The organism is Mucilaginibacter pocheonensis (assembly GCF_031456535.1).
Taxonomy (GTDB): domain Bacteria; phylum Bacteroidota; class Bacteroidia; order Sphingobacteriales; family Sphingobacteriaceae; genus Mucilaginibacter; species Mucilaginibacter pocheonensis.
In genome coordinates this window covers 748,080-863,422 of record NZ_JAVDUU010000003.1, presented here as the reverse complement: position 1 = coordinate 863,422, position 115,343 = coordinate 748,080, and the positions used below count along the sequence as shown (strand labels likewise).

Annotated in this window: 95 protein-coding genes and 1 other RNA gene (2 of these 96 cut by a window edge); 37 read left to right on the top strand and 59 right to left on the bottom strand. The window is 40.5% G+C overall.

All coding sequences use genetic code 11. The features are described from left to right. The 3 genes in view from J2W55_RS16965 to J2W55_RS16955 are tightly spaced (at most 28 nt apart) and all read right to left on the bottom strand, a layout consistent with a single transcriptional unit that may run on beyond the window. Positions 1-310, bottom strand: the 5' portion of a protein-coding gene (locus J2W55_RS16965) for an ABC transporter ATP-binding protein (RefSeq protein WP_310098220.1). Its footprint begins 1,523 nt before the window's first position; the window shows 310 of its 1,833 coding nt (coding positions 1-310); the start codon lies at positions 308-310; the stop codon falls past the left edge of the window. Between the two features lie 28 nt (positions 311-338). Then, positions 339-872: a hypothetical protein gene (locus J2W55_RS16960; protein WP_310098217.1), complete on the bottom strand. Its 534-nt coding sequence runs from the start codon at positions 870-872 to the stop codon at positions 339-341. Between the two features lie 9 nt (positions 873-881). Continuing rightward, positions 882-1,658: an SAM hydrolase/SAM-dependent halogenase family protein gene (locus tag J2W55_RS16955; RefSeq protein WP_310098215.1), complete on the bottom strand. Its 777-nt coding sequence runs from the start codon at positions 1,656-1,658 to the stop codon at positions 882-884. Between the two features lie 102 nt (positions 1,659-1,760). Here J2W55_RS16955 and J2W55_RS16950 point away from each other — a divergent pair, with 102 nt between their 5' ends. The 4 genes from J2W55_RS16950 to J2W55_RS16935 all read left to right on the top strand — a co-directional run bounded on the left by J2W55_RS16950 (position 1,761) and on the right by J2W55_RS16935 (position 5,140). Continuing rightward, positions 1,761-2,720 carry a PhoH family protein gene (locus J2W55_RS16950; protein WP_310098212.1) on the top strand — a complete coding sequence of 320 codons (960 nt, stop codon included), beginning with the start codon at positions 1,761-1,763 and terminating at the stop codon, positions 2,718-2,720. Positions 2,721-2,827: 107 nt separating this feature from the next. After that, positions 2,828-3,772, top strand: a complete 945-nt coding sequence (locus J2W55_RS16945) for a phosphoribosylaminoimidazolesuccinocarboxamide synthase (protein WP_310098209.1) — start codon at positions 2,828-2,830, stop codon at positions 3,770-3,772. A 53-nt stretch (positions 3,773-3,825) separates the two neighbouring features. Beyond that, positions 3,826-4,203: an STAS domain-containing protein gene (locus J2W55_RS16940; protein WP_310098206.1), complete on the top strand. Its 378-nt coding sequence runs from the start codon at positions 3,826-3,828 to the stop codon at positions 4,201-4,203. Positions 4,204-4,225: 22 nt separating this feature from the next. Beyond that, positions 4,226-5,140 (top strand): ribonuclease Z, encoded by a 915-nt coding sequence (locus J2W55_RS16935; RefSeq protein WP_310098203.1) that lies wholly within the window; start codon positions 4,226-4,228, stop codon positions 5,138-5,140. 149 nt (positions 5,141-5,289) lie between these two features. Here the strand turns inward: J2W55_RS16935 and J2W55_RS16930 are convergent, their stop codons facing one another. Next, on the bottom strand, positions 5,290-6,234 hold the full coding sequence (locus J2W55_RS16930; protein ID WP_310098200.1) for an MlaD family protein: 945 nt from the start codon (positions 6,232-6,234) through the stop codon (positions 5,290-5,292). A gap of 71 nt (positions 6,235-6,305) precedes the next feature. Continuing rightward, on the bottom strand, positions 6,306-7,241 hold the full coding sequence (locus J2W55_RS16925; protein WP_310098197.1) for an N-acetylmuramoyl-L-alanine amidase family protein: 936 nt from the start codon (positions 7,239-7,241) through the stop codon (positions 6,306-6,308). A 52-nt stretch (positions 7,242-7,293) separates the two neighbouring features. Between J2W55_RS16925 and J2W55_RS16920 the strand changes: the two genes are divergently transcribed. Genes J2W55_RS16920 through J2W55_RS16910 form a run of 3 tightly spaced genes read left to right on the top strand, consistent with a single transcriptional unit; the run spans position 7,294 to position 12,918 of the window. Continuing rightward, the gene (locus tag J2W55_RS16920) at positions 7,294-10,158 is read left to right on the top strand and encodes a putative LPS assembly protein LptD (RefSeq protein ID WP_310098194.1); all 2,865 of its coding nucleotides are present in this window, start codon (positions 7,294-7,296) and stop codon (positions 10,156-10,158) included. A gap of 6 nt (positions 10,159-10,164) precedes the next feature. Then, positions 10,165-11,400, top strand: a complete 1,236-nt coding sequence (locus J2W55_RS16915) for a competence/damage-inducible protein A (protein WP_310098188.1) — start codon at positions 10,165-10,167, stop codon at positions 11,398-11,400. A gap of 54 nt (positions 11,401-11,454) precedes the next feature. Next, on the top strand, positions 11,455-12,918 hold the full coding sequence (locus tag J2W55_RS16910) for a dihydrolipoamide acetyltransferase family protein (protein WP_310098185.1): 1,464 nt from the start codon (positions 11,455-11,457) through the stop codon (positions 12,916-12,918). Positions 12,919-12,977: 59 nt separating this feature from the next. Here J2W55_RS16910 and J2W55_RS16905 read toward each other — a convergent pair whose 3' ends face one another. From J2W55_RS16905 to argB, 4 genes are all read right to left on the bottom strand, one after another. Next, positions 12,978-15,785 carry a S9 family peptidase gene (locus J2W55_RS16905; RefSeq protein WP_310098181.1) on the bottom strand — a complete coding sequence of 936 codons (2,808 nt, stop codon included), beginning with the start codon at positions 15,783-15,785 and terminating at the stop codon, positions 12,978-12,980. Positions 15,786-15,924: 139 nt separating this feature from the next. Next, on the bottom strand, positions 15,925-17,301 hold the full coding sequence (locus tag J2W55_RS16900) for an aspartate kinase (RefSeq protein WP_310098178.1): 1,377 nt from the start codon (positions 17,299-17,301) through the stop codon (positions 15,925-15,927). A gap of 180 nt (positions 17,302-17,481) precedes the next feature. Continuing rightward, entirely contained in the window at positions 17,482-18,300 is an 819-nt protein-coding gene (proC, locus tag J2W55_RS16895; RefSeq protein WP_310098175.1) for a pyrroline-5-carboxylate reductase, read from the bottom strand. After that, positions 18,297-19,142 carry an acetylglutamate kinase gene (argB, locus tag J2W55_RS16890; protein WP_310098173.1) on the bottom strand — a complete coding sequence of 282 codons (846 nt, stop codon included), beginning with the start codon at positions 19,140-19,142 and terminating at the stop codon, positions 18,297-18,299. The genes proC and argB overlap by 4 nt, the downstream gene beginning before the upstream one ends. Before the next feature lie 204 nt (positions 19,143-19,346). Here argB and J2W55_RS16885 point away from each other — a divergent pair, with 204 nt between their 5' ends. Both J2W55_RS16885 and J2W55_RS16880 read left to right on the top strand, forming a co-directional pair. After that, positions 19,347-20,645, top strand: a complete 1,299-nt coding sequence (locus tag J2W55_RS16885) for an NAD(P)/FAD-dependent oxidoreductase (RefSeq protein ID WP_310098170.1) — start codon at positions 19,347-19,349, stop codon at positions 20,643-20,645. A gap of 59 nt (positions 20,646-20,704) precedes the next feature. Further along, on the top strand, positions 20,705-21,946 hold the full coding sequence (locus J2W55_RS16880) for a cation:proton antiporter (protein ID WP_310098167.1): 1,242 nt from the start codon (positions 20,705-20,707) through the stop codon (positions 21,944-21,946). Here J2W55_RS16880 and J2W55_RS16875 read toward each other — a convergent pair. The 12 genes from J2W55_RS16875 to J2W55_RS16820 form a co-directional block, all read right to left on the bottom strand. Continuing rightward, complete coding sequence (locus J2W55_RS16875; RefSeq protein WP_310098164.1) at positions 21,939-22,553, bottom strand: FMN-binding negative transcriptional regulator; 615 nt, start codon at positions 22,551-22,553, stop codon at positions 21,939-21,941. The genes J2W55_RS16880 and J2W55_RS16875 overlap by 8 nt on opposite strands. A 2-nt stretch (positions 22,554-22,555) precedes the next feature. After that, complete coding sequence (locus tag J2W55_RS16870) at positions 22,556-23,503, bottom strand: N-acetylornithine carbamoyltransferase (RefSeq protein ID WP_310098161.1); 948 nt, start codon at positions 23,501-23,503, stop codon at positions 22,556-22,558. Between the two features lie 23 nt (positions 23,504-23,526). Next, positions 23,527-24,660, bottom strand: a complete 1,134-nt coding sequence (locus J2W55_RS16865; RefSeq protein ID WP_310098158.1) for an aspartate aminotransferase family protein — start codon at positions 24,658-24,660, stop codon at positions 23,527-23,529. 147 nt (positions 24,661-24,807) lie between these two features. Beyond that, positions 24,808-25,806 (bottom strand): N-acetyl-gamma-glutamyl-phosphate reductase, encoded by a 999-nt coding sequence (argC, locus tag J2W55_RS16860; protein WP_310098155.1) that lies wholly within the window; start codon positions 25,804-25,806, stop codon positions 24,808-24,810. Beyond that, positions 25,784-26,137, bottom strand: coding sequence for a cupin domain-containing protein (locus J2W55_RS16855; RefSeq protein WP_310098152.1), 354 nt, complete (start codon positions 26,135-26,137; stop codon positions 25,784-25,786). Before J2W55_RS16855 ends, argC begins: the two co-directional genes overlap by 23 nt. Beyond that, the gene (gene argG / locus J2W55_RS16850; protein ID WP_310098146.1) at positions 26,130-27,332 is read right to left on the bottom strand and encodes an argininosuccinate synthase; all 1,203 of its coding nucleotides are present in this window, start codon (positions 27,330-27,332) and stop codon (positions 26,130-26,132) included. Before argG ends, J2W55_RS16855 begins: the two co-directional genes overlap by 8 nt. A gap of 98 nt (positions 27,333-27,430) precedes the next feature. Further along, positions 27,431-28,072: a GNAT family N-acetyltransferase gene (locus J2W55_RS16845; RefSeq protein ID WP_310098143.1), complete on the bottom strand. Its 642-nt coding sequence runs from the start codon at positions 28,070-28,072 to the stop codon at positions 27,431-27,433. A gap of 657 nt (positions 28,073-28,729) precedes the next feature. Beyond that, complete coding sequence (locus J2W55_RS16840) at positions 28,730-29,236, bottom strand: hypothetical protein (protein WP_310098140.1); 507 nt, start codon at positions 29,234-29,236, stop codon at positions 28,730-28,732. Between the two features lie 262 nt (positions 29,237-29,498). Continuing rightward, positions 29,499-30,455 (bottom strand): YpdA family putative bacillithiol disulfide reductase, encoded by a 957-nt coding sequence (locus J2W55_RS16835; RefSeq protein ID WP_310098135.1) that lies wholly within the window; start codon positions 30,453-30,455, stop codon positions 29,499-29,501. 170 nt (positions 30,456-30,625) lie between these two features. Beyond that, positions 30,626-30,724, bottom strand: an RNA gene (gene ffs / locus J2W55_RS16830) — signal recognition particle sRNA small type. Between the two features lie 97 nt (positions 30,725-30,821). Further along, on the bottom strand, positions 30,822-31,412 hold the full coding sequence (locus tag J2W55_RS16825; RefSeq protein ID WP_310098132.1) for a 2'-5' RNA ligase family protein: 591 nt from the start codon (positions 31,410-31,412) through the stop codon (positions 30,822-30,824). An 11-nt stretch (positions 31,413-31,423) separates the two neighbouring features. Then, a complete protein-coding gene (locus tag J2W55_RS16820) occupies positions 31,424-32,053 on the bottom strand; it encodes a 2'-5' RNA ligase family protein (protein ID WP_310098129.1) in 630 nt (209 codons plus the stop codon). Between the two features lie 73 nt (positions 32,054-32,126). Between J2W55_RS16820 and dinB the strand changes: the two genes are divergently transcribed. From dinB to J2W55_RS16800, 4 genes are all read left to right on the top strand, one after another. Further along, positions 32,127-33,311 (top strand): DNA polymerase IV, encoded by a 1,185-nt coding sequence (gene dinB, locus J2W55_RS16815; RefSeq protein ID WP_310098126.1) that lies wholly within the window; start codon positions 32,127-32,129, stop codon positions 33,309-33,311. A gap of 324 nt (positions 33,312-33,635) precedes the next feature. After that, on the top strand, positions 33,636-34,853 hold the full coding sequence (locus J2W55_RS16810; protein WP_310098122.1) for an acyltransferase family protein: 1,218 nt from the start codon (positions 33,636-33,638) through the stop codon (positions 34,851-34,853). Between the two features lie 3 nt (positions 34,854-34,856). Continuing rightward, positions 34,857-35,891 (top strand): sensor histidine kinase, encoded by a 1,035-nt coding sequence (locus J2W55_RS16805; protein WP_310098119.1) that lies wholly within the window; start codon positions 34,857-34,859, stop codon positions 35,889-35,891. 2 nt (positions 35,892-35,893) lie between these two features. Further along, complete coding sequence (locus J2W55_RS16800; protein ID WP_310098116.1) at positions 35,894-36,595, top strand: LytR/AlgR family response regulator transcription factor; 702 nt, start codon at positions 35,894-35,896, stop codon at positions 36,593-36,595. A gap of 11 nt (positions 36,596-36,606) precedes the next feature. Here J2W55_RS16800 and J2W55_RS16795 read toward each other — a convergent pair whose 3' ends face one another. From J2W55_RS16795 to J2W55_RS16780, 4 genes are read right to left on the bottom strand one after another with little or no spacing between them, the layout of a single operon-like run. Beyond that, on the bottom strand, positions 36,607-37,137 hold the full coding sequence (locus tag J2W55_RS16795; protein ID WP_310098113.1) for a GNAT family N-acetyltransferase: 531 nt from the start codon (positions 37,135-37,137) through the stop codon (positions 36,607-36,609). A gap of 14 nt (positions 37,138-37,151) precedes the next feature. Next, entirely contained in the window at positions 37,152-37,742 is a 591-nt protein-coding gene (locus tag J2W55_RS16790; RefSeq protein ID WP_310098110.1) for a hypothetical protein, read from the bottom strand. Further along, entirely contained in the window at positions 37,729-38,226 is a 498-nt protein-coding gene (locus J2W55_RS16785) for an RNA polymerase sigma factor (protein WP_310098107.1), read from the bottom strand. The genes J2W55_RS16790 and J2W55_RS16785 overlap by 14 nt, the downstream gene beginning before the upstream one ends. A 44-nt stretch (positions 38,227-38,270) precedes the next feature. Further along, a complete protein-coding gene (locus tag J2W55_RS16780; RefSeq protein WP_310098104.1) occupies positions 38,271-38,798 on the bottom strand; it encodes a hypothetical protein in 528 nt (175 codons plus the stop codon). Positions 38,799-38,861: 63 nt separating this feature from the next. On the opposite strand from J2W55_RS16780, the gene J2W55_RS16775 reads away from it, so the two are divergent. From J2W55_RS16775 to rpmA, 5 genes are all read left to right on the top strand, one after another. Further along, complete coding sequence (locus J2W55_RS16775) at positions 38,862-40,235, top strand: dicarboxylate/amino acid:cation symporter (protein ID WP_310098102.1); 1,374 nt, start codon at positions 38,862-38,864, stop codon at positions 40,233-40,235. Positions 40,236-40,280: 45 nt separating this feature from the next. Further along, positions 40,281-40,703, top strand: coding sequence for a four helix bundle protein (locus J2W55_RS16770; protein ID WP_310098099.1), 423 nt, complete (start codon positions 40,281-40,283; stop codon positions 40,701-40,703). 39 nt (positions 40,704-40,742) lie between these two features. Further along, positions 40,743-41,249, top strand: coding sequence for a hypothetical protein (locus tag J2W55_RS16765; RefSeq protein WP_310098096.1), 507 nt, complete (start codon positions 40,743-40,745; stop codon positions 41,247-41,249). Between the two features lie 75 nt (positions 41,250-41,324). Then, complete coding sequence (gene rplU, locus J2W55_RS16760; protein WP_090467954.1) at positions 41,325-41,633, top strand: 50S ribosomal protein L21; 309 nt, start codon at positions 41,325-41,327, stop codon at positions 41,631-41,633. Positions 41,634-41,683: 50 nt separating this feature from the next. Beyond that, complete coding sequence (gene rpmA / locus J2W55_RS16755; RefSeq protein WP_310098075.1) at positions 41,684-42,118, top strand: 50S ribosomal protein L27; 435 nt, start codon at positions 41,684-41,686, stop codon at positions 42,116-42,118. Positions 42,119-42,508: 390 nt separating this feature from the next. On the opposite strand, the gene J2W55_RS16750 is transcribed toward rpmA, so the two are convergent. The 5 genes from J2W55_RS16750 to pbpC all read right to left on the bottom strand — a co-directional run bounded on the left by J2W55_RS16750 (position 42,509) and on the right by pbpC (position 50,771). Further along, positions 42,509-43,483: a polyprenyl synthetase family protein gene (locus tag J2W55_RS16750; protein WP_310098072.1), complete on the bottom strand. Its 975-nt coding sequence runs from the start codon at positions 43,481-43,483 to the stop codon at positions 42,509-42,511. 85 nt (positions 43,484-43,568) lie between these two features. Then, positions 43,569-45,704, bottom strand: coding sequence for a ribonuclease R (gene rnr / locus J2W55_RS16745; RefSeq protein WP_310098069.1), 2,136 nt, complete (start codon positions 45,702-45,704; stop codon positions 43,569-43,571). Between the two features lie 179 nt (positions 45,705-45,883). Next, positions 45,884-47,596, bottom strand: a complete 1,713-nt coding sequence (locus J2W55_RS16740; RefSeq protein ID WP_310098066.1) for an ABC transporter ATP-binding protein — start codon at positions 47,594-47,596, stop codon at positions 45,884-45,886. 2 nt (positions 47,597-47,598) lie between these two features. Then, positions 47,599-48,306 (bottom strand): 3'-5' exonuclease, encoded by a 708-nt coding sequence (locus J2W55_RS16735; RefSeq protein WP_310098063.1) that lies wholly within the window; start codon positions 48,304-48,306, stop codon positions 47,599-47,601. A gap of 116 nt (positions 48,307-48,422) precedes the next feature. Beyond that, a complete protein-coding gene (gene pbpC / locus J2W55_RS16730) occupies positions 48,423-50,771 on the bottom strand; it encodes a penicillin-binding protein 1C (protein ID WP_310098060.1) in 2,349 nt (782 codons plus the stop codon). Between the two features lie 130 nt (positions 50,772-50,901). Between pbpC and J2W55_RS16725 the strand changes: the two genes are divergently transcribed. Next, positions 50,902-51,627 (top strand): glycosyltransferase family 2 protein, encoded by a 726-nt coding sequence (locus tag J2W55_RS16725; RefSeq protein ID WP_310098057.1) that lies wholly within the window; start codon positions 50,902-50,904, stop codon positions 51,625-51,627. Here J2W55_RS16725 and J2W55_RS16720 read toward each other — a convergent pair. From J2W55_RS16720 to J2W55_RS16640, 17 genes are all read right to left on the bottom strand, one after another. Next, entirely contained in the window at positions 51,598-52,371 is a 774-nt protein-coding gene (locus J2W55_RS16720; protein ID WP_310098054.1) for a 4'-phosphopantetheinyl transferase family protein, read from the bottom strand. The two genes, J2W55_RS16725 and J2W55_RS16720, sit on opposite strands and share 30 nt — an antisense overlap. A 197-nt stretch (positions 52,372-52,568) precedes the next feature. Next, entirely contained in the window at positions 52,569-53,744 is a 1,176-nt protein-coding gene (locus tag J2W55_RS16715; protein WP_310098051.1) for a glycosyltransferase family 2 protein, read from the bottom strand. Then, positions 53,741-54,664: a glycosyltransferase family 2 protein gene (locus tag J2W55_RS16710; RefSeq protein ID WP_310098049.1), complete on the bottom strand. Its 924-nt coding sequence runs from the start codon at positions 54,662-54,664 to the stop codon at positions 53,741-53,743. Before J2W55_RS16710 ends, J2W55_RS16715 begins: the two co-directional genes overlap by 4 nt. A gap of 70 nt (positions 54,665-54,734) precedes the next feature. Continuing rightward, on the bottom strand, positions 54,735-55,829 hold the full coding sequence (locus tag J2W55_RS16705; RefSeq protein ID WP_310099089.1) for a glycosyltransferase family 2 protein: 1,095 nt from the start codon (positions 55,827-55,829) through the stop codon (positions 54,735-54,737). A gap of 128 nt (positions 55,830-55,957) precedes the next feature. Next, positions 55,958-57,169, bottom strand: coding sequence for a glycosyltransferase (locus J2W55_RS16700; protein ID WP_310098046.1), 1,212 nt, complete (start codon positions 57,167-57,169; stop codon positions 55,958-55,960). Position 57,170: 1 nt separating this feature from the next. Beyond that, positions 57,171-58,517, bottom strand: coding sequence for a lipopolysaccharide biosynthesis protein (locus J2W55_RS16695; protein WP_310098043.1), 1,347 nt, complete (start codon positions 58,515-58,517; stop codon positions 57,171-57,173). A gap of 10 nt (positions 58,518-58,527) precedes the next feature. Beyond that, on the bottom strand, positions 58,528-59,142 hold the full coding sequence (locus J2W55_RS16690; RefSeq protein ID WP_310098040.1) for an acyltransferase: 615 nt from the start codon (positions 59,140-59,142) through the stop codon (positions 58,528-58,530). A gap of 29 nt (positions 59,143-59,171) precedes the next feature. Further along, the gene (locus J2W55_RS16685) at positions 59,172-60,668 is read right to left on the bottom strand and encodes an O-antigen ligase family protein (protein ID WP_310098037.1); all 1,497 of its coding nucleotides are present in this window, start codon (positions 60,666-60,668) and stop codon (positions 59,172-59,174) included. A 173-nt stretch (positions 60,669-60,841) separates the two neighbouring features. After that, positions 60,842-63,007 carry an exopolysaccharide transport family protein gene (locus J2W55_RS16680; RefSeq protein ID WP_310098033.1) on the bottom strand — a complete coding sequence of 722 codons (2,166 nt, stop codon included), beginning with the start codon at positions 63,005-63,007 and terminating at the stop codon, positions 60,842-60,844. Positions 63,008-63,009: 2 nt separating this feature from the next. Next, positions 63,010-63,690: a TolC family protein gene (locus tag J2W55_RS16675; RefSeq protein ID WP_310098031.1), complete on the bottom strand. Its 681-nt coding sequence runs from the start codon at positions 63,688-63,690 to the stop codon at positions 63,010-63,012. Positions 63,691-63,695: 5 nt separating this feature from the next. Next, entirely contained in the window at positions 63,696-64,790 is a 1,095-nt protein-coding gene (locus J2W55_RS16670; RefSeq protein ID WP_310098028.1) for a sugar transferase, read from the bottom strand. Next, a complete protein-coding gene (locus J2W55_RS16665; RefSeq protein WP_310098026.1) occupies positions 64,765-65,151 on the bottom strand; it encodes a response regulator in 387 nt (128 codons plus the stop codon). Before J2W55_RS16665 ends, J2W55_RS16670 begins: the two co-directional genes overlap by 26 nt. A 525-nt stretch (positions 65,152-65,676) precedes the next feature. Next, positions 65,677-66,072, bottom strand: coding sequence for a VOC family protein (locus J2W55_RS16660; RefSeq protein ID WP_310098023.1), 396 nt, complete (start codon positions 66,070-66,072; stop codon positions 65,677-65,679). 63 nt (positions 66,073-66,135) lie between these two features. Next, the gene (locus J2W55_RS16655) at positions 66,136-66,357 is read right to left on the bottom strand and encodes a hypothetical protein (protein ID WP_310098020.1); all 222 of its coding nucleotides are present in this window, start codon (positions 66,355-66,357) and stop codon (positions 66,136-66,138) included. Positions 66,358-66,449: 92 nt separating this feature from the next. Next, positions 66,450-66,827, bottom strand: coding sequence for a DoxX family membrane protein (locus J2W55_RS16650; RefSeq protein ID WP_310098017.1), 378 nt, complete (start codon positions 66,825-66,827; stop codon positions 66,450-66,452). A gap of 46 nt (positions 66,828-66,873) precedes the next feature. Next, positions 66,874-67,734 carry a VOC family protein gene (locus J2W55_RS16645; protein WP_310098015.1) on the bottom strand — a complete coding sequence of 287 codons (861 nt, stop codon included), beginning with the start codon at positions 67,732-67,734 and terminating at the stop codon, positions 66,874-66,876. Positions 67,735-67,887: 153 nt separating this feature from the next. Then, positions 67,888-68,619, bottom strand: coding sequence for an NUDIX hydrolase (locus J2W55_RS16640; protein WP_310098013.1), 732 nt, complete (start codon positions 68,617-68,619; stop codon positions 67,888-67,890). 134 nt (positions 68,620-68,753) lie between these two features. Here J2W55_RS16640 and J2W55_RS16635 point away from each other — a divergent pair, with 134 nt between their 5' ends. Both J2W55_RS16635 and J2W55_RS16630 read left to right on the top strand, forming a co-directional pair. Next, positions 68,754-70,385, top strand: a complete 1,632-nt coding sequence (locus J2W55_RS16635; protein WP_310098010.1) for a carboxylesterase/lipase family protein — start codon at positions 68,754-68,756, stop codon at positions 70,383-70,385. A gap of 78 nt (positions 70,386-70,463) precedes the next feature. Further along, on the top strand, positions 70,464-71,183 hold the full coding sequence (locus J2W55_RS16630) for a uracil-DNA glycosylase family protein (protein ID WP_310098007.1): 720 nt from the start codon (positions 70,464-70,466) through the stop codon (positions 71,181-71,183). 14 nt (positions 71,184-71,197) lie between these two features. On the opposite strand, the gene J2W55_RS16625 is transcribed toward J2W55_RS16630, so the two are convergent. Next, positions 71,198-71,521, bottom strand: coding sequence for a hypothetical protein (locus J2W55_RS16625; RefSeq protein ID WP_310098002.1), 324 nt, complete (start codon positions 71,519-71,521; stop codon positions 71,198-71,200). A 168-nt stretch (positions 71,522-71,689) separates the two neighbouring features. On the opposite strand from J2W55_RS16625, the gene J2W55_RS16620 reads away from it, so the two are divergent. Next, complete coding sequence (locus tag J2W55_RS16620; protein ID WP_310097999.1) at positions 71,690-72,367, top strand: MgtC/SapB family protein; 678 nt, start codon at positions 71,690-71,692, stop codon at positions 72,365-72,367. Positions 72,368-72,441: 74 nt separating this feature from the next. Here J2W55_RS16620 and J2W55_RS16615 read toward each other — a convergent pair whose 3' ends face one another. The 4 genes from J2W55_RS16615 to J2W55_RS16600 form a co-directional block, all read right to left on the bottom strand. Beyond that, a complete protein-coding gene (locus tag J2W55_RS16615) occupies positions 72,442-74,613 on the bottom strand; it encodes a glycoside hydrolase family 3 N-terminal domain-containing protein (protein WP_310097993.1) in 2,172 nt (723 codons plus the stop codon). Positions 74,614-74,635: 22 nt separating this feature from the next. Further along, complete coding sequence (locus tag J2W55_RS16610; RefSeq protein WP_310097990.1) at positions 74,636-77,953, bottom strand: SusC/RagA family TonB-linked outer membrane protein; 3,318 nt, start codon at positions 77,951-77,953, stop codon at positions 74,636-74,638. A 183-nt stretch (positions 77,954-78,136) separates the two neighbouring features. Further along, a complete protein-coding gene (locus tag J2W55_RS16605) occupies positions 78,137-79,219 on the bottom strand; it encodes a FecR family protein (protein ID WP_310097987.1) in 1,083 nt (360 codons plus the stop codon). A 52-nt stretch (positions 79,220-79,271) separates the two neighbouring features. Next, entirely contained in the window at positions 79,272-79,916 is a 645-nt protein-coding gene (locus tag J2W55_RS16600) for an RNA polymerase sigma-70 factor (protein ID WP_310097984.1), read from the bottom strand. A 180-nt stretch (positions 79,917-80,096) separates the two neighbouring features. Between J2W55_RS16600 and J2W55_RS16595 the strand changes: the two genes are divergently transcribed. From J2W55_RS16595 to J2W55_RS16575, 5 genes are all read left to right on the top strand, one after another. After that, positions 80,097-81,527, top strand: a complete 1,431-nt coding sequence (locus tag J2W55_RS16595; RefSeq protein ID WP_310097981.1) for an alpha-L-fucosidase — start codon at positions 80,097-80,099, stop codon at positions 81,525-81,527. Positions 81,528-81,619: 92 nt separating this feature from the next. Further along, positions 81,620-84,301: a glycoside hydrolase family 2 protein gene (locus tag J2W55_RS16590; RefSeq protein WP_310097979.1), complete on the top strand. Its 2,682-nt coding sequence runs from the start codon at positions 81,620-81,622 to the stop codon at positions 84,299-84,301. Between the two features lie 5 nt (positions 84,302-84,306). Next, the gene (locus J2W55_RS16585) at positions 84,307-86,613 is read left to right on the top strand and encodes a family 20 glycosylhydrolase (protein ID WP_310097976.1); all 2,307 of its coding nucleotides are present in this window, start codon (positions 84,307-84,309) and stop codon (positions 86,611-86,613) included. Positions 86,614-86,622: 9 nt separating this feature from the next. Then, positions 86,623-88,746, top strand: a complete 2,124-nt coding sequence (locus J2W55_RS16580; RefSeq protein WP_310097974.1) for an alpha-L-fucosidase — start codon at positions 86,623-86,625, stop codon at positions 88,744-88,746. Positions 88,747-88,818: 72 nt separating this feature from the next. After that, entirely contained in the window at positions 88,819-91,095 is a 2,277-nt protein-coding gene (locus J2W55_RS16575) for a GH92 family glycosyl hydrolase (protein WP_310097971.1), read from the top strand. 51 nt (positions 91,096-91,146) lie between these two features. Here the strand turns inward: J2W55_RS16575 and J2W55_RS16570 are convergent, their stop codons facing one another. From J2W55_RS16570 to J2W55_RS16550, 5 genes are all read right to left on the bottom strand, one after another. Then, a complete protein-coding gene (locus J2W55_RS16570) occupies positions 91,147-92,700 on the bottom strand; it encodes an FG-GAP-like repeat-containing protein (protein ID WP_310097968.1) in 1,554 nt (517 codons plus the stop codon). Positions 92,701-92,732: 32 nt separating this feature from the next. Next, positions 92,733-94,067, bottom strand: coding sequence for a vanadium-dependent haloperoxidase (locus J2W55_RS16565; RefSeq protein WP_310097965.1), 1,335 nt, complete (start codon positions 94,065-94,067; stop codon positions 92,733-92,735). Continuing rightward, positions 94,067-97,342: a VCBS repeat-containing protein gene (locus tag J2W55_RS16560; RefSeq protein ID WP_310097961.1), complete on the bottom strand. Its 3,276-nt coding sequence runs from the start codon at positions 97,340-97,342 to the stop codon at positions 94,067-94,069. The genes J2W55_RS16565 and J2W55_RS16560 overlap by 1 nt, the downstream gene beginning before the upstream one ends. Positions 97,343-97,532: 190 nt before the next feature. Continuing rightward, positions 97,533-99,122, bottom strand: coding sequence for a SusD/RagB family nutrient-binding outer membrane lipoprotein (locus J2W55_RS16555; RefSeq protein ID WP_310097956.1), 1,590 nt, complete (start codon positions 99,120-99,122; stop codon positions 97,533-97,535). Between the two features lie 5 nt (positions 99,123-99,127). Beyond that, a complete protein-coding gene (locus tag J2W55_RS16550) occupies positions 99,128-102,325 on the bottom strand; it encodes a SusC/RagA family TonB-linked outer membrane protein (RefSeq protein WP_310097953.1) in 3,198 nt (1,065 codons plus the stop codon). Positions 102,326-103,136: 811 nt separating this feature from the next. Between J2W55_RS16550 and J2W55_RS16545 the strand changes: the two genes are divergently transcribed. Continuing rightward, positions 103,137-103,784 carry a redoxin domain-containing protein gene (locus tag J2W55_RS16545; RefSeq protein WP_310097950.1) on the top strand — a complete coding sequence of 216 codons (648 nt, stop codon included), beginning with the start codon at positions 103,137-103,139 and terminating at the stop codon, positions 103,782-103,784. A 111-nt stretch (positions 103,785-103,895) separates the two neighbouring features. Here the strand turns inward: J2W55_RS16545 and J2W55_RS16540 are convergent, their stop codons facing one another. Together J2W55_RS16540 and J2W55_RS16535 are read right to left on the bottom strand one after the other, a co-directional pair. Next, positions 103,896-105,446, bottom strand: coding sequence for an alpha-N-arabinofuranosidase (locus J2W55_RS16540; RefSeq protein WP_310097947.1), 1,551 nt, complete (start codon positions 105,444-105,446; stop codon positions 103,896-103,898). Positions 105,447-105,596: 150 nt separating this feature from the next. Then, positions 105,597-106,178 carry a TlpA family protein disulfide reductase gene (locus tag J2W55_RS16535; RefSeq protein ID WP_310097945.1) on the bottom strand — a complete coding sequence of 194 codons (582 nt, stop codon included), beginning with the start codon at positions 106,176-106,178 and terminating at the stop codon, positions 105,597-105,599. A 148-nt stretch (positions 106,179-106,326) separates the two neighbouring features. On the opposite strand from J2W55_RS16535, the gene J2W55_RS16530 reads away from it, so the two are divergent. From J2W55_RS16530 to J2W55_RS16490, 9 genes are all read left to right on the top strand, one after another. Further along, entirely contained in the window at positions 106,327-106,878 is a 552-nt protein-coding gene (locus J2W55_RS16530) for a hypothetical protein (protein WP_310097943.1), read from the top strand. A gap of 253 nt (positions 106,879-107,131) precedes the next feature. Beyond that, a complete protein-coding gene (locus J2W55_RS16525) occupies positions 107,132-108,067 on the top strand; it encodes a hypothetical protein (RefSeq protein ID WP_310097941.1) in 936 nt (311 codons plus the stop codon). A 27-nt stretch (positions 108,068-108,094) separates the two neighbouring features. Further along, complete coding sequence (locus J2W55_RS16520; protein ID WP_310097938.1) at positions 108,095-109,651, top strand: vanadium-dependent haloperoxidase; 1,557 nt, start codon at positions 108,095-108,097, stop codon at positions 109,649-109,651. Between the two features lie 26 nt (positions 109,652-109,677). Then, positions 109,678-110,493, top strand: coding sequence for a hypothetical protein (locus J2W55_RS16515; protein WP_310097935.1), 816 nt, complete (start codon positions 109,678-109,680; stop codon positions 110,491-110,493). A 106-nt stretch (positions 110,494-110,599) separates the two neighbouring features. Beyond that, a complete protein-coding gene (locus J2W55_RS16510; protein WP_310097932.1) occupies positions 110,600-111,688 on the top strand; it encodes a hypothetical protein in 1,089 nt (362 codons plus the stop codon). 92 nt (positions 111,689-111,780) lie between these two features. Then, a complete protein-coding gene (locus tag J2W55_RS16505) occupies positions 111,781-112,251 on the top strand; it encodes a RidA family protein (protein ID WP_310097929.1) in 471 nt (156 codons plus the stop codon). A 57-nt stretch (positions 112,252-112,308) separates the two neighbouring features. Then, on the top strand, positions 112,309-113,421 hold the full coding sequence (locus J2W55_RS16500; protein ID WP_310097925.1) for a D-TA family PLP-dependent enzyme: 1,113 nt from the start codon (positions 112,309-112,311) through the stop codon (positions 113,419-113,421). 1 nt (position 113,422) lies between these two features. Then, positions 113,423-114,493, top strand: coding sequence for a dipeptidase (locus J2W55_RS16495; RefSeq protein ID WP_310097922.1), 1,071 nt, complete (start codon positions 113,423-113,425; stop codon positions 114,491-114,493). Between the two features lie 233 nt (positions 114,494-114,726). Continuing rightward, positions 114,727-115,343, top strand: partial view of an MGH1-like glycoside hydrolase domain-containing protein gene (locus J2W55_RS16490; RefSeq protein ID WP_310097919.1) — the beginning only. It continues 1,981 nt past the right edge of the window; the window shows 617 of its 2,598 coding nt (coding positions 1-617); the start codon lies at positions 114,727-114,729; its stop codon lies beyond the right edge, outside the window.

Genomic DNA, 115,343 nt, shown 5'->3' with positions numbered 1-115,343 from the left:
AAAAAGACACAAAGGCCTGCCCGAATAATAAGATGAAACCTGCAAAAGCTATGGCATTTAAACTATGTGGTAAATAGCTGTTTGGATATTTGCCTTGTGCGGCATCGATCAAAGCTCCTAATATTTTGGGGAAAGCAAGCCCCACCAGGCTTGATATAAACAAAAATATCAACCCGGCTATGAATTTGCCCCTGTAAGGTTTTATGTAGGTGAGCAGTTTACGAATGTTCTGTATGCTCTGTCTGTTTATTTTTGCTTTGGGTAATTCTGTCTCAGCTTTAGCGCCACTGTTCAGTCGTCCTCTTGCCATGTATGCTTGGTGTAGTTTGGGTGCAAAATTACACCTTAACTTTACTTTTTTTGTTTAAAAGAAATAAAATTGACGCAAGCATGAGAACTATTATGATAATATAATTACGTTGCGAACTTTGTTTTTGTTCCACAGCTTTCTGAAAGTCTGCTTTTAACTGTAAATTTCTTTGCCGCAATTTGTTGATGGTGGTCATGTAGCCCTGGTTAATGCTTTCCGCTTCCTTTGTATGATTTTGAATCTGCCTTTGTTGGAAGGCGCGGTATTCCAGCAGTATCTTGAGCTCTTTGTAAATATTGTCGTCAGTTTTAACAATATCCATCAAAATATTATTTGACCGACGTATATCATTTTTGGTTTGCAAGCCAAATATCCCCGAATGTTCATTTAAGCTTTGCTGATACTGTCCAAAACGCTGCTTGCGCATATCAAGCATCCCGTTTATCTTTTTTCGTTGCAGTTGGTAAGCAATAGAATCGGCACTTATCTGAGAATTTGTTTGAGCATAAAGCATGCCCGTACCCCAAAAGCAAAATAAATAAAGCAGAATGATCTTTTTCATATTTAAAACCTATTGAAACTCAATAATCACCTTGTCGTTAAGGTTTAAACCCAATAAACCGCTGGCGTTACCCTTATTTATGGCTATTTCCAGGTGATCACTTATACCAAAAAGACAAAGTTTTTCGCCAACCGGCACTTCATTATAGTGCCAGCTTAAATGGTTAATTGTTTCGTTACGCTTAAAATTTAATACAAACCTGCGCCCCTGCTGTACATTGTTAAAAAACTCCTTGGTAATATTGGTTATTACGTTTTGAAATGAATCAATATAAATAACCACACCTTTTATCAGATTTTTTTCAATAACAGGCTGTAAATTCATTTTGTTTTCGATGTCATGAACAGGTATGCCTATCTCGGTTAACTTGCCTCCCTGCGCCAGATGACAAGCGGCTTTGACAAAAATATCGGCCAGTGGAAAATGTAAGAATTTAAGATCCTGCATGATATTGATCTCAACAATTTCTTCAGGATCCTGATCAAACATCAGCGAAAAAATACCATTGTCGGCACCAACAAAATAATGTTTCTTGTATCTTACAGCAAGATATTTTGTATGGTCATTGTAAACGGTATCAATACCAATGAGGTGTACAGTGTCTTCGGGGAAGTAATAAAAACTGTTCTTTAATATAAAAGCGGCCTGCTGTACGTTAAAGGCGGCAACGCTATTGGTAATATCAACAATATTAACTGAAGGTAATAATTTGTAGATGCTGCCTTTGAGTGCAGCCTGGTAAATATCTTTATCGCCCAAATCAGTAGTTAATGTTATTATTGCCATTAATTTTATAAATATTTATTGCTAATCTTGTAGTAGCATTTGAAGCTACAAATATTCAATTTTTAATTCATAAAAATCTGTAACTAAAAAATCAAATTAGTATTGAACGAACTAAAGTTATCAATTGAAAACGTAAATCCGGCAGTATTGTGGGGGCCAAATAATGATCATTTTGAGATCATTAAGAAACAATATCCTAAGCTTAAAATAGTTGCCAGGGGCAGCGAAGTTAAAATTCTGGGTGATGATCACGAACTGAATGTTTTTCAGGAAAAATTCGATCACCTGCTACAACATGTAGAGAAGTTTGAAAACCTGAATATTACCGATCTTGAGCGAATACTCGGGTCAAAAGTAAGCAGTGCACCGTCAACCGATCCGGTGACCGATAAATTTGCAAGCGGCGAAGTGATTGTTTTTGGCCCAAATGGTGTAATGGTTAAAGCACGTACGGCCAATCAGCGTAAAATGGTTGACTGTATAAATAAAAGCGATATACTTTTTGCTATAGGTCCTGCCGGTACCGGTAAAACATATACAGCTGTTGCGTTGGCGGTACGGGCTCTCAAAAATAAGGAGATCAAGCGGATCATTTTAACAAGGCCTGCTGTGGAAGCAGGGGAGAACCTCGGGTTTTTACCAGGCGATCTTAAAGAAAAGATAGATCCTTACCTAAGGCCTTTGTATGACGCGCTGGATGATATGATACCGGCAGAAAAATTAAAGTTTTACCTGGAAAACCGTACCATTGAAATAGCGCCATTAGCCTTTATGCGCGGCCGTACACTTGACAATTGTTTTGTGATACTTGACGAAGCGCAAAATGCTACAGATATGCAACTCAAGATGTTCCTGACCCGTATGGGGCCATCGGCTAAGTTTATCGTTACGGGGGATGTTACCCAGATAGATTTGCCTAAGAAACAACAATCGGGCCTGCATACAGCCCTGCGCATATTAACTGATATTAACGGAATTGAAATTGTTTACCTGAGCGGCGAAGACGTAGTAAGACACAAGCTGGTACGTAAAATCTTGGCAGCTTACGGGGATATACAATAAAAGTTTAGTATCAGGTAATTAGTATCAAGTATCAGCACAGAGTTTTAATCTGTTGCCCGGAACTGTAAATACTAACCACCTGATACTAATTACTTGATACTAAAAGAATGAACGCGATAAAAGAAACTCATTTTAACTTACCGGGCCAAACTAATTTTTATAAAGGCAAGGTACGTGATGTTTATACTATAAATAATAAGTATCTGGCTATGGTTGTTACCGACCGTATTTCGGCCTTTGATGTGGTATTACCCGAAGCTATTCCTTATAAGGGCCAGGTTTTAAATCAGATAGCGGCCCGTTTTTTGGAAGCTACTGCCGATATTGTGCCCAACTGGGTAATAACTGTTCCCGATCCGAGTGTTACCATCGGTCGTATTTGCGAACCTTTTAAGGTTGAAATGGTAATTCGCGGGTATTTAGCAGGTCACGCTTGGCGGGAGTATAGCGACGGGAAAAGGCAGGTTTGCGGTGAAAGCTTACCTGAAGATTTGAAAGAGAACGATATACTGCCAACACCCATTATTACACCCACTACCAAAGCATCTGTTGGGCATGATGAAGACATATCAAAAGCAGAAATATTAAAACAAAATATCGTATCGGCCGATGATTATGCAAGATTGGAAGCTTATACCCAGGCGTTGTTTAAACGCGGAACTGAAATAGCCGCGAAACAGGGACTGATATTGGTTGATACCAAGTATGAGTTTGGTAAAGTTGATGGCCAAATTTATCTGATTGATGAGATACATACGCCTGATTCATCAAGGTATTTTTACAAAGAAGGCTATGAGGAACGCCAGCAAAAGGGTGAGCCCCAAAAACAACTCTCTAAAGAATTTGTAAGAAAATGGCTGATTGAGAATGGTTTTCAGGGTAAGGAAGGTCAGGTAGTACCGGTTATGACACCTGAAATAGTAAACTCCATATCAGAACGTTATATTGAACTTTACGAGCAAATTATAGGTGAAGTATTTGTAAAACCAGATAATGCAAGCGTGTTGAACAGGGTAGAAACCGGGATTATTGAAGCGCTTAGGAATTTGTAATTTTTAATTACAAGTAAAATAATCATATCTTAGCTTTTTAATATTTAGGAAGAATGAAATTTACTGTCGATAAGCACGAGAAATATATTTTAGTGAAGCTAAATGAGCCCAAATTGAACTCATTGGTAACACCTCAGTTAAAATCTGAGTTGATATTGATTAACACCGAAGGTCAGCGTAATATAATTCTTGATCTTTCGCAGGTGAAATTTGCAGATTCTTCGGGCTTAAGCAGTTTGCTGGTTGGCCATCGTTTATGTAAAAATGCTTCAGGCTTATTTATCCTGGCAAGTTTAAACGACGCTATTGCCCGTCTTGTCACCATCTCGCAATTGGATAACGTACTTAACATTGTTCCTACAGCCGAAGAAGGCATCGATCTTGTTTTTATGGAGGAGATTGAAAAAGAACTGAAAAAAGAAGCAAGATAACCCTTATGATTGTTTACCCTTTATGAAATTTGAGGTAACAATACTTGGGAGCAGTTCGGCAACCCCTATTTTTAACAGAAACCCAACATCGCAGGCACTTAACGTTAATGAACGTTTGTATTTGATTGATTGTGGCGAAGGCACCCAGCAACAAATGCTGCGGTTTGATATTAAATCCAGCCGCATTGACCATATATTTATAAGCCACCTTCATGGCGATCATTACCTGGGCTTGATTGGCCTGCTTTCATCTATGCACCTCAATGGTCGGAAAAAAGCGCTGCAGCTTTTCGGTCCGACTCATTTAAAAGAGATTATTGATATACAACTTAAATATTCGGAAACAACTTTACAGTTTCCGCTTGAATTTGTTGCAACTAATGCTCAAAAGGCCGAAGTGATCGTAAATAATAACGATATCATTGTAGAAACCATTCCCCTGGATCATCGTATAGAGTGTTGTGGATTTATTTTCAGGGAAAAGAAGCGCCTACGTAAGCTGATAAAAGAAAAACTGGAAGAACTAAATATCCCTGTGGAATACTATACAGCCCTTAAAAGAGGGAGCGATTATACATCAGCAAATGGTGTAGTGTATAAAAATGAAACTTTAACGGTTGACTCCAATGTTCCAAAAGCTTATGCTTATTGTTCAGATACCATATATAATGAGCAATATTTTAATCAGATAAGTAATGTAACATTGCTTTATCACGAGGCAACATTTTTAAATGATATGCTTGACAGGGCGAAGGAAACACATCACACCACTGCTTTACAGGCAGCTCAGATAGCATTAAAAACCAATGCGAAAAGATTATTGATCGGCCATTTCTCAGCCAGATATAAAACGTTAAATGAATTGCTTGATGAGGCCCGGAGCGTTTTTCCTTTAACTGAACTGGCCATTGAAGGCAAAACATTTAATATTGAGTAAGTAAGGGGGAAATACTGAAAAGGTTAGCCTCATAAAAAAAGCAAACGATATTGTCGTTTGCTTTTTTTATGACTAAGTGATTTGAATCTTTGTTTCAAAGAACCCCATTTGAATAAGAATCCGTTCCCAATCCTAACCCCAAACAATCCTTAATCTTTTTTACCGCCAAATATTGAAAAGCTTACATATCGTTTGGGATGTGCCTTCAGATCAATAAACAAATTGTTAAGATTGTTTGACGCATCCGTAAGATTTTTGTACATCGTTTCGTCATTAAGCAATAAACCCATTGATCCCTGGCCATTGTTGATCTTAGTGATCGTAGCCTGCAGATCGGCCATAGCTTTGTTGGCGTTATCAAGTGTTTGTTTAATATTAGCGGCAGCTATATCATTGCTCACCTTTTCAAAATTAGCACTCATGCCGTTAATATGTGCTGTGCTGCTCTTCAAGCTGCCCGAAACAACTTCAGCATTTGAAAGTATCCCGTTGATGTGGCCCGATTGAGAAGCCACCAGGTTGTCGATCTTTTTAGTAGTACCTTCGAGTGTTTGCAATGAATTTGCAATGCTCATAAAGCTACGGTCTACATTTTTCTGAAAATTAGGATTCAGTATCTTGTTTATAGCGGCCAGTGATGAATCCATTTTTGATATCAGCATTTCGGCCTTTTTCTGAATAGGTTGCAGGCTTTCGGCCAGGCTACCCTGTATATCTGCCCGTAGAGTGTCTTTATCATCAGCGGGTACTTTACTGTTTCCCAGTTCAAAAACAATGGCTTTACTGCCCAACAGATCGGTACTTGATAGCTTAGCCAGCGTATTATTTGGTATAACGTAGTCAGGATCAATTTTGAACTCGACAATAGTATGACCGTCGGGCTGTAGTTTCATGCTTGATACCCGCCCAATCTGAAACCCGTTAACCAATACCGGTTTTGCTACGGCAAGCCCTTCCACGCTCTTATAAACCGCATAATATTTATTTGAGCCTGAAAAAACATCATTTCCGCGCAAAAAGCTGTATCCCAATATCAATATGGTAATTGCAATAGCTGTAAGTGCACCTATTTTAGTTTCGTTTGAGATTTTCATTAAGTAGAATTGTTATGGGGTTTAAGTAGTTTACTGTATTTAGTGCTTTTATGTTTACGTTTAATAGTGAATTATCGCGACACTAATTCCATCTCTTTTTTATAAGTTGTTAAAGCCCTAACAATGGAAGCCACAATTTCGTTTTGCCCATCTTCAGAATTTAGGTACTTTTCATCATCGGGGTTATTTATATACCCGGTTTCCACCAATACCGATGGCATGGCACTATGGCACAGCACATATATACTCTGTTCCCGTATACCTTCGCTTGGTCTTTGGTCTGTTTGTACAAACTCATTATTAATAAGATTTGCAAGATTTATGCTTTGCTGACGGAATTTTCGTTTGTACTCATTGGTCAGAATAATGGTAATAGGATCATTAGGATCTAAACCGGCATTCATTTCAGAGTCACCCTCTACCTGGTTGGCCTTTATTTCATTTTCTGCTTCCCTTGTACGCTTTAATCCATACACCAGCACCAAAACACCTTTACCGGAACGATCGGGTACCGAAGTTGTTTTATAAACCGGTTTATGGCGTTTGGTGCCCACTCTTCTGGTTACCCGCCTATCGGATAAAGAGTTACAATGTAACGAGATGAAAATATTTCCTTTGTTTTCATTGGCTATTTCAGCACGTCTTTCAAAGGAAACATCATCTTCTGTAGTACGGGTCATTACAGCCTTTACATCGGTCATATCTTTTTCTATTGCTTTTTGCAATTTAAACGCAATGGCAAGCGTTACATTCCTTTCAGAAGAGTATTCGCCTGATGCGCCATGTGAAAAATGACCCGTTGAACTTGAAGGTTTACCGCCATGACCAGGATCAATAATAATAGTTTTGATCTTAAAGCCAGTGCTGGCTACAACGGTATCTTTATTTAAATTATTAGTTATAGTATCTTTTTTTATGAAACCATAAGAAGTAACCGGAAAAAATGAAAGGAGTGTCAGTAATACCGATAAACTATAAATCAATCTTTTCAATGCCCTATTTTTCATTATTTTTGAACGCTGTTAACTTTATCTGCAAAAATACTATTCATAATCAACTTTGAAATTTACAACCTTCTTTTTTCTGCTTGCAATTATTTTAACGGTAAGTGTATTTTTTGCCGAAAGCAAAGGTACATCACATAAACGATATAGCAGCAAATCTGTTGCAGATACTATTATAAAACTTGATTCTGTAAAGGACAGCAAGCTGTTGAAATTAAAGAAAAACAAACAAATAACTCCCACTGGAAATGCTATTAATGCCGAAGGCAAAGGTTTAAATAAAGATTTTAACATAAGCGCGGCTACGGATACAGTTATCAAACGTGATACTTCCAAAAACAAGAAGGCCATTAAAGGTAAAAGTGACACTACTATCCGGAGTAAAAATCCCGCCGCTCAAAATGACACTACAAAAAAAGGCGACGGCCCGGAATCTGAAGTAAAGGCGGTAGCAGAAGATTCGACCCGCAATGATTTTGAACACAATATTTTATACCTCTATGGCCGCGCCCGTGTAACCTATGGTGATTTTGAGCTCGATGCCGATTATATAAAGGTTGATCAAAAAAATCACGTCATATTTGCCAGGGGAAGTATTGATCCACGTACCAAGAGGTATGTTGGCAGGCCAATATCCAAGCAGAAAAACGATAAGCCGGTATCATCAGATTCGCTGCTGTTTAATTATGAAACCAAAAAAGGTAAACTTTACAACCCGGCATCAGAGCAGGATGGTAATTTTATATCGGGCGGGCAGGCCAAAAAGCTAAATGAAACAGAGGTAGCTTATCGTAATGTGATCTTTAGCACCTGCGATCTGCCATATCCCGATACTCATTTCGGTATAGTTATAACCCGCGGAATTGGCGAAAAGAACAGGATTATATCCGGGCCTGCATACCTGGAGATAGAGGGGGTTCCTTTACCTTTAGCCATACCGTTTGGCTTTTTTCCCAAGCCTAATCAGCGAACATCAGGTGTGATACTGCCTACGTTTGGTGAGGATCAGCAATTAGGGTTCAAGTTGTCGAATTTTGGCTACTACCTGGGTTTTAATGATTATATTGATCTTACAACAACGGCCACCGTATATTCAAAAGGCTCGTATGAGCTGAACAGCGTAATGCGGTATTTGAAGCGGTATAAATATACCGGCAACCTCGCGCTAAGTTTTGGATCGCATAAATACGGTTTGCCCGGTGATCCGGCCGCTAAGGATATTCATATAGACTGGACACATTCGCAGGATGCCAACGCCAACCCCGGGTCAACGTTCAGCGCGTCAGTAAATGCGGGTACATCCGGCTATTTTTCCAGAAATCCGTCGTCATCAGGTTATAACCCCGTAACCGCAGCTCAAAGTAGTTTGCGTTCAAGTATCTCCTATGGTAAAACGTGGGCCGGAACACCTTTTAACCTCAGTGTAGGTCTTTCGCATAGTCAGGATATAGCGCGCAAAACAATTACGTTAGAGCTGCCAACCGTTGCTTTTGGTATGTCGTCAATAAACCCCTTCGATTCAAAGGACAGGGTTGGCGAACAAAAATGGTATCAAAAAATTACGCTTAGCTATAACATGACAGCCACAAATAAGGTAAATGATGTGCCTGAGTCGCAATTGTTTAAAAGTGAAACCTTATCCAAACGTTTGCAAAATGGCTTTCAACATCAAATACCAGTAAGTTTAGGTTTAAATGTGCTTAAGTATTTTCAGTTTAACAGTAGTGTAAACTATACTGAACGCTGGTATTTTCAAAGCATAAACAAACGTTTTGAGCGTGGAAGCCTCAGTAATTCAGACCAGTTAATTACTGATACCATCCCAGGTTTTAAACGCGCGGGCGAGTATAGCTTAAGTACGGGTTTGTCAACTAAATTATACGGGCAGATAAATTTTAAACATGGAAATTTAAAAGCTATACGGCACGTAGCAACTCCGTCAATTAGCTTTGGTTATCGTCCCGACTTCTCAGACCCGAGCTTTGGATATTATAAGACGGCGGTGAGTAACGCCACCATACCTTATCCTTATACCTATCAAAAATATTCTATTTTTGACGGAGCGGTTTATGGCGGTCCTTCACCCGGAAAACAGGCCGGACTTAATTTTAGTTTAGATAACACCATTGAAGCAAAGGTAAAAGCCAAAAGCACCGACACGTCAGGAGTGGACAGGAAGATAACCATTTTACAAGGCTTATCTTTTTCAACCTTTTACAATTTCGCGGCCGATTCAATGAAACTTTCGCCCATTACCTTTTCGGGCCATACCGCTATTTTTAATCAAAAGCTTAATATTAGTTTCCAAGGTAGTTTAAATCCGTATGTAGTAAGGATACGTGATTCTATCCAAAACAATGTTATCCAGAAATACGCTGTTCCTATCAATCGTTATACCTGGCAGGATGGTAAATTTCCGCAATTAAGCAATATTGGTATATCCATGAGTGGCAGTTTAAATTCAACCAGGGCCCAGGCACCTGCAACACCGGGAACAAACACATTGCAAAATATGAACTCGCAGCAAGCCCAGCGACTGGCCCTGGTGAATAGTGACCCCAATGCTTATGTTGATTTTAATGTTCCGTGGAATATTTCTTTTAATTACAGTTATAGCTATAGCAATTCTAATAATAATATTTCAACGAGTAATACCGTACAAATTACCGGCGATGTTAATGTCACGCAAAAATGGAAGGTGCAATACTCAACCAACTATGATATTAAAGCCGGTAAGTTGGGTAGCGCCACCTCTTTTTCTATATATCGCGACTTGCATTGCTGGGACCTGTCGGTTCAATGGATCCCTTTTGGCTACTTAAAATCATACAATGTTACATTAAAGGTTAAGTCAACTATTTTGCAGGATTTAAAACTGAGCAAGCGAAACGATTATATCAATAACGGAACTTTTTATTAATTAAAAATGCTGGCAGAAATTATAACCATAGGCGATGAAATACTTATAGGTCAAATTGTTGATACCAATTCGGCCTGGATGGCAACCGAGCTTAACAAAATAGGAATTCGTGTTAAACAGATCTCTTCAATATCTGACGATAGGGAACATATTTTAAAGGCCCTGGGTGAAGCGGCGGGTCGCGCAAACATTGTTTTTATTACCGGCGGCTTGGGCCCAACCCAAGATGATATCACTAAAAAAACACTGGCCGAATATTTTGGCGTAGGGTTGGTTGAAAACACGCAGGCGCTTAATAATGTAAAACAGATCTTTGAAAAATACAATCGCCCATTGCTTGAGGTTAACAGGCTGCAGGCTTATGTGCCGGCAAATTGCGAGATTATATTAAACCATAACGGCACCGCCCCAGGCATGTGGTTTAGCCACGAGGGGGTTATTTATGTTTCAATGCCTGGAGTACCCTTCGAAATGGTATACATGATGGAAGGCGAGGTACTGCCTAAGTTAAAATCAACCTTAAAACTTCCGGTAATTATCCATAAAACTCTTTTAACTGTAGGGGAGGGTGAATCGTTTTTAGCCGAGCGTATAGCAGATATTGAAAATGACCTTCCGCCTGATATTAAGCTGGCTTATTTGCCTAAGCCCGGCATGGTACGCCTGCGACTAAGCGCATTTGGCGACGATGAATCAGTTTTACAGCCAAAGGTTGACGGTTTTGCAAACAGGATAATTGAGCGCATAGGCAACGTTTTCGTAGTCGATCAGGATATTGCTATCGAAAAGGCAATACTTGATAAAATGGCGGCAAAGGGGCTTACCCTGTCAGTGGCCGAGAGTTGTACTGGCGGTTATCTTTCTCATCTTTTTACGCAACACGCGGGCTCATCTGCAGTGTTTTTAGGCGGAGGGATAACTTATTCGAACCAGTTGAAGGAAAGTATTTTAGGTGTAAAACACGAAACACTTGACCAATTTGGCGCTGTTAGCGAAGAAACGGTAACAGAAATGGTTGAAGGTGCATTAAAAAACTTCAAATCAGATTTTGCCGTAGCAATAACCGGAATTGCCGGGCCGGATGGCGGAACTGCTGATAAACCTGTTGGTACTGTGTGGGTTGCAGTTGCCGGCGGGCAAAAATTGTTAATAAAGAAATTCACATTTGGTAACAAACGCAGGCAAAACATTGAACGAAGTGCTGTAATGGCTTTATCAATGTTGAATACTTTACTCACATAAATTGCGAAGTAAGATCGAAATCCCTAATTTTGAAAAAGAAACTATAATTTTTTCATGGCCAAATACCAATTATTATTGCCAAAAATGGGTGAAAGCGTTGCTGAAGCAACAATAATTAAATGGACAAAAAATCCAGGAGATCATATTGACGCGGATGAAACAGTAATGGAAATTGCGACTGATAAGGTTGATTCAGACGTTCCATCGCCGGTGGCTGGCAAACTAATTGAGCGGCTTTGCCAGGAAAATGACGTTGTTCAGGTGGGATCAATAATAGCAATTATTGAAACTGATGAGATATCATCAGGTGAACCCGAAGCCGCCGCGGTTGCTGCACCTGTTGCAGAAGAACAAACCACATTAAAAGAACAAAAGGTTGTGGCCAATGATACAACTCCGGGCTATCAATCCGTACAATCAACAATTTTGTCTGAACCGGTGTCGATACCGGGTTTAGATCAATTGGAACAGAGTACTGGCCGGACGGAAACATTTAAAAGTGAGGGGCGTTTTTATTCGCCATTAGTAAAGAATATAGCCAGCCAGGAAGGTATTGGTATCAATGAACTGGACAAAATACCCGGCAGCGGTTCAGACGGCAGGTTAACAAAAGACGATCTTTTAAATTACCTGCAATACAGGCAAAAGCCAACGGCTGCTCAAAAAACCGGCCAGCCGTTAACACCAGAGCACCCGGTAAATGCTGAATCCATCCGGCCAGAAATAGCACAGCCTGCACCTAAAACACCAGAACCACTGCAAAAGTCTGCCGATAGCGAAAACAAACCGGCAGTGGCTTCAGTATCGGGAGCAGATGAAGTTATAGAGATGGACAGGATGCGCCGCTTAATTGCCGACCACATGGTAATGAGCAAGCAAACTTCACCGCACGTTACCTCGTTTGTGGAGGCTGATGTAACCAATTTGGTTATGTGGCGTGATAAAGTGAAAAGCAGCTTTGAAAAACGCGAGGGCGAAAAGATAACCTTTACACCCATCTTTATAGAAGCTGTTGTAAAAGCGATAAAAGATTTCCCGATGATCAATATAACCGTAAATGGTAGTCAGATCATTAAAAAAGCAGCTATTAACATAAGTATGGCTACCGCTTTGCCAAGCGGTAATCTTATAGTGCCGGTGATTAAAAAAGCCGATGAATTAAACCTGCTGGGCATTACAAAGGCAGTTAATGATCTGGCAAACCGGGCACGCATAGGTAAACTTTTACCTGATGATGTAAAAGATGGCACCTTTACCATAACCAATGTAGGTTCTTTTGGTAATGTGATGGGTACACCTATCATTAACCAGCCGCAGGTAGCCATTTTAGCGGTAGGAGCTATCAAGAAAAAGCCGGCCGTAATTGAAACAAAAGAGGGCGATATGATAGCTATCCGCCATATGATGTTCTTGTCATTATCCTACGATCACCGTGTGGTAGATGGCGCACTGGGAGGGTCATTTGTAAGACGTGTAGCTGATTACCTCGAAAAATGGGATCAAAACAGAGAAATATAATTATACATTATCAATAGAAAAGCCAGGTATTCGCCTGGCTTTTCTATTGATAAAAATTGCTATTTCAGCAGTTCAAAACCCCAGTCTTTGCCTTTATCTACAGCAGGTATGCCTTTGGCCATCCATACCGGCATTGGAGTTCCTTTTAAAAAATGATCAAAAAATTGAAGCTCACGTATAGTAATATCCTTGCGGTTTTGGCGCAATACAAGGTTATGGGCTTCGCCGTTATATTGCAGCAGCCAAACGGGTTTACCCAAACGGCGCAATGCGGTAAACATCTCAATACCCTGGTACCAGGGTACTGCTCCATCAGCGTCATTACTCATAATAGCCACAGGGGTTTTTACATTCGGAAGCTGAAATAAGGGGGAGTTCTCAATATAAAGACCTGGTTTATCCCATAGCGAAGCACCGATACGGCTTTGTGTTTTTTCATATTGAAACTGCCTGTTTAAGCCCGACTCCCAACGGATACCTCCATAAGCCGATGTCATGTTTGCTACCGGAGCACCGGCCCAGGCTGCGGCATACATATTGGTTTGCGTTATCAGGTACGCTACCTGGTAGCCTCCCCAGCTTTGACCCTGCAAGCCTATGTGGGCGGCGTCAACCCAGCGGTTTTGTTTTAATGACTCAACACCTGAATTGATATACTCCATTGCCGATGCGCCGGGATGCCCGGTTTGGTAGCTGATATCCGGTGCGAAAACCAGGTACCCATTACTTACAAAAAAGGATATTGGCAGGCGCGAAGGGGTAGGAGCCGGTGCTATGTAGTTATAAAGTCCGTCTGACAGTTTCTCATAAAAATAAACGATCATCGGGTATTTTTTATTTGGATCAAAATCCTCCGGCCTATATAAAATACCTTGTGACAAATGCCCCTTTGGGGTTGTCCATCGAACCAAGGAAGCTGTTCCCCAATTGTATTCGGCTTGTTGGGGATTAATATTACTTAATTTAATTTCCTTTTTTAAATTAGTTGATACGTACAGGTCAGGCGGCAGTTCATAGCTGGCCTTGGTATAAATATAGGTATCGGCGTTCTTTGCCTTTAGCAGATCGCCATAACTCATCGGGATCACGTTAACTTTTGCCGGAGCCGAATGGCTTTCAGGATATTTAGTAAAATATCCCCATTGTTTATTTGTTTCGTTTTGAGCCTGTAACCACATTACCTGCTTATTAGGAATGAATTTTTGCTCTGGATCGGTTGACACGTAGCGGATAATTATTTTGTTTTTACGTCCGATGTTATTAGTGAAATTTATAGCATAACCTGTAGCAGGATCTATGCGCCATATATCGTAGCGATCATAAATTAATACGGCTTTGTCGCCCTGCAACCAACCTGCAGTACCATAATCCGGAGCATAGTTAGGCACGTCATTTAGTTCGTCGCCCATTTTGGTGCCTATTGAGCCGGTGAGATTGGTTTTTCTGCCTGTGGATATGGTATAGCTAAACCAGTTTTGCGCTTCGGGATCAAACCATATCACATATTTGCCGTCCGGAGATAATTGATATTGCGCCTTGCTGGTATTGATCAGACGTTTATTGCCGCTTTTGGTATCTATCAATATAGCCTGCCGCCTGGTTCCGCCTTCCCATTGGGCTTGTACGCGCGCGCCTGTATCGGTAATGCCCAAAACATAGCGGGCGTCCTTATTATTTGCAACTTGTACCTCTGGTATAGCTTTGCTGCCCAATTGCAATGGTTTGGATTCAATATCATTAGGTTTTATAACTGCAAGATAACTGCGCTTTAATTCGGTCTGAAGATTTTTGAGCTGCTGCGGTTGCAGATAATCATCTTTATAAGTCCAGATGTCCAATTTGGCTACCTCAAAATCAACAATCGTAGTATCGGCAGGTTTGGGAATAGGGGCGGTGCCAAAAAACAGGTTGTTGCCGCTTTTACTAAAGTAAACTTTACCATCACCACTTACAGCCCATTGTTGTGGTATTCCTTTTATACCGGCTGCCGCAATAACATCGGCACTGTCTTTCAGATCGTTATAATAATAAAGTTTAAAGGGTTTAACCAGGGCTTTTTCAGGGTTCTTTTCGGCTGTAAAAGCTACTTGCCTGCTGTTATCATCAATGGTAATATTACGGTAGTTACCGCGTCCGGTACTTATGGCTTTCAATATGTCCTTATCAATATCATAAACATACATCCCTGATTGTACCTCTTTTTGCTTTACCGGCGCTGTAACCGCGAAGACAAGTAATTTCCCGTTTTTGCTTAACTGGTAATCTGTAACATATTTAAATGTACGCGTTGTTTTGCCGGTTAGTTTGTTCACCATTAAATCTGCACCAACTTGTATTGGTGGCGCAATAGTATTACTCACCGCCTTTTTAGAAGTATCATTAGGCGCAGGTTTTTTTATGGTGTCTGCAGCTGCAAGGTAAGCCACAACTGGAGCATTATAGGCCAGCTTAAATGATCTGATGCCCGGTACCTTCGTTATTAAGGGTGTACCTGGTGTAACTATGCCCAGCGTATCTTTAGGAAAATCTGCCTGTTTTTTCTTTTTTATTTTCGCTTCGCGGATGGCTTTGTAAAATGGCCTGATCAGGATGATTGCAAATTTTGAATCACTGCTAAAACAGGCGGTGTCAGCACGGGGTATTTTTATTTTGTCGGTGTTTTTTGAATTGCTGATCACCAGTTCATCATCACCCTGTTGTGTATTTATTACATAGGATATCCATTTCCCATTATTGCTGATGCGTTGGTTACTGATACTCTGCCAGCCATCAAAAACCGAATGATCCAATGGTTTTTTACTTGCTTTTTGAGCAAGTACATTCAAAGCAATAAAAATGAGCACCAACAGGAGTAAAGTTTTACGCATAGGGACTTTAAGTAAAAGTTAAATATGCTAAAAACGGAGCGTTTATAAAAGTTTGCTGCGCGAAAGTTACAAAAGAGTTAAAAGCACGGGACAAAGCTCAATGTTATTAATGGCTTTGTCCCTGTGCGTCACCTTATGACTATATCATTACCTTATTGAGCGCTTTAATAGCTTCTTTAAAATCTTCGCGGGCTATAAGGAACTGGATATTAACTTTGCGCAGGGCAAAACCACAGCTTTTTATATTGATGCCTTTTTGGGCCAGCGCGGTCGCGGATCTGGCAAGTAAACCCGGTTGATCCATATTGGAACCGATGAGGCAAACCATGGCCATTTTTTCTACAGTAACCTTTTCATAATCGTTTTCAAGCTCCTGAATCAGTTTTTTATTAAAATCCTTATCCCATATCACTATAGATATACTATTGGCACTGGTGGCTTTAAAAGTATAGCTTACGCCAAATTTGTAGAAAAGCTGCATGATGTGAAAGTCGGTACCCACATTGCCCACCATCGACGGATCATAAATATCTATCATGATCACCCGTTCGGTACCTGTAATTATCTCAACCCGTTTCTTGTCGCAAAAGTACTCACGGGTAATCAGCGTGCCCGGATGCTCAGGTTGAAAGGTATTTTTAATTCGCAGGTCAATGTTATTTATCTCCAGCGGTTTCGAAGCTTTGGGGTGGATGGCTTCCATCCCAACATCAGCCAGTTGATCGGCAACATCATAATTGGTGTTGCCAACAGGGAAGCAATTGTCAACCCCCACCAGTTCAGGATCGGCAGTACATAAATGGTATTCTTTATGAATAATGGCTTCCTGCGGTTTTACAGCCACAGCGATCTTACTGAAGGTAACCTCCGAATATCCGCGGTCAAACTCGCGCATAATACCCTCCGTGCCCTTCGTATAGCCGGTTACTATAGTAATGGTGCTTTTAAAATCAATATGTTGCAGGTCCTTTTTTATACGCTGGTCAATAGTGAACGACCGCGGATCATGGAAGCCGCTCAGGTCAACAAACGTGGCATTAATGCCCATGTTCTGCAGGATATTGGTAAAGTTAAAGGCGGAGTGGCTTTCACCAATTGAAGCCAGGATCTCGCGTGCGGCCTGCAAAATACCATCCTTGCTTACATATCCGGATGCCAGAATGTTGGCGAGGTTTTCCAGGTAAGTTTTGGCATCGTTGATACGCTGTTCAATAAACTTGTCAGCTTCAGCAATGTCGAGACCCAGGCTTTCATAGCTTTTATTGATCTGTTTAAGCTTTACAATAAGTGCTTTAAGTGGTTTATGAAAGTCTTTATAGTTTGCCAGTTTGTGATAAACACCAGGCTCACCAGTTTTTTTATCCTCGAGCAGGAGGTTGGTTACCCCTGAAAAAGCGGATACAACAAAGATGCGATTGTATAATTGTTCTCCGGTACGTTCAAATAGGATGATGTTTTTGATCACATCATTTAAGGCGGTCATGGAAGTACCACCAATTTTTTCGACTGTTAACATTTTAAAAAATAAACGCTTAACGCGTATGTGCCAAAGTTATGCCAATATTGAAAATGGCCGATTATTGGCATATTGGGTTTTTAAGATTAAATAAGTAATAGTTTGTTGTTTTAGTAACTTTATCAAATTGATAAACGCTTATCAAATAAATATGGGGTTAAAGCCTGTAATTAACTTTAATTATTCACCCTTCTTATAAAGGTCACCCGCCTTTTCGGCCGAAAGCTTTATCCCTTTTATCATAGCCGAACTAAAACCGTTGTGTTCCATTTCGTTTAAGCCGGCAATGGTACAACCACTTGGCGATGTAACCTTATCAATTTCCTGTTCGGGGTGGGATGCAAGCTGAAGCAGCAGGTCGGCGGCGCCTTTGGCGGTTTGGGCAGCCATTTTCAGGGCATCATGCGCATGAAAGCCTATCTCGGTGCCCCCTTGTGAAGCTGCACGTATAGAACGGAGGAAAAATGCAACACCACAGGCACAAAGCGCGGTTGCCGATGTCATTAACTCCTCATTGATCTGTATTGTTACACCTACAGTATCAAAAAGAGATTTTACCAGGTTGATATTTTTATTGGTGCCATTATCTGTAGCGATACAGGTCATGGAATGGCCAATAGCTATAGCTGTGTTAGGCATAGCCCTTATAACCTGCACATTCAGATCAAGTTGCTGGCGTATATCGTTGCAGCTAACACCCGATATTACTGATATAAGCAATTGTTTTTCGGCTTTGATAATGGGCCTTATTTCATCAAGGAGCTTATTAAGCTGCTGGGGCAATACGGCCAAAACAATAATATCGGCTTTCCTCACCGCCTTCATATTGTTGTCAGTAGTATGATAACCCAGTTGAGCATACTCTGCCAGGGCCGCTACGTTTCTGCGCGTAAGTGAAATTTGCTGGGGTTTGCAAATACCTGCTTTAACTAATCCTTTAGCTAATGACAACCCGATATTACCAGAGCCCAATATGGCTAAATGCTGTGATGAATTCATGCGTTCTTGCTTAAACGTGTTCCAAATGGTTTATTATCTTTTAATTGTCCCAGATCGTCAGACTTGCCAATGATCACCGCCTTTACACCGCATGAAATGGCTGTAAAAGCATTGTCAAGTTTGGGTAACATACCGCTGTGTATAATGCGCCTGGTTTTTAATTCTTCATAGCGTTCGGGGTCAATATCCCTAATCAGCGAATCTTCATCATTAATGTCCTGTAATACGCCTTTCTTTTCAAAACAATAAATAAGCGTGGTATCATATAAAGATGACAGCGCTACTGCCAACGCCGAAGCAATAGTATCGGCATTGGTGTTTAATAGCTGGCCTTCGCCATTATGTGTTAAGGCACAAAAAACAGGAGTGAAGCCGGCTTCCAACAAACGGCTTATATTTTCCGGATCAATGGATTTTTCATCCAGATCGCCCACAAAGCCATAGTCAATGGTTTTTACAGGTCGTTTTTTTGCAAGTATAAAATTACCGTCTGCCCCGGTAAGGCCTATTGCGTTATTACCGAAACGCTGTAATTGAGCAACTATATTTTTGTTGATGAGGCCGCCATATACCATGGTAACCACCCTTAATGTTTCAATATCTGTAATGCGCCGACCGTCAACAAGCTTTGCTTCAATGCCTAACTCCTCTGCTATTTGTGTTGCAACTTTGCCGCCACCATGCACTAATATTTTAAATCCATCCAGTGCTTCAAAGTCTTTCAGGAAATGATATAGATTTTCAGAGTTATCAATAACGTTTCCTCCTATTTTTATTACGTACAGGCTTTTGTTTTTTGATAATGAGTTTAAATTTTCTGAAACTGTATCAATTTTATTCATTCTTAACAATAATATAACCTCATCAGAGCCAAATTTCTATTAAAACAAATAGAAAACTGTTAAAAATAGAAAATTTTCGTCTATTTTATTCAAAAAACGTTAAAAAATGATTAATATATTATATACGCAACTTTACAATTTGATTATGAAATAATTAGTATAATTGAAATTTTAAGGCATTAAACTTGCTGTGAAATTTTTCCTATGGATCAAAAGAAAAGTACTAAACCCCGCGTGGTGATCATTGGCGGCGGATTTGGCGGGCTGCAATTAGCCAAAAACTTAAAAAATGCACCTGTAGATGTGCTTTTGCTTGATAAACACAACTACCATACCTTTCAGCCATTGCTTTACCAGGTTGCCGCGGGTGGCATCGCCGCCGACTCAATAGGTTTTCCCATACGCCGGATATTTACCAAACAAAACAATTTCAGGTTCGCGCTGGCCGAAGTGGAGCGGATAAATCCGGAAAATAATACACTCAATACCAATATCGGAACCATTTACTATGATTATTTGATCATTGCAACCGGATCAAACACCAATTTTTTTGGCAATAAACAAATTGAGCATTTTGCCATGCCCATGAAGAATATTCCGGAAGCGTTAAACTTACGCAGCCTTATCCTTCAAAACCTCGAAATGTCACTGATTGCAAAGGACCCTGAAGAAAAGGCAGCCCTGATGACCTTTGTAGTGGTGGGTGGCGGCCCCACTGGAGTAGAGCTTTCAGGCGCACTTGCCGAAATGCGGCAGCTGATATTGATGAAAGATTATCATGGCTTAAGAAAGCATAACATGAAGGTTTACCTGGTTGAAGGTAAATCCGAATTACTGGCAGCATTTTCGCCGGGCGCATCTGCCAAAGCCAAAAAGTTTTTAAAAGACATGGAGGTAACCATATTTAACGATGTGCATGTGCAGAGTTATGACGGGGTTGAGCTTAAAATTGACGATGGTACCGTTATACTTACCCGCAATGTACTGTGGGCTGCGGGCGTTAAAGGCGAAGTGCCCGAAGGGATGCCTTTAACAGCTATAACAAAAGGTAACCGTATACAAACAGACGAAATAAACCGGGTAAATGGATATTCAAATATTTTTGCCATAGGTGACGTTGCCGCTATGATAACGCCCGAAACGCCAAACGGCCATCCTGGCGTGGCGCCGGCTGCTATACAACAGGGAAACTGGCTGGCCAAAAATCTTGTTCGTATTATTAACGGTGAAACCGCTCTTCCGTTTAAGTATAAAGATAAAGGTTCACTCGCTACCATTGGTCGTAATAAGGCGGTGGCCGACCTTGGATGGCTTCATTTGCAGGGCTTTTGGGCCTGGATCCTGTGGGGTGTTGTTCATATCATGTCGCTGGCAGGTTTTACTAATAAGGGAACCATATTTTTCAGCTGGGCTATATCTTATTTCACTAAAAACAGCGATAATCGTTTAATAATACGCTATTTTGATACCAAAACCAGAATGACGGATCCTGAATCAAGATAAAAAGCGCGCCTTTTAAAACATTGTTTAGCTTATTTTATTACTTAATAAGCTAAATATTTATGGACCTGTTTGTTATCATCGCTTTATTGGTTATTGTGAGTGCATTTTTTTCTTATATCAATGCACGTTTCACCAAACTTCCCGGTACTATTGGCATTGTTTTAATAGCTACTATTTCATCAGTTATTATATTGATCACTGATAAGTCAAACCCCGCTTCGGCCAGGTTTCTCACTACATTGGCTAAGAATATTAATTTTTCGAAGGTTTTACTTAATATCATGCTGGGGTTCCTGCTGTTTTCGAGTTCATTTAACCTCGATGGCGAAAAGCTCAAAAAAGCGATGCGGCCGGTTTTTATACTAAGCACGCTGGGTGTGATCTTATCAACTACCATTTTTGGTTTCCTGTTATTTTACCTGGCGCCATTCTTCCACATCCATATGCCGCTTATTTATTGCTTTTTGTTTGGCGCATTGGTATCACCTACAGATCCGGTGGCGGTGTCGGCTATTATTAAAAACTCAAAGCTGCCGGTCCACCTGGAAACAATTATCTCTGGCGAATCATTGTTTAATGATGCTGTAGGGCTTGTTTTGTTTGTTATTATACTGCAGATAACGCAAGTGGGCGAGGAGAATATTGAACTGGCAAAGGTTATTATGCTTATAGTGAAAGAGGTTCTTGGCGGAATTGCAGCAGGTGCAATTTTGGGATATCTTGCGCAACGGCTTATGAAATCAGTTACAGATTTTCAAACCATTGTTTTGATATCACTGGCATTGGTAATGGGCTTATCGGTATTGGCAACCATCCTGCATTTTTCTATACCATTGGCAGTGGTAACCGCTGGTTTATTTGCCGGGAGCCATTCTATAAATCAGGATAACAAAGAAAGATCACACGAGGCGTTGGAGAAATTTTGGCAATTGATTGATGAATTACTAAATACCATTTTATTTGTGATGATTGGTTTACAACTCATTAACCTGCCTTATGTAAATAACTACTGGGTAACCGGCGGTATATCCATTGTGATGATATTGATTGCCCGCTGGTTTAGTATAATGTTGCCACTCACCTTTTTACGCCATACATTGAAAATAAATTACAGTAATATCAATATCATGACCTGGGCGGGTTTACGTGGGGGGATCTCCATAGCTTTGGCCCTATCATTGCCAAATACGCCATACCGGCATCTAATCTTATCAGGAAGCTATTTTATAGTAATATTTTCGGTTATAGTACAGGGATTAACTTTAAACGCAATGATAAACAGGGCAGCTAAATCTACTTAGTAGGTTTCATAGCTTCCATATATTTAGCTATTTCATTATCAGTGTTGTTATCGCTTTTACTTAAAGTGTTTATAATGCTTTCTTTTTCCGGTTCGCTGCGGTTTTGGCTCAGTTTCTTTTTAGCCTGCAGGTCGTCCACGGTAATTTCAAATGCAACTATCCCTTTTATCATTTTTTGTTTATAATCGTCGGGCAGGTTGTTCCACTGATGTAAATAACCGGCTTCGTAATTGCTGATCATTTGAGCCAGTAATTGTGCTGTGTCGTCGTCATTGTCCAACAATACAGCTTTACCGTAAGCATGTACCGCTAAGTAATTCCACGTAGGCACATTGGTTTCTTTCTCATAATTAGCAGGAGAAATATAAGCGTGCGGCTCATTAAATATCACCAGTACCGTTTTGCCAACAATTTGCGCCTGTGGATTTGCTTTAGCAAAGTGCGACGACAAAATTAACTTATCGTCGCGCTGTTGAACCAAAAAGGGGAGATGTGTTGCTACCGGCACTTCATTAACTGATGTTACTATAGTAGCAAAACTATAGCGTTGCATAAAGCTAATAGCTTCCTGCTGATCAGTTAATTGGAAGTGTTTCGGAATATACATAACTATAAATGCTCAAGCATTTGTTTTAATACTGCCTGTGCTGCCCAAACACGGTTTCCGGCTTCATGTATCACAATAGAATTGCTGCCATCCAAAATCTCATCAGAAAGCTCCAGATTACGACGAACAGGCAAGCAATGCATTACTTTTGCATTATTAGTTTGTTTCAGCTTTTCATTGGTGAGCATCCATTCCTCATTTTTACCCAATATATTACCGTACGGCTCATAAGCCGACCAATTTTTTACGTAAATAAAATCTGCACCGGCTAATGCTTCGTCCTGGTCATAAGTAATGGTAGCTCCCTGAGTAAAGTCGGTACATAACTCATAGCCTTTGGGCTGGGCAATGGTAAAATCAACATCGGCCCTGCACATCCATTCAGAAAATGAGTTGGGCACAGCCTGCGGCAGTGGTTTTATGTGCGGTGCCCAGGTTAATACAACTTTAGGCCGGGTTTTAGTTTTTAATTCTTCTATAGTTATCAAATCGGCCAAACTTTGCAGCGGATGCCGTGTAGCCGATTCCAGGCTTACTACAGGCACTTTGCAAAATTCAACAAATTTGTTAAATATCATTTCGCTATAATCTTCCTCGCGGTTCCTTAAGCCAGGGAATGAGCGCACACCTATAATATCTGCATATTGGCCCATAACGCCAGCGGCCTCGCGGATGTGCTCAACCGTGCTGCCATCCATGATCACACCATCGCGCAGTTCCAATGCCCAGCCTTCCTTATCAATATTAAGTACCATTACGTTCATGCCCAAATTAAGCGCTGCTTTTTGTGTACTCATGCGGGTGCGCAAACTTGGGTTCAGAAAAACCAGCGCCAGCGTTTTGTTTTTACCCAGATGCTGGTGCGCGTACGGATTTTGTTTTAGCTCCAATGCTTCTTTAACAAGCGCATTGATATTGGTAACATCATTAACAGAAGAAAATAGTTTCATTAGCCCGGATATTTAATAGCGAATTATTGATTCAATACATTTACAAAAGCCTCTAAAAATCTATCGGCATGTGCTTTGGTTAAATTTAAAGCGGGTAATAGCCTTACTACATTAGGTTTAGCCTCGCCGGTAAAAATATGATGTTTAAATAAAAGCTCTTTTCGCACATCTGATAATTCCTCGGGTAATTCAATACCGATCATCAAACCTCTGCCGCGTACTTCTTTAACCTGTTCAAGCTTTTTGATTTCTTTAATCAGGTATTCACCAATTGTAGCGGCATTTTGCATCAGGTTATCCTGTTCCATAACTTCCAATACGGCTAAGCCCGCAGCGCATGCCAAATGGTTGCCACCAAAAGTAGTACCAAGCATACCATAAGCAGGCTGTATCTTAGGCGAAATAATGATACCACCAACAGGGAAACCATTACCCATGCCTTTGGCCATGCTGTAAATATCGGCATTAACAGAGGCAAAGTCCTGCGAGAAAAATTTACCGGTACGACCATAACCGCATTGTACCGAATCGGCTATGAAAACCGCGTTGTGCTGATCGCAAAGTGTACGGATTTTTTGCAGGAAACTTTCCGGAGCAACCTGTATGCCGCCTACGCCTTGTATCCCTTCAATAATTACTGATGATATTTCGTTTCCATGATCGGTAAAAGTCTGCTCTAAAGCAGTTTCATCGCCCCATGGTAAAAATATTACATTGTCAGTTTCATTTATTGGCGCAACAATCTTTGGGTTATCAGTTACAGCAACAGCCAGCGAGGTACGACCATGAAACGCTTTTGTAAAAGCGATAACCTTTTTTTTGCCATTGTAAAAAGAAGCCAGTTTTAGCGCGTTCTCATTAGCTTCGGCGCCTGAGTTGCACATAAACAACTGGTAATCTTCCTTGCCCGACACCTTGCCTAATTTGGCAGCCAGTTCTTTTTGAATCGGTATCTCAATGGAATTGGAGTAAAACCCCAATTGGTGCAATTGGTCTTCCAGGCGTTTTACATAATGAGGATGGGTATGGCCAATGGATATTACGGCGTGACCGCCATACATATCAAGGTACTCAGTGTCATGATTATCATAAACCAGGCTGCCCTGGCCTCTTACTATATTTATTGGATTGATTGGGTATACGTTGAATAAGTTCATGTTAGTAGCTAAAAGCTTAAGGCCAAGGCACAAAGCTTTTGTTTTATAAGTGATTTAACAGGCCAATCGGCATGGCCTTTACTTGGTTGATTGTTATACTCGTTTGGTTTACGGCTCCTGCTTTTGGCTTTAAACTTTTGCTCTTAGCTAAAATGCAGTCGCCTTAAGTCGCAATCCTGCGCGCTCGTCCAGGCCAAATAACAAGTTCATGTTTTGTACTGCCTGACCGGAGGCACCTTTAAGTAAATTGTCTAATATGCTTATTATTAATAATTTGCCATCATGCTTGGTAACCTGCAGGAAACATTTGTTGGTGTTTACGATCTGCTTAAGGTCGATATTACGATCGGTTACATGCGTGAATGGATCGCCGGCGTAAAAATCCTGGTAAAGCTTAAGTGCAGCTTCGGCACTCAGGTCGCTATCGGTATATATAGACGCTATGATACCCCTGGTAAAATCACCACGATAAGGGATGAAATTTATTGCTTTATTAAATCCGTTTTGTAACTGTTTTAACGATTGGCCAATTTCATTTAAGTGTTGATGATTAAATGCTTTATAAACCGACAGGTTGTCATTACGCCAGGTAAAGTGGGAGGTAGGAGCTAAACTTTGCCCCGCACCGGTAGAACCCGTTGTAGCGGCAACATGCACCTCCTGATTTAATAACCCTTTGGCGGCCAACGGTAACAGGCCTAATTGCAGGCAGGTAGCAAAGCAACCAGGGTTAGCAATGTTATCGGCAGTTTTTATAGCTTCGCGATTTAGCTCGGGCAGGCCGTATACGAAATTTTTATTTTTGAATTTTGAGTTTTGAGTTAACCTGAAATCCTGGCTAAGATCTATGATCTTGATATGATCGGGGATATTATTTGCTTCCAGGAATTTTTTGGCATCGCCATGGCCCACACACAGGAACAGTACATCAATTGCAAACGATAGCTCGCCCGTAAAGCGCAGGTTTGTGTCGCCAAAAAGGTCGGTATGCACCTCATAAATATGATTGCCGGTATTGCTGTTGCTATGAACAAAAGCAATTTCCACGTTGGGGTGATTGATCAGGATGCGCAGCATCTCGCCCCCGGTGTATCCGGCGCCGCCAATGATGCCTGCACGTACCTTATTTAATGTTGATCCTGTCATTGTTTGTTGATGGATAAGAATATAAAATAAATTCCAGGTCGGTCCGGTCGTTGTTACTGATAAAATGTTTTTGACCCGGCAAAATTTCAATGCCTTGTTCGGGCTTTAACTCGGTGACGTTGCCATCAACAGAAAAAGTAGCCCGACCTTTTAAAATAAAAAACACTTGCGTGGCTTTTTCATGATAATGAAGTTGTTCGGCTGTATCTGGCGGCATTAATTCCTGCTTTACCGATAATGTTTCGGTGTCAATAAAAGTCCAGCCGTGACAATCATCGCCCCAGTTATAGTGCTCCAAACAATCACCTTTTGAAAAAGCCGTCTTAATCATTTTTAGCCTGATTATTTACCTTGTGATAGATCATTACCTGGTTGCCAAATATTTTGGAGAAGCCTTTTACATCCTCGCCCGACCAGGCATTGTTCATTTCGCCGTAGCTGCCAAATTTGTTCGACATCAGATCATGATCAGACTCAATTCCGATCACCTGGAAACGGTATGGATTCAGCTGTACAAATACTTTACCGCTTACGTTTTGTTGGGTGTCAGTTAAAAAAGCTTCTATATTACGCATAATGGGGTCATGGAATTGCCCTTCATGTAACCAGTTACCATAAAATGCGGATAATTGGTCTTTCCATGACAGCTGCCATTTAGTGAGCACATGTTTTTCCAGTGTATGATGTGCTTTAATGATAACCATTGGCGCGGCAGCTTCAAAGCCCACGCGACCCTTAATGCCAATAATAGTATCGCCAACGTGAATATCACGACCGATACCATAAGGCTGGGCGATAGCCTGCAACGCCTGTATAGCTTTTGTCGGGTGATCGAATTTTTCGCTGTCAATACCTACTAATTCTCCTTTTTCAAAAACCAACTCCAAGTTTTTAGCTTCAGATTCGGTAACCTGGGTAGGCCAGGCCTCTTCAGGCAAGCCCAAATTTGAGGTAAGTGTTTCTTTACCACCTACAGATGTACCCCAGATACCTTTATTGATAGAATACTTTGCTTTTTCAAAGTTCATATCAACTCCATGTTTTTTCAGGTATTCAATTTCTTCCTCGCGGCTCAGTTTCAGATCGCGGATAGGGGTGATGATCTGCACCTCGGGTACAAGGATGTTAAAGATCATATCAAAACGTACCTGGTCGTTACCGGCTCCGGTGCTGCCATGAGCTACAAACTCGGCACCAATTTCTTTGGCATAGTTAGCAATTGCGGTAGCCTGACTTACACGCTCGGCACTTACCGAAAGGGGATAAGTGTTGTTTTTTAAAACATTGCCATAAATTAAAAAGCGTACACAGGTGTTGTAAAAGTTTTTAGTTTCATCAACCACATGATGCGATGTAACCCCCATTTTGTAGGCCCGTTCTTCAACGCCTTTTAATTCCTCGTCGCTAAAACCACCGGTATTTACAATAACAGAGTGTACTTCATAACCAAGATCCTGTGTTAAATATATACAGCAAAAAGAGGTGTCTAATCCGCCGCTATACGCTAATACTACTTTTTTCTTCATTCTTTGTTGGGCTTGAAGCTGAAAGCAAAAGGCTTAAAGCTTTTATGTTTTAAAATATTTTTTTGGTGATCTGCTTAAACCTTATGGTTTCAGCATTCTTAATCCTGTCCTATTCTTTTTTTAATGGCATTTTCAATACGCTCGAGCAAGGTAGCTTTATGCGTAATTCTTTTCATTTTTTCTTCGTCCTGCTTTTGTTTCTCGGCCGGATCAAACAGCATGGCAGTGCACATGCAGTTTTTGCGTTCTTTACTGGTTAATATATCATAGTTAACGCAGCTTTTGCAGCCGGCCCAAAAGTTTTCGTCCTGGGTAAGTTCAGAATAGGTAACCGGTTCATACCCCAGTTCTGAATTGATTTTCATTACAGCCAATCCGGTTGTAAGGCCGAAAATTTTCGCGTTGGGATATTTGGTTCTGGAAAGCTGGAAAATGCGGTGTTTAATAGCTTTTGCCAAACCAGCTTTGCGGAATTGGGGATTAACAATAAGGCCTGAATTGGCTACAAAATCGCCATGGCTCCATGTTTCAATATAGCAAAAACCAGCCCAGGTGCCGTCTTTATGTAAAGCTATTACGGCTTTACCTTCCAGCATCTTATTTGCAACATACTCTGGCGAGCGTTGTGCAATACCCGTACCACGGGCTTTTGCCGACTCGGCCATTTCATCGCATATCTGTGCGGCATAATCTACATGCTGGGCAGTAGCAACCTTAATATCAAAATCTTGTATGGTCATTTAAAAATGGATATTACCGTAAATTAATTGGCTTAACAGCCGTAATAATTAGATGGTTTTTTTAAAAAGAAGTTTAAAAACTTTCTTTTTTGAGGGATTCAGGATAGTAAATTAAATCAAACCCGTGGCATATAGGGCCTTCGTCGGGAAGGGCAGCATAAAAAAACAGTTGAAACCAAAGCAGCGGCAGCCGGAGCAAATTTTGCTCTTATTGCGGGCTTATTTAAGCTTTGTAGATTCATTTTTTAATGGTATTACTGTGTTTTTAATTTGGGTGCAAATTATTGCATAAATTTTTACTTATGCAAGAAAAAAATGATTTAATAACGTTAAGATTATATTCAGTTTTTGGGGCAGTGTATTTTGGAGTCTAAAATATCAAAGATGCCCGTTGTAATCATGAGGCTTTTTAAAGCTATATTTTAACATAAATCAACTTAAAACAGCTCACGGTCTGATCAAAAAGAATTCAAAAAAGTATAAAAAAATGCATGTTGACATCAATTTTAACACTTTTTGTTGATCCTTTTTAAAATTTAAGAAGTTTTAACTCACCGGCATATAACATACTGTTTAAATGTCCATTTGTTTTTTTATTCCAGGGGTACTTAAATAAACACAGCCCGGCTCTCTGGATAAAAGAGGACCGGGCTGTGATCACCAAAATATACTTAAAGTTTTTGCATGGTAAAATTTTGCCTCTCTGCCGAGGACGCAGGAAAAGTGATGCGATCTTTTTTTTTCTTCAAACTTATCCAAAGTGAACTTTAATTTTCTTTCGGGGTCTTGTACGCTTTGGGCAAGCAGGGTAACCTTACCATCTTTCCCTTCAATGGTAAGTGTATAATCTTTTTCGCCGCCACCATCTTCGTCACTAATGGTAGTATTGATAACTGATTTTCCCTCTTTAAAGGGAGCGGTCCAGTTGCAGGTGTTTGATTTGATAACTCCCGTGAGGGTTTGTTTCCCATTCTCAATAACAACGGAGATCTTTGATTTATTTATTTCAATTGCCGTTTGCTCATCTACGGCTCTGCCTAAATTACCATCGGCATCAAGATGTTCAGTTCTTGAGGAAGTCAGGATCAGGGTTTTGTCGCACTGGGCGAAACAAACTGTACTGCCGGTTACCAGCAGTAGCAGTGCAAGAAGGGTTGATTTCATAATTTTTACTTTATAGATTTTAAAATATAAATAAAGATACTTGTTTTATATGGTATTATGCAATACATAGTACTATTTTATTTAAATTAAAACTATAATCGTTTTATAATGAGTATTTAAATTAACTTAACTAAATATTTTATTAAGGTCAACGGGCAGAATTAACCCTTTTTTGCAGATGAATTATACGCATGAAAGCACCATATAATTAATGCCTGATACATAGGTGAAGCTTAAGCCACGCCACAAGTTGAGGTGCTTTTTATCCTTTAGCCACAATGTCGTTAATGATCATATCGGCATGGATGCGGGAGTTTTCAATAAACCACAAATGGGTATCCAAACCACCGCAAACAACCCCGGCCAGATATAAACCGGGCTGGTTGGTTTCCATGGTTTCGTGGTTATATTGAGGTATAAATTTATCCTCAGACAAAATAATACCCAGTTTTTTAAGAAAATCAAAATTAGGCTTATAGCCCGTCATGGCCATTACATAATCATTAGGAATGGTAATTAAGCCGTCGGGAGTTTGAATATCCACCTCATGCTCACGGATAGCCTGAAGATTGGAGTTAAAATATGCTTTGATGCTGCCTTCCTTTATCCGGTTTATAATATCGGGCCGTACCCAGTATTTAACCCGGTTGCTCACCTCAGCGCCGCGGATCACCAGGGTAACCTCAGCGCCTTTGCGGTAAGTTTCAAGTGCTACATCAATGGCCGAGTTACTGGAGCCAACAACTACTACCTTTTGCAGGGTGTAGTAATGCGGGTCCTGGTAATAGTGTTTAACCTTTGGCAAATCTTCGCCCGGGATATCCAGGTTAACGGCAATATCATAAAAACCGGTTGAAAGTATTACCCTTTTAGCCTGATAAGTTGCCTTGCTGGTGGTTATTGTATAAGCGTCATCCTCTTTTGTAACTTTAGTAACTTCCTCAAACAAATTAACAGGCAAGTTATGTGACAGGGCAACCCGGCGGTAATACTCCAATGCATCAGCACGAGTAGGTTTATTATGCACGGTTACAAAAGGTATGCCGCCAATTTCCAGTTTCTCGGACGTGGAGAAAAAGGTCATGGTTGAAGGATAGTTGTATAAAGAGTTGACCAGGCAGCCTTTTTCTACGATAATAAAACTTAAACCGGCCTTTTGAGCAGCCAAACCACAAGCCAAACCAATTGGGCCACCGCCAATAATGAGGATATCGAGCATGTTGCGAAGATAATCAGTTTATAAAAAAGAAGTAATACGGGAATTGAATTTTGACCCGGGAATGTCGAACTAACTTCGTTCCTCATCTCAATGATAACTTATTTTACTTGCTGAAAAACCAATGGAGTGAAATGAAGCCCCGACTGCAAATTCAAAATTTAGGGCATAAAAAAGGGTAAGCTACTTTTATCGCGCCGCTCAACTCTCTACCCTTGCTGTATTCCTACCCTGGGGGAGTTCAAGAGGAGCTGGCCGTAAAAGACTTACCCCGGCGCAAATATAGAAAAAGGTTTGTTTATGGTTAATAAATTGTTAAAAAACTTAAAAGGTTACTGTTTAGATATTTACACCTTTTGCCGGCCAAATTCAATTAAAACCGGCATGTGAAAGCGCCGCTTTTTTACCAAAAGGGATCTTTTTATGTACTTTGTAACGGTCATGTTTGTTATCACTTTCTTTTTCCAATATGGTTAGGCAGTCGGCCTCAAATGTGTCATTATATTCCAGTTTTTGAAAACGCGGCCATAGTATATTAAATGTTTCTGTAGAAACCCGGCCGGCAATGGTAATATGCGGATTGAGCCGCCTGCTCCTCATTCGTAAGGCCGTTTTAATGTTGTCAAACCATTCTCCTGTTTTTTTGTCAAGCTCAATAGCCGCGTATATGGTTCTGAAATTTGATCCGTGGGTAAAAAAGTCAAACCCCCGTATTTTCAGGTCGTGCCGTGGTATGGTTTTAATTTTAAAGCTAACCATTTCATAAAAGGGGGTAAGCAATAATGGCTTGCGGGTAACCTGGTCAACTTTATCTGTAATTATTTCAATAGAAATATGCGCCTCAGCGTGCATCCCCGGAAATTTCCCGATGTGCTTAACACATGCAGATTTGAATGATCTGATCTTCTCATTTACATGTTCAGGTACTGCAATAACGGTTAAAAAATCGCTGTTGTTCATGATAGGCTTGATTAAAAAAGGTTAAACTGATCCGGAAAATAATTTTCAGCGGCGGCTTGTTTATTAATAATTGCTTCGGCCGTATTTGCTGTATTTTTAATGTTTTTAAATTCAAAGGTTTTAAATGCTGTCCACTGCGGCGATGGTGCAAATGTTTCGCGTTTAAGCATTTTCAACTCTTTTATCCAAAATGGCTCAACCAGTTTTTTATGCCTGAAATGCGGCCACAAAAGGTTAAAGTCGCCCTCTGGAATATCTCTTGTAATTGTGATATGAGGTACAATGGCTTTCTTCACGTGCAGTGACCTTTTTAACAGAGTAAACCATTCATCAACCGCCGGCGTAATCCTTATATGCGCATATATGGTCATTTGGCCATGCAGATGCGTAAAATATTTAAACCCATCCAAATGCAACAGAACAGGCGGCAACGCAGCCAGGCTTTTTTCCATCCGTGTAACATTGGTTTGTGCCATGAATGGTTTTTGACGTTCCAAGTGCTGAATGGAAATATGCGCCGGGGAGTCCATGCTTTTATAATTGCCAATTAATTTAGCTGATGCTTTTTTATACCGGGCAATTTCATTTTTCACCGTTGCAGGAGGCGAAAGCAGCATTAAATAATCTTCATACATATTCATGGCGCGTGGTTTTTGATAAAACAAAAATGCTAATATTTTTAGTAAAATACTAAATTTATTTTCATATTTGTATATGAATTTTAAGCGGCATATCGTACATATTGACCTTGATTCATTCTTTGTATCGGTTGAGCGTAAGTTTAACCCCGATCTCATTGGCAAACCGGTGATCATTGGCGGCTCGGCCGAACGGGGGGTAGTAGCCTCGTGCAGCTACGAAGCGCGTAAATACGGTATACATTCGGCCATGCCTACTCGGCAGGCTTTAAAGCTTTGTCCGCATGCTATTGTGATACATGGTACCCACGGCCGGTATTCGGATGCATCCCGCGAGGTTACACAGATCATCCATAACTCGGTACCGCTTTATCAAAAAACCTCGGTTGATGAATTTTATATCGACCTTACCGGGATGGATCGTTTTCATGATTGTTACCAGGTAGCCACCAATCTGCGCCAAAAAGTGATCAGGGAAACCGGGCTGCCTATATCATTTGGCATGGCATCCGGCAAAACTGTGGCAAAAATGGCTACCAATGAGGCCAAACCCAACGGACAGCTTTTTATTAAACATGGTGAAGAACTGCAGTTTTTAGCTCCCCTGAACATTGGCAAAATACCGGGCCTGGGTAAAAGCACCTGCCAAAAACTTTATCAGTATGGCATCGAAAAAATAGGCGACCTGCAGAAAACAAATATCCGCTTCCTGGAAGCCATTTTTGGTAAAGCGGGCAGATACCTGTGGGAAAAGGCACATGGTATTGATGATGGTGAAATACTTCCGTATTCCGACCGTAAATCAATATCAACAGAGCGTACTTTCAGTAATAATGTAAATGATCTGCGTACACTGGAAACTACCCTGGTATCAATGACCGAAGAATTGTCGGGCAAGCTGCGCAGGGAAAACAAGCTGTCATCATGCATGGCTATCAAAATACGTTATGCCAATTTTGAAACCCATACCCAGCAGCAAAAAATTGCCCTTACCGCGGCCGAACATATTTTAATTCCAGGCGTAAAAAATCTGCTTAAGAAAGCATGGAACCAGCACCGGCCGATACGGCTGATAGGCGTGAGGCTGAGCGACCTGTGCAGTGGGAGCTACCAGATCAATTTATTTGAGGATAATGAGGAGCGCATCAGGCTTTACCAGGCTATGGATAGCATAAACTTTAAGTTTGGCGATAAAACCGTTTGCCGGGCCGCCGGAATGGAAATCGGCACCCGCAATTTTAATCCTTTTTTAAAAGACTGATCGCCTATTGATGTGATTATTCTTTGTGATATTGATGAACAATATCCTGAAACAATAAAACCTGCTTTATGTGAATAGTATCACTTCAGGGACTTATTGTATTGGCTGAGGTTTTGCTCAAGCGATTGACCTTTGCCTGCAGATGTGGTTGACCGGGTTTGGAAGAAATGCCCGTAAAGAACGGTTTTATAAAAGTAACCTTGTCCGTATTCCCCTGCAAAAAAGGTTCATTTACTGCCAATGGTCACCATAACATTGCCATTGGTCAAAATAATTATACCAGGCGATATGCTGTTGCTTCTTTTGAATAAAAAAGAAAACAACATGGAAACTTCACAACGTCAAACGTACCTGGACTGGTTAAGGATATTATCCATTGCAGGGGTATTAATTCTGCATTCAGCCATGCCTTATGCCGAGGGCGAGATCTGGCACATAAGGGATAAAGAAACCAGCACATTGCTTTTATATACGGTTGGTTTCCTGCATCTGTTCCGCATGCCATTGCTGTTTTTTATCAGCGGTACGGTAAGCTATTATATGATGCAGCGCAGGAGCGCGTTAAGCTTTATCAAGCTCCGTTTTACACGCTTGTTTATTCCTTTGCTGGTGGGTATATTTATTATAGTACCGCCGCAAATTTATATGGAACGGCTGGCGCATGGGTTTACCGGTAATTACTGGGACTTTTATAAAACTGTATTTGAGTTTGTGCCATATCCGCAGGGTGGCAGCTTTAGCTGGCATCACTTATGGTTTATTGCGTATCTGTTTATATATGACCTGGTGTTCGCCCCGTTTTTTATGTGGATGATATCTGATAAAAGTAAGGGTGTTAAACAAGCCTTGCACCGTTTAAGTAAAGGTAAGCTGGTATATCTCCTGGCTATCCCTTCAATAATATGGTACGCGCTGCTCAGCAAAAAACTTCCCGAAACTGCCGACCTTGTACATGATGGCTGCTATTTTGTTTACTGGTTGTTTTTTGTGCTGGCGGGCTTTATCTGCATCCTGGTGCCGTCGCTAATGGATAGCCTGCAGCGTAACCGGCGTTTTGCCATTGGTGTTGGCTTTGTATTCCTGCTCATGAACTATTATGTATGGCTTAACGATGCCAGGCTGCCTATGATACCCGAGTCAATATGGCCGTTTTTCTCCGTAGCCATGCGCCCTGTTATTGCCTGGGGATGGATGCTGGGCTTTATAGGGTACGGCAAACAATACCTGAACCGGCCGCACCGCAGTTTAAATTATTTAAACCAGGCCGTGTATCCGTTTTATATCCTTCATCAAACGGTAATTGTTATTTTAGCCTATTATATTACAAAGGCAGCCGGCGATACCGTTATCATGAAATACATTTATACAGTAGGGGTAACCTTATTTATTACCATGGGCATTTACCATCTTTTTATAAAACCGTACCCGGTAATTGGTTTTTTGTTTGGTATGAAACCTGTAACTGCTGCTAAGAAAAAAGCAGCGCAGGAACCAGCCAGAATAATGATAATGAAAGAACAGTTAACCGAAGCCACCGCTTAAAAGATGACAACCAAACGCATATTGAAAAGTATTTTCCCCGCAGTTTATGGCCTCATTGTTTATGCCACCATAAGGCTGCTGCAGGATACTGAAACCGGTTTTCATTTCTGGGTAAGGCCAATGCTGCTCACTTCTATGGAAATTGTGTTAAGCATAGTTGTTGGTTATTTGAATATATACATGATCAACCGGGTGTGTAACCTGAATGATCAGCGGCAGTCTGCATATAAATTAACATCATCATTATTATGGCGGGAAATATTGACGGTGGCCTTGCTGAATACCATCACGGTAAATTTATTTTTTACCCCTTTAACCGCTTTTACAGGTGATGGCTTGTCATGGGCCGATCTGGCAAGTATTAATGTAGTGCCCTTGTTATATACACTTATTTATTACGGTGTTATCCGCAGCGGCAGGTTCCTTACAGCATATGTGCAGCACCAACTGCTGGTTGAAAAGCTAACCACCGATCAGCTGGAAACAGAATTGAAGTTTTTAAAGGCGCAGTATCATCCGCATTTTTTGTTCAACGCGTTAAATACCATTTATTTTCAGATGGACGATGATGTACCGGGCGCCAAAAAAAGTACAGAATTGCTTTCCAGCCTGCTGCGGTACCAGCTTTATGACCAGCAGCAGCAGGTATCGGTAAGGCAGGAGCTGGAGTATCTTGAAAATTATATCCAGCTTCAAAAAATACGGGCAAGTAAAAAAATGCGCTTAACTATAAATTTTGATGAGAAGTTGGCCGATCAGCAGGTTTATCCTTTACTTTTATTGCCCCTGGTTGAAAATGCCTTTAAATACGCAGGCGGAAAATATGTGATCGATATTGTTGCCAAAGCTACGGCCGACGGGATCTTGTTCAAGGTTTATAATGATATTCCGGGTCAGATAAAACCGTCTGATAATTATGGCGGCATCGGTCTGGAGAATTTAAAAAGGCGCCTGCATTTACTTTATCCCGGCAAACACAGGCTGGTTGCCGGCGCCCACGAAAATAGTTATATAGCAGAACTGGAATTAAAATTTTAAAGATGACGCCAATCAGTTGCATTATTACCGATGATGAACCCTTTGCACGGAAAGGTTTGGAAGGATATGTGGTTAAAACAGGATTTTTTGACCTGAAAGCACAATGTGAAGATGCCATGGAACTTGGTGCTGTGCTGATGCAGCAGCCGGTTGACCTGCTGTTCCTGGATATACAAATGCCTCATTTAAATGGGGTAGACTTTATAAGATCATTGCCAAACCCGCCTAAAGTAATTTTTACCACTGCTTTTAAAGAATATGCCACCGATGGTTTTGACCTTGATGTGCTTGATTATTTGTTAAAGCCAATTTCTTTTGAGCGCTTTATGAAAGCCGCATTTAAGGCTAAAGATTATTTTGAGCTGAGGGATAACAGCAGTATAGCCGAGTATCTGTTTGTAAAAAGCGACGGAAAGCTTGAAAAGGTAATATTTGACGAGGTGCTGTATATAAAAGGGATGGAAAACTATGTAGAGATACATACGCATAACAGAAAGATCATCACCCATAGCACGCTGAAAGGCTTTGCCGATAAGCTGCCTAACCGCAAATTTTTACAAACTCATAAATCATACATCGTTGCTCATGGTAAAATTACCTCCATTGAGGGCAATATGCTCCATGTGGGCCAGCACCAGGTTCCCATCAGCAGGCAACTGAGGGAGCAGGTAATACATTCCCTTATCAATCAAAACAAATTATGAGCTCAAAATACTTAGGCGGTTATTTCCTTTTTCATTAACAGGTCGGTTTGCTTATCGCCGCCCAGCATAAACGGATGGCTGCCAAATGTTTTGAATCCGTGCTTTTCATAAAAGCTGATGGCTTTATGATTGTGTTCCCAAACGCCCAGCCAAACATAGTCAAGCGCGTTATCCTTTGCTGTTTGTATGGCAAAGTTTAATAACAGATGGCCAATTTTTTTGCCGTGATGTTCAGCTAAAACGTAAATACGTTCCACTTCGAGCGAAGGGGTGTTGTGAAGTTCGGTTTGGGCGCTCCCAAAATTTATTTTCAGATAGCCGGCTATCTGGTTATTTAGCATAGCAAAATAAAAATGCGAATCGGGATTGCTGATCTCGGCCTGTATTTTTTGCGGAGTGAATGCAGTAGCGGCATAGGCCTCCATGTTGGCACGGTCGTTTAAATGCCCAAAAAAATCAAAAAAAGTTTTTTTACTAAGGTTAAGCAGGGTGTCGGCATCAGCCAAAGTAGCTTTTTGGATGATAATAGGATGATGGGTCATTAAATTACTGAATTTTAGTTGAACTGCTCTTTAAGGCGTACCAGTCTGTCAATCATCAGGTTAAGCTTTTCTTCCTCATTTTTGAACATGCGCGGTTTTAAATAAAATGTGGTGAACAAAAACCATATTACCGTTGAGCCATAAATAATCAGTTTAAAAAGGGTTGATGTGGTTTCCAGCACTTCAATGAGGTATAAGGCAAGGCCAGCGCTGATGAGTAGGGTGTATATGTAATAGAACCAGCCAACTACTTTGGTCCTGTTTTTTTGGTATGCCTTAAGGCTGTCCAGATATTCAGTTGGGTTTAGCGTGGCATCGCGCTTGCTAAGTATGTGATAATGCCTCACAATGAGCGACAGGTACATGAGCATAGTGACCAGCACAATTAATATACCCACTGTGGTTACCCACGATTTAAAGGCCAGGAAAAATGTAATGATAAATGCAAATATGGTTATCACCACCATGGCTACTATACTCCAGTATAACTTTGTAGTTATGCCGCGAATCCCCTTCTTTACCTGCTTCAGCACCTCGTCAACTGAAAGCTGATCTGGTTTTGGCTGTCCCTGCCAAACCGACATCAAATGATCAAAGTCTTTCATACTGGTTATATAATTCTGTTAATTTTTGTTTTATACGATAAATCTTCACCCTCAGGTTTCCTTCTGATATACCCGAAATTTCTGCTATTTCGGGGTATGGTACCTCATCGAGCACCATTGTAATTATAATTCTTTCTGATTCTTCGAGCTTTGAAATTGATTTGTACAGCAAAGCCACCTGCTCGTTTTTATCCGATAGTTCTTCTCTTTTGGTTTCAGCTATTTGTGGAGTAAGCTCGTCTTTAGCCTGTCGTTTTTCTGATCGTAAATAGGTTAAGCAAGTATTAACGGCAATACGGTATATCCAGGTTGATATCATGGCCTGGTTACGGAACTTTTCTAAATTTTGCCAAACCTTTAAAAAGGTCTCCTGCAAAAGGTCATTCGCGGCATCGTCATCGCCGGTATAGCCATAGCATAAATGGAATATCTTTTTAGAATTAGCCTCATATATTTGCTTGAATGCTGCTTCTTTGTTGGCCACAGTGTTAATAGATTTTTTATTTAGATGTTAAGTTTTGCTGTATGTTACAACTGGTAATCATTCTTTTTAAACCAGGCGAGTTTTTTTTCGGCATCGGCAAGTACGGCGTTGTAATTTTCCAGGTAATCAAATTGCAGGTCTTCATGCAGCTTACTTATTAAGTTCTTTATTTTTTCTACCTGCCTGGTAAATATAAGCCTGATGGGTTTGTACGCTGTGCGCCTGTCTGCATATTCGAGGTAATTACTGCAAAAATTCAAAAGCAATTCTATCTCAGCCTGTTTTGATCCGGTAAATTTAGTGTATTTGCCAAGCAGCCTTAAAATTTTGCGCATCCCTTTCGCGGCATGATAACTTAACGCCGGTAACTGGCTGAACATAAAACCGGCTTCGCCCTTCACTTTTTCAACAAAGGCAGCTTCATCATAAGCCTCAAATAATAAATAGGCCAGCAGCTCTTTATTCTCTTTTTTATATCGTGCCAAACGGAGCAGTAATTCAGTTAATTGCTCATGCGGCAAGTGCTGAATTTCCTTCTTTATATGCTGTAATCCGTAAGTAGTGATGTTCATGTGTGTTTAAATATTTTACCAAAATATTAAATAGTTGTAGTTTAGCGCCCTGCAATCAACTATATGCCCAAAAAAAGTAACCTTACACTCTACATTTTTATTGCACTTGTAATAGGTGTAATAACCGGCTACATTTACAATGTACGGGTAATTAATACGATCAACTTAAATATTAATACCGCCGATGCTCAAATAAAAGCCATAAATACAAAATTGGTTTTATTAAAAGACAGTACCACGGCTGATTATGCGGCACTACAAGCTCAAAAAGTACAACAATTAAAGATCAGTAAAGATAATAATTCTATCCGCGAGGATAAACTGGAAGGATTTACCATTTTAAGCGATATATTTTTAAGGCTGATAAAAATGATCGTGGCGCCCCTTGTTTTCACAACCCTGGTGGTAGGGGTGGCCAAAGTGGGAGATATTAAAGCTGTTGGCCGCATTGGCGGTAAAACCATGTTATGGTTTTTGAGTGCTACCTTAGTTTCGTTATTACTGGGGATGCTTTTAGTGAACCTGTTTGAGCCGGGAAAAGTGATGCACTTACCGTTACCTAACAGTTACTTAAGTACCGGTATTAAGAAGTCGGCATTATCATTAACCGATTTTATAGCGCATGTTTTTCCAAGAAGCTTTATTGAGGCCATGGCCAATAATGAGATATTACAGATCGTTGTGTTTTCGTTATTTTTTGGGGTAGCTACGGCAGCCATAGGCGAGCAAGGTAAGATCGTTATAAAAGCAATGGACGCCATAGCCCATGTTATATTAAAAATAACAGGTTATGTAATGAAGATGGCCCCCATAGCGGTTTTTGGAGCAATAACCGCGGTTATTGCCAAACAGGGATTGGGGGTTTTATCTACCTACGGCATTTTCATCGGTGAATTTTATTTTTCACTGGTCATGCTTTGGCTTATTATTATTTTTGCCGGGTTTATTGTATTGCGCAAGCCGGTATTTAAGCTGGTAAGCAATATAAAAGATGCAATGCTGATAGCATTTAGTACATCAACAAGTGAGGCCGCTTACCCGAGGGTACTTATTGAGCTGGAAAATTTTGGATGCAGCAACAAAATTGTGAGTTTTGTATTGCCTTTAGGTTATTCATTTAATCTCGACGGATCAATGATGTATATGACCTTTGCCTCGCTGTTCCTGGCACAATCGTATGACATTCATTTGTCTTTCGGGCACCAGCTGTCTATGCTGCTTGTATTAATGCTTACGAGCAAAGGCGTGGCGGGGGTTCCGCGGGCTTCGCTGGTAGTAATTGCGGCAACACTGTCAATGTTCAATATACCCGAAGCCGGTTTGTTCTTACTGATAGGGATTGATCCTTTACTGGATATGGGACGGTCGGCAACCAACGTTTTGGGTAACGCCATGGCCACAGCGGTGGTAAGTAAATGGGAGGGAGAGCTGAAATAATTATTGATTTATTGAATTAATGAATTATTGATTTTTAAAAACGCTATGGCTAATAATGATAGGATTGCATTTGCGGAGATGTTTAAAAATCGCACAAAAAAGTTCGTTATTGATAACATCAAATTTTTTAAAACCTTGCCTAAAACGGAAGAGGCAAAGATTATAGGCAGGCAGTTATTAAGATCGGCTTCTTCAGTTGGTGCTAATTATCGGGCAGCCTGCAGGGCAAGGTCTCAGGCAGAGTTTCACGCAAAACTTTCAATTGTAGTTGAAGAAGCAGATGAATCAGCCTTTTGGATGGAAGTACTTATTGAAGCTGAGATTGTTAAATTGTCAGATTTAGCTTCTTTAGTAGATGAAGCAAACCAAATTCTTAAAATTGCCTCCGCATCAAGAAAGACAGTATCAATCAATAAGACATTGCCAAGCTCAAAAGAATCAAAACTTAACAATTCAACAACTGAATAATTCAATAACTCAATAATTCAATAACTCAATAATTAACATATGTCTGATCGTTCCAAAAAGATATTTTTCGCACTGGTTGTTATCGTGCCGTTTTTAATTTACTGCTTCTATTATTATGGCATGATGATCAAAAATGCTCCCTACAGGTTTTCTGATTTCGATTCGATGTCAATCCAGTATGGTCCGGTAGATAGCCTGGTTAATAAGTATGATTCTAAAACAGGTGATTATCAGTACGTGAATAAGCGCGACTCGCTTGTGAAAATGCACCTCAGACTTACTCAGGATGACCTGCTTTACCTTCACCGCAAGGCGGCCGACCTTGGTTTCTGGGATTTCCCGGCAAACGAGCTTGCTGATACTGCAAAAGGGAGAAAAGACAAATCGATACGTTACATAATTGAGTTTAAATACAAAAAGAAAAGTAAAAGGGTTGTATTTGACAGCGAATATGTTGGCGATCCGCGGTTAATTGATGCTAATAAAAATTTAATAAAGGAAATTGAACAAAGTTTGCTGACCGCAGAGGAACGGCTAAAAAAATAAAAATATGGTATGTTGTTTATTAAATAATCAATCCCTATATTTGCACCTCGAATTTTAAAACAATAATTAACAAACATGTACGCAATAGTAAGTATAGCCGGACAGCAATTTAAGGTTGCAAAAGACCAGCAGATCTTTGTACACAGGTTACAGGGTGATGAAGGCGCTAGTATTGAATTTGACAGTGTATTGTTAGCAGAAAACGAAGGTAAATTCAAATTAGGTTCTGATTTGAAAGGCGCTAAAGTATCGGCTAAGATCGTGTCTCATTTAAAAGGTGATAAAGTGATCATCTTCAAAAAGAAAAGAAGAAAAGGTTACAAAAAGAAAAACGGTCACCGTCAACAGTTTACCAAGATCGAGATCACCGGTATTACATTATAATTAAAGTTTAAACCGGAGTTGTTCTTCAATTCCATAAAAGATATTAAGAAATGGCACACAAAAAAGGGGCCGGTAGTTCCAGAAACGGCCGTGAGTCGCATAGCAAACGTTTAGGTATCAAAATTTTCGGTGGTCAGCCAGCTATTGCAGGTAACATCATCGTTCGTCAGCGTGGTACTAAACACAACCCGGGCGTTAACGTAGGTATCGGCAGGGATCATACATTGTTCGCATTAGCTGATGGACAAGTTATCTTCAGAAAAAAAGCTGATAACCGTTCATACGTTTCTGTAGTTCCGTTTGAAACAGCACCTGTTGCTGAGGTTGCAGCTCCTGCACCTAAAGCAAAAGTTGAAAAGAAAGCTGTTGAAGCAGCCGCTCCGGTAGCTGAAACTGCGGAAGCAGCACCAAAAGCTAAAAAAGCAGCAGCACCAAAAGCAAAGAAAGAAGAAGCAGACGCTGAAGAAGCAACACCAGCTGAGTAAGTAGTTTAATTCAAATAGATAAAAAAAGCCCTGATCAATTTGATCAGGGCTTTTTTTATGTCCGTACCCCAGGGATTAAAGAATTGTCATGATTAAAAATGAAGTCATGCCGAATTTGTTTCGGCATCCCATTATTAAGGTTGTATAACAAGCATGCTAACCTCCTGAGAGTTCCCGAAACAAGTTCAGGATGACCTGAACTGTTTTTCCGTGATTGACACCCTGTTATTAAGATAAAGAATTGTCATGATTGAAAAATGAAGTCATGCCGAACTTGTTTCGGCATCCCATCACTAAGGTTGTATAACAAGCATGCTAACAGTCCTGAGAGATCCTGAAACAAGTTCAGGATGACCTGAACTGTTTTTTTCGTGATGGCAACTAAGTTTCTTAATATTCCCTTACCAGCAAACTATCGGCAAACTGCCTCAGGTATTGCCTGCGCTCTTCGGGCAGGTTAATATTATCAAGGGCGCCAAATGCTTTATCAGCGTAAGTTTGCATAGCATCTTCGGCACTTTGCCTTATGTGTAGTTGGTTATATATATCAGTTACGGCGGTTACTTTATCGCGTGCATCAAATTGCTGCAATGTAAGCCAACTGTTCAGTTCTATAGCCTGCGCATCTTTGGCCTGTTCAAGAGCTTTAATGAGCAGATAGGTTTTTTTATTCGATATAATGTCACCGCCCACCTGCTTGCCAAACTTGTCGGGGTCGCCGTACACATCCAATATATCATCCTGCAATTGAAAGGCTATGCCCAGGTTAACACCAAAATCATACAGCAATTGCGCGTCGGTCAATAGAGCACCGCCTATAATGGCGCCTATCTTAAGGGTGCCTCCCAATAATACAGCGGTTTTAAGCCTGATCATGTTCAGGTACTCATCAATATTAACATCATCGCGCTGTTCAAAGCTCATATCAATTTGCTGGCCTTCGCATACACCGGTGGCTGTTTCGTTAAATACATCCATTACCCGGCGTAAAATAGCATCATCAACCTGCATCATCAGCTTGTTCGATTCTACCATCATAGCATCGCCGGAGAGTATGGCTACATTAGCGTTCCATTTCTCATGTACAGTTACCCTGCCACGGCGCAATGGGGCTTTATCCATGATGTCATCATGCATCAGCGTGAAATTATGAAAAACCTCAATGGCCATAGCCGGCTCAATAGCGTTTTCTACATCGCCGCCAAAAAGGTCACAAGCCATAAGCAGTAGTGCCGGGCGCAGGCGTTTACCGCCCAAAGCCAATATGTAGCCTATTGGCTCATATAATTCAGCAGGTTGTTCAGGGAAGGTCAATTTATCAATAGCTTCACTTATCAATGCCTGCAGATCTGTAAGTTTCTTCATTTTATTTATCAAGTAGCTGATTGAGATGGTGCCTGACGAATGAGTGATTGACCCTCAATCAAACCGTGCTCTTTCAACTAAAATATTATTCCTGTACTAACGAAAAATCAATCTGCTTTTTGGTGAGGTCAACATTTTTTACTTTGATCCTTACTTCGTCACCCAGTTGATAAATTTTCTTTTTGCGCTGCCCAATAATGGCATAATTCTTTTCGTCCAAAGTGTAAAAATCGTCAGATATATCACGCAGGCGAATCATACCTTCGCATTTATTTTCGATGATCTCTACATACATACCCCATTCTGTAACGCCCGATATGATGCCCGTGAATATGTTGCCAACCTGGTCTTTCAAATATTCGGCCTGTTTGTATTTTACAGAAGCACGCTCAGCATCAGCGGCCTTTTTCTCCATTTGCGAACTATGTGAACATAGCTTTTCGTAATGTTCAGCATTGGCCGAGTGGCCGCCGTTCAGGTAATGAAAAAGCAACCGGTGCACCATCACATCCGGGTAGCGGCGAATAGGAGAAGTAAAGTGGGTATAATGGTCAAACGCAAGCCCGTAGTGGTTGGTAGTTTTGGTGGTATAAATAGCCTTGGCCATTGACCGTATGGCCAGTTGGGTAAGCACATTCTGCTCTTTTTTACCTTCTACATCATCCATCAAAAAATTTAATGACTTTGCCGTTTCCTTGTCTGATTTGGTATTGATCTTATATCCAAACCTGGCTGCAAACTGGGCAAAGTTGGCTAAAGCATCGGGCTTAGGCGAATCATGGGTACGATACACAAAAGTATATTTATGCTTGCCTTTGCCCATTTTGCTTACATGTTCGGCCACTTTACGGTTGGCCAAAAGCATAAAATCCTCAATTAGCTTGTGTGCATCTTTACGTTCTTTCACATAAACGCCAATGGGCTTACCACGTTCATCAAGCTTGAATTTAATTTCTGTGGCTTCAAAGCTAATAGCACCGTTTTTAAATTTACGCTCGCGCAGTTTATGCGCCAGTTCGTTTAATTTTAATATTTCGGTTACAAATTCGCCCTCTTTATTTTCAATCACCTCCTGCACTTCTTCATATGTAAAGCGCCTGTCCGAAAAAATAACCGTTTTACCATACCATTCGGTAATGATGTGGGCGTTTTCATCCAGTTCAAAAACAGCCGAGAAGCAAAGTTTTTCTTCTTTAGGCCGTAAGGAGCAAAGGCCGTTTGATAAGCGCTCGGGTAGCATGGGTATTACCCTGTCTACCAGGTAAACTGATGTGGCACGCTCCAAAGCTTCCTTATCTAAGGCCGAATCAGGAGCGATGTAATGCGATACGTCGGCAATATGAACGCCTACCTCATAATTACCATTGTCTAATATTTTAAAAGACAAGGCATCATCAAAGTCCTTAGCATCAAAAGGGTCAATGGTAAATGTAGTTATGTTTCTGAAATCGCGCCTTTTGGCTATTTCTTCTTTAGTGATAACCTCTGAAATTTCGTCCGCTTCATGCTCTACCTCGGCCGGGAACGATAGGGGGAAACCATATTCCGCAAGGATAGCGTTCATTTCCGTATCGTTTTCGCCCTGGGCTCCAAGTATTTGTTTGATGCGCCCTATGGGGTTTTTAGCTTCAGCAGGCCAGTCGGTAATTTCGGCCACTGCTTTTATCCCGTTTTTAGCGCCGTTGAGCTCACTGATCGGGATAAAAATATCGTGCATCATTTTGCGGTCGTCAGGTATAAAAAAGGCAAAGCGTTCTGATAATTTTACCACGCCTGTAAACTCCATTTTGGCGCGCTGAATGATCTCAATTATTTCACCTTCTTTGCGTTTGCCTTTGCTTTTGGCGTATACATAAACCTTAACCCTGTCGCCATTGAGCGCGTTGCGCAGTTTACGGGGAGCAATAAAAATATCGCTTTCAAATTCATCATCAGTTACAATAAAGGCCGAACCATCATTGGTTAGGTCAACTTTACCTTCAATAAATGTTTTTAGCTCAAGCAGCTGGAATTTACCAGGTGAAAGTTCTTTTAGTACCGATTTTTTTGCTTCGTCTTTTAATATATCAAATATGATCTCGCGCGATTCCGGATCGCGGACATTTAATTTAGCAGAAACCTGTTTATAGTTTAGCGGCGTATTGCCGTTTTGTTCAAATATGTCAAGCACCATTTGAGTAAGCACCTGAACTATGGAAGAATTGTTTTTCTTTTTAGACATACATAAGTATTTATGCAAAGATACGGAATTTGCGTGTTAAGCGATTGGGTTTGGCAACAGAGTGTAAAGATGCAAAGTAGCTAAACCCCGATGTTATTAAGTTAAGAATGAAATTAATAATGAATGCTGAATTTCGAAGATCCAACACCGAAATTTCACCTTCATTAATGATATGCAGATTATCCCTGCGGTATGGATGCTATCAGCCTTTTTGTATAGTCCTCTTTTGGGTTGTAATAAATATCGTCAGGATACCCTGTTTCAACTATCTGGCCCTTATTCATTACCATCATACGGTCTGATATATGTTTAATAACGGCCAGGTCATGTGATATAAAGATATAGGTTAACTTAAACTCCTGCTGCAATTCGCGGATGAGGTTAAGCACCTGTGCCTGTACCGATACATCAAGTGCCGACACCGATTCATCACAGATGATAAATTTAGGCTGCAGGGCAAGTGCCCTTGCTATTACTATCCGTTGCCTTTGCCCGCCCGAAAATTCATGAGGGTAGCGGTTAAAATGTTCAGGTAAAAGGTTTACCCTTTGCAGCAGTTCCAATACTTTTTGTTTACGCCTGGCATTGTTGCTATAAAACTGGTGTACCTGTAACGGTTCCATTAACGACTCACCAACAGTTAGCCGCGGATTTAAAGATGAATAAGGATCCTGAAAAATGATTTGAATATCACGGCGGATTTCCCGAAGATCATTCTTTTTGAGTTTTCCGAGTTCAGTACCTTCAAAACTTACGCTGCCGGCCGTAGGCTCGATTAAACGTAAGATGGTTCGGCCAAGGGTTGTCTTGCCGCAGCCCGATTCGCCAACCAGACCCAGGGTTTCGCCGGGGTAAACATCAAAACTCACATTGTTAACAGCCTTAACCACCTGGCCCGACGGGCCAAATAAACCCCGGTTAACAGGAAACCAGGTTGATAGTCCGTCTATTTTTAATAGGGGTTGTTGCCGGTATAATTCTTTTTTTCTTTCGGCAATTTCGGCTGTTGGATAGTGGTATAAGGCACGGATATGGTCAATAGTAGCCGACTGTGTGTCCGCCTTCATATCAGCGTTAAAGAAATCGGCAATAACGGGAAGCTTTTTCAAATGCTGAGCCGGGGTAGGGCGACAGGCCAGCAACCCTCTTGTATAAGGATGCTGTGGATTTGAGAACAGATCTTTTACCGAAGCTTCTTCTACAATTTCGCCTTTGTACATTACCAGAACACGGTCGGCAATTTCCCTGATTACACCCAGATCATGCGATATGAATATTAAGCTTCTGCAACGGCTGGTTTTCAGGTTGATCAAAAGATCAATGATGGCTTTCTGCACGGTAACATCCAATGCGGTGGTTGGTTCGTCGGCTATCAATAGCTCGGGATTGCAGGAAAGCGCCATGGCTATCATCACCCTTTGCTTTTGTCCGCCTGATATTTGATGCGGATAACTGTCAAATATCGCTTCGGGGCGGGGGAGCTGGACCTCATTAAATAATTCAATGGTTTTCTTTTTAGCCTCGGCTTTGCTTAAACCCAAATGCAGCCGGATAGCCTCAGTAAGCTGAAAACCACAGGTAAGCACAGGGTTAAGGGAGGTCATGGGCTCCTGGAATATCATGGCCATGCGGTTACCGCGGATATGCCGCATTTCCCGCTCGGGCAGGTCATATATATTGGTTTCATTAAGCAAAACCTCACCGCTGATCATAGCCTGGCCTGCATTCAGCAATCGCATCAGTGCCAGTGAGGTTACTGATTTTCCCGAGCCTGATTCACCAACTATACCTATGGTCTCGCCTTTTTTTAAACTGAATGATATGTTCTTTACCGCTTTAAATAAGCCGTTTTGCGTTTTAAAATCAATTGACAGATCATTTACTTTCAGCATTATCAACCTATTATGGTGATGAATTCATCTTTTATCAATTCCTCCCCACGGTAGCGCCTGAGCAGCTGTGCGGTGGCTATTACATCTTTTTGGCAATAGGTGCATATTCTGTCCAGCTGGCCTTCGTTCCAGTAAACGTGGCCAACCATACTGCCGTCAATATCATCTTTTGGGGTAGGGATGTCAAAAATGGCTGTAAGCAGGTTCAGGGATGTGTAGTTTTTATAATCGCCAAATTTCCATAGTTCCATAGTATCTAAATGCGCTATCTCCCATGGTTTTTTACCTGCGATCTGCAACTGCGGCGGAAAAGGCAGCCCATTTATCAAAAGCCTGCGGCAGATGTACGGAAAGTCAAATTCCTTGCCGTTATGAGCGCATAAAACCAGGTTTGCGGGCTGGCTGAAAAGCAAAGCCGAAAACTTGGTCAGTAATTCCTTTTCGTCGTGCCCGGCAAATGATTTTATTCTGAGTCCGGTATCTTTACCGCCGGTAAATATTCCCGCTGATATACAAACTATTTTACCGAATTCGGCCCAGATGCCCGCGCTTTTGTAAAAATTTTCGGCCGTATCATCTTTACGTTGATTTTGGGTTTTTAGCTCCCATAACTTCTGTAAGTGTTCGGGCACCTGATCATGTGTGCTGTATTGCGGCACAGTTTCAATGTCAATTACCAGTAAATTATGCAGATCATACTGCTCAAGCATGTCAATTAAAATTTACGGGCAATATAATTATAGTTTTCAGTTTTGAGTGATGAGTTTTGATTGAAATTAGCGCACGATAAAAAAATTGAACAAATATTACAGATAAAAAGCGGCTATCACTTTTCCTTATTCAATATCTCAAAACCAATATTAACAGTATTTCCGTTACCGTCAACCAGTGTAAGTATATGTTTGCCCGGAAGCGGGTTTAAGGATATTTGATGAAAATCCAATGTTTCGCCTATGTATTGATCGTCCAGGTGCCAGAAAATCTTTACACCCGGTACGCGGTGGGCGGCATTGCAGATCATCCGGCCCCGGCTGCCGTCGGCTTCAAGAGGCACATATATTTTAGCTCCGTCTTTAGGGTATATCACTTCCATCGCATTGCCGTTCTCTAACTGTGTACAACCCGGGCGGAACGGCGGCAATACATGATACTGGTAATTCCTGGCTTTGTAATAATACTCCATGGATGGCGGCAATACAAACCATTTTTTATTGACCATAGCATCCGGCGATTCACAGTTCCCATTTACCTGATATTTACCATCAGCCGACAAGTGGATGAGTTGATGGTAGGGGCAAACCGGCGCCTTAAGCCCGGCTTTAGGTACCAACATTTCATCAATATCCTGGCAATATTGCCCAGCGCGATAACCGCTTTGGTGGCATATCCTGATTTTTACCATTTCACCTGCAGGCATTTCAAACCAATTGCGTGATACGGGTAACAGCCTGAAAATTTCAAACAGGGCGGGGGCGGCGGTATTGATCCCCGTAAGGCCCGGCCGCCCTTCGCCATCAGTATTACCTACCCATACGCCCACTACATACTGTGGGGTAATGCCTATTGCCCATCCATCGCGAAAGCCGAAGCTTGTACCTGTTTTCCATGCTATGCGCTGGGTGGAGCTAAACTGCTGCCAGAGCATCTCTTCGCCCGGGCGCATTACTTCTTCCATAGCCTGAAAAGTATAATATATCGATGCTGCATCCAGCAAGCCGGTGCGTTCCAAACCTGGCTTTTCGGTCTTATTCAATATACTATAAACAGGACTATGGTAATCAGCGGGGTTATACTGGCCTTTGTAGTTATTATAATGATTTAACACGCGGGCCATATCTGCGTAAGCTCCGCTTAATTCCCACAAGGTATTTTCGCCCCCTCCCAATATGAGCGACAAGCCATAATGATCAGCGGGCTTTGTCAGGGTTGTAATACCGGCTTTTTGCAAAAAATCATAAAATCTTTCATATTTAAATTGCTGAAGCATTTTTACCGCGGGTACATTTAAAGAGCGTGATAATGCCCTGGATGCAGGCACAGCGCCATCATAACCCAGGTCAAAATTTTCCGGATGATAGCCGGCTATTAATGTGGGTACATCGGGTAAAAGGCTATTGGGCAATATCAAACCATTGTGCAGCATGGCGGCGTATAACAACGGCTTTAAAGTACTGCCCGGGCTGCGTGGGGCATCAATTACATCAACATCACTCTCCATTTGCGGATCTTCACGATGCGATATATTACCAGCATAGGCCAGTGCAGCGCCTGTTTCCACATCTAAAACAATGGCAGCTATATTATTAATATCGTTAGCCTTTAAAACCTGGTGATGCTGTTCAAGAATATCATTTACCTGTTGTTGCAGGGATGAATTGATACTCGTCCTGACACGGGTATCGCCCTGAGGGTTATGCTGATGGTCGTTTTTAAAGCGTTGCAATAAATGGGGTGCCAGCGTGGGTAATGGCATGGGTCTGTCAGGCACCGGCTCTAATTTGGCCAAAGCCGTGGTCGTGCTGTCAATAATGCCTTGTTTGTTTAACCGGTTAAGCAGTGAATTACGTTTTTTAAGTAATAGGGCCCGGTTTCTGCCCGGATGTACCAGTGACGGGGAATTGGGCAAAACGGCCATCGCTGCCATTTCACCCCAGGATAATTTATCGGGGCCGCGGCCAAAATACCGCCATGATGCTGCATCCAGCCCAATTACATTGGTACCAAACGGCGCGTTGCTGGCATAAAGGGCGACTATCTCCTTTTTACTATAGGTAACCTCAAGCCGCAGGGCCATAAATATCTCCAAAAGTTTATTCCAGATGGTACGTTTATGTTTTGTTGCCAACCTGATGACCTGCATGGTAATGGTACTGCCACCGCTGGTTACTTTTTTTGACTGCATGTTTTGCCTGAAGGCCCGGCCAAAGGCCAGTATGTCAAACCCGGGATGATGCTCAAAACGTTTATCTTCAAAAGCAATAATGCATTGCTTAAATTTATCAGGTACACTATCATTATAAGGAAAACGCCATTGGCCATCTGCAGCTATTGATGCACCCAGCAATTGGCCTGCATTATCATCTATTACATAGGAGGTGGGGCTCTTAAATAATGGTTTGGGCAAACAAAACCAAAACAATAGGGTTAAACCAAACAAGAATATTAGGATAAACATTACTTTTGGTTTTTTTAGGTGATTTTTAACCCATTTTAGTACAGTTTGCATTAAATATTTTCAATAAGATATAATTAGCGTTACCGCGGCATAAAAAATAAACAGCCGCGTACCTGACAACAAAACAATAATGACAATACAGAAACTATCAATTATCATCCCTGCTTATAACGAAGGTAACACGATACATTTAATTTTGGATAAAATTAAATCGGTAAACCTTGCAAACGATATTCAGAAAGAGATCATTATTGTAAATGATTGTTCAAAAGATAATACCGAATTAGCTATTGCCACTTACCAGCAAGCAAATCCCGAACTAAATATACAATACTTTAAACATGAAATAAATAAGGGAAAAGGGGCGGCGCTTCATACCGGGATATCAAAAGCCACGGGCGACTATCTGATCATTCAGGATGCTGACCTTGAATATGACCCTGTGGAATATAATGACCTGCTTAAACCCGTAATTAGTGGCTTTGCCGATGTGGTTTACGGATCGAGGTTTATGGGCAGTAACCCGCACCGCATTTTGTTCTTTTGGCATACTATAGGTAACAGGTGGCTTACGTTTGCATCAAATATGTTTTCGAACCTGAACCTTACTGATATGGAAACCTGCTATAAGTTGTTTAACACCAAGCTTATACAATCAATACCGCTTACTGAAAAGCGTTTTGGCTTTGAACCGGAAGTTACCATTAAAATATCAAGAGTGCCCAAGATCCGGATATACGAGGTTGGGATTTCTTATTACGGACGTACATATGATGAAGGCAAAAAAATAGGATGGAGGGACGGCGTTAGGGCTATTTATTGTATACTAAAGTACGGATTGTTTAAAGCAAGGTAAAAACCTTTCAAAGTTAGCGTCCCAATAGGCGATGTGTCCGGCTGTTATTTCAGTAGCTAAACTTGCCATATTATGATCGTCGGGTTTAAAACTGTTCAATTGCCAGTTCCCCCGCGATGAAAGTGAATGGCTATCCATTTCATGATCGCCGTTTAAACAGGGTATATCTTTAAGATTGTCGTCAACCCCCTGCGCGGTTGCCTTGGTCATGGCTTCTTTGCGTGTCCAAAGCAGGTAGAAACTGTTAATAGAGTCTAAATGGGCAATGTAGTTAATCTCGTCCCTGCTAAAGTTATCTGCCAGTATCTCTTTGTAGTTAAAGGCGGGATCCATTTCTTCGGTATCCACACCCACATCCGTGTTTGATATGGCAATTAAAACCCAATCGCCGGAATGGGTTACGTTGTACTTTAAATCATGTTGATATATGCGCGGTTTTTTATTTGCGCTTATTACAAATTTAATGGCGGTAGCAGGTATATTGGTGTATTTGCTGAGTAAACACCGTAATGAGCCACGACTTATGATAAACCTCAGTTTGTCTTTTTTCTGCACATAGCGATTAGCCCGTATGATCTCATCAGGCAAAAGCACCTTAAAAAAATCATCAATAAATGAAATATTGGAACTGATCCTGATTCGCCATACATCAACCTGGCCACTCTTTAACGCATAATCACATTCCAATCCATTTTGCCAGCTGACATCATCTTGAAATCTTATATGAATTTTAGTTAAAGTCATGTGATGTTGCTATCTATAACTTGCTAACCATTTATACCGATTTTTAAGCTTTATTGCGCGAGCTTTATTTTTGTTAAAATACCAATTTATATTTAAAAATATATGATTATTTTGATAAATAAAATAAGTTTCAAGGGCAGTCGGTTTTATTTCAACTAACTTAAAATCAATTATTTATATAGTTTATGAAGGTAGAACTATTGCTTGCGCTGAACTTTTTCCCAAACCGCGCTTTGTTTAGTGGTAAAATATCTGATAATACCAGCTAAAACTGCATAATTCATAACGCAAAAATAATATGGTATAAATAATATTTTTATACGTAATTGTTTCTTTTCCATGATAAAACCCAAAATTGCAAGCACGTAAAACAGCACCTGTGCAAACAACAGCAACTGGTAGCCGATTGTGCCCGGATCAATAGCCAATACTATATTTAACAAGAATGAAAGTATGAGCAGGAAAGGCGTAACCGTCCACCTTAAAACCCGGTGACTGATGTACTGAAGAGAGAGTACGGGGTAAGGGAAGGGGTTAAACAAACTTTTTAAACGCAATACGGATTGTATACCCCCGGCCGCTATTCGGATTTTTCTTTTCAACTCCTCCGCTACGTTTTCTGATGCGGTTTCAGTGGCGTAGGCTTCAGGTTCATATACTATACGATAACCTTTTTTGGCTATCAGCATAGATATCATAAAATCATCCAGAACTGTATCGGCAGGAACAGGCTGATACAATGACCGCCTTACGCTGAATAACTCACCGGCGGCGCCTACAACTGAATAAAGCTCTGAATCCCATTTTTTTAACGCAGACTCATACTTCCAGTAAAAGCCTTCACCGGCGGCGCTTGCGTCTGCACTTTCATCAAAATGCACGCGTTTTTCGCCGGCAACAGCTCCAACGGTCTCATCGGCATAATGCCTGCATATCTTAATTAAAGCATCTTTATTTAAAAAGGTATTGGCGTCGGTAAAAACAACAGCATCTGTATGCACGTAGTCCATAGCCCTGTGTATGGCTGCAATTTTACCAGCCCGTTGTGGTTGGTGCAGCAATTGTATTTGCGGGTATTGGGCTATAATGTTTGGTGTATCATCTGATGATCCGTCGGTAATAAAAACCAGATTAAGTTTACCGGCCGGATATTTTAATAAAAGGCTATTGGCTATTTTTTCTTTTATGAAACCTTGTTCATTATAGGCGGCAACCACAAGTGTGCAAGTTGGCAGGCTATCCGGGTGCTCGTCTATAGTTTGCTTATGTCCTTTAAATATTCTTTTAACGCGGATAATAAAGTACAAAAGTATTCCATACCCGGCAAAGGTGTAAAAAACAATGATAAGGCTTAATACTAAAATGATTTTCATGCGATGGTTTTAATGGGATAACCTAAATTACTGCTGTTTTTAGAGTGGGTAAAGTTCCACCACACAGCTTTAAAAAGCATGCGTATGAAATTGTTGTTTTTGGTTTTTATATAAGTTATCAGGTTGCGCGGTACAACTAATAATAAAAAGTAAATATAAAAGATCAGCATTTTTATGAATGAAGCGTTACGGCGTATAAAAAGTATACGGTTACGGTTCATGAAATATTCCTTTAGGCTGCTCTTTTTTCCAACAGAAACTGATTCTTTATGATAAATAATGGCATCAGTATTTACCCAGGCTTTATATCCTGCCCGGATGATCCGTTCGCACCAATCCAGTTCCTCGTAATATAAAAAGAAGCTCTCATTCATTAAGCCAGCCTTGTCAATAGCTTGCTTTCTGATCATCATGGCCGCACCATGGCAATAGGCGGTAGGACCGTTGATATGATTAAACTGGCCAATATCTTTCTGTTTTAAACCGATACAACTGTTACGGCAGGTATAATAATTCATAGGGGTGTAACCTGCATATTGTATCAGTTGCTTGTCGCTAAAGTACTTGATCATGGGCGATATCATACCCACATGGCTGTTACTATCCATTACCGTAACCAGCTTTTCAATCAATTCGGAGGTAAATTCGGTATCATTATTAACCAAAAAAAGATAATCGCCAGTTGCTTCTTTAATGCCCAGGTTGTTTCCCCCGGCAAAACCCAGGTTAACCTCAGAGCGGATAAATTTTACAGAGGGGTATTTTAATAACCATGCTGGTACCGGATTGGTATTACTGCCATTATCAACTACAATGATCTCGGTGTTAAAATAATCGTTTGTTGTTTCTATGGATAACAATAAATCTTCAGTTACCTGTGGCTGGTTGAAATTTACGGTAACTATAGAAACTTTTTTCATCGGCGATATTGTTGATATGATAAAGGTATAATTTGCAGATCAGGCTTTTGATGCCTATCCAGCGGTATCATCAAGCGGCGGTGTGATCATGCGGTGTGTGAATAAATTTTTTGTTTGCTCCTTTTAGCTTAAACAGCAATAGCAGCATGGTGAAAAATATTAATGGCAGTTTAAGCGCCGCACTAAAAAGCTTTCCATTGATGAATGATGCCGGTATGGCAACAACAATACCAATATAACAGCAAACGGTAGCTATAAGCCATAAATACCAGTGAGGACCGATGCCTGGCATGAGAAGAGAGATAAGCAGCATAAAGGGCATCAGCCCAAGCATGAGCACACGGGGTAATATCGACATTTGATATATTTCGTTAAAATAATCAAAATTACCATGCAAAAATAGCTGGCCAAATCCGCTGCTCCCATATTTACGCAGTAAATTAAATTGTGCCGACAGCCATCTTTTGCGCTGCTTTTTGAATACTTCCGGATTGCTTACTTTTTCGTCGTAAACCAGCGCATTCTCTGCATAGGCAACGCCTATTTTTTGCCGGGTAAGGATTAATCCCATCTCTTTATCAAAGCCACCAACAGCGTCAATCTGTGCCATTGTCTTCTTAAATAAACCATATTCCAGCGCCATGCCTGAACCAATGATGGCTGCTGATAGTTTAAATACACGCTGTGACTTTCTGAAAATGTGGTTGTTAACTTCCTCGCTTATCGCATCAAGTACTGCTACCGATGTATTTGTGTTTTTGGCTACCCTGTGGCCTTGTACAACCTTTTCGCCGGCTTTTAAAAAATTATTTATCTGATATAAATAATCGGTTGCTGCTATATTATCAATATCAAAAACTACAGCTGCATTAAAGCCATCCGCGGTATTTTCAATGGCCTTGTTTAATGCTTTTGATTTGGTGCTGTTCTCAAAAACAACTTCCAGTACCTGTAAAGGCATTTGTTTTAACTTTTCAATGGTTTCAGGTTTTATAGAGTCCGCAATAATGCAAACATGAAACATGTCTTTGGGATAATCAATCGTCAACGCACTTGCGGCCGAGCTTAATAAAATTTCATCCTCCTTATACGCGCATATATAAATTACAAAGCGACTTAATGAAGTAGCAGCCGGTGGTTCCTTAATGGGCACTAATTTCCCCATCACTGAGAAAAAAAACAGATAAATGCAATATACCCCGAGGTATATAAAAATCGCATCCATTATTATCGTTGCTATCAATTTTATAATGTCCATGTACATTTATCTTTATATGCTTTTATACTGAAAATTCAATTGTTTAGTTTTCTTTCTAAATTTAATGCCAACAGATTTTTAATTTCTGTAATGCGATGCTCCCAGGTATTTTCCGCGGCAACTGCAAGCCTTTTTTGCTGCAGCAGGGGTGTATCATTTAAAGCTATATTAATAGCAGCCGTAAACTCCGTTGCATTATGGCAATAAGCAACGGTATCGCCGGTGAAATCTTTCAGATCGGTATTAAAATCGGTTGATACCACAGGCTTTCCTGATCCCATGTATTCAAATAGTTTTAATGGGAATATGGAGCTGCTAACCTTATCCTTTTTAAAAGGGATGATAGCTACATCAAAACCCTTCAATACAGCGGGCATTTGCTGATAGGGAACGGCGCCTTTTAGTTGTATGTTTGGCGCTTCAAAGGTTTTGGGATCTACATATTTTGTTTCAACAGGGCCAACAAATACAAAATTTTTATCCGGATTCTGTTTTAACACTTCAATAAGCAGGTCATAGTCAATACGGCGTTCAATGTTTCCAAAATAACCTATTACCGGTTTTTGTATACCTGTTAAAATATCAGCTACAGGCAGCTGTGGATCAAGCGCTTTTTGGCTGTGGCTTATATTGGCCGCATTAGGAATAAAAAAGGTGTTACTATTGAGCTTTTTTTTGCTATCTCTTAATTGTTTGCTTGTACAAATGACCAGATCTACACTTTTTACAACAATATCCTCAGATATTAAACCATGCCTAACCTGGTAAAGTTCTATAAGCGGATCAACGCAATGGTAAACCGTTAACACTGGTTTTATTAAGCGATGAAATGCGGGATAGGTATAATTGTAAGAATTGATGTAGATATAATCCTGGATATTTAAGTTTTTGATCACTTTTTTTAACCGGCGGGCAACTATATTTTCATTTAATTTTACAGCAGCACGATAAAAAGGCCCTTCGGGGAGCATGTTTATAGAAGGTACCGGTGGTGAGATAATGATCTTGAGATTGGGAATATCTGTTTGGATATAACTATTGGCTGATGAAAAGAAATGCGGTTTTCGTATTTTATATTGCGGTGTATCTTTTAATTTAATATAGTCTTTCCAGGTGAAGGGCCGGTCAACATAATATACATAATTGTCTTTAGCCAGGTGTTTGGCCATGGTGTAATTTGTCGACTCCAGGCGGCCGTCAAATTGCATTTGCGAAAATATGATAATATGCCTGTTTTTAAGCTCCATGTTAATTTGACCCCAGTTGCTTTTTACGTATTTTTTGGTACAGGTTAGTTATCAGTTCAGTTAGTTCTAAATAACCTAACTTGAATATGTCGCCCATTTTAAATTCAAGATGTTTTTTAAGTGCCCAATAACCAAATACAGCTCCCGAAAAAAAAGTAAAAATAGATGCTACAGCCACGCTGTATAAACTATGAAAGATAAATATGCCTAAAAAATCGCCTGTCACATTTACGGCCAGCATAATAAATACCTTAATCATATTAAGGTGGGGTTTGTTAATAATGTCAAGTGTTATCCCAAAAAACCTGTCGATAGGGAGCAGCATTACAAAGCACATAAAAATGCGGAAGATATTGCCGGCATCTGAATGCAGGTATTTACTTCCAAATAATAAACCGACGATCAGATCGGCGGTTATAAATGAAACTATGGCTATGGGTACCAACGCGATAGTAAGCATACCGGCATATTTTTTCATGATGTAGGATACATGTTTTTTGTCATCGCGGTGAACTGCTGCTGACATAACGGGTAACGCGGTTGCTATAAAAGCCCTGAGTGGTATTTCAAATATCTCCATCAACCTTTGCGGAATATAATAAACCGCCAGTAACTCTGATGGAAACATCGTTTTTATAATAAATGTATCAGAACTGCGCAACAGGTAGGAGCTGATGGAGGTTCCGACACTAAACTTGCCAAAATGTGCCAATTGTTTAACAGAAGCCCAGCTTTTCCTGCTTATGGTTTTTACCCGGGACCAACCTATGATCATGGTTGTCATGCTGGTTGTTACATTGTTAAATAAATAACAATATATAACATTTTGAAAAGTAACATGATGAAATATGATCAGCAATAATATATATGTAAAAAAGCCGCCCTGGTTAATTAATTGCAGCAGAAACAGCTTGTCAAAACGTTCTTCGGCTTGTAATATCCATAAAGCTATTGCCGATGGAAGTGTACAAAGAAAAATAGCGCTGAACCATTTTAATATGACAAGCATATTGGGGTTGCTGCCGAAATAAAAAAAATGTGCCAGCAAATTGCCTACCGCGAATGTAAATACTATAATAAACCCAACATACCATGCCGAGCCGGCAATATTTGCACCCCGCTCGCTACTTGTGCCTGCATAAAACTTTATTAAAGATGTTTGTAAAAAACCCGTTCTAAAGGTATCTGCAAGGGTGAATAAGATCAGGAAAAAGATATAATCGCCAAAGTCAGGTTTTGAAAGGTAACGTGCCATTAAAGACAGTATGGCCATACCGAGTACCGGCATAACTGCGTTGCTGGCTAAAGAAAGCGTATATTTATTAATAACTCTTTTTAAAAAAAACATGTATCGTTTGTTACGCTTTTTCCCAGGTGTTTGTTGTGAAATTGTATCTTTTGATCACCTTCGCGGGGTTGCCTACTGCTACCGCATAATCAGGTATATCTTTGGTAACCACGCTGCCAGCCCCTATAATGGAATGTTTGCCTATAGTAACACCTGCGGTAACCACGCTATTGGCGCCTATCCAAACATTGTCAGCAATGGTGATTTTTTTTGTGGTTACTTTTTGTAAGCGGGGAGGTACGGTAATATCCTCATACCCATGGTTAAGCCCCGAAAGAACGATGTTTTGGGCAAGCATTACGTAGTTACCCATAGTTACCGGACCAATTAATACATTACTAATGCCAATGCCACAGTTATTACCGATAATAACATCACCTACGCCATTGTTAATGGTTGCAAAATCCTCAATAATGCTGTTATTACCTAATGCAAAATTATTAAAAGGGAATACATCCATACGGGCCCTGAACCGTACCACCGATCTGCGCCCGCGCTGATGAAAAAAAGGATTTACAAACCAACGCACCCATAACCTTGGTTTAGCTTCGCCGCTGCGTACAATTAGCCAATGCACAAAGCGCTTTAAGCCAGGGTTTGATTTTATGGTTGATACTAATGCCATTTACTTATTCCAATTTTTAATAATACATGTTACTTATCGGGCACTGTTATTGCCGACTTCTGCCGGCCCTCCTTATCAAGCCGATTACAGACAACTAAAATAGCAATAGCCAGGTAAAACAAAATGTTTGTAGGGTACTGTACTATAGCCTGCTGTGGATAACTACCCACATTTAAGGCAAAAATTACCAGGATCATGGCCAAACTATAGGTTTTAAGCTCTGGATCCCTGATGAGATAATAATAGTTGATACCGCTATAGAGCACAATAAACATAAGGGTGCAAAATAGTAATAATCCAATCCAACCCATCTCTACCGCCACGCGCACATATCCGCTGTCTGGAGGGAATTTGGCAAGCATCGAATTCGGGGCGAACCGTCGACCCCAAATGCCAACAGAACCAAGACCGCCGCCAATAGGGTGCGACAAAATGTAAGGCCGTATACGCTTTTGGTTTTCGGCCCTTACGTTAAAGGATGCGTCTTTGGTGGGTCTGAATGCCGACTGGAACCTTTTAATAAGCGGATTAGAGGTAGGCATTAAAATTAAAACACCAAGAAAAAAACCGGCTATCAATGAAAATATCAATACCCTTTTACTGAACTTTAGCACGGCCAGCATAACTAATCCTGCAGGTATTAGCACATAAGCCCCTCTTGTACCCGAGAAAAGCATTACGTACAGAAAAAAGAATGCCATACACCCTAAAATTATTTTTTTATACAAACGCAGGTTACCGGTAATGAGTGAAATACATAGTAAGCTTGCAATTACCATATTGTATGAAAAAGTAACCGGGTCAGAAAATATGGCGAACTTACGCATGTGGCCTTCGATAAAAAGAAGGCTAACACGCCCGGCATCGGCGTACAGCCATTTTTTTTCGAATCCAAAGAAACCAAATTTCTCCTGTTGAAAGGCCGATATAGAGGCGATAGCAGCTAATACAAGCCAGAGCTTAAAAAGGAATTTTATAAAAGTTACAGATCTGATTTGATAGGTAAAAACAAAATACATCAGCATTATAAAACCTACTGTGCGCACAGTATACACCCATGCCAGTATTGAAGGGGATATAGGGTTAAGTGCTTCGCATAAATTATACGCCAGCCATATAATAATTATATAGCTAATTGGGTTTTTAAACCAGATCCAGTTTCGCTCTTTTCTTTGTTTAATAAAAAGGCCTAATATAAGCAGGTAAGTAATGCCGTCAAGCAGGGTTCCTATCGGCACGCTATCGGGTAAAAACTCTGATACGTAACTAATAAAGAATGAAGCTATGATCAATATAGAAATACCCATTTTAGGGTATAGGGTAATAACATATATGGCAGGTAAACCAATTATAAGCGCAAGAATTCCGCCTCCGCCGATAATTCCAAATTGATAAACAGCAAAACAGGAAAGCAACGAGAACAGTAAAAGGAAAAAAAGTACAAACGGGTTTGAAAACTTTTGGTCAATAACCTTATGCCAAAATGTTCCTCTAACTACGTTATTACCGGTTTGATCGCTCTGCATTTATAAAGCCGTCTAAAAAAATAATATTTTTGCTGCCCATACAAAAACCCCGCAAAATGCTACTATTATTGCGACTATTCGGGATCTTTTTTCAAGCAAGCTTTGATCTTTGGGTTGATCCTTGTCTTTATCCTGCGGTATTTGAGGCTCTATTCTCATAAAAGTTTAGCACTTTAATTAGCGTTAGCTTCATTTTGATCTAAATTAGCCTTGTTTAATACCCAACCGGCAAATTTGGTTTTTAAACCGCGTAAATAAGAAACATAAGGCATTTGCTGACCTGCAAGCTTTTTGCCTGATTCAAAAACAACCAAAGCTTTATTGGCAAACAATATCCATTCTTTAGATTTATTTAAAGAATTTAAAGGAGGCGTATCGATAATAATGATATCATATTTTGATCTTAAATTATCCATCTGGCTATTTACAAAGGTTTCATCGCCAATTTCAAGCAAAGTAATATCCTCCCCCCGGTTACCTAAAACTGTTGTGGTTCCACTGTTTACATCAAGAGAGGCTGATGGAGCGTTTTTAAAGAAATTCTCAACATAGGTGTTTGGCGAAATGGTTTTGCTTATGGTTGGGTTATTAAAGTTACCATCAATTAACAGAACCTTTTTGTTTATCATGGAATAGGAGTAAGCCAGGCTGATTGCGAGCAAAGTTTTGCCTTCGGCAGAATCAATACTGGTTATGGCCAATACTTTTTCGCCTTGCAACTCCTGGTCTATTTCAAATCTTATCGACCTGAGCTGCTCTTTAAATAGCTTCATTTTATCCCGATGCTCAACATCCCAAAGCTTTTTCAGATCAAGGTCAGTACCATCAATACGGTTCAGATAACCTATTAAAGGCAGCTGCGTTTTATTAACAAGGTCTACAGGTGTTCTTACACTTTTATCAAGATAAAACAATACAAATAGGACAAGTAAACAACCAGCTATACTTATTATTGCACAAAAGGCCACTAAAAAGATCTTTTTTGAAGGCTGTGCCTTATCTGGTGTGGCAACTTCAACCTGCAGCAGTTTAATGGAGAAGTTTGACTTGAGGTTGGTTTCATTATACTTATTTAAAACCTCTAAATACTCTTTACTCGCAATATCAATGGCAAAATTGTACGTTTTTACTGTGGCATCAAAAGGTACCAGTCGTGAGAATTTTGAATTAAGATTGGCCAATTCACGGTCAATAGATTTTACACTGTATTTGGCAAGGTCCCGTGATATTTCAAGTCCCAGTTTTTGATGAACCAACTCATCCTTAGCGGTAAGCGGGTTGGTAATATATTTATCGGATGTTTGATTTACCTGCCCTGCAAGAACATTTTGAGCAGAGTCTATTGATGCTTTATACCTGGGGTCAAACCCGCTGCGTACATATTTATCCTGAAGCACATGCAGTTGATCCTGCGTTGAAAGGATAACCTCATTATATTTGGTCATTGCAGCTTCAAGATATTTTCTGTCGCCAGGTTTAAACTTTGCGTCGATTGAATTAATAGCACCCTCATTAGATATAATGTCTTTTTCGGTCTGCTGCTTTCTATCGTTATAAGTTAATATCTGCGCGTAAATTGCCTTTGATTGTTCGTCAAGACTCAATACGCCATTTTGTATCTTGTATTGTTGCAGTTCCTCGGTTTTCTTATTTAAGGCTTCCCTTTTTTCGTCAAGTAATTTTGATAAAAAGTTTACCGCTGTTGATTCGTTTTGTCTTACACTCTGGGTGTAATAACTAATAAACTCCTTACATAACGTATTCACTATAAAAGCGGATAACTCCGGGTTTTCTGATTCAAAACTTATCGATATAAAATCACTATCATCGTCGCGATATATGAGAAGGTTTTTTAGTATCGAGGCCTCATCATATTGCATAGATATAAGCGTATTATTCAGCCTGTCTTCTTCGGGATTAGAACGTGAAAGTGGCTCAAAGTGCTGGAGTTTAGTTTTATAAATAGCAAGCGCACGCTCAATTTGATAAGGGTGTAATTCTGCCAGATCCTTACTGTATTTACGGAACGGGGTACGGGAGCTAAGGTCATGGATAATCAGTTGATAAGAAACCTGATTAATCAGTTTCTTTAACTTCATAATAGCCATGAGGTTACTGAATTCGCGATAAACCTGTGCTTGCTGCGCATTTATATTATCATCTTTATCCAGCAGATGCCTTGAAGCATCAACAATACCGGTTGCTATCTGCGCATGTGATACATAGCTATCAGGTAGGTTTTTAACAAGAAAAAATGCACCAATAACCGTTATGAGCGGAATAAGGACAAGTATAATTCTGTATTTACGTAAAAGCTTAAAAAAGTTGCCTATTTCCATTATTATTTGATGTCTTCTAATTTGGTGCCTAATAGTTCTTCTAAATTGGTTTTAGCTGTAAAGGCCGCCAACTCAGCTTGTACTTTAAATGAATTTTGATTGTAAAGGCTATTTAATTGCGAGTTATATATTTGAAAGGTGGTTTCGCCTTTTTGAAAAGCATATTTAAGCTGCTTTACAGCTCCTTCGGCATCAATAACAGCGTTTGAACGTAGCCTTAGATCAGCCTGGGCGCCAAGGTATGCGAAATAAAAACGCTTTACCTGTGCTTCTAAACTTAACATATATTGACTTTGTTCATATTCCGCAATTTTGTAATTCTCTTTTGCAACACTCGTTGCACCCGGGTTTTTTAACAATTGCCCAATGTTAAGCCCAATAGCCAACTGATAACCTTTAAAGATGGTTGGCTGAGAAATATTAATAGAACTTTGCGGACTGTATATATAGGAGGCTGTGAATCCGTCGAGCCAGGCAAACTTGGTTTGATTATAGGTGGTCTTTGCAGCATTAACCTGGCTTTGCTTCATTTTTACTTCCGGGTAGTTTTTCTTTGCGGTAGCTATTAATTTTTCCAGATATGGATATGAAATATCATTAACAAAGGTTTCTTGTGCATGTAAATGTGAAGTTAAAGCAGTAAGGATCAATAAAAAACAAACTCTTTTTATATTCTTATTCATTATTTTTATACTTTTTCTTTTTGAAACAGGGCGGGGATAGTTCCCATAATAATTCTAAAATCTAACCACATGGAATATTTTTGGGCATAAAAATTATCCAATTTCTTTCGCTCCCGTTCTGACATATCTTCTTTGCCTCTTTTACTGATCTGCCATAAACCGGTTAAGCCGGCCGGGCCAAGGAAACGCATAGACCATTCATTGGAGGTCAGCATTTCGGCTTCATAAACAGGTAAAGGCCGGTTACCAACCACAGACATGTCGCCTGTTAAAATATTAAATAGTTGCGGTAATTCATCAAGGCTGGAATTACGCAAAAACTGTCCCAGCTTGGTAATACGAGGATCGTTCTTGATTTTTACAAATGCCGCCTGGTTGTTGCCGGTTTCCGAAGCATACTGATTGTTTTCTGCGGATAGTTTGGCCAACAGCTGATCTGCATCGGTACGCATTGATCTGAATTTGTAAAAATTGAAAACTTTATAACCAGTGCCTACCCGTTTGCTTTTATAAAATACGGGTCCCTTTGAATCCAATCTTACTAAGATGGCTATAAGCAGGAATAATGGCGATAGTACAAACAGCATACTGCCAGATATAAGAAGATCGACCATGCGTTTGCCTAAAGGCATTCTGTAGGTAATATCAACTTCCTTTGAAAGCTCAAGCAATCGTGGTTTTATTAACTTGAACGTAACCAGAAAATTTAAGCGTTCGCGTAAGTTATCAATTAAGAAGGGTGCACTATAAAAATCATGCACTTTTAATTGCATGGCTTTTTGTTTTAGATCACTATCGCCTTTTGCCGATAGCAATACTATAATTGTACCGTTAAGTAAAAAGCTCTTTTTAATTTCCTGAACCAACGAAAAACATTTTCCTTCATCATCAACTTCAATCAAAATAATGTCTGGTGCTGTTAAAATTGATTGATTACCCAAATACTCTTCAAGCTGGGCAATAGAATCGTTGTAAATGATATTGAAATTTTCATTGAGGCCATTTAAAACTAACTCTTTTAATTCTAAGCCTGCATAAGCAATTCTGACGTGTGAACCTGAATTTTTGTTCCAATCAGATGTTTGTTGGTTCGTAAGCATGTAAAAGTTGGTTAATTGCCGTTTTCAGATCATTAGGTTTAAATGGCTTATGTATGTAAGCATCAACTTTAAAAGGCATTTTGCCTACCTGTTCATCCAGGTCATGCGCTGCAGAAAGTAATATAACAGGTATATCACGATAAAAACCGCTAATTTTTACGTTCTTTATAAATGATTGGCCATCAAAATAAGGCATCTGCAGATCTGATATGATTAACTCAGGCATATTTCCGTCCTCAAGCCAGCCAAATGCATCAATACCGTTGTTCTTAACAACTATATCGTAATCTTTTGAAAGGATAAAATTGAGTAATTTTAATATGCTCAAATCGTCGTCAACAATTAGTAAAGTTCTTTTCATTTTGCGTGTTTGTGATAGTTATGCTAACAGGGGAAAAGTATATATTTATTGTGGAGATATTTAATGTATTTCTTTTAAGGCCATAAATTATCAGGTGTACGTTAAAGTGATGCTCAGGGTTTGTTTTTTTATTTATTTTGCGTGTAAAACCAATCAAATACACTTAATGCCCTATATTCAATTTCCGTACCTAAAATGGAGATTATTCTATATAAACGGTTTTATTTGGCTGCAGGGCTATAATATAGTTATGTAAGTAAAAATTAAGGCCTGATAATACCTGAGTTAAGACAAACTCTTAGCCTGGGTGCTGTGTAAAGTGAGGAATTTATTCCCAGTTAGGGTATAATTTTACTACAAGTTACAATTATAAATGCTTTTAAGGAAAATGGAGTGCAGTATAAGTGATAATGTTATTGGCATGAACAAACATTACAAGGTGAGCGTATTATATTATATGAATTGTAAAATAAAACAGCGGGATATGTGTATCCCGCTGTTTTATTAAAATTGATAGACTTGGGATCAATTCCCCGATTGGATAACCGACAAGATATTTCCAGCAGGGTCATTAAACCAGGCAATGGTAGGGCCCTGGTCGTTGCCAGCTAAAATTCCTTTTTCATTTGTCTTAAAGTTCTCATCGTTGTAAATAATGAATTTTACACCACGGCTGGTTAACTCATCAACTGTTTGTTCAACGTTTTGTACATTGAAATTGAGTATTGTAAATGTAGCAGGTACATGGTTGGGTTTAGGATATATTAAAATAACGTTATCCTTGTTGATCTCCAGATTTAACAAGTTGGGCATTTTTTCATCATCATGAATATTAAGTCCAAGTGTTTTACCGTAGAACTCCCTGGCCCGGGCTAAATCGTTAACCGAAAAGCTGCTAAATGTTTTATTGTCTTTTAACATGATTTTTGCTTTATTAACTATAAATTAATGATGTTGATTTTTGTTTGCAGGACCGATGATTTTTTAATCCGATAACACTTCGGCCTGGCACCCAAAATCCTTCAAAAACATGATCAGAGCGTGTGATCTTATCGATCCGCTGTTGCATTGAACGCGAAGTATTTTGTCACAATCTTCCAGATCAAAATTTGCATTATACATTGAAAATGTCTTATGTATCCTTTCCACCAACCTGTCCGCGTATTTGCGGGTATTTACATTGGTTTTAAAAATTTCTACTGTCATTTTTTTTGTTTTTAAATGCCTTATTGTACAACAGAGCCATCGTTAACTTCAACATGGTTCTATATTACTTAAGCCTGCCGCTAATTGCCGATTTATTTTACAGCAAACAGGGCCGCATAATTTTTTCTGTTGGCATAGGCCAGGAATAAAACGCCTATAAGGAGTGCTATTACTGTAGGTAAGCCGGCAGGGTCCAAAAATGCATGGAAAAGCACAATGTTTAACATAACCGGAAATATTAGCACTGTAGCAAGCGTAACAAACCGCCCGGTTATAAAAGCTATGGAACATACGAGTTCGGTTATTTTTATGAATGGTAATAAATATCCCGAGGCATTTATTCCCTCCATAAATACTTTAACGCCGCCCTTAAGCTCAGGTGTTGGCACCAATTTAAAAAGCACTACTATAGATGAGAACAGGAACATGAGGCCTACAAGTATGCGTACAATAATTACAGCGATTTTCATGATGTGTTTTTTGATTTTTTTGGTTTAAGATATATTGTGTGAATGTTTATTGTTTCGGTTGATCCGGATCAGCACAGTCTGCCATCCATTGGATACCAAACTGATCGGTTAACATACCAAAGTAACTTCCCCAGGAAGCCTTATCAAACGGAACCGACACCTTGCCGCCGCCGGCAGCGAGTGCATTAAATAAAGTTCTTACTTCGTTCACATCTCCGCCTGTAATGGTAAGATGAAAATTGTTGCCCTGTATTAAGGCTTTTCCCATTTCGCCGATAGCGTCTGTAGCCATCAAAACGTTGCCCTTGCCAGGTTCACCAATAGGCAGGGATATATGCATTAATTTATCCTTATCGGCTTCAGGGGTACGGTCGGCTTCAACATTGTCTTTAAAGCGTATTAACATAAAGAACTCTCCGCCAAAAACTGATTTGTAAAAATTAAAAGCTTCTTCGGTATTGCCGGCAAAATTCAAATAAGGATTAATTGTTTCCATAGAATCAGCCATCCATTGAATGCCAAACTGATCTACTAACTGACCAAAATAACCTCCCCAGGGGGCCTTATCAAACGGATAGACAACTTTGCCTCCAACAGCAAGCGCGTTGAATAATTTCCCAGTTTCTTCTGGCGTTGCGCCATTCATGCAAATGTAATAGCTATTGGTTTGAACTAATGATTCTGCCATATCACCCCAAACATCTGTACCCATTAGCACATTCCCTTTTCCCATAGGTAAAGCCACGTGCATTAATTTATTCTTATCAGAGTCAGGCGTACGTTCAGCTTCAAAAGTGTCTTTATAACGTATTAACGCCGCGAACTCTCCGCCAAAAACTGATCTGTAGAAGTTAAAAGCCTCCTCGGTGTTGCCGGCAAAATTTAAATAAGGATTGATGGTTACCATTGCGTTTTTAATTTAAGTGTTCGTAATTGATATATGTAGAAGACTTTGCGATATGCTCAGACTGTTAATTATTTACAGATCAAAGTTACTCCGATAAGGTAAGGTAAGAAAGGGGGGAATACGACACTTTTAGGGGTCAATTATGACATTCTGCTATCGCCCGGCCATAAACCGGTATAAATAGGGGGCCTTATGTGCTCCTCCGGTCCATTTTTTTGCAACCCGTTCCAATATACCCGAACTGAGCATTTTACGCTGAAAGGCTGCACGAATAAGCTTTTTATTGAGGATAGTTTCATAAAGACTTTGCAAGTCGCCCATGGTAAAGTTCTCTGATAGCAGATTAAATCCTATGAGTTTATGATCGAGGTTTGTTTGTAGTGTTTGTAAGGCCTTGTCGATAATCTGCCTGTGATCCTGCATTAATACAGGTAAGTCATCTAATTCAAACCAATCGCAACTGTCTGATATACTGTCGGGTGTAGGGATGGCTTTTGTAAAATCAACAAGCGCGTAAAAACCTATTGACACAAAACGCTTCAATAACCAGTGGTTATCGTCGGGGGTAAATTCCCGGGCTTGCATAATGGTTTTTAACGGAGCGATATCATGCCGGCTTTTATCACCAAAAACGTAAAACTGATCAAGAAATATATCAATTAAGCCGGTGCGGCTGTATAAAACCCTCCGGGCAGCTTCATTTACATCCTCGTTGATACGGATGAATCCGCCGGGAAGGGCAAACAAACCGGTATTTTTATAGGTAAGCAGTAAAACTTTTAATTTGTTATCATGAAAACCGAAAATAACCGTATCAATAGCTAAACCGGGCAAAAAGCCTTCGCCAGTGACGTTCATTTCCTGTTTTTCAAATTCGTTGCTCATTTTTATTGTAAAAGATCCGTTGGCAAATAACAAAAAAATTGATGTTTAATTAAATTTAATTTATTATTGTAACAAAATGATACAATAAAGCTAAACTATTCATTTTTAAGCCAATTAATAAACCAGCACCCAGTATGAAAAAAACATTAATAGCTGTATTACTGCTAACACAAATCATCACTTTAAAAGCATTTTGTCAAATAAATGATCGGGTGAACATTGAAAACGGCGTAGTAGAAGGAACAAGAGAGTCCGGATCGCCTATTCTGATCTTTAAAGGTATTCCGTATGCCCAGCCACCTGTTGGCGACCTGCGATGGAAAGAGCCGCAACCTGCCAAAAACTGGGAGGGGGTGCTTAAGGCAGATCATTTTGGGCATAATGCCATGCAAAAGCCAATATTTGGCGATATGAATTTCCGCTCATCTGGTATGAGTGAGGATTGCTTATATCTGAATGTATGGACCCCGGCTAAAACCGGGAAGGAAAAACTACCTGTATTGGTTTATTTTTATGGAGGCGGTCTTGCCGCTGGCGATGGATCTGAACCGCGTTATGACGGTGAAAGTATGGCAAAAAAAGGCATTGTTGCACTTACTGTGAACTACCGGCTTGGCATATTTGGATTTTTTTCTCACCCGGAGTTAACTAAAGAATCCCCCAATCACTCATCTGGTAACTATGGATACCTTGATCAGCACGCGGCTTTGGTGTGGGTTCAAAAAAATATAGCAGCTTTTGGTGGCGACCCAAAACGGGTTACAATAGCGGGAGAGTCGGCCGGTTCAATTTCGGTATCCGTACAAATGGCATCGCCTTTATCAAAAGATCTGATCGCGGGCGCCATTGGCGAAAGCGGTGCGGCTATAAAACCAACACTTTATCCCATTCCGCTGGCGGAGGCCGAAAAGAATGGTGCAGCTTTAGCGGCACGCCTGAATGCAGGTTCATTGGCTGCTTTACGAGCTTTACCGGCTTCACAATTGCTTGACTCCGTTTTCAGGGCAGGAGCCCCGGCAACATCGGCTACTATCGATGGTTATTTATTGCCTAAATCAATACCCGACATCTTTAAGGCCGGTGAGCAGGCCCATGTGCCCTTGCTGGTTGGATGGAACTCTGCGGAAGTACCTTATCAGTTTGTTTTAAGAGCTGACGCGCCAACTCCCGAAAACTACAGCAAAGCAGTAAAACAGCTTTACGGTGACCGCGCAGAGGAAGTTCAGAAACTATATCCTGCCTCAACCAATGAAGAGGTTATCAAATCGGCAACCGCGCTGTCAAGCGATCGTTTTATAGTTTACAGCACCTGGAAGTGGGCCGACCTTCAGGTACAAACTGGTGGCAAACCAGTATATCGTTATGAATTTTCACGCATTCGCCCGGCCATGACTGCTCAAATGGGTAATGCAACTCCCGGGCTTGCCGGTGGCGTGGTAAAAAATGACGGGGCAAAACCGGCACCTCCTGCACCCGCCGCGGTTGGCGCGTCACATGCCTCAGAAATTGAGTACGCTATGGGTAACCTTGCCAGTAATAAAGTTTACGCCTGGACCCCTGAGGATTATAAGGTATCGGCAACTATGGAAAATTATTTTGCCAACTTCATAAAAACAGGTAACCCCAACGGTAGTGGTTTGCCTAAATGGGAAGCAATTACTGATAACAACAATGCTAAGTTTATGAATATTGATGTTAAAAGCCAGCTTAAACCCGAGGTTAACCGTGCCAGATACCTGTTTCTGGATAAAGAATATATGAAATAATAATTTAATTGGTTTGGATACTATCATCCCGGTAGCCGCGATGGCGCCGGGATTTTTTATTTTCGGGATCTGTACTTTTTGAATAAGTTAGCAACTAATATGAGCACCTTTGCCGACAGAATAATTGCCTTTAATCAGCAGCTTGAATTTACCGGGTCTTTACCGCCCGGTATCAGGATCATGAACCCCTTTAAAGAAAATGAGCTTGCTCTGGCTGTTTCTACCCAGTTTTACAGAAAGTATTATAACGACGACCATCCGAGGCATCTAATATTGGGTATTAATCCCGGAAGATTTGGTTCAGGCATGACAGGGGTTTCATTTACCGATCCTAAAAGAATGGTAAACCAATGCCAGATACCATACCCGGGGCCCATGGCGCATGAGCCATCGTCAGAATACATTTATGAAATGATTGATTCATTTGGTGGCATAACCAAGTTTTATAATCAGTTTTATATTCATTCGGTTTGCCCGCTGGGTTTTACCATAAGCAGGGGTAATGGCAAAGAAGTGAATTATAACTACTATGATATGCCCGAACTTCAGGAAGCGGTATATCCTTTTATAGTTGAAAACATAAAAAAACAAATAGACCTTGGTTTTGAAACTGATATTTGTTTTTGTTTTGGCACCGGTAAAAATGAAGCCTTTTTACGCAAGCTCAATATGAAAAATGAATTTTTCAAAAAGATCATCGCGCTCGAACATCCACGTTTTATTATGCAATATAAGTCAAAAACCAAGCAGGACTATATTGCCAAATACCTGCAGGAATTTAGCAAAGTGACACTATAAAGGAACGGGGGAGATTATTTGGAGCTGATATCGCGTTTATGGTCGTCAAATTCCGTTCCGGTAGCATGATAGTTGCGAATAAATTGCGCTAATTGTTTCAGCTCGAAATCTGTAAGCTCTGTACCACCCGAATAATGATAACCGGTATCTGTATCATCAAGAAATATGGCGCCCAGATAGCCTTTATCAAAAGTTTTAGGGCTATCAATATCATGGTAGAGTTTATAAGTTCCGGCATTGGTTGGGTTAGCTTCATTGATGTTTGCCGGATCAATGGCTATATTGATATAAGAGCCATCCTGTTTGGTTATTCCAAATGTAACGCCGCTGGTGATCATATTTTATTTTTAGATTAATAGATAGACAATGCTGACAAAAATTTGTTTGGTTCATTATCACTGGTTTTCTGTAAGCCCGTTACTCTTTTCGTCTTTAAAACAAATTTTTCAATGTTCGGATTTTTAGCTAATTTCAATAAATACCATTCGGTAATATCAACCTGACAAATGATAAGTACTTACGATATGCTTTTGCGACTGCTGGTAGCCGCATTATTAGGTAGTATAATAGGCTGGGAGCGGGAACGTCGTCATTGGGCAGCGGGCTTACGTACCCACATGATGGTTGGTTTGGGCTCGGCACTGGTTATGCTGGTTTCTACCTACGGATTCAATGATGTTGTTGGTAAACCAGGCGTGGGATTTGACCCATCGCGCGTGGCTGCCCAGGTGGTAAGTGGTATAGGCTTTCTCGGCGCCGGAACTATATTTTTTATGCGTAATGAGATAGTAAAGGGCCTCACTACTGCAGCCGGTTTATGGACAGTAGCCGGTATTGGACTGGCTGCTGGTGGTGGTTTATACATTGAGGCCGTGAGTACCACATTTATAGCATTAATTATCCTTGCTGTATTTAAGCCTTTTGAGAATAGGTTTTTTAAGAAAAACAAATACAGAAGCATCAGGATGGTGCTTGAGCAAAAGCAAGTTGATTTTTTGGCAATAGAGGATGTATTGAAAGCCAGAAATATTCAGTTTGAGGAGATCAGTTTGGTTGCCGGCGATGGCAATGATGAAATCAGAATAACCATTCAAAAACAGTTTGACCAACAGGAAGCTGTAATTACGGTAGTGGCCGAACTAAAAAAAATCCGAGGGGTAAACAGTGTTGATTTTCTGGTCTGAATTTAACCTAATAAAAATGCGCAGTATGTTTTAAATATACTGCGCATTTTAGTAAGATCGCCAGAGAGGTATGGTTACAGGGCTACGTTAAAATCAATACTTGCTTTTTCATCAGCTGAATTGCTGCCAAGCACCAGTTTGTATTTGCCGGGATAAATTTTCCACTTATGAGCGGTCATATCCCATTTTTGAAGATCCTGCACGGGAATTTTCAGCGTAACATTTTCGTCTTTATCCTTTGCTAAACTCACGCGTTTAAAGCTTTTTAGCTCTTTAACGGGCATTCTGTCAATTTTGGGATATTCTATATAAGCCTGCACTACCTCATCGCCATTTACTTTGCCGATATTTTTAACATTAACAGTAATTGTTAATGTATCTGACGCTTTATAGGTGGCTTTGGGTTTGCTATTAAGCACGTAAGCAAATGAGGTATAGCTTAACCCAAAACCAAACGGATATTGAACGGGGCCGTTGTAGTATCTGTAGGTGCGACCCTTCATGTTATAATCCTGATAGTCGGGCAAATTACTCATATCTTTGTAAAAAGTAAGCGGCAAATGCCCGGACGGGGATACGTCGCCGAATACCAAGTCGGCCAGCGCATTTCCACCTTGTTCGCCGGGATACCAGGCAAATATTATAGCATCAGCGTAAGGTTCAATAGCCGCAACATCAACATCACTGCCTGCAGTTATCACTGCTATAACCGGTTTGTTTTTAACGCTTTTACGTAATGCTTTCATAAAAGCTATTTCACTGGCAGGCAAGCTCAGGTTCTTTTTATCACCACCGCTTTCTGACAAAAACGCGTCGCCGGCTTCACCTTCCAATACCGGCGAAAGACCAATCACTGCGATGGTTACTTCAGCATTTCCGGCTGCCCAGGTTCCGCCAAAATGCGTAGTATCTCTATAATCACAACCCAGGTCATATTCAACCCGCGTTGATTTGCTGACAGCGCCGGTAATACCTTCAACAAAATTGATCACTTTACTGCTGGTACCGTGATAATTGGCTACCATAGCATCAAGCGATGCTGCGTTAGGGCCAACAACCATAATGCTTGATACATTGGCTTTGGTTAACGGTAAAATGTTCTTATCGTTTTTAAGCAATACCATGCTTTGCTGTGCTACCTTACGGGCAAGGTTCAAATGTTCTGCATTGTGGATGCTGTCGGCACCATAATTATGGTAAGGATTAAGTTTTGGATCATCATAAAAACCAAGCTTAAATTCTGTACGTAGTATAGCGCTCAAGGCCTGGTTCACATCTTTTTCCGTTAATAATTTCTGCTGAATGGCTTTTAATCCGTCATTTTGCAAAACGGATGAACAATCCAGGTTAATACCGGCTTTTAAAGCAGCGGCAGCAACTTCAACGCCGGTAGGTAAAGTTTTATGTGTAAGGTAAACATCATCAAGTGCGCCGCAATCAGTAACCACGTGGCCTTTAAAGCCCCATTCTTTTCGCAAAATATCGGTCAACAGCATTTTATTGATGGAGTTGGGCACGCCATTTACACGGTTATAAGCGCTCATAACCGATTCAACACCGGCGCCCACCAACTCGTGAAATGCATACAGGTATGTTTCGCGCAGGTCTTTCTCATCAACTTTGGCATCAAAACGATCCCGTTCTGCCTCAGGGCCACTGTGAACCGCAAAGTGTTTTGCCGTAGCCGAAGTTTTTAAATAGTGGAGATCATCGCCCTGTAAGCCTTTAACAAATGCAGAGCACATACGACCGGTTAAAAATGGATCTTCGCCATAAGTTTCCTGTCCACGCCCCCAGCGCGGATCACGAAAAATGTTAATATTAGGTGTCCAGAAGGTGAGGCCCATGTATTGGAGGTGCCGGTCCTGGGCTATGGCCAGATTATACTTTGCACGGGCCTCTGTTGATATGGCTGTCGCTACCTGTTTTAAAAGATCGTCATTAAAGGTTGCTGCCATGCCAATGGCCTGTGGAAATATGGTGGCTTCACCGGCGCGGGCTACGCCATGCAGCGCTTCGTTCCACCAATTATAAGCGGGAATGCCCAAGCGGGGTACAGCCTGGCTGCGATAACCCAACAACGATATTTTTTCTTCGAGGGTAAGTTTCGATAAAAGATCGTCCACTCTTTTATCAATCGATTGCGAGGGGTCTTTATAAAAAGGGATTTGCTGTGCTTGAGTGATAGTGCTAATGCTAATGAATGAGATGATTACAGCTACGAATAGCCCAGAGAAATTTTTCATGGTTGAAGCCATTTTTTTGAAGTTACTTTTTGAGTTTAAAGTTAATGTTAATTCCATAAGTGTGTGTTGGGGGTAAGCTTGCACCTTCAATACCGGCGTATTTGATGTCTGGCGAAAAGCTTGATTCCGGGTCGATATTATCTGAATGTTTCATAATTGTCCAAAGATTACGACCGACCAAAGATATCGTAATACCTTCAAAAGGCGAGCCTGTTAAAAAACCTTTTGAAAAACTATAGCCAAATGTTACTTGCCTTAATTTTATAAAGCTACCATCCAAAACATTTAATGCCGAAATATTTTGCGCCAGCGACTGGTAATAAGTTTGGGCCGGAACAACTACCGCATTTTTTGTGCCGCTTTGAGTTACCCCATCGCCAACAACGCCGCCTTCGCGGCCAACAAGTGTTAACTTATTAAGTCCGCGGTAAATACTGTTATAATTGGTGGCTGATAATATTTTGTTTCCATACCGGTAATCAATAAGAAATGACAGGTTAAGTTTTTTATAGGTAAAACTATTATTTAACCCGCCATAAATTTTAGGTACAGCACTGCCCATTGGCATACGCGGGCCGGCTATGGGCAATCCGTTCGCGTTAAATATGATTTGGCCGTTGCTGTTACGGAGGTAGTCATTTGCCATTATCTGCGGCCCGGGCAAGCCTTTAACCAAAGCAGTGGCAGCGTTAAGGGGCCTGTACGTTCCAAAACTTATGTTAGACGATGCAACGCCGTCAGTTTGCAATATCTTATTTTGAACAAAAGTAAAATTAACGGAGGGAGTCCAGGTAAAATTGGCAGTTTTAAACGGTGTGCCGTTCAGTTCAACCTCTAATCCGTTATTCTGGGTAGAACCGGTGGCTATATATCGCTTTGTATATCCCGAAGAGGGGTCAAGATCACCGGTAATAATTTCATTTTTTGTTTTACGATGAAAGAAAGACACATCGAGCCCTAATCTTCCATTAAATAATTTGAGCTGTGTACCTACCTCGCTTTCAGTTAACGTAAAGGGCTTTAAATGAAAATTAGGGAGGCTTGTGCTAAATCCCGCCGCGGTAACACCGTTTATAGAATTATTAATGGTATAATATTGCGATGTTATATAAACGTCAGATGGTTCGCCGCTGGTTTTTGCATATGAAAACCTTATTTTACCAAAATCGAGCGCTGGTATCCGCACAAATTCTGAGAATATAAGACTTGCCGATACAGATGGTGTATATATTCCCCGGCTTGATGAGGGGAGTGTAGAATATGAATCATATCTGCCCGTAGTGTTTAGTGTTAAATAACTTTTGATCGAAAGATCGGCTGTGTAATATGCTGATTGGGTTTCCAGTCCCTTGAAATTATAAACACTGTTTTTGACAGATAGGTTGGAGTAATCATAGAACCCCGGTACAATGAACGGGCCGCCATAAAGCCTGGTATATTCAAAAGTGTTTTTACGGATATTTGCACCACCAGAAAGATCAATATCCAGCAAATTTTCAATAATATGGTGTTTTGCGCCAATTAAAATATCAGAGTTTAATTCTGATCTTTTTGTGCTTGATTGTTCATCCATTGATCCTAAACCACCAGGAGAGTAGGCTGTGCCACTTGGAGTTATAGTTAACCTGTTGTCGTACAAAATATCATATCCCAGTCTGATCTGCGCATACAGCCATTTGTTAAAGGTGTATTTAGCAACCATGGCTGATATCAAACGCTGGCGACCTGTTTTGTTTATAAATTTATTAACAGCGAAGTATGGATTGGTAACAAACGAATCGTTGTTCCAGCGTATTTCGCTTCCGCTTGAATCATAACCAGGGCTCAATGCTGCCTGATTTTCATTAGCTGCAAGGTATTGAATGTTATTGGGATCAAGAGGGCCATCGCTCAGGTTGGGTTTAAGATTTGATGATTCCAAGATAAAATTGCTGACAAGGTTTACAGCAAGATTATCTGTAATATTTCGATTAGCCGTAACGTTTATTGTTTTGCGAAATAATCCACTATTTCGGATAATGGAATTATTATCAAGATTGGAAAATGAGAGCCTGAAACTTCCGGTTTCGTTACCGCCGTTAAAAGCTACGGTATTGGTATACGAGTGGCCGGTGCGATAAAATTTTTGAATGTTATCTTTAACCGCGGAGTATGGATAGTATTTACCATCGAACTGAATCGTAGGCTTTCCATCAAGCTTTTCGCCCCAGCCTAAGTTGCCTGCAGACACAGCACTGTTGACGGAAATTGGCCTTTGGCCATTTTCGCCTTGTCCGTATTCGGTTTGATAGTCAAATGTATTAACTGCTTTATCGGTTTGGTAGTTAGAATTGAATTCAACTCCAAAACCTGAATTTTTTTTGCCGCTTTTAGTAGTTATTACAATTACACCATTTGCCGCCCTCGCGCCGTATAACGCTGATGCCGACTGGCCTTTTAATACGGTTAAACTTTCTACATCATCAGGGTTAATATTGCTTATACCATCGCCATAATCTGCACCGCCCCATTCATTTGCGGTACCTCTTTGTGTGTTGTCAATAGGTATTCCATTTATAATAAACAGCGGCGATCCAGCACCAAAACTGCTTACACCTCTTAATAAAATCCTGGCCGAAGAACCAGGTCCGCCGTTTACACCATTTATACTTAGTCCGGCTACACGCCCTTCTAAAGAGTATGCTATGTTTGACTCTTTTGCCTTATCTAATAAGTCGCCAGAAACAACGCTCATGGCATAACCGATTTTTTTCTCGTCTTTTTGTATGCCTAATGTAGTTATGACAACTTCATTTAAGATATTTCCCTCCGCTAATTGAACATTAACAGACGAGTTGCCTGCTAATTTTATTTCTTTAGTTTGGTAACCAACATAGCTAATAATTAAGGTTGAATGATCAGGAACGTCAAAAGAAAACCGTCCGTCATTGTCAGTAGGAGTGCCCGCGGTTGATCCTTTAACCTTTATAGTGGCTGCCGGCAGGGCTTCGCCTTTTTGGTTGGTTATTCTGCCATTAACTTTAACAATGTTTACAATCTCATCATCGGGGGCAATTACTACCAGGTGGTTTGCCAGTTCAGTATAAGTAAATCCAGAATTTGCAAAAACTACATCCAGTACTTTTAATATATCCTCGTTCTTTACATTAATACTTGTCTTTTTTAATGTGGGGATTTTCCTGTCGCTATAAACAAAATGATAACTGCTCTGACGTTCAATTGCCGATAATATTTTTCTGAAATCTGCTGATTGTAAATTTAAGGTTATACGTGTTTGAGCATGTAGCGTTTGAATTATGAGTAAACCGAAGAATATTATTAAAGTACACGTTAATTTCATTATAAATAAGGACCTAATAGTCAATATCTTTCACTACGCCACTGCTACGTGTTAAATCTACATAAATTTTAGAAAGTAAAGATAGGAGAGTAACTCTTTATAAGGAGGAATATTGTTAAACAACGCCTCAGGTTTTCTTTGCTACAAACAAATACCTTAGTAAGGCCCGCAGCAATAAGTTGTTTAATAAAGATAAATGGTTGTTTTTTTAATTTTATAGCTAAAGTTCTCTGTCATGCGCAGAGCGTCAAGTGCCTGATTTATAGTTTCTTTTTCAAACACACCGCTAAATCTGTATTGCTTTAAGCTGTCGTTTTTAAACTTTATATCAATACCATACCATCTTTCCATACGTGCGGCCAGCGCAGTAAAACTCTCATCCCTGAAGATGAACTTATTTTGAGTCCATGAAGTTTCTAAAACAGTACTGTCGCCCTGATGCAGGGGGGTAAATGAAGTTAATACATATTGCATACCCATATTTGTCTCGGCATGGTTTAATTTACCGGCATTTTCGCGAACGGTTTTAAATAACCTGTTTTTTACAATGAGTTTTTCGCTTGGTTTTAATATGATACGGTCAGACGGTCTGTCATCAAGCGTAACCTCAATTGCACCCCTGATTAAGGTGGTTTCACTCTGAGGTTCATTGGGATATGACTTTACATTAAAAGCTGTACCAAGCACTTTAATGTTCATTTTTTCGGTGTGTATTATAAATGGGTGGGCACGGTCTTTATATACATCAAAAAAAGCCTCGCCACTTAAATAAACTTCTCTTGTTTTGCCCGTAAATGCCGTGGGGTATCTCAGTGAGCTTTGAGAGTTTAATATAATGCGGGTTCCATCGGTAAGTACAATGGTTGATTTTTCGCGTTTTACGGTATTTTTATTTTGCCATGAGTTTTTTGTTGCAACTAAAGCCGGAGAAACTGGGCTGATAAGCTTTGAATAGAAAAAATATGCACAGCCGGCAAGCAAAATAATGGCTGCTGCTGCCCGCCAGCTATAAAAAGATGTCTTTTTTAAAGTAGCAGTAGCGGCTGCTGTTTCCTGATTTTTTATCTTCTCTTTTATTTTTTGGAAAGAAAGCGCATTATCTACGTAATTGGTATCACTGCTGTTCCAATAGATATTAAGAAATTCAAAATCTCGGCGTTTTATTTCATCATTAATCAGGTAATGTTGAAATTCTTTGCTTTCCTCTGGGCTAATCTCATCGGTCAATTTTTTATTAACCAGTTCTATAAACCTATCATCGCCCATTTTGAATATTTCATGATGTTTAATAGGAAGACAACTTTTTTAGATAAATTACCTACAAGGTTATAAAAAATAGTTGTAATATCACAGAGATCATGGTTAAAGCCTTGAAAATATCGCTTTTAGGGGTGTAGTTATTCAATTTATTGTAGTTGCTTAAAACAATACTTAGCCTTTTTATAGCCCTGAAAAGCTGTGTTTGTACAGTGCGGGGAGATATATTTAAAATTTCAGCAACTTCTTTGTATTTCATGCCATCTTCCTTAATTAGCCTGAATATGATCCGGCATTGTTGAGGTAATGCGGTGATAGCTTTATCCATTCTGAAAATCAGCTCTTTATTTTCTATTTCTTTTTGAGGGTTATAGGTATTTACAAATTCAACAGAATTGGTTTCGTCAATTTGTACCAGATGGATATTGGAGTATTTTTTTATGTGATTTAATGATTGGTTTTTTACCGCGACAAATAGATAAGTTTCGGGGTTTTGTATCTCAAGTAATGTTTTCCTGTTTAACCAGCATTTAACAAAAACATCAGACACAATTTCTTCCGCAATTTCGCGGTGATTAACATAAAGAATGCAAAATTTGATCAGTGAGTTATTTAATAAGTGGAAGAAAAGTTCAAAAGCCTTTTCGTCATCATTGTTGCAAATGAGTTTCCACAAATTCAGCGTATCAATTTTTCTGTCTCTCAAGTTCAAGAGTTTTAATTAATCACTTAAATTTAAACCTTAATTTTAATGTAACAATAATAAAACATTAATTGCTAAAAAGGAAATAAAATGATGAAAGTTTGAATGTTTTTTAAAATATTTTAAAAAGTGTGTAGGCAATACACTACCAATTATTGTCAGTTATATTAAATAGATTGCTTCATGAAAAAACTGTTTACGTTACTCTTTTTAAGCTTTTATAGTGTTATTTTAATGGCACAAAAGCATAATGTTTCCAAACAATATGTTCCGCCGGGCGATCCGCTGGTTGAGGAAAAAATCAGCAAATGGCAGGACCTAAAGTTCGGGCTTTTCATGCATTGGGGTACCTACAGTCAGTGGGGGGTAGTAGAAAGCTGGAGTATTTGCCCCGAAGATGAAGGATGGACACAGCGCCGCGGCCCTTACAGCGCTACCTACAACGGCTATAAAACCGCATATGAAAACCTGCAAACCACTTTTAATCCGGTAAAATTCAACCCCGAAAAATGGGTAAAAGCGGCAAAAGATGCCGGGATGAAATATGTGATATTTACAACCAAACATCATGATGGTTTTTGCATGTTTGATACTAAAGAAACGGATTATAAGATCACCAGTACCAAAACTCCGTTTTCAGCAAACCCCAGAAGTAACGTTACTAAGGAGATATTTGACGCATTCCGTAAAGAAAACTTTATGGTTGGAGCTTATTTCTCCAAACCAGACTGGCATACCGAAAATTATTGGTGGCCGTACTTTCCGCCAAAAGACCGTAATGTAAATTATGACCCCAAGAAACATCCGGAACGCTGGCAGAAATTTAAGGATTTTACCTATAACCAGATAAGTGAACTAATGACCGGTTATGGCAAGGTAGATATTTTATGGCTCGATGGGGGATGGGTACGCCCTAAAAGCAGCATTGATACCAGTGTTGATTGGCAAAGGGGTATTACCTATGATCAGGATATTGATATGCCTAAAATAGCAGCTATGGGCAGGCAAAAGCAACCCGGTCTTATTGTGGTTGACCGTACAGTATCCGGTCAGTATGAAAACTATACCACACCTGAGCAGGAAGTACCTGAAGTGCCACTTGATCATCCCTGGGAAAGCTGCATAACCATGGGCAATTCCTGGAGTTATGTGCCGCGCGATCATTATAAATCAGTACAGCAAATTGTACAACTACTCGTGAAAATTGTATCGCGCGGAGGTAATTTGTTAATGAATATAGGACCCGGGCCTGATGGTGATTGGGATCCAGTAGCATATGAACGACTGAAAGGAATAAGCGACTGGATGAAAGTCAATGGCGAAGGTATTTACAATTCTAAATCTGTTGCGCCATATTCTACAGGTAATATTTTCTACACAAAAGCTAAAAATGATAAGGCTATTTACGCTTTTGTACTGTCTGATCAGGAAAAGGTTGCGCTACCTGCAAGCATATCAGTTAAAGTAAGCAAACCTAAAAAAGTTACTTTACTGGGCAGTTCTCAGCGTCTTAAATGGAAGCAACAAAATGATGAAATAGTAATAAACATCCCGGCGGGCTTACAGCAAAGCAGCAACTTAAAAGAAGCGGCATGTTTTAAACTGGAGTATTAATTATTGGATAAAATACCACATTAAATTACCAAACAAACATAACACTGCATTTAAAGCAGTGTTTAATTTTGAAATTGACTTACCACCAAATAATGACAAACTTTTATCCGGCAGTTAAATCCGTATCTTATAAATTTTCGATAGCCTCCTTCCTGTTATTCTGTATTATTTTTCAGCATATAACTGCAAATGCGCAAAGCAAATATGAGTTAAATAAGGGTTGGAAATGTGCACCGATTAATAATGTTAAAGAAAAGGGAACTGGTATTTCCCGAGCAGGCTACAACACAAATGCATGGATGCCCGCGGTTGTTCCGGGAACGGTGCTCACCAGCCTGATAGCTGAAAATAAAATGCCCGATCCGTTTTACGGCATGAACAATGAACAAATACCTGATATATACAAAACAGGTCGTGATTATTATACCTATTGGTTTGTAAAGGATTTTAAAGAAGGTGTACCTCAAAATGGCAGCCAGGTGTACCTCAATTTCAGGGGTGTAAATTATAGCTGCGACGTATTTTTAAACGGTCATAAGCTAAATGATAAGCCACACTCTGGTATGTTTTTGCGTCAGTCATATAACATTACCAAATGGATGGCTAAGGATGGTAATAACAGAGTGGCGGTTATTGTATATCCTCCCGATGTGGTAGGCAATCCTAACGGCGGCCAAGGCGGTGATGGCACTATCGCCCGTAATGTAGGGATACAATATACCGCAGGTTGGGACTGGATACAACCCATAAAAGACCGCAATACGGGGATCTGGGACAAAGTAACCATAGAGAAAACCGGCGCTGTCAGGATCAAAAACCCGCATATAGTTACACTTGTACCCGGTGTAAGGCAAGCTGATGGCCCCCAGCAACCTGCTATTATTCAGGTATCGGCCGAACTGGAAAATGCGACTAATCTGCCCGTCACAGGAGAACTAAGATATAGTTTGGATAATACCCCTGTGTCAAAAAAAGTGACTATAAAAGCAAACTCAACGCTAACAGTACAGTTAAATGACTATTCGTTAAAAAATCCTAAACTATGGTGGCCTAATGGGTACGGTGCACAACCCCTTTATTCAATGCATCTGCAGTTTATAACAGGCGTTAATAAGATATCAGATCAACAGGATATACAAGTAGGCGTTAGGCAGATCACCACCGAATGGAACGCCCGTACAGAGAGCAGACAGATTAACATTAATGGACAAAAAATTTTTATCAAAGGCGGCAATTGGATCATTTCAGACGAAATGCTGCGTTTTTCAGACGCCCGTTATGATGCTGAAGTACGTTTTCATCGCGACATGAACTTAAACCTGATCAGGGTTTGGGGTGGCGCACTCATAGAGCGGCCGGAGTTTTATGAGGCGTGTGACAAATATGGTATGCTGGTTTTTCAGGATATGTGGGGATCAGGCGATTGCAATGGCCGGTGGACAGACCCAATGAAACTTGACGATCAGTGGACCCGCAGAAAATACCCTGACGACCATGGCCTTTATCTTAAATCAATTGAAGACCAGGTAAAATTGGTACGTAATTACCCTTCATTGGCTATATGGTGTGGCGGTAATGAGATCACTCCACCTGAGGATATCCTGGCAGCGCTGCGCGATACCATTATGCCCCGATTGGACGATACCCGCTGGTTTATTCCTTATTCCAATTCCGAGGAAATGTCAAGAAATGTATTAGGTGGTAATGGGGATGGGCCTTATGGAATACAACCATTATCAACATTTTGGGCGCATAAAACATATCCGTTTAATTCAGAGGTAGGTTCTGTTGGGGTGAGCGATTATGAGTCGCTTAAAAGATTCATTCCAGTCAAAAACATGGTACTACCCGAATATGATGAGGCCACTGGTAAAACTAAAACAGATTCAGTTTGGGATTATCATAAATATATAGGTTATGACGGGTTTATTGATAAATATGGTAAGCCAAAAAATGTAGAAGATTTTGCAGCAAAGGCCCAACTGGTAAATTACGATCAGTATCGTGGTTTAATAGAGGGTTTTAGCTCGCACATGTGGGATTGGTATACAGGGACTATTATATGGAAAACCCAGAACCCATGGACAGCCATGCGTGGGCAGATGTATGATTATTATTTAGATCCTAATGCTTGTTTATATGGTTTGCGTAGCGGGAGCGAACCGCTGCATATTATGTATGATCCAACAGATGGTATGGTAATGGTTGCCAATAACACTTTTAAAACCCATGCCAATATGATGCTGGTTGCCAAAACATATGATATGGATGGTAAAGAAAAAATACTTACCCAGGTTTTTTCAGATGTAACACCTGCAACAGTAAAACGATATTTATCATTGAAAAAAACAATAGACGATTTAGCACGTGATAAAGGCGTTTTCCTCTGCCTCCAATTATTGAACACCGATAAAAAGATCATCAGTGAAAATATTTACTGGGTGCCTGATGAAAAAGGTGAATACTCTGGTTTACAAAAAATGGCTCAAGGCAGTCTGAATTCAACCGCAAAATATCTGGGCGATGATAAAGTTGAGGTTACATTAACAAATAGTGGCAATGGCCCACTGGCGTTCTTTAACAGGCTGTCATTGGTAAATACAAATTCAAAGCAACGCGTACTTCCTGCTTTTTACAGTGATAACTATGTTTCAGTTTTACCGGGCGAAACCAGGAAGGTGATCATTGACTATAAAAATGTGAGTAAATTGAACCTATCAGTTAGCGTAGCAGGGTGGAATGTAAGTGAGAAAATTATACAGATCAGCAAATAAAATTAATGATGATAACTTTCGGTATAAAATACAAAAATCTATTGCCGGCACTCTTGATCCTGATTAGCTGTACCAAAAGTATGGCTCAGGAAAGTGCGGGTAAATTTCCGCTGATACCATACCCCGCAAAGCTGGTTGCTGGCAAAGGCTCATTTGTTATTACCCGTAACACAAATATTATTGCAGCAAAACAGTTTTCAAATGAGGCTACCGAGCTTAATCAATTAATGCTAAAAGGTTTAGGCAAGCAGCTGTTACCAGCAAAAAATGCTAAGTCTAACGTTATTAAATTTATTTATAGTGAAGCTTTAACAGCCCCAGAGGCTTATCAATTAAATATAACCACCCGGCAAGTTATCATCACAGCAAAAGATCCGGCAGGTGTATTTCATGCCATAGAGACTATACGACAATTACTGCCGGTTTCTATAGAGAAAGGTAAAGTAAGCAAAGCTTTGGTATTGCCAGCCTTAACCATTGAAGATCATCCAGCATATGAATGGCGGGGGATGCACCTTGACGTATCCCGTCACTTTTTTTCTGTGGCATATTTGAAAAAGTTTATCGACAGAATGGCTCTATACAAAATGAATAAGCTTCATTTGCATCTTACCGACGACCAGGGCTGGCGCATCGAAATAAAAAAATATCCAAAATTGACAGAGGAAGGGGCCTGGCGTATGTTTAACAACCAGGATTCGGCCTGTATGAAGAAAGCGAAAGACAATCCTGATTTCATTATAGACAAAGAACATATCATTCAACGCGATGGCAAAACCCTTTACGGGGGCTTTTATACCCAGCAGGAAATGAAAGGCGTGGTAGCTTACGCAGCTGCGAGGCATATTGATATTATTCCTGAAATTGATATGCCCGGACACATGATGGCCGCTATTAATTCCTATCCCTTTTTAACCTGCAATGGCGAAAACTCATGGGGTAAGCTATTTACAAAACCTATTTGCCCTGGCAACGAAACCACCTATGAATTTGCACAAAATGTATTCAGCGAGATCATGGACATTTTTCCGTCAAAATACATTCACATTGGCGGCGATGAGGTTGACAGGACCGATTGGGAAAAGTCAGACTCATGCAAGGCGTTAATGGCTCGTGAAGGCATTAAAGACTTGCCAGCACTGCAAAGCTATTTTATAAACCGCATGGAAAAATTCTTTAACTCCAAAGGCAGAAAGCTGATAGGTTGGGACGAAATTATTGAAGGCGGGATAAGCCCAACTGCTATTATAATGTATTGGCGTACCTGGGTGCCTGATGCACCGGTAAAGGCAGTTAAAAATGGCAATACCGTGATCATGACACCGGGTGAGCCTTTATACTTTGATAATCAGCCAGATCAATATTCTATTGACAAGGTATATCATTTTAACCCTATTCCTAAAGTTTTAAATGCAGAAGAAGCAAAATCCATTATCGGGGCACAGGCAAACATCTGGACGGAAATGATCCCATCAGAAAAACGCGCAGATTATATGTATATGCCCCGGTTGACCGCCCTGGCCGAAATGCTGTGGACAAACCAACCCGATAGATACAATTCCTATTTAAAGCGCTTGGTTCAGCATTACGGCAGGATGGATGCTATGAAGATTAATTATCGTTTACCTGATCTTCCCGATTTATTAAACGAGTATGTTTTTACGGATGAGGGAAGTTTGAGCATAAGCAAACCATTGCCAACTCTCACTATCCGCTATACAATAGATGGATCTTTGCCTGATGCAAAATCGCGGGAATTGCCAACTGCATTAAGCATTACCAACAATGAGTTGGTTAGGGTAGCAGCGTTTACTCCAAATGGTACCCGCGGAGATGTTTATAATTTAAATTATACTAAACAATATATGCTTGGTCCGGCAAAAATAGGACATACCAAGCCGGGATTGGCCTGTAAATATTATAAGAAAGCGTTTAAGGAAACAGCTTTAATGAAAAATGCCAAAACCGACAGCACATTTACTATAAATACAATTGAAGTGCCCTCTACTGTAAAGGCACCTTCGTTCGGTATAACCTATAAGGGATATATTGATGTGCCCGCTGATGGTATTTATAGTTTTTATTTAACATGTGATGATGGCGGCGTGTTGCGTATTGGCAATAACATAACTGTAAATAACGACGGCAATCATTCGGCACAGGAAAGGAGTGGGCAAGCTGCCTTAAAGATGGGGGCGCATCCTTTTAAACTTGATTTTATTGAAGGCGGCGGCGGTTTTACACTAAAGCTTAAATATAGTTTGAATGGGTCGGCTCCACAGGATATCCCGGCTGAATGGTTTAAAAATTAAATATCTGCAATGAAAAAGAATATCTGTTTAGCGTTACTATTTGTTATTGTCGCCTGCCGGGCTTTTAGTCAGGCTCCTCCAAAACCCTATGGCCCCATACCTACCAAAGGACAACTAAACTGGCAGGAAATGGGTATGTATTGCATTATACATTATGGGCTTGATACATATACAAATAAAGAATGGGGGTATGGCGATGAAGACCCTAAGCTATTAACCCCCTCTCAGTTTAGTGCTACGCAGATAGTTGCAGCAGCCAAGGCGGGTGGATTTAAGGGGGTAGTTGTGGTAGCCAAACATCATGACGGTTTTTGCCTTTGGCCAACTAAAACAACAACGCATAATATATCACAAAGTCCTTATAAAAATGGCAAAGGCGATATGCTGCGCGAATATCGTGAGGCATGTGATAAATTAGGAATGAAACTGGGAGTTTATTGTTCGCCCTGGGACAGGAACAATCCAAACTATGGTACTTCGGAGTACTTAAAGATATATCAGGCGCAGTTGAGGGAACTATACACCAACTATGGCCCACTATTTATATCATGGCATGATGGAGCAAATGGTGGCGACGGGTATTATGGTGGCAAGCGAGAAGTTCGCAAAATTGACCGGTCAACCTATTATGATTGGAAGAACACCTGGGGCATTACCCGTAAACTGCAGCCTAACGCCGTTATATTTGGCGACGTTGGCCCTGATGTAAGGTGGGTTGGTAATGAAGAAGGCCATGCGGGCGAAACATGCTGGGCTACTTATACTCCCCATGCGCCGGATGAAGGTAAAGAACCTGGTAACGGATACGTTAAGGATTACGAAGGTACAGAAGGCACCCGCAACGGTAAATACTGGATGCCGGCCGAATGTGACGTATCATTAAGGCCGGGATGGTTTTACCATAAAACGCAGGATGATGGCGTTAAATCACCTTATACGCTACTTGATCTGTACTATAAAAGTGTAGGCCGCGGAGCCGCTCTTGACCTGGGCTTGTCTCCTGATCAGCGGGGTATTGTCAACGAAATTGATGTAAGATCATTAACTGAATTTGGTAAACTGTTGAAGCAAACTTTTGCTGTTAACCTTGCAAAAGGCGCAACGCTTACCGCCAGTAACATACGCGGTGGTAATAAAGCGAAATATGGCCCGCAGTTTTTACTGGATAACGACCGGTATACCTATTGGTCTACAGACGATAAGATTACCACACCTCAATTAACTATTGACCTGCATACCCCTAAAACTTTCAACGTGATTAGGTTACGTGAAAACATTAAACTGGGCCAACGTATTGATTCTGTAGCTGTTGATGCTTTAGTAAACGGTAAATGGCAGCAAGCAGGCTCTGCAACAAGCATAGGAGGTAACCGGCTTATTCGCTTAACGCAAAATATTACTGCAGCTAAATTAAGATTGCGTGTTACAGGTTCAAAGGTTGCCATTGCCCTGAGCGATTTTGGGATATATAAAGAACCAGTGCACCTGTCAGCTCCAACCATTACCCGCAACAAAAATGGTGACGTGGTTATAGCTACCGAAGCTCCTGTAAATGCCATTCATTATACACTGGATGGCGATGAACCAACTTTATCATCTCCGGTTTATAAAGATCCGCTATCAATAGGCAATGGCAAAACCGTAAAGGCCCGTGCGTTTGAAAATGCCGGCGTTGCAAGCGAAACTACTACAACGCAATTTGGCATAAGCCACAAAAGTTGGGTAATTACCGATGCTTCGGGTACCGACGGCGAAGCAAAAAGGGCTGAAAATGCTATTGATGAGTATGCCAATACTTTTTATAGCACGCTTAAACATAATCAGGATACCATTGCTTTCCCTCAGCAAATAACTGTTGACATGGGTCAAAACCAGCAAATTAAAGCGTTTTCTTATTTGCCCCGGCAAGATAAGCAATCAGAAGGAACGGTTGACCGTTATAATTACTACGTAAGTGCCGATGGCAAAGACTGGCAGAAAGTGGCTTCGGGCGAGTTTTCAAATATTAAATCAAATCCTATTGAACAAACGGTAACATTGCCCCAGATTGTTAATGCCAGGTATTTTAAATTTGAGGCCGTGCATGTAATTGCCGGTAATGGTATTACAGTTGCCGAACTAAGCGTTTATTAATAAACTATTAAATATGGTTTTTAAGTTTGAATAAATTATAAATCCCATACTTATTATCTATAAAAATCATCAATGAAAAAACAGATCTGTTTGGCCGGGTTGCTGGCGCTTTTTAACTTTAATTCATTTAGCCAGGTGCATCAAAAGGCAGCTGTAAATAAGCCTGCAAATTTAACCCGGTATGTTGATCCTTACATCGGGACGGGATTTCATGGCCATGTTTTTGTTGGCGCCAGTGTGCCGTTCGGTGCAGTGCAGCTGGGCCCAACCAATATATCCGAGGGTTGGGACTGGTGTTCCGGTTATCATATCTCCGATTCAACTATTATTGGTTTTCAACACACCCATTTAAGTGGTACAGGTATTGGAGATTTGGGTGATATTTCATTTATGCCGACAACAGGCGTGGTAAAAGTAACCAAGGGAAGTATAAAAGATCTGCAAAGTGGGTATACCTCGCTGTTTAGCCATAAAGATGAAGTGGTGAAGCCCGGTTATTATAAGGTAAAATTAAAACGCTATGATATAGGCGTTGAGCTTACCGCCAGCACAAGGGTAGGCATGCATAAATATACCTTTCCGGCATCAAAAGATGCCCATATTGTGATCGATCTGCAAGAAGGTATTGGTTGGGACAGCCCGGTGGAAACCTACATTAAGCAGATGGATAAGAATACCATTTGTGGCTATCGATTTTCAAAAGGATGGGCGGCAGATCAACGCATTTACTTCACCGCGGTTTTCTCTAAACCAATAAAAACATTTGCTGTATATGACAGCACTGCTAATGTTTCGGGGACTGAATTAAAGGGACGCAGAGTTAAAGGTGTGATCAGTTTTAACACTGCTAAAGGTGAAATTGTATATGCAAAGGTTGGTATCTCGCCGGTGAGCGCTGAAAATGCCATGCTGAATATAAAAACCGAGATACCCGGATGGGATTTTAATAAAGTAGTAGCTGCCGCCGACAAAGCGTGGAACACACAGCTTGAAAAAATCACGATAAAGGCCGACTCATTATCACAGCTTAAAAAATTCTATACTGCTTTTTATCATACCATGATAGCCCCTTCTGTGTTTAATGATGTAAATGGTGAATATTGGGGAACAGATAAAAAAGTACATAAAAATGCCGGGTTTAACAATGTAACTACTTTTTCGCTATGGGATACCTATCGGGCGAATAATCCATTGTCAACCATCATTCATCCGGAGCATGTAAATGATATGATCAACTCTATGCTGGCTATTTATCAGCAGCAGGGCAGTCTTCCGGTTTGGCATTTAATGGCAAATGAAACTAATTGTATGGTAGGCTATAGCGCGGTTCCTGTAGTGGCCGATGCTTTATTGAAAGGTTATAAAGGTTTTGACGCTAAACTGGCCTATGAAGCCATGAAAACTACCGCTATGCAGGACGCCCGTGGCATCAGGTTTGTAAAACAGCTGGGATATATTCCGGCTGACAGCACTGCTGAGTCGGTTTCTATGGGCATGGAATATGCTATTGACGATTGGTGTATTGCCCAGGTGGCTAAAAAGTTGGATAAACAGGCTGATTATGAATATTTCAGTAAACGCGGTCAGTATTATAAAAACTATTACGATCCAAAGGCGGGTTTTATGCGCGGCCGTTTATCCGAGAACACATGGCGTACGCCCTATAGTCCATTTATTTCCATCCACGAACATGGCGATTTTACCGAGGGCAACGGCTGGCAATACACTTTCCTGGTACCTCAGGATGTAGAAGGATTAATAAGTTTACTGGGTGGGGAGGCTAAGTTTAACACGAAGCTTGATTCATTATTCATTGCACAGGGTGATATGGGTAAATTCAAATCGCCTGATGTGTCAGGTTTGATTGGCCAGTATGCTCATGGTAATGAACCAAGCCACCCGATGAGCTATTTTTATGATTACTCGGGACAACCCTGGAAAACCGCTGAAAAAGTAAGATATATTCTAGATGATTTTTATACTGACAAAGCTGACGGCATCATTGGAAATGAAGATGTAGGTCAGATGTCGGCGTGGTACGTATTATCGGCGCTTGGTTTTTATCCGGTTAATCCCGCAAACGGCTTATATGTTTTTGGCAGCCCGGTTATTAACGAAGCTACACTGAAATTGCAGGGTAACAAAACGTTCCACGTCATAGTAAAAAATAATGGTCCGCATAATAAGTATATCAATGATATGCAGTTAAACGGAAAATCTTACAACAAAACCTATTTTGCACACACAGATATTATGAATGGTGGCGAACTGATAATCACTATGGGTGATAAACCCGGAACGGTTTGGGGTGTTGGAGATGCCAATAAAGCAGTATCCGTGTTGAAATAAATACGCAACGCGTCATTGCTGTACAAAGCAATGACGCTTTTTTTTTAATAATTATTTCTTAGGCTGATAAAGCTGGTTCATGAAAATACTCAAACCATATTTGGCCGATCTCCATTTCTGATCCAGTTCTGCCGGGACGGCGCCGGGGCTTTGGGCAAAGTTGCCCGTTATAATATCCAGATCGCCGTCACCATCAATATCAGCCGTCTCTAAGGTTAATGTTTTTATAGGGACGTCGCTCTTTAAGATGTATGACTTAAAGCTGAATTTGCTCTTATCTATATTCTCCAGGTAAACAAAAGATTCATCAGCCAGTTTATCAAACGCCGGAAAAAAGGCTGTAGCTGCAAAATCAATATCTCCGTCCTTGTCAAAATCATCCGCCAATACACGCGTTACACCATACATCGGGTAAAAGAAAGTTTCTTTAAAAATATTATTACCCTGGTTAATATGAAGCCGGATGCCGTGATAGGCTTTCAATATATTGGAGTAATCGGCATTATCGCCATGTACGGTTACAATATCAACAAGGCCATCCTTATTGTAGTCAACCAGGGCCATATCAGTAGTGCCATAGTCCGGTGGAAAGCGTAAGACCCGTTTGGCGCTAAATTTCAGTTTATCTTTCTGATAAAAGATCCATACACTTTCATCACCCTGCGAAAACATGGCTATAATATCCTTTTTACCGTCACCATCCATATCTTTTATATAGCACTTAATTGCCCCGGCAAGGGGTAATAAAACCTGTTCAACGTATTTGCCCGCTTTATTCTTTTTAAATAGCGACAGCGACCCCGTTTTGTTTCCAAAGTTGCAAACTACAATCTCCGGTACACCATCATTATCCAGGTCCTCTATTTCCGTATGCACCGGTCGATGCAGGTCGGTTATTAAGGACGAGCTAAGGCTATCTTTTAATTGCGCGTATGACCCTGTACTCAATTCTGTAGGAAACAACTTCCCGATCTCTGTAAAATAGGTGTCGCCTTTATAAAAGTTAAAATCAACCACCGGGCTGTTGCTATTGATAACTTTAGTTACCCCTTTGCCATACTGCCAGTTATACACTTTTTTATAAAAATCGCCTATCCAGAGCGTATTAGTATTGGCATTATATTCCAGGCCGGTAATCAGTGAGGGAACTTTGTCAGCTATCTGGATGTCCTGGCGTTCAAATTGCTTTAAAGAAGCATTGCGTATTAATCGTTTTTTATCAAATACAACACTGTCTGGAGCGTTACTGAGAATGTAGTTCACAATTTTACCATATTCTTCATTAGTCAAAACAGGCTCATCAGGAATAATGTTATTCTTTTTCACCACGGCCCGTTCCTCATCGCTCAATCCCCGCAAAGGGTCATAGTTAGGGTAGATAATACCCATACGACTGGCCATAATAGGCAATACGTGATTTTGCCATATCTCCCTGGTTAAACCGGCCGGATCAGGCGCCATATGACAGTTGGTACAATATCTAATAAAAAGAGCTTTACCATCATCGTCATTAATCCGGAGTTGTTTTTTTTCGGTAAAAGAGTTTAAGCAAATAATGGCTGTTAAAACAAAAAGACCTGCTAAAATTAATGTTCTTAAATTCATAGTAAGCTAACGGTTTAGCTAAAGGTATGCTATTAATTTTGCCGGGTTATTTTTGCCGCTTTTAATTTTTCGATAATTTTTGAAGCAATCAGCCGCCCCTGTTTATTGCCAAAAACTATAGCGTCGTTAAAGTGGATGCCTCCATAAAAACGGGATATAGATGCCTCTTCTGCGGCCGCTGTAAATGATTTAAAGCTTCGTGGCCCAACACCATACGGAACTTCAGAATCATCTGTATAAGCGAATTTATCGCCCAGCAGATAGGTTAAAACTCCTGCCGATGCATTGGAAAGTACCGCATGGCCACTGGGATATTCAGGGAATGGTGGCGTTTGTAAATACGGTACCCAGGTAATATCAATATACTTGTTAATATAGGTTTCGGGCCGTATCCCATTGCTGCGGTATTTTTCGTCCCAGCAACTAATGAAGGCATCCATTTGTGTAATAGCTACCAATGTTAATACTGTGACTGATCTGTCAAAATTCAGATCAGCTTTTTTTACGGCAATACCCGCAATATTCATCCAGTGACCGCCCGGGCTGATCTTTTTAAACCCGATCATCATATGCCCCGATGTTGTTACCGCAAACGGATTGCAATCCCAAAAGTTGGCGATAGTTACCTGTTCCATAGGCGGATTTTTAGAAACCCTATAAACCTCGTACGCTTGCTTATAAAACTCACTTGTACTGTCTGTACTGAAAGGGGTCGGCCTTACCGGTACAAACTCGTTTGACGAATCTATAAGCATTGGTCTAATGGTTTTCCAGTTAGGTTCAACGGCTTCCATATAAGTAGGAGGGGTTGGATACCAATTTTTACCGCCTTTTAATGGAGTATACCTTAACCTGCCGCTTAATTTGTTGTAATTATCACCTTTAGAATATTTGATCACTTTGGCTGTCATTTCAAGTGCAGCAGCTACTGATTGTTTGATGATTTCATCACTAATCTTATTGGTTTTTAGTAACGCGAGATATTTATCCTGGTTCTCCTGCAGCATAAAGCCCGAAGGCAGCATTTGTTTGCCGGTTTCAAGCATACAATATATGGCGGCTATCCGGTAGTTATATTTGCTTTTTTCTATACTGATCTGGTTATCATCTTTATAGCTTTTAATGAACGCGGACAATGGAATAACATCCTTATTATTTAAAGAAATAAGATTATATGCACCCAGCATTATATAACTATAATAGCGTGATGCAGCCGGTGGATTTACCACGTCGTGTATCATTACCGCAGAAACAGCATTGATGGCCTTATCAAGCTGTAAATATTCAGGTAACGGCTTTTTATCCTTTTGCGCGTAACAATTTGTACTGCATAGTGCCAGCAAAAAAATGAATATTGATTTTATCATTAGTTCTCTTTATAAAATTGTAGTGCCTGACCAGATACGCCGATCAGCAAATACTTTTCGCTGTTGATTTTTATTTCTGTGCCTGATTTTACGTCGCCCGCAACCGACAACCCCGATGCTGATTGCATTTGATATGTGAAACCGCCTTTGCCGTTACCGGTTAGTAAACAACCATAGTTGGCATCAAAGCTTCCCAATTTTAAGCGGTTATCTGAGTGGTTACCTAACAGTAACAGGTCGGTTTTACCATCATGATTAAAATCAGTAGCTATTATTTGGGTTATCAGGGAAAACTGAGCCTCAAGCGGCAGCTGTGCTTTTGTGAATTTTCCGTTCCTGTTTAAAAAACAACTGGTTTGCACATCATTAACGTTTAATTTGGTAGCCTTGGTCAACTCATCCTCACTAAAAATGTCTTTCATAGTAGCATCACAGTATGCTTGGTATGAGCTGAATTTTTTACGCATAGAATATATCTGATCGTTCAACTCATCGCGGCTTACAAACGGATAGCTTACACCTTGTATATAAAAGTTAAAAAATGGATCAACAGAGCCATTGCCATCAAAATCGGCATAGTACATCTCCGCCGGTTCAGCATCAGTAGCATGTATCTGTGTATTTGAACCCAGGTTGCCGGCTATAATATCGGGCTTACCGTCACCATCTATATCAGCAATGGTTAAGGTATTCCAAAAACCATTTTCCTGATGATCAAAATATTTGGCCGTTTGATCAGTAAAGCCATTCGCTGTATTAATATAAACCATAATTGGCATAAATTCACCGCAAATAACCAGGTCCTTACGACCATCATTATTTAAATCGGCCCATTGTGCATCTTTTACCATGCCGCATGCAGAAAAAGGAACATCTGTAATTATAAAGTGTCCATCACCAGTATTGGTCAGCAGGTAACTTTTAGGTGTTGCCGGATATTGGCCGGGGATAACATTTGAGCCCACAAATACATCAATTTTGCCATCCTTATTATAATCGCACGGACGGATGCATGATTTACTGTCGGTATTAAGTACCGGAAGTGACGTTGTTGACAAGGTGAAATTACCTTTGCCATCGTTAAAATATAGCTTATCCTGCAAGTCTGAGCTGCCGGGTTCCAATAACGAGTAACCTCCTTTGGCTATGTACAGGTCCTGGAACCCATCTCCATTAGCGTCAAAGAAAGCCGCGGCTGAGGTGTTTTCATGGTTAAGGTCAGCTATCTCTGTTGGAGTAAAGGTGCCGCCTGGGCGCTGGATATACACCTTTCCGGGTGTGCTTTGATCGCCACCAATAAAAAGATCTTCCAGGCCATCGTTATTTACATCGCCTTTGGCCATCACCGGGCCGGTTTTTGAGCTCATAAAAAGCATCAGCGATTGACGCTTAAAATCGTTTATGGTAGTTTCAGTATGTTTATGTTCAATGATAGGCTTTACTTTGGCAAATACAGGTTTAGATCCGTCTTTAAAAGGTTTATAAGCAGCCAGACCGGTTTGATGAGTAATGTTTAAACGGTCGTTGATCTTGACATTGGTTAATAATTGTGTAGTTTGGTCCGGCCATATCACCCGGACTGAATCAATTTTGCTTTGCTCACCCAGCCCGAAGTTTAAAACGGTTGACACACATGACAGGTACCCCCGGTTTGGGTTAACCTCCTGGTATTGATTTTTTTTATCGCTATAAACATAAACCTTGGAGCCTATTGCATTTACATTTGCCCCGGGTTGTTTTAAACTCACGGCTACATAATTTTTTTTAGCGGTTTCCATAGTCATATTTTGATAAATGGAAGCCTCGCTGTTAATGTTATTGGTAACCAGGTCAAGATCACCATCGTTATCCAGATCTGCATAGATGGCTCCGCTGGATATGCCTGGTTTGTTTATACCCCAATCTTGTTTTTTATCAGTAAAAGTTAAATCATGGTTGTTTTTGAAAATATAGTTGGATAGCGTGGTTGATGGCATGGCCTTAACCAGATCCATCAATAAATATGGTTCGCGGTCCATAGCCTTTTTAAGCTTATAATCGCCCCAGTAACGTAAAAAGTCTTTATTGGTATAATCTCTAAAATAACCGTTTGATATGAAAATGTCCTTATAACCATCGTTATCAAAGTCGGCCATAAGCGGGCACCAGCTCCAATCAGTATTGGATACGCCAGCTAATTGAGCAATCTCGCTGAAAGTGCCGTCGCCATTATTTAATTGCAGCATATTGCGCATATACTGTTTATATAGATCCTGCTGCAGCATCAGTTCAAATGATTCGTAATTTTCCTGCAGCTGCAAAAGTTTTTGTCTTCGGTTATCGGGCGGCAGCATGTCCAGGGATAGGATGTCGGCCAGGCCATCATTATTTATATCGGCAATATCAACACCCATTGAAAATTGCGAAAGATGCCTTAAGCTTTGTTTGCTTTTGTCAGTAAATGTTCCATCCCCGTTATTAATGTACATGTAGTCGGGCTCGTTATAATCATTCGTAACATAAATATCCTGCAAACCATCCTTATTAATATCTGCAACTGCTACACCCAATCCAAAGGTGAGGGGATTTTGTATAATGCCGGCCTTTTGTGAAACGTCAACAAAATGACCGTTTTGATTTTCAAAAAGTTTATTGCTGGCCAGTTGATCGGTTTCTTTTTTGTTTTGAGCAAATTCAAGATTGCTTATCTTTTTAACATTATGGTTCAGCAGAAACATGTCAAGTTTCCCATCATTGTTATAGTCAAAAAAAACAGCCTGGGTGCTGTAGCCGGCATCGTCTAAGCCATACTCCTTAGCCTGTTCAATAAATTTATTGCCGCCTTTATTAATAAACAACTGGTTGCGGCGTTTACTGTTATCGCCCAAACCCGAATAGCAAACGTAAATATCCAATAAGCCGTCGCCGTTCACATCGGCCATGGTAACTCCTGTTTTCCAATCACCTGGTCTCCCGGATAATTCTGCACCGCAATCTTTAGTAATATCTTTAAATTTTAAATTGCCCAGGTTGAGGTATAATTTATTCTGACCCAAATTGCTGGTGAAAAACAAATCTTCGAGGCCGTCATTATTGATATCGCCTACGGCAACACCGCCGCCGTTATATAAATATTCGTACGATAACACGTTTAAATTTTCGCTTTCAACCAGATCATTCCTGAATTTTATGCTGGTTTCTTCGGAGGGGAGTAATTTAAAAAGTGGTTGCTGGGCCCTAATGGGCAAACCTGAAATACATAAAAAGAGTATAGTGCTCCATTTATTTATTAACAACCTTTTAAAAAGGCGGGTAAATGGGAGGGAACAACACATTAATTAGAGGATTATGTTTAGTGTACCAAGTATAAAAATAAGTAATTGATTTGCAATTACAGCCAATTGGCGTACCTATTTTTAGCGTAAAAATTAAAAAACAAGGCTATGAAGTCATAGCCTTGTTTTTTAGAAGAATTATATAGGGGTATTATTTATCCCACCACACCTTCGCAATGAAGGTATCTCCACCTGAAAGTCTGGCAACAGCAGCCGCATAATTTGCAGCGTTTGTTGATGGTAACCCAAGCGGATAAGGAATCCTTCTTGGAATAGTTGTGGCAAATTGATTTGGATAGTTTACTTTGGTTAAAACCGGATATCCTGATCTTCTCCAGTTAGCCCAGGTTTCATTGAAGTTAAATGTTGCTGATGTATGAACAAAATACTCCATATTGATCTGTTGTAAAGCTGTACCAGCTATCAAAGGGTGAGCAGCAACAAAAGTAGCTATGCTTGCCGCAGGTACAGATGTTGTACCAAACTGAGCCAGCGTTTGTAAATCAGCTGTAAGTGCGTTTGCATAATGCGTAGCTGCTGTACCGGTACTCCAGCCTCTTGTGGCCGCTTCGGCAAATAAAAGCTCGCTTTCTCCGTAAGTCATCAGGAAGTTATAACGGTTACGATCGTCATAAACTGCAAACTGAGGGCGGGAGTATTTACCAACCGGAGCGTCGGCATCGCCTGTAACAGCTGGATTAGCAGGGCTTGTGCCCGGATAACCAGGGGCATTTGCGATGTCAGTGGCACCGCCTTTAAGGTCATAGCCATTTGGCATACCTACTTGCAGGCTTGCTGTATTAACACCAACTACCTGGGTTTCATTAGCCTTTTTTCCGGTGCCGGTTGAAATTTCAGCAATAGCACTAATGCGAGGGTCGGCCGTTAACTTCATATAATCTATCAAGGTTTTTGACCACCTTACTTCCCTGAAATCATCAGTCACTAATAATGCAGCAGCGTCACTGTTACCATTCCCGTTTGTATTGTCGGCTTTTACTTTTGCATTGTCCTCTATAGAGGACATAGCTCCGCCTGCGTATGCTTTTTCAGCATATTTTTGCGCAGTAGCGGGGTCAACTTTAGTTAAACGCATAGCTGCTCTAAGCATCAGCGAATAACCTAATTTCTTCCATTTGGAGACATCTCCAGAATAAAAAAGATCAGAAGAAGGCCCGGCTTTCGATACGTCCAAAGCAGCGGTTGCTGCTTCCAGTTGGCTAAGCATAGAAGTGTAGATACTTTGTTGGGTATCAAAAACAGGTGCAACTATTCCATCTTTCGCTTGACCTTCCTGTGAAAAAGGTATATCGCCATAAGCATCAGTAATGCGCTGCAATATCATCATCCTCAAAATAGTGCCGCAATTATCCAGGTTACTAAAAGCTGCATTGCCTTTGATAACATTCTTCATCTCATCAATCAAAGTAGATGAACCATAGCTGGTGTTCCATGTTCTTGAAAAATAATCGCGTCCGCTGCCCGCATAAATATACTTATCGCCATTGCCGTAGTAATCATAAGTAGAAGCTAATGACTGCGACCACATACTTTGAAATAATAATTGATCGTACCCGGAATTTGAAAATTTAATTTGAGCCTGGGCCATCAAAAAGGGAGCGCTAATTAAAGTTGGGGCTACTTTGGTAGGGTCCGTATTTATCTGTTCGAAATTCTTAGTACAACCCGCTATAAAGGTGGCACCTATAAGCAGGCAACTATATATCAGTTGTTTTTTCATCTCTGTTATTTTTTAAATTTAAAGTTAACATTTAACCCATATGTCCTGACAGGAGGCACGCTTGTACCTTCGATACCCGCATAATTCACACCCGGAGCAAAATTTGATTCAGGGTCAATGTTGTCGGTGTGTTTCATGATTGTCCAAAGGTTTCTACCTACTAATGAAACTGTAATAGAGTTGAACGGACTGTTACCCAAAATACTTTTAGGGATGCTATAACCAAATGAAACCTGGCGCAGTTTAATAAAGCTACCATCTAAAACATTTAGCGCAGAAACATTGCGTGCCAAAGTTTGATAATATGTTTCGGCCGGCACGTTAACAGCATTTTTTGCACCACTTTCGGTTACACCAACACCAACTACACCGGTTTCACGGCCCTCAAGGGTCATTTTATTTAAACCACGGAAAATACTGTAATAATTGGTTGCTGATAATACCTTGTTACCAAAACGGTAATCAACCAGGAAACCCAGGTTAAAGTTTTTATAGGTAAAATCGTTATTAAAGCCACCGTAAAATTTAGGTACTACGCTTCCCATAGGTATACGTGCGGTAGTTTCGGCATTACCTGTAGCGTCAAATATAATATTACCACTGGCATCACGTTTATAATCGTTAGCCATAATTTGCGGACCAGGCAGGTCTTTAACAAAAGCAGTAGTTGCATTTAACGGACGGTAGGTACCTAAGCCCAAGTTTGCACCTTCAAGATCAGTTTCTAATATCTTGTTGTTAATGTAGGTAAAATTAAAAGATGGCGACCAGGAAAAAGTATTGGTTCTTACCGGTGTGCCGTGTATTTCAACTTCTATACCTTTATTACTAACGGATGCTGAAGAAACATAATAGTTGGTATACCCGGCTGCCCAGTCAGAAGTAGCATTAACTATCTCATTTTTAGTTTTCCTGTCAAAATAAGCGATATCGAATCCTAAACGGTCGTTGAAAAACTTTAGTTCAGTACCAATTTCAAACTCGGTTAAGGTATATGGCTTTAGCTTAGTGTTTGCCAATTGAGAAGAAAAGGTGGCTGCAGGGACACCATTAATTGAATTGGCTACACTATAATACACCTGGTTTGTAAATGCAGCTGCAGCACTACTTGTTTTTGCATATGAAAGGCGCAGCTTTCCAAAATCAAGACCATTGATATGAGTAAGATCAGAGAATATGAAACTTGCAGAAACAGAAGGGGTGAAAAATCCGGGACCTAATGCTTTTGATATACTGCTATAATAATCATAGCGTCCGGATGTACTTAAAATCAAAAAGTTCTTTACAGCAAAATCAGCAGTGTAATAGGCTGAGTTAACCTGTAGTCTTTTAGGATCATCGTCTAAAGTACCAGAATCAGATCCAATGTTTCCGCTAAGTCTTTGTGCTCCGTTTGAAAGGTCATAGAAGTAAGGAAGGATAAGATTGTTGGCATTGATATAAATACCGTCATAATTGCTTTTGCGAATATTACCACCTACAGACATATCTAGGTTAAGGAAATCCTTGATCAGATCGTGCTTGGCACCTAATAATACGTCAGCGTTAAACTCGGTTGTTTGTGTCTGTTGTATTTTTAAATTGCCATTGCTACCGCTCACATACGCTGTTCCGGTTGGTTCTACTCTAAAACGCTTGTCATGAATGTTGTCATAACCAATTCGGCCTTGCACGTATGCCCAGGGTGTAACGCTATATCTGGCCGATATAGATGATATTAAGCGCTCGCGGTTTGAGTTGGTTACAAAATTATAAGCTGCAAAATAAGGATTGGTTACATATATATCATTTGTAAACGATTGTTCAGAACCATCGGCTTTTGTACCCGGTGCTAACGTGCTTTGTGATTGGTTTGGTGCCAAAAATTGTACGTTGTTGGGGTTACCTGGTCCATCACTTAAACCCGAGCGGTTTTTTTCATTATCCAATATATAGTTGGCAACCAGGTTTATATCCAGGTTTTTTATTACGGTTTGCGAACCGTTAAAGTTAAAGGTTTTCCTGTTCAGTCCGCTGTTTGGTGTAATGGCGTGATTATTCATATCTGATAATGACAAGCGGAAAGCGCCGGTTTCATTACCACCAGTTAAAGAAACGGTGTTGGTAAAGGTATTTCCTGTTTTGTAAAATTTGGTATAATCGTCGCTGGTTTTTGAATATGGATGGTTTTTGCCATCAACCTGAATTACCGATGAACCATCAAGTTTTGGGCCCCATGCCAGGCTGCCTGTGCTTAGCGCTGCGGCAAGGTTGGCCGGTTTAACACCAAATTCACCTTGTCCGTATTGGGTTTGGAAATCAGTATTGTCATAAATTTTATCCATCTGGTAATTACTATTGTACTCAACACCAAAGCCTGAATTTTTTTTACCCGATTTGGTAGTGATCAAAATAACACCTCCTGTAGCACGTGTACCATAAAGTGCAGATGCTGACTGACCTTTTAATACGGTCATGGTCTCGATATCATCCGGGTTGATGTTGGCAATACCATCACCATAGTCTGCACCGCCCCATTCGCCTGATTGACCTCTTTGAGTATTATCCATCGGCACCCCATTGATTACAAACAATGGCCCCTGTGTACTGCTGGTACTTGTAACACCACGTAATAATATACGCGCAGATGAACCCGCTCCTCCATTGGTTCCACTAATACTTAAACCAGCCACACGGCCAGTTAATGAATAGGCTACATTTGATTCTTTTGCTTTATCAAGCAGGTCGCCTTTAACGGTTGTTAAAGCATAACCAACCTTTTTCGATTCCTTTTTAATACCTAATGCTGTAACTACAACCTCGGTAAGATTTGTATTTGCAGTAAGCGTAATAGTTAAAGAAGTTTTATTACCCACGGGCACCTCTTTGGTAGCAAAGCCGATGTAGCTAACTATTAATACGGTTTTACTGTCGCCGTCTATTGAAAAGACACCGCTGGCATCTGTTTGTGTACCTGTTGTTGTACCTTTTATTCTGATGCTTACGCCTACAAGTGGTTCGCCTTTTTCATCAACCACCTTACCGGTAATTTTTGCGATACTGATATGCGTATTAATGTTTAGACCGCTCTTTACTTTAGGGGCCGCGTTGGCTGTTGTTTGTATATTTATGAGAACAATACCTGCAAGGGCTAATTTACACAACGGCAGGGATTTGGCTATCCATGGCTTGTGTAAACCCATTGGGTGTTTGAAAAATTTCATATTTTATTGAATTTAAAGGGAATTAATTACAAAGTGCTGTTAACAGTACCTGCATTTATAAACATTCAAAAATCATTTGGGAAGGACTGCAATCCCCGCCGGGTGATTGTGCCTTAAGAGAGTAAGTAAGCGTTTTGTTACATAGGCCTTAATTTTTCGGTTTAATCAATTAATTAATATGCGTTTGTGTTAAATTCACACTTAATTGACGGGAATAGATCGCGCGGCATTAGGGTGATTTGAATGGAGGACAATTAAATTTTAACTATTGCCTACAAACCCATGAAAAATATTTTGAAATTTTGATTTATCAGTATTATCAACTGTTTTTTGTGAATCTGACAGTTATTAATCTGTATAATCTTAGTAGTGGTTGAGTAATATTAATAATTGGCTGATTATTAATAACTTCCTTTTCTGGCATGATCATTAAAAAAATATTTATAAAAAATATACTAAATATATAGACATTATAGTATATTTGATCTTTATAACATTCAAAACACATGTTGAACGGCAAATTATACCTTAATAAGCGCATCTTTTTAAATCATAATGATTATAGAAAGATGATGGTCATGTGTTGCTGTTGCTAAGCTTATCACGCTGCAATTCTTAATACCTCAATTTTACTGATCTCATTATTTAACATATTTTTCATGAACTTTTATCTGGTAAACAAAATGAATGTATCTGCAAATAGCCGGTTATTTTCTGATTACCACATGATTTACGGATTATGTAGTTGTTGCAAGTGAAAACAATCATAGCATCATAAAAATTAATCCGTTAAAATACTTATTCAATTCAAATGTTAACTACTACAAATAATAAATACCCGTTTTTTGACCTGCTGGAAATTGTTGCTGAAACAGATCTTCCATTTAAACCATACCGACCGTTAAAACCTGTTCAATCGGGAAATTTTGTGCCCGATTTTAAATTATATAATGATTATAGCCGCTGGCAGCAGTTTTTTAACGGTTCAGAAACACATGGCCCGGTTTCTTTAAGACACCTGTTAAACAAGCCGCTGGTAATCGCTTTCTATTCGCACCATTGGCGCGAGCAAGGTCTTACTTTGTTAAAACAACTTAATAATATTCATAATGAAATTAAAGCCAGCGGTGGTAATCTGTTAATTGTTAGTGATGAACGTACTGACGAATTAGAAAAGAAAGCCTGGGAACACAGCTTTACCCTCAATTTTTATCATGATCAAGAGAAAGAGGTTGCCCGGATATTCAGGATATTTTCTGATGATGACCCGGTTTGGAACCGGTTTTCTGGGATCGATGTAAATGTGCCTTTGCTTGCAACGTATGTTATTGACCCGTCAAAACAGGTTATTTATAATCATATTGATCTGGACTTTTTGGGGACCTTTTCAGCTCGCGACATTGTTTCTTCAGTTTATGAATCAGCGCTCATTGCGGGTAATAGCAAAAAATCCGCCTGATCTTCATTTCATTAGCAACCATAAAACAATGTTGGCTTGGTATTAAAAGTAAAGCCTGTTTGATCAGCGTCAAACAGGCTTACTTATTTATAATAGAAGTTTAAATAAATTTTAATTCAATTCCAGTGTTACAACTGATTTGGCGGGCAATGTAACTACCAGGTTGTCACCATCTTTTTTAGCTCCTGTAAAGTTGCTTAGGTGTATTTTATTAGGCTCTTTAAAAGTATTAATATTGGTAACGTTGGCAGATGTTAATACCTCACCGGTTACGGTTGTCCATTTAATATCCTTAAAACCGGTAGTAATGGTTATAGGGTTATGAATATCAAGGTTAACCAGCGAAATATGCACTTTTCCTGCTGCATCTTGTGAAGCAGAAGCGTTTACCGCGGGTATTTTTCTGCCATCAACTTCGTAATCAGGCGCATCTAACTTTATTGGCAGGTACTTGGCATCCTGGTGAACTTTGTACATATCAAATATATGATAGGTAGGGGTAAGTATCATTTTTTCCTTATCGGTTAAAATAAGTGCCTGCAATACGTTGATGGTTTGTGCGAGTGCAGCCATCTTAACACGGTCGCTATGGTTATTGAAAATATTCAGGGTAGTTCCCGCGATCAGCGCATCACGTAAACTGTTTTGCTGATACAAAAAGCCAGGATTGGTACCCGGTTCAGGATCTGTCCAAACTCCCCACTCATCTACTACCAAAGCCACATGCTTTTCAGGATCATATTTATCCATGATAGCCGAATGCTTGCTAACCAATTCTTCCATCTTAAGGCAGTTCACCATGGTGTTAAAATATTCTTTTTCGCTAAATGCAACTGCCGAGCCTTTTTTGCCCCAGTTACCCGTTGGTATGGTATAGTAATGCAGGGATAAGCCATACATCATGTTCAGTGGTATGTTTTTCATACATACTTCGGTCCAGTTATAATCATCAGAGTTAGGTCCACTGGCTATCTTTTTAAGCTTTGCACCGGGATAATCTTTAGCGAACGAAGCATAACGTCTGAACAGATCAGCGTAATATTCCGGTTTCATATTGCCGCCGCAGCCCCAGCTCTCATTCCCAACACCCCAAAAGCTTACCTTGTAAGGTTCAGGATGACCATTTTTTACCCTTTCCTGTACTACCGTACTGGTGCTGTTTGAGTTTAAGTATTCTATCCATTTTGACATTTCATCAACCGTGCCGCTACCAACATTACCTGCTATATAAGGCTCGCATTTTAGCAAACTGCAAAGTTCAAGAAACTCATGAGTGCCAAAGCTATTATCTTCTGTTATACCGCCCCAGTTGGTATTAACCATACGCGGCCGCTGCGAAGCCTGGCCAATGCCGTCGCGCCAGTGGTATTCATCGGCAAAGCAACCGCCCGGCCAGCGCAGGTTGGGGATCTTTATTTTTGTAAGGGCGTCAACAATATCAAGCCTTATCCTGTTCTGCTTTTTTACCGGCAAACTTTTATCAACCCAAAAGCCGCCGTATATGCCGTGGCCCAGGTGTTCTGCAAACTGCCCGTAAATGTGTTTGCTGATAGTTGTTTTTGAGTCGCCGCTAATTGTAAGCGAACCTGTTTGACTAAAGCCCGACGCCGAAACAAGGCAGAGGACAGAAGTACACAGGGTAATGAGTGTTTTCTTTTTCATTGAATTTTAGGTTCTGATTTGGAGACGTAAAGAAAAGAAAAAAAATTAATAAGTGTAAAAATAACAACAATTAATTAGCGCAAATTAGCTTATAATGCAATGTTTTATTTCGTGTACTGTTGACAGTTAATTAATATAAAGCAAAAGCTCTCATTCATTAATTAGTTTATTTAAGTAGTTAGAAAAATTACTTGAGTTATAATCAGCTGCGCCGGTATGCCGAAACACCAACTCACCACGCTTGTTGAAAACCAGGGTAGTAGGAATAGAGCCGTCCATAATATAATCAGGTACCTGGCTGGTTAAATTGAATACCGGCAGATCATAGTGGTGCTTTTGCATAAACTCTTCAGCTTTTATATGATCGTTATCAACATCAGCAACTATAAATACGAGGTTTGGGTCGTTTTTAAATTGTGCATACAATTGATTAACAGAAGGCATTTCTGCAATACAGGGAGGGCACCAGGTAGCCCAAAAGTTTACAAATACTATCTTGCCGTTTAAATCAGCAGTATTAAGAAGCTGTCCTCCGGCATTCCTGAAACTAATGTTAAAAGGATCGGCTATTGGTTTCTTTGAAACCTGGGCAGGTATGTCGGGCTGAAAAAAGCCAATGCTCATCAATCCTCTTATTAATAAACTTTTGGCGGTTGGATTAATAAGCATCACCAGAACTATAACCATTATTAAAACATACAAAACATTACCGGTGGTAATTTTCCCTTTCATGATACAAAGCTATGTTACAATCTAATCTAAAATCTTTTATTGAGCTGTGATTAGTAAAATAAAAGTAAATGTTACTTTTTATTTGTTTTATACAACTCAATATATATATTTACCTCAAAATTATACCCTTATTAATTATCCCTTTTTGGTGAAAAAGCTAATTGCTATACTATTATTGAATGTACATCTGTTCAACCTGGGTGGATACAATTTGGTATTTAAGTATTTAATTCACCAGTCAGAAGTTCAGATAGTTAAGCAGATATATGAAAATAAGGTAGATTCCACAAAGCTTGTCGAAATAAAACTTCCCGTAAATTTGCCTAATATTCATAACTGGAGTGATTATGTAGTTGACCACGGGCAGCTTCAATTAAAGGGAGTTTATTATAATTATTTGCGATACAAGGTTACGCGCGATACCATGTCATTTATTTGCATTGCCAATAGCGTAAAAACCCGCCTGGTTACAGCAAACCTAATCATTGCTAAAGAGTTTAGCGATGTCCCTTTAAATAAAAAAGGGCATGAGACCCCTCTGAAAAAAGTCAATTTTACAGGGGAGTACAGTTTTCAAACAATTCAATATCAGTTTTTAGCGTTTTCAACAACGCTAAAAACTAAAATGAACCCTATATCCTACCATTTGAATTCTCCGTTCATTGAATCTCCCGGTAAGCCTCCAAATGCTTCCTGCTAATTATTAACCTGTAAGTTATGATGTTGAATTTTCTGTAGGCTTTGAATTAGAGCCACAGCGTAATTTAATTGTCGGTTAAGCAAGCGTATAGCTTATTTGTGAGCACACCGCGCTATGCCACCCAACGTGATTTACGGCTTGATCTTTTTAATGCTGATAATTATCAAAAACCGTTTATTAAATGGTTCAGATAATTACCCATCAGCCTGTTTGTAATTGTTTTTTATGGCTAACCCCAGTTTTTTTAATGTAAATGATGAAAATTTTACCGTTGTATTTTTACAAATGCTGTATTGTTATGGCCTTTTGCCTTACTTTAACGCAATTTGCCCAGGCACAAACCGAGGCCGACGCACTCATGATCCCAAAAAATTATTTTTGTGCAGCAGCTGTGTACAGCCACAGCAGCTGGGATCACTACTGGGAAGGGACATTTAAACGTGACAACCCTAACCTGGGTACTGTAAGTACCAATACGTACAGCTTAGGCGGCAACTATGGGCTTTCAAACCGTATCAATTTGTTGTTTATGGTTCCTTATGTAAAAACCAACGCTTCTGCCGGGACTTTAAGGGGCGAGCAAAACTTTCAGGACCTGAGTGCAGCTATAAAGTGGATGGCTGTTAAAGAAGAACTGGGTAAAGGATTGTTCAGCTTTCACGCTATTTTATCCGGCTCTGTTCCTCTGAGTAATTACCAGGCTGACTATCTGCCTTTATCAATTGGTTTGCATAGCAAAAATGTAGCCCTGCGCGGATTGCTGAATTATCAAACGGGCAGGTTCTTTGTGGCTGGTGCCGGTCAATATATTCGCCGCAGCAATATCACTATCGACAGGAACTCATATTATACTACCGAAATGCATTATACCAATGAGGTTAAAATGCCTAATGTTACCAACTTTTTTGTAAGCTCAGGTTACCGCAGTTTAAAATTTAATGCCGAAGCTGTACTTACCAAAGTTACCACACTTGGCGGTTTTGATATCCGGAAGAATGATATGCCTTTCCCAAGTAATAAAATGAACGCTACCCTTGCCGGCGTAATATTAAAATATAGTTTTCAATCTATCAGCGGATTGGAGTTTACAGCAGGCGGCAATTATGTTTTAAAAGGCAGGAATGTGGGGCAGACCAGAACTTTTTACGGAGGCGTGTATTACGTTTTTAGCACCAAAAAAGAAAAATAAGCAGGTAACTATTTAATGATAATTAAGATGAAAAAAACATTACTTTATATAATTCCAACCATCTTTTTGGGCGTGGGTATTTTGGCCTCCTCATGTAAAAAAGACATTGTGGAACGAACCTCTTTATATCCTGCACTTACTCCCGGTAACCTTGATCTGAATGCCGATACCTGGAAGCCTGTGCTGATATCTGATTTTAATACATTAAGTGTAGCCGCACCTGATGCTACCACCTCGCCGGCGTATGCAGCTGATATTAATGAAATTAAGGCTCTTCAGCGTAATTTAACGGATGACCAAAAGGCATCAATAAAATATTGGAGCGCGGGATCGGTGTTAAGGTGGAATGAGATATTACGCCAACTTGTAGCAAAACATAACGTACCGCCATATCAAAACGCTGATGGTACATATCCTGCGCCAAATTCGGCCAATCCTTTCAATTATCCCGAATTTCCGTTTTCAAACCCGCCATATGCTGCCCGTGCCTATGCCTATGTAAGCGCAGCTCAATATGACGCCCTGGTTGCAGCATGGCATTTTAAAAACATGTACAAGCGTGCCGCCCCTTATAAAAACGATCCGGCTATCAAAGCATTGGTTCCGGTATCAGAATTACCGTCATACCCAAGTGAGGACGCTGTAGCTGCAGGCGCTGCTGTTGAAATAATGAAGCTGTTATTCCCCACCGAAATCTCTTTTATTCAGCAAAAAGCTGATGAAGAAAAACTTTACAGGATAATGGCTGGCGCAAATACCCGGGCCGAGCTGAATGCCGGCGAATCATTAGGCAAGCAGGTTGCAGCTTTATTTGCCGCCCGCGCCCGTACCGACCGTGCCGGTAAAGCCATTGGTAGTCCTGATATATGGAAGAGTTTTGAAACCATCGCTGCCGCTAAAGGTGAGAAATTTTGGATAAGCCTTGAAACGCCTAAAAGGCCACCCATGCTGCCGCTGTTTTCAAAAGTTATACCATTTTTATTCGACACGCTCACGGTGGCAGCTATCAGGCCGGCCCCGCCTTATTTAACCAATTCACCAGAGTTTAAAAAAGAAGCCGAAGAAGTGCTTGGATTTAGTAAGAACAGGACCCGCGATCATGAAGAACTGGTGGCCTTTTGGGCTGATGGCGTTGGAACATACACACCTACCGGCCACTGGAATGCTATTGCAGCTGATGAATTTGTGAAGCAAAATTATAGCGAAGTGCGTTGGGCCCGTAACTTTGCAATATTGAACATGGCCGAAATGGATGCCGCCATAGTTTGTTGGGATACTAAGTATTTTTACTTTAACCAGCGTCCGTCGCAGGCTAACCCGGAAATTAAAACTTTAACAGGGGTACCAAATTTTCCGGCATATACATCGGGGCACTCAAATTTTAGCGGTGCGGCTGCTACGGTGCTAACTTACCTGCTTCCTGACAGAGGCACAAAATTTACTGATCTGGCGCATAATGCGGCAATGTCACGATTATATGGTGCAATACATTACCGCAGTGATTGCGAAGTTGGTTTAGTAACGGGTAATAAAGTTGGCCAGTATGCAGTGCAAAGGGCTAAAACAGATGGGGCAGATAAATAGAGAAGCAGCGTATTAAATAGAATAAAATGTTACGTATAACAACCGACCAAAAGATCTATTTCGCACTAAGACTTGCTTGTGCTATGTGTTTTATAGGGCATGGCGCGTTTGGTATCATCACCAAGCAAATTTGGTGTAATTATTTTGCCGTAATGGGTATTGGGCAAAATGAGGCTTATAGGTTAATGCCAGTAGTAGGCATTGTTGATATTTTGATGGGCATATCTATGTTGGTTTACCCAACCCGTATTATTGCCGCCTGGTTGGTAATATGGGGGCTAATTACCGCTTCTTTCCGTCCCATATCAGGCGAGCCATTTGCAGAATTAATTGAACGTGCCGGTAATTTTGGTGCCCCATTTGTGCTTTTATTAGTACAAGGCGGATTTAAAATACCTATTAAACAATGGTTTGTCCGTATGAATGACAACCCGGCTATCAGTGCGTCTGCTTTAAAAACAATTATAAATTGCTTGAGGGTGTTTTCGTTTTTGCTGTTGGCAGGGCATGGTTGCCTTAACTTTATGGAAAAGGTAAGTCTTGTTAATCAATATCGTTCAATGGGTTTTCATGATCCTGGAAAAACAGCACAAATAGTTGGGGTATTTGAAATAATGGCCGCTCTTTTGGTATTGATGCGACCGTTTAAAAATCTACTGCTGGTGTTCATCATCTGGAAAATTACGAGTGAATTGTTTTATCCTCATTATGAAGTTTTTGAGTGGATAGAAAGGGGAGGGAGTTATGGTGTGTTGCTGGCTTTATGGTTCGCAGTAAAAAAAGTGCCGTCTGGTTTTATGATATCCCCATTTAAAAATACAAATAAACTGAGAGTTAGTTGATTAATATAAAAATCCTGCATGAGATCGGGTGAAAGTCAGGCTGAAAAATGCCTGACTTTATTAAATCATTGTCTTTAACCAATTAAAAAATAATCTAAAAAATAACATGAAACTTACTTTTAAAATTTTTTTCGCAATAATTCTTTCCTCATTATTTATCTATACCAACGTAAATGCCCAGGGATGCGTGGCTATTAAAAGCAACGGCCCGCTAAGTAATATGGAGCACCCTATGCAGGATTCCAGCAGTAAGGGCTGGGAACTTACCATCGGGTACCGCTATTTCAAGTCGTTCCGCCATTTTAAAGGCTCAACCGAGCAGAAACAACGCCTGGTTATTGGTAACGAAGTGATAAATCATCAAAGCACTATTGACTTAGGTATAACCAAAATCTTCAATCAATACTGGTCGGTATCTGTTGGGGTACCTTACCTTATCAATACCCGTTCATCATTATATGAACATGGCGGCAAAGAAAGGCACAGCTCTTATTCGCATGGTATAGGCGATATGCGTATAGTTGCCAACAAATGGTTATTTAACAGCCACACCGCTACCAAAGGCAATATACAGGTAGGGCTTGGTGTTAAGCTGCCTACAGGTAACGATAACTACATGTCTAAATTTTATAATGTAACACCAGAGATGCGCCCGGTTGACCAATCAATACAGTTAGGAGACGGAGGCGTGGGTATAATTGCCGAAGCAAACGGATTTTTAAACTTTACCAGCAGGTTTAGTGGATACACCAACTTGTATTACATGGCTAACCCCCGTAACACCAATGGCACCCGCACTTATCGCGAAGTGCTGAGCGCAGCATTGGCAAATGAAGCCATATCAAGTGTACCAGATCAGTATCTGGCCAGATTGGGTGTAAACTATACCTTTGACGGTGCTTTAAGCGCACTTACCCTATCAGCAGGTGGAAGAATAGAAGGTATCCCGGTACATGACCTTATCGGCAAAAGCAACGCATTTCGTCGTCCGGGATATATCATATCTGCCGAGCCATCAATAAACTACAGCTTAAAAAGGGTGAACATTTTTGCCAATGTTCCTATCGCCTTAAAACGTAATCGTACTCAAAGTGTAACTGATAAAGAAAACAGCGTTAGAACAGGTACTTACGTTATAGGTGATGCTGCTTTTGCAGATTATTCTATAAATATTGGCGCATCTTTTAAATTTTAGTAGCATACTATATAGTTGATTAATTGGAGCCGGGAGTGAGATCCCCGGCTTTTTTGTTGTTATTTATTGGTTAATCTTTATAATTTTATCGCATGAACACTCCCGAAGAAAACTTTGCAGCGTTGGGTTTAAGCCTGCCGCCCGCACCAAAACCACTTGGCGTATATAAGCCATGTTTAGTTGATGGCAAATACCTGTACCTGTCTGGTCATGGAACTGTGCAAGACGACGGTACGTTGATTATTGGCCGCATTGGTGATACCATTTCACAGGAAGATGGCAAGCTGGCTGCACGGCAGGTAGGCCTGGCTATGCTGGCCACTATTAAAGCCAATATTGGCAGCCTAAATAAAGTAAAGCGGGTAATTAAAGTATTAGGCATGGTTAACTGCACGCCCGATTTTGAAAAACATCCTTTCATTATTAACGGTGCCAGCGAACTTTTTGCAAAAGTATGGGGCGAAGAAAATGGTATTGGCGTACGCAGTGCCGTAGGCATGGGTTCATTACCTGATAATATCCCTGTGGAGATAGAGGCTTTATTTGAATTGGCCGGAGAGTAGTTTTAAGAGTTTGAGTTCTTAAATAATCCAAACCCGTTACCAATCAATCCATCACTCATGACTCAAAACTGGTACTCGATAGATGATGCACATCGGCTGGATACACCGGCCCTGGTAGTTTATCCGGATAGGGTTAAAGCGAATATTGATCTGCTTAAAACCATGATCGATGATGTGGCCCGTTTACGCCCGCATGTAAAAACCTATAAAAATAAGGAAGTTACCTTATTGCTGCTTGATGCAGGTATCCATAAATTCAAATGTGCTACCATTGCCGAAGCCGAACTGCTGGCAACTTGTAAGGCGCCTGATGTACTGCTGGCCTATCAACCCGTTGGCCCCAAGTTACATAGGTTTATTAAATTGATACATGCTTATCCGGATACAAAGTTCTCATGCCTGGTTGACAATGCCGCCGCGGCTAAAGAAATATCTGATGCAGCCAGGGGGTATAAAATAATTATCAATGTATACCTTGACCTCAATGTAGGTATGAATCGTACCGGTATAGCCGCCGGTTTTGAAGCACTTCAGTTGTACATGGATTGTGCCGTATTAGGCGGACTAAATCCTATGGGCCTGCATGCTTATGACGGGCACATTCATGATGTGGATATCCAAACACGCACTGAACGGTGCGAGGCCGCTTTTGAGCCGGTATTGAGGCTGCAGCAGGATATCAGGCAAAGGGGGTATCCCGAACCCGTTATTGTTGCAGGCGGATCGCCAACTTTTCCTATACATGCTAAAAGGAAAGATGTGGAATGCAGTCCCGGAACTTTTGTTTATTGGGATAAAGGTTACCAGTTGGGTATGCCTGAGCAACCCTTTTTACCGGCCGCCCTTGTAATAACGAGGGTAATATCATTACCGGCCGCAAATAAAATATGTTTGGATGTGGGGCATAAATCAGTATCAGCCGAGAATGAGCTAAGCAAGCGAATATACTTTTTAAACGCTCCTGAGCTTAAACCGATTGGCCAAAGCGAAGAGCATTTAGTGGTTGAGGCAGGCAACGATCATGCTTATCATATAGGCGATATATTGTATGGCCTGCCACATCATATATGCCCTACTGTAGCTTTATATGAACGGGTATATATAATTGAAAATAACGAACTTAAAGGTGAGTGGCTTAATACAGCCCGCGACCGGAAAATAACTATCTGATATGTTTATAATTGACGCCCATTTAGATTTAAGCATGAATGCGCTTGAATGGAACCGTGACCTTACCCGTCCACTTGATGAAATTAACCGGCGGGAAGAAGGTTTGTCGGATAAGCCTGATCGCGCCAAAGCTGTGGTTTCATTGCCTGAATTACGCAAAGGTAATATCGGCCTGGTAGTAGCAACACAAATAGGGCGTTATGTTGCACCTGACAATCCATTACCAGGCTGGCACTCGCCCGCGCAGGCATGGGCCCAAACCCAGGGTCAGGTTGCGTGGTATAAGGCCATGGAGGATGCCGGCGAAATGGTACAGGTAAATGATCTGCAATCATTGGAAAAACATGTCGAATTTTGGAATAACGGACAATCCACAGAAAATAAACCCATTGGTTATATCCTGAGCTTAGAGGGTGCCGATTCAATTATAACTGTACAGCACCTCGAACGTGCATACAACTATGGTTTACGCGCGGTTGGCCCCGCCCATTACGGCCCCGGCAGATATGCGCAAGGTACTGATGCAACTGGTTATATGGGCCCGAAAGGGCATGCGTTGCTGAAAGAAATGGAACGCCTTAACATTATTCTGGATGCTACTCATTTATGCGATGATAGTTTTTGGGAAGCCCTTGATCATTTTAACGGCCACGTTTGGGCCAGTCATAATAATTGCCGCGCACTCGTAAACCATAACCGTCAGTACAGCGACGATATGATCAAAGCCTTGATCAGCCGCGGGGCGGTGATCGGTGCTGCCCTTGATGCCTGGATGATGGTACCCGGATGGGTAAGGGGGCAATCAACTCCAAAAGGGATGAATTGCAACCTGGAAGTAATGGTTGATCATATTGACCACATTTGCCAGATAGCGGGCAACGCCCTACACGTAGGTATGGGATCAGACCTTGACGGAGCCTTCGGCCGGGAACAATGCCCTTATGACCTGGAAACCATAGCCGATCTGCAAAAAGTGCCCTCTCTACTTAAAAAACGCGGCTACACTGATGCCGACATTGACAATATGATGCACGGCAACTGGCTTAGGTTTTTAAGAAAAGCCTGGGCTTAAAAAATTGTTATTCCGGGTTTAAAAATTGGCCTCTAATATTCGCTATTAATGCCAGGTCTTTTGCAATGTCCTCATGGGAGTTTTTAAAAAGCTGTGGTTTTCCGAGGCGTCGCCGCATTTTCTATTCTTCATAATGGTGTAAAACAAACCAATACTGTATGTTAAATTGCCTTAAATAAACCTACTTTGCAAACACTTGTTAAGAATAAGTTTATCGGTGAAGGATTTTTGTTATGAATGCAGAACAATCAAGGTTAAAAGATACGGGCTGGAAAAAATGGGGACCTTATGTGAGCGATCGCCAGTGGGGTACCGTACGCGAAGATTATAGTGCCAATGGCGATGCCTGGGGCTTTATAACCCATGAAATGGCCCGCAGTAAAGCCTACAGGTGGGGCGAAGAGGGTATTGCCGGTATTAGCGACAGGCAACAGATCCTGTGTTTTGCCCTTGCGTTATGGAACAAAAAAGATCCTATTATCAAGGAACGCTATTTTGGCCTCAGCAATCCCGAAGGAAACCACGGCGAGGATGTAAAGGAGCTATATTATTACCTGGACAGCACACCCACGCATTCGTACATGAAAATGCTGTATAAATATCCGCAGCAGGAATTTCCTTACCAGTGGCTTCTCACCGAAAATAAACGCCGCACGCGTAACGACCCTGAATTTGAATTGCTTGATACCGGCATATTTGATAATGACGCTTACTTTGATGTTTTTACTGAATACGCTAAAAGCGCGCAGGATGACATTTTGATCAAAATAACTATACACAACCGCGGCGATAATGATGCCTCGCTTAATGTAATGCCCACATTATGGTTCCGTAACACCTGGAGCTGGGG

Coding starts and splice junctions, on each gene's coding strand:
- J2W55_RS16575 (WP_310097971.1), top strand. CDS start 88,819: ATGAAAAAACAGATCTGTTTGGCCGGGTTGCTGGCGCTTTTTAACTTT.
- J2W55_RS16855 (WP_310098152.1), bottom strand. CDS start 26,137: ATGATTAAGACGGCTTTTTCAAAAGGTGATTGTTTGGAGCACTATAAC.
- J2W55_RS16545 (WP_310097950.1), top strand. CDS start 103,137: ATGTTAACTACTACAAATAATAAATACCCGTTTTTTGACCTGCTGGAA.
- J2W55_RS16740 (WP_310098066.1), bottom strand. CDS start 47,596: ATGCTGAAAGTAAATGATCTGTCAATTGATTTTAAAACGCAAAACGGC.
- rplU (WP_090467954.1), top strand. CDS start 41,325: ATGTACGCAATAGTAAGTATAGCCGGACAGCAATTTAAGGTTGCAAAA.
- J2W55_RS16720 (WP_310098054.1), bottom strand. CDS start 52,371: ATGACTTTAACTAAAATTCATATAAGATTTCAAGATGATGTCAGCTGG.
- rnr (WP_310098069.1), bottom strand. CDS start 45,704: ATGTCTAAAAAGAAAAACAATTCTTCCATAGTTCAGGTGCTTACTCAA.
- J2W55_RS16570 (WP_310097968.1), bottom strand. CDS start 92,700: ATGAATTTAAGAACATTAATTTTAGCAGGTCTTTTTGTTTTAACAGCC.
- J2W55_RS16885 (WP_310098170.1), top strand. CDS start 19,347: ATGGATCAAAAGAAAAGTACTAAACCCCGCGTGGTGATCATTGGCGGC.
- J2W55_RS16845 (WP_310098143.1), bottom strand. CDS start 28,072: ATGACCATACAAGATTTTGATATTAAGGTTGCTACTGCCCAGCATGTA.
- J2W55_RS16595 (WP_310097981.1), top strand. CDS start 80,097: ATGAAAAAACTGTTTACGTTACTCTTTTTAAGCTTTTATAGTGTTATT.
- J2W55_RS16665 (WP_310098026.1), bottom strand. CDS start 65,151: ATGAAAAGAACTTTACTAATTGTTGACGACGATTTGAGCATATTAAAA.
- J2W55_RS16505 (WP_310097929.1), top strand. CDS start 111,781: ATGAACACTCCCGAAGAAAACTTTGCAGCGTTGGGTTTAAGCCTGCCG.
- dinB (WP_310098126.1), top strand. CDS start 32,127: ATGAATTTTAAGCGGCATATCGTACATATTGACCTTGATTCATTCTTT.
- J2W55_RS16715 (WP_310098051.1), bottom strand. CDS start 53,744: ATGAAAATCATTTTAGTATTAAGCCTTATCATTGTTTTTTACACCTTT.
- J2W55_RS16615 (WP_310097993.1), bottom strand. CDS start 74,613: ATGAAAAATTTCTCTGGGCTATTCGTAGCTGTAATCATCTCATTCATT.
- J2W55_RS16710 (WP_310098049.1), bottom strand. CDS start 54,664: ATGAAAAAAGTTTCTATAGTTACCGTAAATTTCAACCAGCCACAGGTA.
- J2W55_RS16790 (WP_310098110.1), bottom strand. CDS start 37,742: ATGAAAGACTTTGATCATTTGATGTCGGTTTGGCAGGGACAGCCAAAA.
- J2W55_RS16780 (WP_310098104.1), bottom strand. CDS start 38,798: ATGAACATCACTACTTACGGATTACAGCATATAAAGAAGGAAATTCAG.
- J2W55_RS16900 (WP_310098178.1), bottom strand. CDS start 17,301: ATGTTAACAGTCGAAAAAATTGGTGGTACTTCCATGACCGCCTTAAAT.
- J2W55_RS16880 (WP_310098167.1), top strand. CDS start 20,705: ATGGACCTGTTTGTTATCATCGCTTTATTGGTTATTGTGAGTGCATTT.
- J2W55_RS16495 (WP_310097922.1), top strand. CDS start 113,423: ATGTTTATAATTGACGCCCATTTAGATTTAAGCATGAATGCGCTTGAA.
- J2W55_RS16605 (WP_310097987.1), bottom strand. CDS start 79,219: ATGGGCGATGATAGGTTTATAGAACTGGTTAATAAAAAATTGACCGAT.
- J2W55_RS16835 (WP_310098135.1), bottom strand. CDS start 30,455: ATGCTCGATATCCTCATTATTGGCGGTGGCCCAATTGGTTTGGCTTGT.
- J2W55_RS16770 (WP_310098099.1), top strand. CDS start 40,281: ATGGCTAATAATGATAGGATTGCATTTGCGGAGATGTTTAAAAATCGC.
- J2W55_RS16500 (WP_310097925.1), top strand. CDS start 112,309: ATGACTCAAAACTGGTACTCGATAGATGATGCACATCGGCTGGATACA.
- J2W55_RS16685 (WP_310098037.1), bottom strand. CDS start 60,668: ATGCAGAGCGATCAAACCGGTAATAACGTAGTTAGAGGAACATTTTGG.
- J2W55_RS16675 (WP_310098031.1), bottom strand. CDS start 63,690: ATGAATAAGAATATAAAAAGAGTTTGTTTTTTATTGATCCTTACTGCT.
- J2W55_RS16960 (WP_310098217.1), bottom strand. CDS start 872: ATGAAAAAGATCATTCTGCTTTATTTATTTTGCTTTTGGGGTACGGGC.
- J2W55_RS16905 (WP_310098181.1), bottom strand. CDS start 15,785: ATGCGTAAAACTTTACTCCTGTTGGTGCTCATTTTTATTGCTTTGAAT.
- J2W55_RS16775 (WP_310098102.1), top strand. CDS start 38,862: ATGCCCAAAAAAAGTAACCTTACACTCTACATTTTTATTGCACTTGTA.
- J2W55_RS16700 (WP_310098046.1), bottom strand. CDS start 57,169: ATGGAGCTTAAAAACAGGCATATTATCATATTTTCGCAAATGCAATTT.
- J2W55_RS16940 (WP_310098206.1), top strand. CDS start 3,826: ATGAAATTTACTGTCGATAAGCACGAGAAATATATTTTAGTGAAGCTA.
- J2W55_RS16515 (WP_310097935.1), top strand. CDS start 109,678: ATGTTACGTATAACAACCGACCAAAAGATCTATTTCGCACTAAGACTT.
- J2W55_RS16955 (WP_310098215.1), bottom strand. CDS start 1,658: ATGGCAATAATAACATTAACTACTGATTTGGGCGATAAAGATATTTAC.
- J2W55_RS16670 (WP_310098028.1), bottom strand. CDS start 64,790: ATGCTTACGAACCAACAAACATCTGATTGGAACAAAAATTCAGGTTCA.
- J2W55_RS16520 (WP_310097938.1), top strand. CDS start 108,095: ATGAAAAAAACATTACTTTATATAATTCCAACCATCTTTTTGGGCGTG.
- J2W55_RS16910 (WP_310098185.1), top strand. CDS start 11,455: ATGGCCAAATACCAATTATTATTGCCAAAAATGGGTGAAAGCGTTGCT.
- J2W55_RS16705 (WP_310099089.1), bottom strand. CDS start 55,829: ATGGGGAAATTAGTGCCCATTAAGGAACCACCGGCTGCTACTTCATTA.
- J2W55_RS16690 (WP_310098040.1), bottom strand. CDS start 59,142: ATGGCATTAGTATCAACCATAAAATCAAACCCTGGCTTAAAGCGCTTT.
- J2W55_RS16800 (WP_310098116.1), top strand. CDS start 35,894: ATGACGCCAATCAGTTGCATTATTACCGATGATGAACCCTTTGCACGG.
- rpmA (WP_310098075.1), top strand. CDS start 41,684: ATGGCACACAAAAAAGGGGCCGGTAGTTCCAGAAACGGCCGTGAGTCG.
- J2W55_RS16650 (WP_310098017.1), bottom strand. CDS start 66,827: ATGAAAATCGCTGTAATTATTGTACGCATACTTGTAGGCCTCATGTTC.
- J2W55_RS16525 (WP_310097941.1), top strand. CDS start 107,132: ATGATGAAAATTTTACCGTTGTATTTTTACAAATGCTGTATTGTTATG.
- J2W55_RS16510 (WP_310097932.1), top strand. CDS start 110,600: ATGAAACTTACTTTTAAAATTTTTTTCGCAATAATTCTTTCCTCATTA.
- J2W55_RS16695 (WP_310098043.1), bottom strand. CDS start 58,517: ATGTTTTTTTTAAAAAGAGTTATTAATAAATATACGCTTTCTTTAGCC.
- J2W55_RS16680 (WP_310098033.1), bottom strand. CDS start 63,007: ATGGAAATAGGCAACTTTTTTAAGCTTTTACGTAAATACAGAATTATA.
- pbpC (WP_310098060.1), bottom strand. CDS start 50,771: ATGTTTATCCTAATATTCTTGTTTGGTTTAACCCTATTGTTTTGGTTT.
- J2W55_RS16590 (WP_310097979.1), top strand. CDS start 81,620: ATGACAAACTTTTATCCGGCAGTTAAATCCGTATCTTATAAATTTTCG.
- J2W55_RS16540 (WP_310097947.1), bottom strand. CDS start 105,446: ATGAAAAAGAAAACACTCATTACCCTGTGTACTTCTGTCCTCTGCCTT.
- argG (WP_310098146.1), bottom strand. CDS start 27,332: ATGAAGAAAAAAGTAGTATTAGCGTATAGCGGCGGATTAGACACCTCT.
- J2W55_RS16875 (WP_310098164.1), bottom strand. CDS start 22,553: ATGTATATTCCGAAACACTTCCAATTAACTGATCAGCAGGAAGCTATT.
- argB (WP_310098173.1), bottom strand. CDS start 19,142: ATGAATAAAATTGATACAGTTTCAGAAAATTTAAACTCATTATCAAAA.
- J2W55_RS16810 (WP_310098122.1), top strand. CDS start 33,636: ATGGAAACTTCACAACGTCAAACGTACCTGGACTGGTTAAGGATATTA.
- J2W55_RS16795 (WP_310098113.1), bottom strand. CDS start 37,137: ATGACCCATCATCCTATTATCATCCAAAAAGCTACTTTGGCTGATGCC.
- J2W55_RS16840 (WP_310098140.1), bottom strand. CDS start 29,236: ATGAAATCAACCCTTCTTGCACTGCTACTGCTGGTAACCGGCAGTACA.
- J2W55_RS16735 (WP_310098063.1), bottom strand. CDS start 48,306: ATGCTTGAGCAGTATGATCTGCATAATTTACTGGTAATTGACATTGAA.
- J2W55_RS16915 (WP_310098188.1), top strand. CDS start 10,165: ATGCTGGCAGAAATTATAACCATAGGCGATGAAATACTTATAGGTCAA.
- J2W55_RS16925 (WP_310098197.1), bottom strand. CDS start 7,241: ATGAAAAATAGGGCATTGAAAAGATTGATTTATAGTTTATCGGTATTA.
- J2W55_RS16825 (WP_310098132.1), bottom strand. CDS start 31,412: ATGAACAACAGCGATTTTTTAACCGTTATTGCAGTACCTGAACATGTA.
- J2W55_RS16555 (WP_310097956.1), bottom strand. CDS start 99,122: ATGAAAAAACAACTGATATATAGTTGCCTGCTTATAGGTGCCACCTTT.
- J2W55_RS16585 (WP_310097976.1), top strand. CDS start 84,307: ATGATGATAACTTTCGGTATAAAATACAAAAATCTATTGCCGGCACTC.
- J2W55_RS16930 (WP_310098200.1), bottom strand. CDS start 6,234: ATGAAAATCTCAAACGAAACTAAAATAGGTGCACTTACAGCTATTGCA.
- J2W55_RS16865 (WP_310098158.1), bottom strand. CDS start 24,660: ATGAACTTATTCAACGTATACCCAATCAATCCAATAAATATAGTAAGA.
- J2W55_RS16820 (WP_310098129.1), bottom strand. CDS start 32,053: ATGAATATGTATGAAGATTATTTAATGCTGCTTTCGCCTCCTGCAACG.
- J2W55_RS16645 (WP_310098015.1), bottom strand. CDS start 67,734: ATGGTAACCATCAATCCTTATTTAAATTTTGCCGGCAACACCGAGGAG.
- J2W55_RS16565 (WP_310097965.1), bottom strand. CDS start 94,067: ATGATAAAATCAATATTCATTTTTTTGCTGGCACTATGCAGTACAAAT.
- J2W55_RS16535 (WP_310097945.1), bottom strand. CDS start 106,178: ATGAAAGGGAAAATTACCACCGGTAATGTTTTGTATGTTTTAATAATG.
- J2W55_RS16580 (WP_310097974.1), top strand. CDS start 86,623: ATGAAAAAGAATATCTGTTTAGCGTTACTATTTGTTATTGTCGCCTGC.
- J2W55_RS16625 (WP_310098002.1), bottom strand. CDS start 71,521: ATGATCACCAGCGGCGTTACATTTGGAATAACCAAACAGGATGGCTCT.
- J2W55_RS16635 (WP_310098010.1), top strand. CDS start 68,754: ATGAAAAAAACATTAATAGCTGTATTACTGCTAACACAAATCATCACT.
- J2W55_RS16805 (WP_310098119.1), top strand. CDS start 34,857: ATGACAACCAAACGCATATTGAAAAGTATTTTCCCCGCAGTTTATGGC.
- proC (WP_310098175.1), bottom strand. CDS start 18,300: ATGAATTCATCACAGCATTTAGCCATATTGGGCTCTGGTAATATCGGG.
- J2W55_RS16655 (WP_310098020.1), bottom strand. CDS start 66,357: ATGACAGTAGAAATTTTTAAAACCAATGTAAATACCCGCAAATACGCG.
- J2W55_RS16870 (WP_310098161.1), bottom strand. CDS start 23,503: ATGAAACTATTTTCTTCTGTTAATGATGTTACCAATATCAATGCGCTT.
- J2W55_RS16660 (WP_310098023.1), bottom strand. CDS start 66,072: ATGTTAAAAGACAATAAAACATTTAGCAGCTTTTCGGTTAACGATTTA.
- J2W55_RS16610 (WP_310097990.1), bottom strand. CDS start 77,953: ATGAAATTAACGTGTACTTTAATAATATTCTTCGGTTTACTCATAATT.
- J2W55_RS16725 (WP_310098057.1), top strand. CDS start 50,902: ATGACAATACAGAAACTATCAATTATCATCCCTGCTTATAACGAAGGT.
- J2W55_RS16620 (WP_310097999.1), top strand. CDS start 71,690: ATGATAAGTACTTACGATATGCTTTTGCGACTGCTGGTAGCCGCATTA.
- J2W55_RS16935 (WP_310098203.1), top strand. CDS start 4,226: ATGAAATTTGAGGTAACAATACTTGGGAGCAGTTCGGCAACCCCTATT.
- argC (WP_310098155.1), bottom strand. CDS start 25,806: ATGACAGGATCAACATTAAATAAGGTACGTGCAGGCATCATTGGCGGC.
- J2W55_RS16945 (WP_310098209.1), top strand. CDS start 2,828: ATGAACGCGATAAAAGAAACTCATTTTAACTTACCGGGCCAAACTAAT.
- J2W55_RS16765 (WP_310098096.1), top strand. CDS start 40,743: ATGTCTGATCGTTCCAAAAAGATATTTTTCGCACTGGTTGTTATCGTG.
- J2W55_RS16550 (WP_310097953.1), bottom strand. CDS start 102,325: ATGAAATTTTTCAAACACCCAATGGGTTTACACAAGCCATGGATAGCC.
- J2W55_RS16640 (WP_310098013.1), bottom strand. CDS start 68,619: ATGAGCAACGAATTTGAAAAACAGGAAATGAACGTCACTGGCGAAGGC.
- J2W55_RS16750 (WP_310098072.1), bottom strand. CDS start 43,483: ATGAAGAAACTTACAGATCTGCAGGCATTGATAAGTGAAGCTATTGAT.